Below are 108,771 nucleotides of genomic sequence, written 5' to 3'. Positions count from 1 at the left end.
TTCTTTGAAGGTCTTGGCCTTCAGGTCACGGGCGGCGTCCATCACCACCGGCTCGGCGCGGTTGGTGGCGGCAGCCAGGCTATGATCGACGATCCCGCCGCTACGGGCGAAGGACCCTTCCTTGGCGGCCAGCACCAGCACCACCCCGCCCACCAGGGCGGCGGCGAAGGTCAGGCTCATCATGATCGGGTGACGCTTGCGGGCGCGGCGCTCGTCGCGGCGGCCGCGCTCATAGGCGTCGCGAACCTCGTGTTGTTCGTGGGCCATGGTGTCAGTCGAGATGGCGTTGCGGCGTTTCCACAGCATGGTCGTGGTCTCCGGTCGCGGATGGGACTCTCGAAACGGTGGAGGCTGTTAGGAGTTCCGGAGAACCGGCAAGCGTCGCCGTGCGTTGCTGCTGTGGATGGCTATGCCACGGCGCTGGGCTATGGTGGCGGCTTGTTCCTCAAGGGTGTGCTCATGACGACGGTTCATGGACTTGGCGCGGCGGTTCTGGTGGTGGCGATCCTGGGAGCAGGCTGCACGACGATGACCAGCCCCCGCGACCGTATCGTCAAGCGCGAGGCTCCCTGCGCCGACGTGACCGTCGATATCTATTTCGAGCCGGACTCTGCCGCCGTCACCAAGGAGGGCCGCGCTGTCCTTCGCGCCGCGGCCGACCAGGCCAAGGGCTGCCAGGTGGACAAGGTGCTGGTCCTGGGACTGGCCGACGCCGCCGGCGCGCCGGCCGCTAACTTGGAACTCTCCAAGCAGCGCGCCGCCTCGGTGACCAAGGCTCTCCGCGCCACCGGCCTGCCCGCCGGCGAAGTCGACCTGACCGCAGCAGGCCAGTCGGGCTCGGTGACGGCCTCGGGCGACAACCGACCCCTGCGCCGCCGCGCCGATGTCACCCTCAAGCTCTCATCGCCCCGGAAATAGGGGCGACTACCGGATAGCGCGCAAAAAGAAGGGCGGCTCTGGGGGGAGCCGCCTTGAAGGTGTGCACATCGAGAATGGGGTGCGAAGGCGGCAGACCGGCGTGTGCGCCGGTCTCAAGTCGGGGGGGCGTCGCCGCCTTCGCAAATATCAAACTCACTGGCGAATCCTTGGTTCCCGTTCCGCGCGAGTTTTTCGAAAGTTATTTCGCCGCCAGATCGACCGCGGGCATCGAGTCGAACTCCGCCTTGCTGAGCGGGATCACGAAGCGGTCGCCCTCGGGGCTCAAGGCCTTATAGGGCAGGCTGCGGGGACCCGCGGCCCGCGCGCCCTTGGGCTGGACCAGCACCTGCAGGGGCCGGCCGTCGGGGCCGGTGATCACCTTGGCGATCGTCCCCAGCACCGCGCCGTCGGCGGCGCGCACTTCGCGGCCCTCCAGGCCTGAAGCCCCTTGGGCGGAGGCCAGGTTGGCGAAGGCCAACATCACACCGGCGGCGAGACCGGCGACGAGGATATGTCTGGGCTTGATCATGATGCTCAACAGATGGGGAGGCCGTGACCTCATTGCGACCATCCTGAGCCAAACCACCTGAACCGTCGATGAGCGGGAACAGCAGCACGACTGTGGCGTTGACCAGATGCGGGCGTCCGGTCCGCGTCAGATTTCGGGGACCCCCCAGATGATCCGTGGATTTGAAGCGCCCCATGGCGGGGTTGTCCTCTTCACCGCGCCAAGCCAGCGCCAGCGCCAGGCGCGCCGCCGCTCGGCCGCCGTCGCCGTAATCCTCGGCATCGCCTTCGCCGGCGGCCTGATCGGTCAGCTCAGCACCGCCCAAGACGCCAGCCGGCCGGTTCCCCCCGGTCCGTTCAGCTATTTCCCGAACTAGTAAAAGGAGCCGACCTGATGGCCGTCCTCTATCGTAATCCCGACCATACCGTCCTCAACGCCACCCGCGCCCGTCAGGGACGCTTCGGGCGTCACGTCTTCTGGGTGCTGCTGGTCTCCACGGCGCTCGCCGCCATGGCCCTGTTCGGCGCCTGGACCTGGCAGGCCGACAACCTGGCCTCCACCGAGGTGAACAACGGCAAGCAGCCCGCCGACGCCCAGGCCTTCAGCGCCGGCGCCCCGGCCGAGAACACTCTACAGAAGACGCCTGACGCCCCGCGATAGATCGCCTCTCCAATGCAAAACGGCCGCCCCATCGGGCGGCCGTTTTCATATCTGGATGCCGGCCCGGCTAGAGAACCGACTGTCCCCGCACCGCGCGGATGACGAAGCTCGCCACCAGCAGCACCAGGAAGACGACGAACAGCACCTTGGCCACGGTGGCGGCCAGACCCGCCAGGCTCACGAAGCCCAGGAGGCCCGCCACGATGGCGAGAACGGCGAAGGTCAAGGCCCAACCCAGCATGCGATCAACTCCGGAAACGATGCGCCCCCGATGCGGACGCCTGAAAACGAAAACGCCGGCGCGAGGCCGGCGTTCCGCTCAAGCTGTCGGCTCGAATATCTAGGCGGCTTGCTTGGCGTTCCGGGGATGGAAGAACAGCGCCTGGCCGATCGCCGCCTTCACCGTCTCCGGCTGGAAGGGCTTGGTGATCAGGAAGGTGGGTTCCGGACGCTCACCGGTCAGCAGACGCTCAGGGAAGGCGGTGATGAAGATCACCGGCACGTCGTAGCGGGCCAGGATGTCCTTCACCGCGTCGATGCCCGACGAGCCGTCGGCCAGCTGGATATCGGCCAAAACCAGGCCCGGCACCTTGCGGTTCACCGCGTCCACCGCCTCGGTGCGGGTGGCGGCGATGTCGACCACCGTGTGACCCAGTTCGGTGACCAGGGCTTCGATGTCGGCGGCGATCACCGGTTCATCCTCGATGATCAAGACATCGGTGGCCAGTTCGGCGTCGATTTCCTGCTGGGCTTGGCTGATCAGGCCCTCCACCTCGGAGAAGTCGGCGCCCAGGATCTGGGCGGCCTCGGAGGGGGTGAAGCCCTCCAGGGCGGTGAGCAGGAAGGCCTGCCGCGAGCGCGGCGCGATTCGCATCAGGCGGCCGCTGGCGTCGTCGCCGGTGACGCCGCCGTCGCGAGGCTCAAGCTTGGCGCCCGTGCTGAGCCAGATGGTGTGGAAGACATTGTAGAGCGCCACGCGAGGCGTCAGGTTCGCCTCCAGAGTGCGCTCCCCGGCCGCCAGGGCCTCCAGCGCGACGCGGACATAGTGGTCCCCGGTCGTCTGATCGCCGGTGAGGGCGCGGGCGTATCGGCGCACATAAGGAAGATGCGGCGCCAGTCGGGCTAGCAGACTCAAGGTGATACCCTCCCCGTAAGAAACACGCGAACGCCTCGGCTCCCCGACAGCGCTTACCATAGCGCCGGAAACGTCGCTGTGGGGAACCGGTTCCCGCGGGCGTGCGTTTTGTTCATCCTAGAGCGCGTCAGGGTTGGTTGGAGGCCGGTTAACCCGTCCGTCGCGCTCTAACTAGGAAGTAGGACCTTTTCGAACCGATCAGATTTCATCTGATCCTAAAAGGTTCTGGGGTAGATCATGGGAACCGGAACCGGAGCAGGGCGTTGACGGGCGACGATGACCAATCGAGGGGGCAAGCCCCGCGCAAGCGGAGCGCCGAGGACATGATTGAACACACACCCAATGAGGACCGGCGGAAAGTCTCCATGGCCCTCGACGAGGCCAGGCTCCGCCAACAGGCGATCGGCGCGCGTTTGCGCCAGATGTTCGACGAAGTGGTCAACGAACCCGTCCCGGACGAATTCCTCGATATCCTTCGCAAGGCTGACAAGCGTTCCTCGGAGAACGGCTGATGTCGGGGGACGATAAGAACGCCGACCGCTCACCCGCGGAGGACGAGGCGTTCAAGCGTGAGCTGGTCAAGCTGATCCCGCACCTGCGCGCCTTCGCCCGCACCCTGGCCGGCGAACCGGCCGGCGCCGACGATCTGGCGCAGGACGCCATGATGAAGGCCTGGGACGCCCGCAAGAGCTTCCAGATGGGCACCAACATGAAGGCTTGGACCTTCATGATCCTGCGCAACCAGTTCTATTCCGAGAAGCGTCGGTCCTGGCGCCAGATTCAACTCGACCAGGAGGCGGCCGAGCGCACCCTGGTGGCGGTGGACGATCCCGAGGCGCCCGTCGCCCTGGACGAACTGCGCCTGTCCCTGGCCATGCTGCCCGCCGAGCAACGCGAAGCCCTGGTGCTGGTGGGCGCGGGGGGCTTCGCCTACGAGGAGGCCGCCGAAATTTGCAACTGCGCGGTCGGCACCGTGAAGAGCCGGGTCAGCCGCGCAAGGCGCGCCCTGCACGCGATCCTCGACGACGGCGCCTATGAGCGCGATGGTGGAGCCGCCGGCGACGCCATGCGCTCCATTCTCGCGGATGCGGAGCGGCTCTCAAGCGCCCGGTAGGCGACGGGCAAGTCTATGATCACATCCCCCTGGGGCTCATTATCGACGATCCGGGTGCGCCTCGCCGCCGCGCTCGCCGCCGCCCTGTTGCCGGTGCTGATCCTTGGCGCCATCCAGTCCTCCATGGCCTTTCATCGCGAGGGCGAGATCGTGCGCCAGAACCTCGCCGCCTCGGCTGAGCGCAGCGCCGCCACGGCGCGCGCCCGCATGGAGGCGGCCGACATCCTGCTGGAAACCCTGACGCCAGCCTCCGTCGGCTTCCAGTGCGCCCAGCGCCTGGCCGAGGTGACCCGGCGCATTCCCGGCTATTCGAACCTGATCCGCTTCGACCGCCGCGGCCGCGTGGCCTGCGCCGCCCACGACGTGCCGATCGATATGGTCCGCGGCGAGCGGCCCTGGTTCCAGCAACTGCAGACCGGCGACAACCTGGTGGTCACCCGCGATCCCGGCGCGCTCTACGCCAAGGAGCCTGTCTTGCTGGCGGCGGTTCGCGCCACCGATCCCCGGGTCGGCTTCGACGGCGCCCTGGTGGCGGTGATCTCCCTGCAAAGTCTCGCGCCGCGTCTGGCCGACCGCTCCCTGCCCGATGAGGCGGAGGTGGCGCTGGCCGACAAGCAGGGCCGCTACATGAACTTCACCGATGGCCAGGCCTTCCCCGACCTGCCGCCCGCCTGGCGCGCCAAGGCCAACGCCAAGGGCTCGGTGGTCTGGTACGCCAAGGATCGGCGCGGCGACCGCCGGGTCTATTCGGCCGCCCCCCTGGTGGGCGACGATCTCTATGTGATCCTGTCGGCCAAGTCGCAGGGCCTGTTCTCCTGGGCGCGGCTTAATCCGCTCACCGGCCTGCTGTTGCCGGTCCTTTCCTTCGTGCTGGCCCTGCTGGCGGTGCTGGTGGTGACTGACCGGGTGGTGATCCGCTGGATCGCCTATCTGCAGCGGATCGCCGCCCTCTACGCGCGGGGACGGCTGACCGTTCGCCCGATCCAGGCCGAGCAGGCGCCGCCGGAAATCCGCGACCTGGCTGAGACCCTGGAGCAGATGGCCGACGCCATCGTCGGACGCGACGCCACCCTGCGTGACAACCTGGCCCAGAAGGACGCGCTGATGCGCGAGATTCATCACCGGGTGAAGAACAACCTGCAGGTCATCTCCTCCCTTCTGAACATGCAGCAACGGGCGCTGACCGACCCCGCCGCCCGGGCCGCCATGTCCGACACGCGCCAGCGGATCACGGCCCTGGCCCTGATCTACCGCGCCCTCTACCAGGGGCCCGACCTGAAGAAGGTCGACCTGCGCCCCTTCCTGGAGGAGCTCACCGCCCAGCTGGTGGCCGCCGACGCCCTGCACGGCGCCCCGGTGAAGACCGAGATGCACGTCGACGCCCTGGTGATCGACCCCGACCGCCTGGCGCCGCTCGCCCTGTTCGCCGTGGAAGCCATCACCAACGCCCAGAAGCACGCCTTCGCCGGCCGCGGCGGGACGCTCATCGTCACCTTCAAGGTGCGGGGCGACGAGGCCGAACTCGACATCAGCGACGACGGAACCTCCACCCATGATGTCGCCACCGCCTCGGGCGTGGGCCGCACCCTGATGACCGCCTTCGCCCGTCAGCTGCGCGGCAGGACCGAGCTGGTGCGCAACGAAGCCGGTGGCGTGACCGTCCGTCTGATGTTCCCGACCCCCGGCGTGGAAAATACAGTGAAGCCTGAGCCACAATCAGGGAACCAGGCGGCAGCCTGACCGTTCGTCTCCCGCAAGTTCAACAATCCCCCGGGGAGACTAGACCCAATGCGTAAGATCGCTCTGCTGGCCATCGTGGCCGCCACCTTCGCCATTTCCGCCTGCAACACCCTGTCGGGCGCCGGCCGTGACGTTTCGGCCGCCGGTTCGGCCGTGACCTCCACCGCCGAAGACGCCAAGCACTAAGCTTTCAGACCCACTACCAAGGGTCTCGAAACCCCGTCGCGGTCTCCGCGGCGGGGTTTTCCGTGGCCTAGACGCGCTCTAACCTCAGTCGCCGCCGAACCAGACGAAGGCGCGGTTGAGCTTCTGGCCCATGGCGCTCAGCACCCCGGTCAGCACCGGCTCCTCCGCCGCCCCGCCCCGCACCCGTTCCAGGGCCTTGGCGTCCAGCTGGCCCTCGAAGCTGACCTCGCCCAGCACGTCGTCCTGGCCGTAGAAACTCACCTGTTCGGAGGTAACCTTGTAGGCCTTGGGCAGAACCCGGCGGCTGACCTCGTGATAGGGCTGGCCGAGCTCATTTTCCCGCTGCGGGCTGGTGACGTCGTCGAACTCCAGCATCACCGGCGCGTAGTTGGGCGAAATACGCTGGCCCTTCTCGTAGCTGGCGAACTCCTCGGCCGTGCCCAGGTGCAGCTCGCGGAGCTTGAAATTGCCGAACTGGACCGGCGCCTTGGCGAAGTAATAGCCGAACAGGTTCAGGCCGGGCTCGTGGAAGAAGCCGGTGAGGTGCGCCACGGGGGTGGCCGCCGGCGCAGGCCCGGGCGGCGGGATCGGCGCGGTCGGCAGGCCCGGCGACACCGGCGCGCTGGCCTCCTGGCTGGGCTTGTTGCAACTGGCCAACGCCAGGGCGGCGGCCAGAACGGCGGCGGTGGCGGACAGCAGGCGCTTGGACATCAGAAATCCCCCGGGTGATCGGGTTGATCCTAGGTGGTGTGGCTCCGCTTGTCAGGCGGCGGCGCGAAAGGAAGGATTTCGGGCATAGAGCCCGGGTCGCCCGCTGACGGGCTGGAAGGCTTCGGAGAGGCCGGTGGCGGTCTCCCCCAGTCCCAGGAACAGGAACCCGTCAGGGCTCAGCGCGCGGGCGAGGTTCTCCAGCAGGCGGGCGCGCATCGGCTCCACCAGGGCGCTCAGAACGTAGCGGCAGAAGATCACATCAAACCGGCCGGCGGCCGAGAGGTCGGCCACCAGGTTGATCCGCCGCCAGCGCACCATCTGGCGGATGCGCGGCGCGAGCGCCCACATCTCGTCGGCCTTCTCGAAGTGACGCACCAGCTGGCGGATCGGCAGGCCGCGCTGGATCTCGAACTGGGTGTAGAGGCCGCTCTGGGCCTTTTCCAGGGCGCGCTCCGAAAGGTCCGAGGCGAACAGCTCCAGCTTGGCGCCGGGGATAAGGGCGCGCTGGTCCTCGATGGTCATGGCCAGGGAATAGACTTCCTGCCCCGACCCGCAGGCCGCGCTCCAGATGCGGATCGGCTCGCCGTCGCGCAGCCGGGCGAGCGTCGGCAGGATCTCGTCGCGGAACAGGTTGAAGGGCGCGCGGTCGCGGAAGAAGGCGGTCTCGCTGGAGGCCATGCACTCGACGATCGCCCAGGCCAGCCGGTCCTCGCGCTTGGTGCGCAGGGCGGCGATCATGTCGTCGATGGAACCGAAGTTCTCACGCCGGGCCACCGGGCCCAGGCGGCTTTCCAGCAGGTAGGTCTTGTCGGGGTCGACGAAGAGCCCCGCGCGCGCCGCGCAGAGCTGCACCACCAGATCGATGTCCTCGGTCCTCATGCCAGCCCGGCCTCGGCGAATTTCGAGGCGATGATGTCGCCGTCGAAGGGCTTCATGATGTACTCGTTGGCGCCGCAGTCCAGCGCCTCGCGGATGCGTTCGAGGTCGTTTTCGACGGTGCAGAACACCACGGTGGGCTTGTCTCCGCCCGGCTCCAGCCGCAGGTGGCGCAGGAACTCGATCCCCGTCATCACCGGCATGTTCCAGTCCAGCAGGATCGCGTCGGGCATGGCCGCGCGGCACCAGGCGAGCGCCTCCATCCCGTCGGACGCCTCGGCGATCTCGAAGCCGATGTCCTCCAGGATTCGGCGGGCGACCTTGCGGATCACCCGGCTGTCGTCAACGACAAGGCAGGTCTTCAACGGGATACTCCACCCTTCCACCGTCTTCTCGCGCGCGGTTGGTTAAGGAGCCGTGTTAACCGGTCGGAAATTCACATTTCGCGCGGCTTGGTCGCAGGTCTTGGCTAGAGCATGATCGTTTTAGACGGAACCGCGTCGCGGTCCCGGCTGAAGCGTGAATCATGCTCTCGCTTAAATCTGGAGCCTGGTTCACCGCATCGGCGGAATCGCGAAGCGATTCCACCTCAACGGATCAGGCTCTAAGCCGGAATGCTGGCCGCGAAGGTGACTTTTTCCTCGGCGACATCGGCGAAGATGCGGCCACCGGCGTCGGTCATGAACAGATGCACGTAATAGGCCTGGACCCAGTGCCCATGCAGACCTTCGCCCATGGCCTCGCCGCGCAGGCCGGCCAGAACTTCCGGGCGCAGGCGGGCGCGGGGACCGACGGCCTCCACGGCCAGCACGATGGTCGCGCCTTCTTCCACCGCGCGGATCTTGGCGACACCGCCGGTGGGCAGGGCCGCACCGGCCATCTGGGCCAGGTTGAGGATGGCCCGGGCCGCCGGCTTGTTCAGGGACGCGGGCTCCACCTGCCAGTCCATCTCGGCGCGCATGTGGCCAAACACGCCCTGGGCCAGCTTAGCCAGTTCCCGGGCGTCAAAGGTCTCGGCGGTCGCCGAGGCGCCGAAGGCCACCCGGGTGAAGGAGAGCAGGTCGGCCAGCTTTCGCGCGCTGCCGCCGATCAGGTTCATGGCGTCCTCGCGCATGTCCTGGGCGCTGGGGTCGTCCAGCAAGTCCAGGCCTGAGACGATCGCGCTGGCAGGGCTGATGAAGTCGTGACACATCCGCGCCGCCAGATAGGCGGCCACCTCGGCGGTGCGCGGCGCCGGCGGGGGGGCGGCCTCCACGGGGACTTCAGCGGCGGGAGTCTGGTCTGGGTCTGACATGAGGCCCTGAACTTGGCCTGATTTGGCGCTTTGGCAAACCGGGCAGGGCGGATAGGTAACCGGCCTATGAGCGGTTCCGACCCCTTCCTTGAGCCCGGCGTCATCGTACGTCATCCCGGCTGCGACGACTGGGGTCCGGGACAGGTGCAGTCGGTGGCGGGGCGCAAGGTGACGGTGAATTTCCAGGACGGCGGCAAGCAGGTGATCGACACGTCGATCGTGCCCCTGACCTTCGTGAGCGACGACCCCCGGAGCGGCAAGCGATGAGCGATTTCAACACCGACATCGGGCCCTTGCTCGCCGACATCGTCGAGGAGGCCGGGCGTCTGGTCCTGCCCCTGTGGAAGTCGGGCCTGACCGTCCATTCCAAGGCCGACGACAGTCCGGTCACCGAGGCCGACCGCCGCGGCGAGCTGCTGATCCTGGAACGGCTGGAGACCCACTTCCCGGGCGTCCACGTGATCTCCGAGGAGGACGCCAGCGAGTTCGGCACACCCGATGCGGTGGGCGAACGCTTCTTCCTGGTGGACCCGGTGGACGGCACAAAAGCCTTCGTGCGCGGCGACCCCAACTTCACCGTCAACATCGCCCTGATCGAGCGCCGCCGTCCCGTGGCGGGCGCCGTCTGCGCCCCGGCCAGCGGCGAGACCTGGTACACGCAAGGGTCTCAGGCCATGAAACGGGTGGTGGGCGAGGCCGGCAAGCCGGTCCAGGCCCGGGCCTGGGCCAAGGGCGCGGCGGTGGCCCTGGTCAGCCACACCATGAAGGAAGACACCCTCAAGGCCCTGGCCGACAAGTACGGTTTCAACGCCACCAGCGCGATGGATTCCTCCATCAAGTTCTGCCGCCTGGCCGAGGGCGCGGCTGACGTCTACCCCCGCCATGGACCCACCATGGAGTGGGACATCGCCGCGGGGCAGGCGGTGTTGGAGGCGGCGGGGGGCAGCGTCCTGACGCCGGAGGGCGAGGTCTTCGTCTACGGCAAGGCCGATGAGAAGTTCCGCAACGGCTGGTTCGTGGCCCGGGGCAAATAGGACCCCACCTTGCTTAGCCGTTTGCCCGGCGATGCAACCGGCGTCAGGCGGCCTTGCCGAGCTGCGACGCGGCGCGCGCCAGTTCGGTGATCCGGCCCCAGTCACCGGCGCGCACGGCGTCCATCGGCGCGACCCAGGAGCCACCGACGCAGATCACGTTGGGCTGGGCCAGGTAGTCGGCCGCGTTGTCCAGGCTGACCCCGCCGGTCGGGCAGAACGTGGCCTGGGGGAAGGGACTGGCGAAGGCCTTCAGCGCACCGACGCCGCCGACGATATTGGCGGGGAACAGCTTGAAGTGGGTGTAGCCGGCTCGCAGGCCCCACATCAGTTCCGTCGCCGTGGCGATGCCCGGCAGCAGGGGCACGGGGCCGTCGAAACCCTCGCCCTCGATCAAACCGGGGCTGACCCCGAACTTGGCGCCGGCGTCGGCCACCGACTGGCGGGCCGAGGCGGTGGTTATGGTGCCGGCGCCCACCACCGCGCCCTCGACCTCACCGGCGATGCGGCGGATGGAGTCCAGGGCGACCGGGGTGCGCAGGGTGACTTCCAGGGCGTAGAGGCCGCCGGCCACCAGGGCCTTGGCCAGGGGCACGGCGTGGGCCTCTTCCTCGATGATCAGGACCGGGACGACCGGGGCGAGCTTGAGGATGTCCTGGAGGGTCAAAGACGGCTTCCTTCCAACTGTTTCAGCGCCCGGGCCGAGCCCACCAGCGCCGCATAGGGATGGACGATCAGCGAGGTGGGGATGTCGCGGGTATAGTCCGACAGCCGCCCCTTGTCTTCGAACCGGCGGCGGAATTCGCCGCTGTTGAGCCGATCCACCATGCGCGGGGCGATGCCGCCCGAGACATAGACCCCGGCGCGGGCTCCAAAGGTCAGGGCCAGATCGCCGGCCACCGAGCCAAGGATGCCGCAGAACCGATCCAGGGTTTCGGAGCAAAGCGGATCGCCGGCCTGGCCGGCGGCGAACACCGCCTTCTCGTCCACCAGGCCGGTGTCGACGCCGCGGATATCTCCCAGCGCCTCGTAGAGTTCGAACATGCCGCGGCCCGACAGGACGCGCTCGATGGAGACCCGGCCATGGGTCTTCCACAGGCGCTCCAGCACCCGGGCCTCGACCTCGTCATAGGGCGCGAAGGCGGCGTGGCCGCCCTCGGTGGCGATGGGCACGTCGCCGCGCTCGGAGCGGGCGAGACCCGCCACACCAAAGCCGGTCCCGGCGCCCAGCACCACGATCGGCGCGCCCTGCGCGCCCTTCAGCACCGGCCCTATGGGCTTGAGGTCATCGGCGTCCAGGGCCGGAGCAGCCATGGCCTGGGCCGCGAAGTCGTTGATCAGCTGGGCGGCCTCGAAGGCGAAGGTCCCCACCAGCTCGCCCTCGGAAATCCGCCAGGCCAGGTTGGTGAATTCGATCTCGCCGTCCACCACGGGGCCGGCCACGGCCAGCACCGCGCGCGGCGGGCAGCGGCGGCCGACGGTGGTCTCCAGGTACTGGCCGATCACCTCGCCCAGGGAGCCGAAGTCGGCGGCCGGATAGGTCTTGGGATGGCGGATATGGCCGCCCTCGTCCACCAGGGCGAGACGAGCGTTCGTGCCGCCGACGTCGCCGACGAGGCCTGTGTAGTTGGTCTTCACGCGGCGTCCCCGAACAGGGTGCAGGCGCCGGCCTCGGCCGGTCCGGCGGCGCGGCGCATGGCGCCGAACAGTTCACGGCCATAGCCGAAGCCGGCCGGCGGCCTGGGCGCCCGGGGCCGGGCGGCGAGTTCGGCGGCGTCCACCAGGATCTCCAGCACGCCTTCGTGCGCGTTGAGGCGCACCAGGTCGCCGGTCTTCACATAGGCCAGGGGTCCGCCCAGACCCGCCTCGGGCGAGACGTGGATGGCGGCGGGCACCTTGCCCGAGGCGCCGGACATGCGGCCGTCCGTGACCAGGGCCACCTTGAACCCCTTGTCCAGCAGGACGCCCAGGACGGGGGTCAGGCTGTGCAGTTCGGGCATGCCGTTGGCCTGTGGCCCCTGGAAGCGGACCACGGCCACGAAGTCGCGGTTCAGCTCGCCGTTCTTGTGGGCCTCCAGCAGCTCGTCCTGGTCCTGGAAGACAATGGCTGGGGCCTCGATGATCAGGTGCTCGTCCTTCACCGCCGAGGTCTTGATGACCGCGCGGCCGAGACCGCCGGACAACAGGCGGATGCCGCCCTCGGGCATGAAGGGATCGTTGACGGGGCGCAGGATGTCGGGGTTGAGGGAGGCGGTGGGGCCGTCGCGCCAGACCAGCTTGCCGTCCTCCAGGAAGGGCTCCTGCTGGTAGCGGCGCAGGCCTTCGCCGGCCACGGTCACCACGTCCTCGTGGGCCAACCCTGCGTCCAGCAGCTCGCGGACGACATAGGCCATGCCGCCGGCGGCGTGGAAGGCGTTCACGTCCTCGCTGCCGTTCGGATAGACCCGCGCCATCAAGGGTGTGATCCGCGACAATTCGTCGAAGTCGGTCCAGTCGACGATAACCCCGGCGGCCCTGGCCATGGCCACGATATGCAGGGTGTGGTTGGTGGAGCCGCCGGTGGCCAGCAGGCCGACGATGGCGTTGACGATGGATTTCTCGTCCACCACCGCCGACATCGGCGCATAGGCGTTGGTCCCGTCGGCGATCTCGATGGCGCGGATCGGGGCCTGGGCGGTCAGCGCGTCACGCAGCGGCGTATTTGGGGTGACGAAGGCCGCGCCCGGCAGGTGCAGGCCCATCATCTCCATCATCATCTGGTTGGAGTTGGCGGTGCCGTAGAAGGTGCAGGTGCCGGGGCCGTGGTAGGACTTCATCTCCATGTCCAGCAGCTCGTCGCGGGTGGCCTTGCCCTCGGCGTAGAGGGCCCTCACCCGGGCCTTGTCGGCGTTGGAAGCGCCAGAGGTCATGGGGCCGCCCGGCACGAAGATCACCGGCAGGTGGCCGAAAGCGAGCGCCCCGATGGTCAGGCCCGGCACAATCTTGTCGCAGATCCCCAGCATCAGGGCCGCGTCGAAGGCGTCGTGGGTGAGGGCCACGGCCGTCGACATGGCGATCACGTCGCGGCTGAACAGCGACAGCTCCATGCCCGGACGGCCCTGGGTCACCCCATCGCACATGGCAGGCACGCCGCCGGCGAACTGGGCGGTGGCGCCGACGCCTTCCGCCGCCGCCTTGATGATGTCGGGGAAGCGCTCCAGCGGCTGGTGGGCCGAGAGCATGTCATTGTAGGCCGAGACGATGGCCACGTTCGGCGCATTGGGATTGCGCATCCGCTGCTTGTCGCCGTCCGGCGAGGCGGCGAAGGCATGGGCCCAGTTGGCGCAGGACAGCTTGGCGCGGCCAGGCCCGGCATGGCGCGCGGCTTCCATTCTCGCCAGGTAGTCGGCGCGAGTCTCGCGGCTGCGCTCGACGATGCGCGCGGTGACCGCGGCGGTGACCGGATGCATGGGGGTTGCTCCTAAAGCCTGTCAAAGAGACAGGCTGTCATTTTACACTTAGAGCGTGACGGGCGCCTGAACCGGTATCCACTTCAGGCTGTCACGCTCTGGAAACTCACGGCGTCCAGAGGACGCGCAGGGGCGCTTTAGCCTGTTTGAGGAGCGCGTGCACCGGCAGTCCTGAGCCGTGCGCCACGATCTGGCGTTTCACCGCCCCACGGATCAGCAGCAGCGTGATCCGCGCCTGCAAAAGCGCCGGCAAGGTCAGGCTGATGCGGGCCACCGGCGGCGAGCCGACGCCGGCTGGAACGCCGATGACATAGCGCTCGCCCACAGGATCGAGACCGGCCGTCATCACCGGGCTGCCGGGGATCAGAGAGGCGACGTGACCGTCCTCCCCCATGCCAAGGAACAGCATATCGAAGGGGGCCAGCGCGCGGAGGTGGGGCTCGGCGATGTCCGCGGCCGCCTCGGGACTGGGGACGTTGGCATAGAGCGGCAGGAAGCTGGCCGGCGCCGCGCGGCCCCGCAGCAGGCGCTCGCAGACCAGGCGCTCATTGGAGTCCGGAGAAGTGATGGGAACGAAGCGGTCGTCGGACAGGCCGACCGTCACCCGGCCCCAATTCACGTCAGCTCCGCTCAGCAGATCGTAGACGGGCGTCGGGGAACGGCCGCCGGTGCCGATCAGGCTGGCATGCCCCCGGGCGGCCAGACCGGCGGCCAGGGCCTCCACGGTCGCGGCGGCGGCGGCGGCGGCCAGGGCGGCCTCGTCTGCGAAGGTTTCGATCATCTCCCGCCCATAACGCACCGCGGGCCGGTCGGATCGAAAAAACTGCGTTCGGATGCGGAACTCACGGCGCAGGTCGGGAGCTTCCCTTTCGCAAACGGCGTCACACGGGCGCCGGTTGAGACTCGCCCTTACAGTAAGGATTGCGCCATGAGGATCGCCCAGGTTCCGCCTCTGTATGAAGCTGTCCCCCCGCGATTCTACGGCGGCACCGAGCGGGTCGTCTCCCACCTCACCGACGCCCTGGTGGAGCTGGGACACGACGTGACCCTGTTCGCCAGCGCCGATGCGCGGACCAAGGCCAAGTTGGTCACCGTGCGCGATCAGGCCATCCGCCTCGATCCCGCCGAGCTGAAGAGCGACCTGGCCGCCCACATGTCGATGCTCGCCGAGGTGCGCCGCCGAGCCGACGACTTCGACGTCATCCACTTCCACACCGACATGATCCATTTCCCGTTCTTCGAGGACATGGCCGGCAAGACCGTCACCACCCTGCACGGACGGCTGGACCTGAAGGACCTGCAAGGCGTCTACGACCGCTGGCCCCAATACCCCCTGGTCTCCATCAGCGACGACCAGCGTCGGCCCCTGGCCACGACCAGCTGGGCGGGCACCGTCCACCACGGCATGACCACCGACATCTACGAGTTCCACGCGAAGTCCGAGGGCTACCTCGCCTTCCTGGGCCGGATCTCGCCGGAGAAGCGCCCCGACCGCGCCATCGCCATCGCCAAGCGCCTGGGCAAGAAGCTCAAGATCGCCGCCAAGGTGGACGCCGCCGACCAGCGCTATTTCCAGGACAAGATCGAACCCCTGATCCTCGGCGACCCTCTGATCGAGTTCGTCGGCGAGATCGGCGACGATCAGAAATCAGAGTTCCTGGGCGGGGCCGAGGCCCTACTCTTCCCCATCGACTGGCCCGAGCCCTTCGGCCTGGTGATGATCGAGGCCATGGCCTGCGGAACGCCGGTGGTGGCCTATGCCTGCGGCTCGGTGCCCGAGGTGATCGAGGATGGCGTCACCGGCTTCATCGTCCGCACCGACGAGGAGGCTGTGGAAGCCGCGCGCCGGGCGACCAGCCTGGACCGGCGCAAGGTGCGCCAGCAGTTCGAGCTGAAGTACTCGGCCACCGCCATGGCGCGGCGCTATCTTGACCTCTACGCCCGGTTGGGCGCTCCGCTCAGCCAGGACTTCGCCTTCGCTGCCAACGCCTGAGGCAAGAACACATGGACGATCTGGCGCCGGCGCCTGAGGCCCCGGTCGAACAGGGCGAGTCGGTCGAACCGCGCACGCCGCACCGTCTGCACGCCCTGAAGGACAAGGACACCTTCGTGGTGGCCGACTCCTATGGCGACATCCTGGGGGCCGGCGACGGCCTGTTCCACAACGACACCCGCATCCTGTCGCGGTTCCGCGTGCTGCTGGGCGACCGGCCACCGTCCCTGCTGTCGGCGGCTATCGCCCAGGACAATGTGTTCTTCACCTTCAACGGCGCCAACCAGGAACTGCCCTATCCGGGCGGGCCGGTGGGACCGCCGGGCGTCCTGCACCTCGAGCGGAAGCGCTTCCTGTGGGAGGAGCGGCTCTACGAGCGGATCACCTGCACCAACTACAGCCGCGACGTGGTGCTGCTGCCCCTGGCCATAGAGTTCGGCGCCGACTTCCGCGATATGTTCGAGGTGCGCGGGATGAAGCGCGCGCGACGCGGCTACATGCTGCCGCCGGTGATCGACGGGCGCCGGGTGACCTTCACCTATGTGGGCCTCGATCAGGTGGAGCGGACCAGCGTCATCGCCTTCTCCGACCCGCCGGGCCGGCTGACCGCGGGGCGGGCCGACTTCATGTATTCCCTGGCGCCCGAGGGCGCCCTGGAGCTCTATCTCGAGATCGGCTCGGAGGATGCCCCCACCCCCAACCGCGAACGTTTCCGGGATGGCGCAGCCCGGGCCCGCTGGGATATGCGCGCCCGGCGGCGGCACGGCGCGCGGCTGCGCAGTTCGGGCCGGCTGTTCAACGAATGGCTGGAGAAGTCGCGGGCGGACCTGGCCCTGCTCACCACCCGCATGGAGACCGGCCCCTATCCCTATGCCGGCATTCCCTGGTTCTCGACGGCCTTCGGCCGCGACGCCATCATCACCGCCTGGCAGATCCTGTGGTTCGAGCCCTCCCTGGCCAAAGGGGTGCTGACCTATCTGGCCGCCCACCAGGCCGAGGAGGTCTCGGCCTTCCGTGACAGCGCGCCGGGCAAGATCATGCACGAGACCCGCAAGGGCGAGATGCCGGCCTTGGGCGAGGTGCCCTTCGGCCGCTACTACGGTGGGGTCGACACCACGCCGCTGTTCGTGGCCCTGGCCGGCGCCTACGCCGAGCGGACCGGCGACATGGCCCTGATCGACGACCTGTGGCCGGCCCTGAAGGCCGCCACCGCCTGGATGGAGCATTTCGGCGACACCAATGGCGACGGGCTGATCGACTATGCCCGGGGCCAGGAGAGCGGCCTGGCCAATCAGGGCTGGAAGGACAGCCAGGACAGCGTTTTCCACGCCGACGGCCGGTTCCCCGACGGGCCGATCGCGCTCGTCGAGGTGCAGGGCTATGCCTTCGCCGCCTACAAGGCCATGGCCCACTTCGCCGGCCTGCGGGAAGACGAGGCCAGCAAGACGCGCTGGGGCGAGAAGGCCGAGCATATCCGGGAGACGGTGGAGGCGCGGTTCTGGATGGAGGACCAGCAGTTCTACGGCATCGCCATCGACGGCGACGGGGCGCTGTGCCGCACGCGGACCTCCAATCCCGGCCACCTGCTGTTCTGCGGCCTGCCGTCGCCTGAGCGGGCCCGCAAGGTGACGGAGCAGCTGCTGTCGGCGCGGTTCGATAGCGGCTGGGGCGTGCGGACCCTGGCGGTCGGCGAGGCCCGCTACAATCCGATGAGCTATCATAACGGTTCGGTCTGGCCCCACGACACCGCGGTCTGCGCCATGGGCCTGTCGCGCTATGGCGAGCGGGACGGGGTGGTGAACCTGACCTCGGGCCTGTTCGAGACCGCCGCCAGCTTTGAGATGCGGCTGCCGGAACTGTTCTGTGGCTTTGGCCGCAACGCCGGCGAGCCGCCGGTGAACTATCCAGTGGCCTGCCTGCCCCAGGCCTGGGCGGCGGGGTCGGTATTCATGATGCTGCAGGCCTGCCTGGGGATCTGCGTGAACGGGTCTGGCGACGGCATCGAGATCGTCGATCCGCGCCTACCCATCGGCATCGACGTGTTAGCGGTGGACGGCCTGCGGGTCGGCGACGAGAAGGTCGACCTGCTGTTCGAACGGGTCGGCGGCAAGGTCGTGGTCCAGGCCCGCGGACACAGCTCGATCGCGGTCAAGATCTGCTAGAGCCCTTTTCGATCCGACAACCGTTTCACACTTATCGGAAAATGCTCTAGGTCCCCAGTAGTTCAAGGTTGAACTATTCCAACTCAGCGCTTCATGGGCGTGTGGGCCAGGCGCAGGATATTGGCCGCGCCGGGGGAGCCCATCGGCAGGCCGGCCAGGATCAACACCCGGTGGCCGGGCGGGGCCAGGCCCATCTCGGTCACCACGGCGACCGCGACCCGGGCCAGGTCCTCGGGATCGGATATCTCGTCGATCACCCGGGATTCCACGCCCCAGGCCAGGGCCAACCTACGCGCGGTCGCCAGCCGGGTGGTGAGCGCCAGTGTCGGCTGCAGCGGGCGTTCGCGCGACAGCCGCAGGGCCGTCTGACCCGTGGTGGTGAAGGCCACCAGGCAGGCGGTCGAGGCGGCCTCGGCGGCGCGGCGCGCGGCGGCCACCAGGGCGTCGGCGTCGGCGTCCTCCACCGGGTATTCCGCCCGCATCAGTTCGGGCCAGCGGGGGTCGTGCTCCACGCGGGTGAGGATGCGGTCCATCATGGTCACCGCCTCCACCGGATATTGGCCGGCCGCCGTCTCCGCCGACAGCATGACCGCGTCGGCGCCCTCATAGACCGCGCCGGCCACATCCGACGCCTCGGCGCGGGTGGGGGTCGGCGAGGTGATCATGCTCTCCAGCATCTGGGTGGCCACGATCACCGGGATGCCGCGGGTGCGTGCGGCGCGGACCAGGGCCTTCTGCACCACCGGCACGTCCTCGGGGTTCAGCTCGACCCCCAGGTCGCCGCGCGCCACCATCACCGCCTCGCAGAGGTCGAGAATCTCATCCAGCGCCTCCAGGGCGGCCGGCTTTTCGATCTTGGCCAGGACGCCGGCGCGGCCCTGCACGATCTGGCGCAGCTCGGCCATGTCGGAGGCCCGCTGCACGAAGGACAGCGCCACCCAGTCGACCCCGACCGACAACGCGAAGTTGAGGTCCTCCAGGTCCTTGGCGGTGAGCGCCGGGATCGGGATGGCCAGGCCCGGCAGGTTCAGGCCCTTGTGATCGGAGAGCGCCTCGCCGGCCACCACCACAGTGTCGGCGAAGTCGGGGCCGCACTTGGCCACCTTGAGCCGCACCTTGCCGTCGTCCAGCAGGATATCGGCGCCCGGCTTCAGGGCCGCGAAGATCTCGGCGTGGGGCACGCAAACACGGCTCGCGTCGCCGTCGATGGCGTGGCGGTCGAGGCGGAAGTCCTGGCCCACCTTCAGCCTCACCTGGCCGTCGGCGAATTCACCCAGGCGCAGCTTGGGTCCTTGCAGGTCGGCCAGCACCGCCAGGGGCCGGCCGACCTGGGCCTCCACCGCGCGGACATTGGCGATGGTGCGGGCGTGGTCCTTGTGACCGCCGTGGCTGAAATTGACCCGGAACACGTCGGCGCCGGCTTCCGCGAGCGCCCGGATCTGGGCTGCGTCACGGCTGGCGGGACCGAGGGTCGCCACAATGCGGGCGCGTCGAGCGCGGATCATCTGGTCTCCCTGCCAAATCGCGTTGCGTCGAACAGATCGATGCTTATCAAAAGACCACCCTGCGGTCAGGGCTCAACGAATAAGGGCTCGTCGTGAACCGAACACATCCGTCGAGGATTCGGACCCTATGACCCAGACCCTCGACCTGTTTCCCATCGGCAACTGCGCGGCCAGCGCCCTTATCGACCGTTCCGGGCGATTCGTCTGGGCCTGCACGCCCAGGGTGGATGGCGACCCGGCCTTCTGCGCCCTGCTGTCGGGGGACAGGGCCGACGACCAGGGCTTCTGGTCCATCGACGTCGAGGACATGGCCAGCGTCCGGCAGAGCTACCTGCGCAACACCCCGATCCTGATCACCGAGATCACCGACAAGTCCGGCGCGGTGGTGGAGATCACCGACTTCGCGCCGCGCTACCGCCAGTTCGGCCGAGTCTACCGGCCCATGGCCTTCGTGCGGAAGGTGCGTCCGGTCAGCGGCACGCCTCGCATCCGCATCCGCATGCGGCCGATGGTCAACTGGGGCGAGGCGCGTGCGACCATCACCACCGGCTCCAACCACCTGCGCTATGTGGGCGGCGAGATGACCCTGCGGCTGACCACCGAGGCGCCGGTCTCCCACATCCGCGACGAGCGGCTGTTCCGGCTGGAGGAGCCCTTCTCGATGTTCCTGGGCCCCGACGAGGGGTTCGACACCGACGTGGCGGCCACCACCGCGCGGATGCTGAGCGAGACAACCCAGTACTGGCGCGGCTGGGTGCGGACCCTGTCGGTGCCGCTGGAGTGGCAGGACGCGGTGATCCGCGCGGCCATCACCCTGAAGCTCTGCGCCCACGAAGAGACCGGGGCCATCGTCGCGGCCCTGACCACTTCGATCCCTGAGCACGAGGGCAGCCAGCGCAACTGGGACTATCGCTACTGCTGGCTGCGTGACGCCTATTACGTGGTCCAGGCCCTGAACCGGCTCGGCGCCGCAGACCTGCTGGAAAACTACCTGGTCTATCTGCGCAACGTCATCGACATGGCCAAGGGCGGTCACGTTCAGCCGCTGTATGGCGTGGGGCTCGAACCGTCCCTGGTGGAGCGGTTCGCCGAGCATCTGCCCGGCTATCGCGGCATGGGGCCGGTGCGGGTGGGCAACCAGGCGCACGAGCACCTGCAGCACGACGTCTACGGCCAGATCGTGCTCTCCACGGTCCAGGCTTTCTTCGACCAGCGGCTGTTTAGGCCAGCCACGGTGGAGGACTTCCGCGCCCTGGAGCCGGTGGGGGACCGGGCCTTCGAACTGCACGACCAGCCCGACGCCTCGCTGTGGGAGTTCCGCGGCCGGGAGAACGTCCACACCTATTCAGCGGTGATGTGCTGGGCGGCCTGCGACCGGTTGGGCAATGCGGCCCAGCAGCTGGGCCTGATGGAGCGGGCCGACTTCTGGAACGGCCGCGCCGCCCAGGTGCGCGAGACCACCGAGAAGGGCGCCTTCAACGAGAAGCTGGGCCGCTTCGCCGCCACCTTCGGCGGCGATGAGCTGGACGCCTCCCTGCTGCAGCTGGTGGATGTGCGGTTCGTCAGCCCCGACGACCCCCGCATGGCCGCCACCATCAAGGCGGTGGAGGAAGGCCTGAGGCGCGGCCCCTACATGCTGCGCTACGCCGTCCCCGATGACTTTGGCGAGCCCAAGACCGCCTTCAACATCTGCACCTTCTGGCTGATCGAGGTGCTGCACATGTCGGGCCGCAGCCAGGAGGCCCGCGACCTGTTCGAGGAGATGCTGGGCCGGCGCACGGCCGCAGGCCTGCTGTCGGAGGACATCACCCTCGACGGCGCGGAGCTATGGGGCAACTACCCCCAGACCTACTCCCTGGTGGGCCTGATCAACTGCGCCAACATGCTGAGCCGACCGTGGACCAGCGTGCGTTGAATCCTTTTTCCGGCGAAGGCGTTAGGTCCTCGGCAAGGAGCGCCCCATGACCGACCGCCACTTCTCAGCCCGCGCCGTCACCCAGGGCCAGCAGCGCGCCTATGATGTGATGGGCCCCGACTTCGAGACCGCCGCCTTCGAATTTGTCGACCGCTGGCATCCGCAGCCCGACGAGGACGGCGACGTCGAGGTGGTGGTCACCGACACCGAAACCGGGGAACGCCACTGCTTCCGCATCGACCTGGGGTCGGGCGAGGCGCAGGCCTGCGGGTAGGGCCCGAGGCCCTAGTCGTACCAGGCGCGCTCGGAGCGCTCGATGAGGGCGAAGGCGCCGGCCGGGCCCCAGCTGCCGGCGGCATAGGGCTTGGGCACCATGCCGCTATCGGCCCAGGCGGCCTCGATGCCGTCGATCCAGGTCCAGGCCTGCTCCACCTCGTCACGGCGGACGAACAGGGTCCCGTTGCCGTGCATGACGTCCAGCAGCAGTCGCTCATAGGCGATGCGGCGCCGCGCATTGGGACCGGAATAGGCCCGCAGCAGCGACAGCGACAGCGGCAGGGACTGCAGCCGCATGCCGCCCTGTGTCAGGCCCGGGGCCTGGTTCATCAGGGTCAGCTCGATATCCTCGTCCGGCTGCAGGTCGATCACCAGGCGGTTGGCCACCAGGTCGGCCTTGGCGTGGTCGCCGAAGATCGAGTGGGGCACCGGCTTGAACTGGATGGCGATCTGGGTGCGCCGCTCAGGCAGGCGCTTGCCGGTGCGCAGGAAGAAGGGCACGCCGGCCCAGCGCCAGTTGTCGATGTCGGCGCGCAGGGCGACGAAGGTCTCGGTGTTGCTGGCCTGGCCGCGCTCGCTCTCATAGCCCGCCGCCGACCCGCCGCCGACCACGCCCGGCGTATACTGGCCTCGCACGCTGATCGACTGCACGTCGGCGCGGGTGAAGGGCCGCAGGGAGCGCAGCACCTTGACCTTCTCGTTGCGTAGCGACTCCGGCGCCATGTCGGAGGGCGGCTCCATGGCCACCAGGCACAGCAGCTGCAGCATGTGGTTCTGCACCATGTCGCGCAGGGCGCCGTACTCGTCGTAATAGGGCCAGCGGTCGCCCACCCCCTCGGTCTCGGCCACGGTGATCTGCACGTGGTCGATGGTGAGGTTGTTCCACAGCGGCTCGAACAGGGTGTTGGCGAACCGCAGGGCGATCAGGTTCTGCACCGTCTCCTTGCCCAGGTAGTGATCGATACGGAATACGCTCTGCTCGGGGAAGACCGCGCCCACCGCGTCGTTGATGACGATCGAGCTCTGCAGGTCCCGACCGATGGGCTTTTCCAGCACGATCCGCGAGCTGGGGCCGCCCAGGCCCGCCTCCCCCAGGGCCGCGCAGACCGGCGCGAACAGGCTGGGGGAGAGGGCCAGGAAGAAGATCGGGGTCTTGGCGTCGCCCAGGGATTTCTTCAGGGCGACCATGCCGGCCGGCTTGGTGGCGTCGCCGCCGACATAGTCCAGGCGCGCGGAGAACCGCTTCCAGACCTTGGCGTCCACGCCACCGGCCCGGACCTTGATGGACTCGTGGACCTGGTCGGCGAAGGCCTCGGCTGTCATCTCGGCCCGGGCCGTGGCGATGACCCGGAAGTCGTCGGCGAGGAAACCATCGGCGTCGAGGAAGTAGAGCGACGCGAACAGCATCCTCTGGGCGAGGTCGCCCGTGCCGCCGAACAGGACGATCACGTCGGCCGTGGGAGATTGCGCCATCGCGTCACCTTTCGCGAACCTTAGAGATGCAAACCGCGCATAGCGGCGTTCGCCCCCGCAACGTCAAGCCCGCTCGTTCGTTCTCTTCGCAACAAAGGAATTTGGATCGAACCGTGGCCGTGGGCGTTTCAGTTCCCGTGCCCGGGGCGTTGGATCTTATGACTGTAACCGAACTGGACATTCCAGCTGACGCGGCGCCGGCGCCCCTGGCGCTGGCCAAGGCGGCCCTGTTCCTGGATCTCGATGGGACCCTCGCCCCCATCGTGGCGCGGCCGCAGGATGTGGTTGCCGATCCGCGCCGCACCGGAATTCTCGAAAGCCTGATGCGCGGGCTGGAGGGGCGGCTGGCCGTGGTCAGCGGCCGCACGCTTTGCGACATCGACCGCATCCTGGAGGGCCGGGTTCCGGCGGTGGCCGCCGTCCACGGCCTGGTGCGCCGGGGCGCCGACGGCGTGGTGACCCAGACCGAACCTCACCCTGCCCTGCCCGAGGCCGTGGCGGCCCTACGGCTGTTCGCGGCCGGCCATCCGGGGATGATCGTCGAAGACAAGGGTCTGTCAGCCACCCTGCACTATCGGGGCGATCCCCAGCACGCCCAGGTTGCGCGCAGGGAGGCCGAACGCATCGCCGCCCGCACGGGCCTGATGCTTCAGCCCGGCGACATGGTGGCCGAGCTGCGCACCCCTGGCCCCACCAAGGGCGACAGCGTCGAGGCCTTCCTGGCCCATGCGCCCTTCGCCGGCGCGACCCCGATCTTCCTGGGGGACGATCTCACCGACGAGGACGGCTTCGCCGCCGCCGAGCGGCTGGGCGGGTACGGCGTTCTGGTCGGCCGCAAGCGCGCCACCGCCGCGCGCCTGCGCCTGGACGACGTCGAGGCGGCCCTGTCCTGGCTGGAGGCGGCGCGATGACCCGCCTCATCGTCGTCTCCAACCGGGTCAATCCGCCCACCGGCAAGGGCGACGAGACCGTGGGCGGCCTGGCCATGGCCCTGTCGGCGGCGCTGCGGGAATATTCCGGCCTGTGGTTCGGCTGGAGCGGCAAGACCACCGAGACCTTCACCGGGGAACTCAATGTCGAGCGCCACGACGGAGTGACCGTCGCCACGGTGGATCTCGAGGAGTCCGACCTCAACGAATATTACAACGGCTACGCCAACAAGACCCTGTGGCCGCTGTTCCACTACCGCCAGGACCTGACGGCCTATGACCGGTCCTATGGCGAGGGCTATGAGCGGGTGAACCAGCGGTTCGCCGAGACCCTCGCCCCGCTAATCGAGCCCGGCGATCTGGTGTGGGTCCACGACTACCACCTGATCCCGCTGGCCCGGGAGCTGCGCAGGCTGGGGGTGAAGAACCGCATCGGCTTCTTCCTGCACATCCCCTGGCCCGCTCACCAGCTGATGGTCACCCTGCCCGGCCACCAGAAGCTGGTGCAGTCGCTGTTCGATTACGACCTGGTGGGCTTCCAGACCCCGGACTACCGCCAGGCCTTCGAGGAATATGTGCTCACCGAGGCGCAGGGCGTGATGGTGGGCTCGGACCTGCGCGCCTTCGGCCGCACCGTAAAGGTGGGCGCCTTCCCGATCGGGGTCGACGCCGCCGAGTTCGCGCAGATGGCCAAGAGCGAGCGGGCCTGGCGCACCTACAATGTGATGATGGCCCACACCGCCTTCCGCAGCCTGATCGTCGGGGTGGACCGACTGGACTATTCCAAGGGGCTGGAGGAGCGGTTCGCCGGCTTCGAGCACTTCCTGGCCGACAATCCCGAGGTGCGCCGCGAGGTGCTGTTCCTGCAGATCGCCCCGGTCAGCCGCGAGGGGGTCGAGGCCTATCAGGAGATCCGCGCGCGGCTGGATTCGCTGTCGGGCCGCATCAACGGCGAGTATGCCGACATCGACTGGAACCCGGTCCGCTACGTGAACAAGAACTACCGCCGCGACGAGCTGGCGGGCGTCTACCGCGCCGCCCGGGTCGGGCTGGTGACGCCCCTGCGGGACGGCATGAACCTGGTGGCGAAGGAATTCGTGGCCGCACAGGACCCGGACGATCCCGGGGTGCTCATCCTGTCACGCTTCGCCGGCGCCGCCGACCAGCTGAAACAGGCGCTGATGGTCAATCCCAACAGCCCCGAAGAGATCTCCGAGGCCCTGAAGCGGGCCCTGGCCATGGAGCTGCCCGAGCGGATCGCCCGCTGGACCCAGATGTTCGAGACCGTCACCCGCGACGACGTCAGCGCCTGGCGCGACGCCTATGTCGGCGCCCTGTCGGGCGTGCGAGAAACCTACACCGCGCTGGCGAGCTAGAGTCCGACTAGAGCATGATCGTTTTAGACGGAACCGCGTCGCGGTCCCGGCTGAAGCGTGAATCATGCTCTCGCTTAAATCTGGAGCCTGATTCACCGCATCGGCGGAATCGCGAAGCGATTCCACCTCAACGGATCAGGCTCTAGTGCGCGACCGGGCTGTCGGAGAGCCGCTGCACCACCCGCCAGGAATGGACCACGGCGGAGATGAAGCCCACCAGGGCGGCGAAGCCCTGCATGGCCTTCCAGGCGGCGTCCACCAGCGGACTGCCGAACACCTGCTCGGTCACCACATAGAGCAGTTTGCCCACCGTGATGCGGAAGGCGGCGTAGACGCTGGAGTACTCGATGGAAACGTGCGCCACCCAGGCGCCGGCGATCACGCCGAGCACCGGCGCCCACAGCAGGGGCAGGGCCAGCACCATGGCGAAGACGATCAGCACCGCCTTGGTGAGCGGGCTCTGTTTCAGCGCCAGGGCGTAGATCACGAACCCCACCAGGATCAGCCCCAGCACCGGGAAGGCGCCGGTCAGCAGCAGGTCGGCGGCCGGGATGTAGTCCATCTTGGCCAGCTTCCAGGCGATCAAGGCCGCAGCCAGCACCAGGGCGAAGGCGCCGAGCCAGACCAGGCCGTATTGGCGGAAGCACTGGCGGATCAGGGTGAGGTTCAGCATGGGGCCTCAGTCAGGGTGATCGGCGGCGCTGGCGGGCGCGACGTGGGGCGGGAAGGCCGCCCCGATGGGACCGTACTTGGCGCGGGCCGCCGCGACCCGGGCGGTCATATCGGCCAGGGCCTGCGGGTGCAGGGACGCCACGCTGTAGGTCTCGCCGGGGTCGCTGCCCATGTCGAACAGCAGGGGATAGCGGTCCAGGGGCACGTCGTAGGTCCGGTAGTAGGAGCGCACCACATACTTCCAGCGCGCCGTGCGCACGGCGGCCACATGGGTGTTGTCGAACAGCACGATCTGGTCGTTCGGCGAGGCCGCGCCCTTGGTCATCACCGCGCTGAGGTCGGCGCCGTCAAGCTCTCGATCCGTAAGCGGATCAATCCCCGCCATGGCCAGCAGGGTGGGCAGGATATCCAGGTTGCTGGACAGCGCGTCGGTGACCACACCGGCCGGCAGGGTCCCCGGCTGGCGGGCGATGAAGGGCACCCGGAAGCCGCCGTCCCAGGCCGAGCCGCCCTTTCGGTCGCGGAAGGGGCCCGACGAGCCCTCGAACCAGGGGCCGTTGTCGGAGGTGAAGATCACCAGGGTGTCCTCATCGATTCCGAACTCTTTCAGCTTGCCCAGCAGGCGGCCGATATTGAGGTCGATCTCCTCCACCACCTCGCCATAGGCGCCGCCCGGCGAACCGGTGAGGTCGTCGGGATTGGGCTTCAGCGGGATGTGCGGCGCTGTCAGGGTCACCAGGGCGAAGAACGGCCGGTGGCGATTCTCCTCGGCGAAGGCCACGGTCTGTTCGAAGAAATTCTGGGTCAGCTTGGCGAAGTCGGGCCGGGCCTCGATGACGTCCACCGCCGCCCCTTCTCCCGCATAGAGGGCCAGCGGCTTCATGTCGTGGCTGTAGGGCAGGCCATAGAAGCGGTCGAAACCATGGACGGTGGGCGGCCAGTGGGGCGCCACATGGCCCAGGTGCCACTTGCCGATCAGGGCGGTGGCGTAGGCGTCCCCCAGGGCCTTGGGGATAGTGACCTCGCTGAGCGGCAGGCCGGTGGTGTCGGCGGGCTGGATCACTTCGTGGGCTAACCCTGAGCGGATCGCGTAGCGGCCGGTGAGCAGGCCCGCCCGCGACGGCGTGCAGACATTGGCCGAGGCGTAGAAGTCGGTGAAGCGTACGCCCTCGGCGGCCATCTTATCGAGGTGCGGCGTGCGGATGATGGTCCCGCCGTCGCAGCCGATGTCGCCATAGCCGAGGTCGTCGGCGACGATGACGATGAAGTTGGGGGGACGCTGACTCACTTGGGCAACTCCAGGGTCGGCAGGGCGACGGCCTCCTGGGCGTCCAGGCGGGCCTTGCGGAAATGGGTGCGGACGCCGCTCGGGGCGCCGAACTCCATCAGCTGGTCGGACTTCGGATCATAGGCCGGCCAGTCACAGGCGGGCTTGCCGGTCTTGGCGAAGGCCACCCAGCAGCCGTGCATCAGGGTAGCCATGGCCTGGTCGTCGGGCTTGATCATGCTGAGCGGCGTGCGGCGGCCCCAGTATTCGAACACGTACTGGATTTCCGCAGCGTGGAAGGATCGCGTCACCATCGGCCGGAAGCGCGAGCCGACATAGGAGAAGTAGTAGAGCCAGGCGGGCTTGCCCTTGGCGGCCCGCGCGGCCGTCCAGCGGGCCGGCGCACCCATCGCCCGGTCCGTAAAGGCCGCGCGGCCCAGGACCTCGTCGCCCTGCGCGGCTTCCTCAGCGTAGACCGCGCGCATCGCGGGCGGCAGGAGCTTGCCCACTGTCGCCGGCGGCAGTCCAAACTCGCCCATCAGCGAATCCTCGCCGGAGTTGGAGCCGATGATCAGCGGCACGTCATTGGCGCGGCCCGAGGCGAAGGCCTGGGCCGAGGTCTCCTTCATCAGCCTGCCGTCGACGAAGGGCCCGAAAGTGCCGTCCACCTTGGCGATCAGGTCGGCGGCGGGCGCGGCGCGAAGCTGGTCGGCGGTGGCGTCGGTGAGACCCAGGGCCGTGGCGCCCTTTACCCCCTCGGCCTCCTTGTCGGCGAGCGTCGTGGGGCCGCCCCAGCCGCCGCCTGACTGCACGACGGCCTTCTTGTAGAGGCCCTTGGACTTCGGCGTCGCCAGCAGGGCCAGCGTGCTGCCGCCCCCGGCGCTCTCACCGAACAGGGTGACGTTGGAGGGGTCGCCGCCGAAGGTCTTGATGTTGCGCTTCACCCATTCGAGCGCCGCGATCTGGTCCATCAGGCCGTAGTTGCCGACCGCCTCGCCGGGCCCCGCGGCCTTGGTGAGCGCCGGGTGGGCGAAATAACCGAGCGGGCCCAGGCGGTAGTTGATGGCCACCAGCACCACCCCGTCGCGGGCGAAATTCGAGCCATCATAGATCCAGCCCGCGCCATAGCGGTGTAAGCCGCCGTGCAGCCAGACCATCACCGGCGCCTTCTTGGCCCCCTTGGGCGTAAAGACGTTGAGCTGCAGGCAGTCCTCGCTCATCGGTCCGTTGGCGCTGCCGACGTTGGGCGCACCGTCGGCGCGCATGGTCTGCATGCAGGAGACGCCCGCCTTGGTCCCGTCCCGCTCACCCGTCCAGGGAACGACTTTGGCCGGCGGCGCCCAGCGCAGGGAGCCGACCGGCGGGGCGGCGTAGGGGATGTTGCGATAGATGTCCGCCGTCGCGGTCTGCGTTCCCATCATGACGCCGCCCTCGACGGTGGCCTTCACCGGGTCGGCCAGGGCCGGGGCGGCGGCGAGGGCCAGGATCGCGGAGAGCACGGCGAGCTTCATGGGTTCGTCCCCGAAATCCTGCGGCCTGAAATACGGTCGGCCATCTCTATCTGTCGGGCCGAACCATTCGCCGCGTGTGCTGTGTGGTCAAGCTGAACTCAGTGGAAATCGCGGCTGTGGATCAGGCCGCCGGCCTTGCGGCCCGAGTCAGCGGCAGGTCCCTCGTCACGCAGGCGGGCGGTCAGGTGAGAGAGGTCGGTGAAGCTCTTGGCCACCAGGTGGACCACGTCGCTCTCGATCTGCAGCTGGCCGTGGACTTGCAGCAGGGTGGCGGTCATCACCAGCCGGCGGTTGGCCTCGAAGGCGTCCTTCCAGATGACGATGTTGGCGATGCCCGTCTCATCCTCCAGGGTCATGAACACCACCCCCTTGGCGGTGCCCGGCCGCTGGCGCACCAGGACGATGCCCCCCACCGAGGTCCAGCGCCGGTCGCGCATATGCTTCAGCGCCGCCGCCGGGACCGCGCCCGCCTGGGCCAGCTCGCCGCGGAAGAATTCGCAAGGGTGGGCCTTCAGGGACAGGCGCGTGGTGCGATAGTCCTCGGTGACGTTCATGGGCAGGCTCATCAGGGGCAGCTGCACCTGGACCTCCGGGCGATCCATGATGGCCAAAAGCGGAGCGTCGGTCTCCACCCGGGTCTCCCCCAGCAGCCCCTTCACCGCCCAAAGGGCCTGGCGGCGGGAGAGGCCCATGCCCGCGAAGGCGTCGGCCTCGGCCAGCAGCTCCATGGCGCGGCGCGACAGGCCGCGCGCGAAGGCCTCGACCGTGCGCACGCCCGCCTCGCGCATCTTCATTAGAGCCACGCCGTCGTCTTCCTTGAACCCCTTGATCTGCCGCAGGCCCAGCCGCATGGCCCGCAGGCGTTGGCCCTCCACCGGCTCCAGGGTGCAGTCCCAGTCGCTGGCCATCACGTCGGGGGGCCGCACCTCCACCCCATGTTCGCGGGCGTCGCGGACCAGCTGGGCCGGCTGATAGAAGCCCATGGGCTGGCTGTTGAGCAGGGAGGCGCAGAAGGCGTCGGGCCACCGCCACTTCACCCAGGCCGAGGCGTAGACCAGCAGGGCGAAGCTGATGGCGTGGCTTTCGGGGAAGCCGTAGGAGCCGAAGCCCTCGATCTGGTGGAAGCAGTCGTCGACGAACTGCGGATCGTAGCCCCGCGCCGTCATCCCCTCGCGGAACTGAATCTCATACTCCCCGACATTGCCGTGGTGGCGGAAGGTGGCCATGGCGCGGCGCAGACCGTCGGCGTCGTTCTCGCTGAACTGGGCGCCCTCGATGGCGATGCGCATGGCCTGCTCCTGGAAGAGCGGCACGCCCATGGTCTTCTTGAGAATCTTCTCCAGTTCGTCCTGGGGGAAGTCCGCCGAAGGCCGCGGATAGGTCACCTGGGAAGGATCGCCCCGGCGCTTCAGATAGGGATGGACCATGTTGCCCTGGATCGGGCCTGGCCGGACGATGGCGACCTCGATCACCAGGTCGTAGAACTTGCGGGGCCTAAGCCTCGGCAGCATCGACATCTGGGCCCGGCTCTCCACCTGGAAGACCCCCACGGAGTCGGCCTTGCAGAGCATGTCGTAGACCTCGGGGACCTCCTGCGGGATGTGGGCGATGTCGCTGATGACCGTTCCGTCCTCCAGGGGCGGCAGCATGTCGAAGCTGCGCTTCAGGGCCGTCAGCATGCCGAGCGCCAGGACATCGACCTTCATCAGGCCGATGGCGTCGATGTCGTCCTTGTCCCACTCGATGAAGGTGCGGTCCTTCATGGCGGCGTTGCCGATGGGCACGGTCTCGTCCAGGCGGCGCTGGGTGAGCACATAGCCGCCGACGTGCTGCGACAGGTGGCGGGGGAATTTCAGCAGTTCCTGGCCGAGCGCCGTGGCGCGGCGGATTTCCGGATTGTCGGGGTCGAGGCCCGCCTGGCGGATATGCTCGTCGGGGACCATATCGCCCCAGCTGCCCCAGACCGTGCCAGACAGGGCGGCGGTGACGTCCTCGGTGAGGCCCAGCGCCTTGCCCACCTGGCGGATCGCCATGCGCGGGCGGTAATGGATGACGGTGGCGACGATGGCGGCCCGTTCGCGGGTGTAGCGGCGGTAGACGTACTGCATCACCTCCTCGCGGCGCTCGTGCTCGAAATCCACGTCGATGTCCGGGGGCTCGCCGCGCTTCTCGGAGATAAAGCGGGAGAACAGCAGGTCCTGGTCGGCCTTGGTGGGGTCCACCGCCGTGACGCCCAGGCAGAAGCAGACGCAGGAATTGGCCGCCGACCCCCGCCCCTGGCAGAGGATGTCCTGGCTGCGGGCCCAGGCGACGATGTCGTGGACGGTGAGGAAGTAGTTGGCGAAACCGAGCTTCTCGATCAGGTCCAACTCGTGTTGGATCGTGGCGCGCTCCTTCTCCCCCATGCCCGTGGAGAACCGGGTCTTGGCGCCTTCCCAGACCAAGTCGCGCAGGTGGCCGATGGCGGTCTTGCCCCGCGGCACAGGCTCGTCGGGATACTCGTATTTGAGCTGGCCGAGGTCGAACTGGATGCGGGCGGCGATCTCGACGCTGCGCTCCACCGCGCCGGGGAGTTTGGCGAACAGGCGGGCCATCTCAGCAGGCGTCTTCAGGTGCCGCTCGGCATTGGCCTCCAGGCGCAGGCCGGCGTCGTGGATGGTGCAGGTCTCGCGGATGCAGGTGACCACGTCCTGCAGGGCCCGGCGTTCGGGGCCGTGATAGAGGACGTCGTTGGTGGCGACCATCGGCGCGCCGCTGACCTGCGCCAGGGCCGCCAGCTTCGACAGCCGCTGCAGGTCCCGCGCGCCATAGGGCCGCGACGCCGCCAGCCAGACCGAGCCGCGCAGGGCCTGGGCGATCCTGATCAGGTCGGCCTCGAAGGCGGCGTCCAGGCGCAACGGCGGGACCACCAGGGTGAGCTGGCCCTCCGCATGCTGGAGATAGTCTTCCCAGTGCAGCTCGCACTCGCCCTTGATCGAGCGGCGCTGGCCGACGGTGAGCAGGCGGGTCAGGCGGCCATAGGCCTCGCGGTCGCTGGGATAGCAGAGCAGGCTTGGCGTCCCATCGGCGAAGTCCAGGCGGCAACCGGTGAAGGCGCGGAACGTCGTGGGCGCCCCCAGGTCCTTCACCGCCGACCAGGCGCGGACCACGCCGGCCAGGCTGTTGCGGTCGACGATGCCGATGGCGTCGAGACCCAGGGCCTTGGCCGTCTGCACCAACTCGTGCGGATGCGACGCGCCGCGCAGGAAGGAGAAGTTGGTGGCGGCCTGGAGCTCCACATAGCGCGTCATGCGAACAGCCCGTGCAGCCACCACTTGGCTTCGACGCCAGGCGCATAGATGCCGGCGCGGAACAGCCAGAAGCGCGCGCCGACCTCGTCCTCCACCCGGTAGTAATCGCGGATGTGAGAGGTGCGGGCGTCCTCGATTTCGCCGCGCCACCACTCCTCACCGATCCGTTCGGGTCCCTCGGCGCGGCGCACCCGGTACATCTGTCCTCGCCAGCGGAACTGCACCGGGGGATCGTCGGGGATCGGGGCCATCACCAGTTCCAGGGGCTCGGGCCGGCTGAACAGGCGCAGGGGCCGGGGCCGCTCCGGGTCCCAGCCGGCGAGCGGCGGCGCCATGGGGGCGCCGGGGGCGGCGGATTGTTCGGGGACGTGGCTCTCCACCGGACGGGCCTTCCAGACCCGATCCTCCCCCAGGCGGTTGGTGAGGCGGTCGATCAGAGGCGCCAGACCCTCGGCGCTGCCTGCCTCCAGCAGGCTGTCCAGCCGCGCCTGGCGGCCGGAGACCGGCTCAACCTCGGCGGCCTCAAGGGTCACCACCTCCACCCCGAAGCCGGGGTCGATAGTCTCGATCTTGGGGGCGAACAGCTTGGCGATCCGGACGGGATCGCGAGCGGCCAACGCCAGGCCGACATTGAGCGGGGCGACATGACCGTCGACCCGATGGAAGCAGAGCTCGAAGCGCCGCGCCCCCCGCCCCTCCTTTTCCAGTCGCGCGCAGAGCTGGAGGCCGACGTCGTAGGCCACGCGGGCCATATCCTCCGGCGCGCTGATCGGCTCGGCGAAGGCCAGGCGGGCGAACCAGGGATTGGCCGGACGGCGATAGGTCAGCGCCTCTTTCGACCGCCCCAGGGCCTGGTCGATACGGGTCAGGGTCTCCATCCCGAACCGGCGGGCCAGCGGCGCGCGGGGGATGTCGAAGAGCTGGGCCAGGACCTTCAACCCCAGGCGGTCGATCTGGGCGGCGGTTTCCGGCGCCAGCCGCAGAGCGGCCGGCGGCAGGGGCGCCAGCAAGGCGATCTGCCCGCCGGGCGGGGCGATGGCGCCGTCTTCTCCGTAGTGGGCGAGCGCCCAGGCCGCGCCCGGCGTGTCGGCGACGGCGCAGCGGAAGGCCAAGCCATTGGCGGTCAGCCGCCCCTGGAAATCGGCCAGCAGGGCGGCCTCCCCGCCCCACAGATGGGCGACGCCGCTGATGTCGAGGAACAGGCCGTCGGGCTCGTCGGCGGCCACGGCGGGCGAGAAGCGCACGCACCAGTCCACCAGGGCCTCCAGGGCCTGGGCGTCGGCCTCCGGCTCGGCCTCGACGGTGATCAGCTCGGGCGCGATGGCCGCCGCATCGGTGGCCTTCTGCCCCACATAGAGGCCCAGCTTGCGGCCCGTCCGGTCCACGGCCGAGAGGCGGCGGGCGCCCTGGGCCGTCTCGATCAGCGCAAACGGGGAAGACTCTTTTCTGGTCGCGCTTTCGGACGGCGAACCGGTTCCCACTTCGCCTGAAAGCGCTCTAGGCGGTTCGGCGGAAGGGTTGCGCCGGCGCCAGTTGGAGATCGCCCAGAGGGGCGACCAGGCGCAGAGGATGCGTGCCATCAGAAGCCTCGTAGGTGTAGGCGTCAGCCGCCTCGAACAGCCAGGCGCCGGTGCGGCCGCCGCGGCAGCGTTCCAGGGTCACCGCCCAGCGCGGGGGACCCAGACCGAATTCCCCCGGTCCGGGCTCGCTGGCGGCGGGGGTGACCCGCCAGCGGCTGGCCGCGGCCGAGCCGCTGGCCGCCTTGGCCTTGCCGCCATAGGGTCGCCGTCGGATCACGAAACCGGTGGCCCCACGCTTCTCGCAGGCCAGTTGCAAGCGTCGGCCGGCGGTGAGGCTGACGGCCTCCACCTCGGCGAAGACGGCGGTGACGCCGGGGGTGGCCAGGGCGTCCTCGGCCACGGCCAGGGCCTCGGCCTCGTCACGGGCGCAGACCTGGATCAGCCGCTCGGCGGGAAAGCCCAGCCCCACCAGGCCGGGCGCGAAGAGGTCGTCGCGGCGCAGGATCCACACCGCCTCGCCCCGCTTGGCGAGCGGCGCGGCTGTCAGGGCGGCGAAGGCGGCGGGACAGGCGGCGGTCTCGGCCTCCATCCCCTCGGCGCCGAACTCGTGCCAGCAGCCCAGGGGAAGACCGCCGGTCAGGAAGCAGCTGTCGATGCGGGGATCGCCGAAGGGCAGGGATTCAGAGTCCGCCCGTCCGCCCGCCTCGAGGGTGGCGATCTTCGCCTTGAGAGCGGCGAGCCGCTCATCGCGAAAACCGGACATGGCTTCCTGTTCCTTTGTTCCTATTTTGTTCTAGTCTCGCGAACGGAAGAGTCAATCACCCCATGGTGGAGTCGCTTCCAGCTAGAGGCTGCGAACCTCTTCCGGCTCGGGATCGATCGTGAAGCGGACCGCGTCGATCTGCGTCCGCCCCTCAATCCAGGCGCGCGCGATGCGGTGGCCGCCGTCCATCAGGGCGCCGTCGGCGGAGAAGATGATCGGATAGGACAGGTCGGCGGCCATGATCCGCCGCGTGTGGCCGGCCACGTCGCGCAAGGTCGGCGCCTGGCCGCGGAACCAACAGTCCTGGTCGAATTCCGGGATGTCGGCGATGGCCACCGAGATCACCGGCAGGCCGGCGGCCGCCGCCCACAGCTTCTGCGTCAGCCAGTAGGCCCGGCCGCCGGGCACAGTGTGGGAGTGTCGTTCTGGACGAGACATGGCGGCAGCTTCCCGAGGAAGCCGCCGCCTATCAAGTTTTTAGAACCGCAGGGTGCGGGCTTCCTTCACGTGCGGCAGGGCGCGGATCTTGGTGATCAGCGCGTCCGACGGGTCCTGGTCGACGCCCACCAGGGCGATGGCGTCCTCGCCGGCGGAAACCCGGCCCAGGTTGAAGGTGGAGATGTTGACGTTGGCGTCGGCCAGGATGGCGCCCAGATTGCCGATGAAGCCCGGCTTATCGAGGTTGTTCACATAGAGCATGGTCGAGCCGAACGGCGCGTCCAGGTCCATGCCCTTGACCTCGATGATGCGCGGGGTGCCCGCCATCACCGAACCGGCGAAGCTGCGCTTGCCCATGGCCGTGGTGACGGTGATCCGCACCAGGCTTTCATAGATGGGGCTGTCGTCCTGCTTGCTTTCCGAGACGGTGATGCCGCGCTCGCGGGCCACGGCCGGGGCCGAAACCATGTTGATCTCCGCCAGCATGGGCCGCATCACGCCGGCCAGGGCGGCGGCGGTCAGGGGACGGGTGTTGAGGTTGGCGACCTCGCCCTCATAGGCGATGTCGATGGCCTTGACCTCGACGTCGACCATCTGGCCGGCGAAGGCGCCGAGGCGTTCGGCCAGCGCGATGAAGGGCTTCAGCTTGGGGGCTTCGTCGGCGGTGACCGAGGGGCTGTTGAGAGCGTTGGAGACCGCACCGGTGAGCAGGTAGTCGCTCATCTGCTCGGCGACCTGCAGGGCCACGTTCTCCTGGGCCTCCATGGTCGAGGCGCCCAGGTGGGGGGTAGCGATGAAGTTCTCGGCGCCGAACAGCACGTTTTCCTTGGCCGGCTCCTCGACGAACACGTCGAAGCCCGCGCCGCCGATGTGGCCGCTGTCGAGACCGGCGCGCAGGGCGGCTTCATCCACCAGGCCGCCGCGGGCGCAGTTGATGATCAGCACGCCCTTCTTGGCCTTGGCCAGGGCTTCGGCCGACAGGATGTTGCGGGTCTTGTCGGTGAGCGGGGTGTGCAGGGTGATGACGTCGGCGCGGGCCAGCAGCTCGTCGAGCTCGACCTTCTCCACGCCCAGCTCCACGGCGCGTTCGGCCGAGAGGAAGGGGTCGTAGGCCACGACCTTCATCTTCAGGCCGTTGGCGCGGTCGGCGACGATGCCGCCGATATTGCCGGCGCCGATCAGGCCCAGCGTCTTGGCGTAGAGCTCCACGCCCATGAAGCGGTTCTTCTCCCACTTCCCGGCCTGGGTGGAGACGTCGGCGGCAGGCAGCTGCCGGGCCAGGGCGAACATCAGGGCGATGGCGTGCTCGGCCGTCGTGATCGAGTTGCCGAAGGGGGTGTTCATCACCACGATCCCCTTGGAGGTCGCCGCAGGGATGTCGACATTGTCGACGCCGATGCCGGCGCGGCCGATGACCTTCAGGTTGGTGGCGGCGGCGATGACGTCCTTGTCGGCCTTGGTGGCCGAGCGGACGGCCAGGCCGTCATACTGGTCGATGATCTTGAGCAGTTCTTCCTTGCTGAGGCCGGTCTTCACGTCGGCGTCGACGCCGCGTTGCTTGAAGATGTCGATGGCGGCGGGGCTCAGCTTGTCGGCGATGAGAACGCGGGGCATGGGGCGGTATCCTTAGGCGATGTGGGGGTGCGCTCCCGGCGCCGGCGCGCGCGGCGGTCCAGGCGGCGGGAGCGCTAAAGGGCTTTAAGCGGCTTGCAGGTCGGCGGCGGTGGACGCGAAGGCCCAGTCGAGCCAGGGCGTCAGGGCCTCCAGGTCGGAGGTCTCCACCGTGGCGCCGCACCAGATCCGAAGACCCGCCGGGGCGTCGCGATAGCCGCCGATGTCCAGGGCCACGCCTTCCTTCTCGAGGATGGCGGCCAGCTTCTTGGCGAAGTCGGCCTGGGCGTCGTCGGACAGGGCGGTGACGGCCGGATCAACCACCTTGAGGCAGACCGAGGTGTTGGACCGGATCGCCGGATCGGCGGCCAGGAACTCCACCCACGGGGTCTTGGCGACCCAGTCGGCCAGCGCGCCGAGGTTGGCGTCGGCGCGGCGTTGCATCTCGGGCAGGCCGCCGATGGAGGCGCCCCACTTCAGCGCGTCGATGGCGTCTTCCACGCAGAGCATGGAGGGGGTGTTGATGGTGGCGCCCTCGAAGATGTCGAGGCTGACCTTGCCGCCCTTGGTCATGCGGAACAGCTTGGGCATGGGCCAGGCCGGCGTGTAGCTTTCCAGGCGGACGACAGCGCGGGGGCCAAGGATCAGGATCCCGTGGGCGCCTTCGCCGCCCAGCGCCTTCTGCCAGGAGAAGGTGACCACATCGAGCTTGGCCCAGTCGAGGTCCTGGGCGAAGGCGGCGCTGGTGGCGTCGCAGATGGTGATGCCTTCACGGTCGGCGGCGATGAAGTCGGCGTTGGGGACCTTCACGCCCGAGGTGGTGCCGTTCCAGGTGAAGACCAGGTCGGCGTCCTTGCGCACCTTGGTCAGGTCCGGCAGCTCGCCATAGGGGGCGTCCAGCACCTCGGCCGGCAGCTTCAGCTGCTTGACCACGTCGGTGACCCAGTCCTTGCCGAAGCTTTCGAAGGCCAGCAGCTGGACGGTCTTGGGACCGAGCATGGACCACAGGGCCATTTCCACGGCGCCGGTGTCCGAGCCGGCGACGATGCCGATCAGATAGTCGTCCGGCACCTGCAGCACCTCACGGGTGCGGTCGATGGCTTCCTTCAGACGCGCCTTGCCCAGCTTGGAGCGGTGCGAGCGTCCGAGGACGGCGTTCTGGAGATTTTGGGGATTCCATCCGGGGCGCTTGGCGCACGGGCCGGACGAGAATTCGGGGCGGGCCGGACGCATGGCCGGCTTGGCGAGGGTATTCATAGCGATGTCTCCCATCCTTACAGATGAGCAGCGCCCCGTTGGGGGGGCGTGGCCCGCCGCGCAAAAACTCCGGTTTGCGGAAGAGGGCAAGCGTAATTTTTTGAAAGGCGGATTGAGCGGCGCTGACGACACGAAGGCTTGGCCTTGGCCTCAAGCCGTGATTCCTGACCCTGCGGCCAGGCCGCCGGAGCCGTCATGACCCGTCCCAAACCCATAGACTGGCTGGTGTTGGCCGCCCTGGTGGTCACCTGGGGATCGGCCTTCGCGGCGCTGAAGATCGCCGTCGCCCACATCCCGCCGTTCTGGAACACTGCCCTGCGGCTATGGATCGCGGTGGCGACGCTGGCCATCGTGCTGGCGATCCAGCGTCAGGGCCTGCCGGGCTGGCGCGACCGGGCCTGGCGATTTTACGCCTTCAATGGCCTCGTGGGGATGGCCGTGCCCTTCGCCCTCTTCGCGCTCGCCGCCGAGCGGCTGCCCTCAGCGATCAACGCCATCTGCAACGGCGCCTCGCCGATCTTCACCGCCCTGCTGGCCCACGCCTTCGTCTCCGGCGAGCAACTCACCGCCCGCAAGGCCGGTGGCGTGGCCCTGGGGTTCGTCGGCCTGCTGGTGCTGGTGGGCCCACGGCTGACCGGCGGCCTCTCCCTCGAGGCCCTCGCCCTGATCGGAGCGCTGGCCGGCGCGGCGCTCTACGGCGTCTCCAACGTGGTCACCAAGCGCGCGCCACCGGTCCCCTCCAGCGTCGGCGCCCTGATGATGTGCGCCTGGGGCGCGGTGTTCGCGACCATTGCGGCGGTGTTCACCGGACCCTTCCCGGCCTGGCCGCCGATGTCCTCGGTGCTGGCGGTGAGCGCCCAGGGGGTGTTTCCCACGGCGCTGGCCACCATCGGCTATGTCTATCTGATCCAGCGGCGAGGCCCGTTGTTCCTGTCCATGGCCATCTATCTGGCGCCGCTCTGGGCGACGGCGGTGGGGGTGATCTTCCTGGCCGAGCGTCCAAGCTGGACGGCCTTCGTGGCCCTGGCCCTCATCCTCAGCGGCGTGGCCCTGGCGACCCTGGAGCCGCGCGAGAAGCTGCCGGCCTAGACGGAAGTCGCAGCCTGCTTGGCGGCCAGGGCGTCGCGGTCGGCGCGGGCGTGGCGCAGGTAGGCCACCGTGCCCAGCGCGATGCCCACCAGGGTGCCGCAGGTAACGAGGTTGTTCACCACCGCATAGGTCACGCCAGGCGCCAGCTTGGTCACGAAGAAATAGGCGTGCAGGCTGAACTGGACGCCCTGCAGCAGCATGACCCCGCCCAGCCACAGGCTGGCGTAGCGGACGGCGAGGACGAGGAAGCTTAGGGCCAGGACGCCGTCCAGGACCAGGTGCGGCACGGCGCGCGCTTCGGCCGGCAGGGCGATGTTGATGATCTGGAAGGCGATGGCGATAGCGAGCGTCAGCCCGGCGCCAAAACGCTCGGCGGGCCCGCCCTTGAGCAGGCCGAACATGCAGACCGCGATGATGGCGGCCCAGATGATTTGAGTGGTGAGTGTCGTCGGCATTTCCTGCGCCCCTAACAGGCATTAGGGACGCAGGACTAGTTAAACTATTGCAATCAAATCGGGGTTAGCCGACGTCGCGCATCGCCGTCTTGTCAGCCTTGCGCATGAAGGGCGGCTTGTTTTCCACACCGCCGAGGGTGGTGCGGATGCCGAGGCGCAGCTTGGCTTCGGTCAGTTCGGTGTGCACGCCGACCATGGCGGTGCGCGCTTCGCCCAGGGCCTTGATGGCTTCCACCATCTTGATCTGAACGTCGTCGGCGAAGATCAGCGAGGTGCCGACGTCGGAACGGGCCCGCAGGAGGTCCGCCATCAGTTCGGTAGCTTCGATCATGGCCGCGTCAACCGCGGCTTCCGTCGTGAACAACTTGGTCGCGACGCGTTGCGCAACAAAGGCCTTTTCCATGGGGGAGCCCCTCTCCAAGTGAATTAACTCAACGGTAGTAGAGGTAAACCAGAGGTTAAGCTCCGTCCACGGGATTCAGACTCTGTTAACTGCGACAACTACGCGCACAAGTTGCGACTGTGTCCGCCAGGCCACGGATTCGCCTTCCAGGCGAGCACTTGGAAGCGAAACGTTAGGAGAATTGTCCTATTCCCGAATGCTGGACGGGACTGCAGAAGCAAATGACCCAACATCTTCGCGCGACGGGCCCGGCTCACAATGCGACCTTCCATGCCCGCGTGGCGGGTATCGCGCTGATCACCACGATGGTGGTGCTGATCGCCGCCTGCCTGACCTTCATGCTGCAACAGTGGGCGGTGGCCCGCGAGCAGAGCCACCTCAATCACGTGGCCCTCTCGGAGATCACCGCCAGCGCCGCGGCCCCCGCCCTGTCGCAGTTGGACGCTCCGGCGGCGCGGTCCGCGATCGCCGCGCTCTCCCAGGCTCAGTCGGTGACCGGCGCCCGTCTGCTGGACTCCTCGGGCGGGGTCGTCGCCACCTATCGACGCGCCAACACCGCCATCAACGGGACCGACGTCATCCACGCGCCGGTGAAGATGCAAGGCCTGCGTGTGGGCGAACTGGTGGTGGATGTGGCGCCGCCACGCCTCGACGCCCTGCTGCCCCAGTTCATCGCCCTGACCGGCGCGCTTTTCTTCGGCGGGGTCGGCGTCGCCCTGTTTCTGGCCCGCGGACTCGCCCATAGGGTGATCGCGCCGGTGCAGAAGCTGTCGGACGCCATGCGCGACGTGGCCGCCAGCGGCAGCTTCGCTCCCGTCCAGGTGGAGGCGCAGGACGCCCTGTTCCGCAGCCTTACCGCGAGCTTCAACCACCTGCTGGCCAAGCTGGACGAGCGCGAGCAGGCGCTGCAGCGCACCCTCCAGGAACTGATGGAGGCCCGCGACGCGGCCAATGCCGCCAATACTTTGAAGTCGCAGTTCCTGGCCAATATGAGCCACGAGATCCGCACGCCGCTGAACGGCGTCCTGGCCATGGCCGAGGTCATGTCCATGGGCGAGATGGACGATATCCAGCGCGAGCGCCTGGAGGTCATCCGCCAGTCCGGCGGCCTGCTGTTGGCCGTGCTGAACGACGTGCTGGACCTCTCCAAGATCGAGGCCGGCAAGCTCACCCTGCTGGTGGACGACTTCGATCTGGAGGCCGCCATCTCGTCGGCCCGCGAGAGCTTCGCGGTGATGGCGGAGAAGAAGGGCCTGGCCTTCAAGCTGGAGGTCGAGCCTACCGCCCAGGGCGCGTGGCGCGGCGACGCCGACCGCCTGGGCCAGATCGTCGGCAACCTGCTGTCCAACGCCGTGAAGTTCACGCAAGTCGGCGAAGTTTCCGCCAGCTTCGGCCTCAACCCCGACAGCGGCGCCCTGAAGCTGACCGTGCGCGACACCGGCCTTGGAATCGCCGCCGAGAAGCAGGCCAACCTGTTCGAGAAGTTCGTCCAGGCCGACAATTCCGCCACCCGCCGCTTTGGCGGCACGGGCCTGGGCCTGGCCATCTGCCGCGAGCTGACCCAGATGATGGGCGGCGCGATCTGGGTAGACAGCCGCGAAGGCACGGGCTCGACCTTCACCGTCGAGCTGCCCTTGGAACGTGGCGTGGCCGTGGCCGCAGCGCCGGCGCCCGCCCCCCAGGGCGACAACGCCGAGGAAGGCTCCCTGCGTCTGCTGGCCGCCGAGGACAACCCCACCAACCAGCAGGTCCTGGCCGCGGTCATGGGGTCGCTCGGCCTCGACATCGACATCGTCAGCGACGGCAAACTGGCCTTCGAGGCCTGGCGCGACGGGGCCTACGACCTGATCCTGATGGATATCCAGATGCCGGTGATGGACGGCATCGACTCCGCCCGCGCCATCCGCGCCGCCGAGCGCGAGCAGGGCCGCCCGCGCACCCCCATCGTGGCGCTCACCGCCAACGCCCTGTCGCACCAGGTGGAGGAATACCTGGCCGCCGGCATGGACGGCCACGTGGCCAAACCCATCGAGATCGCCAAGCTCTACGAGGCCATCGGCCGCGCCCTGAATGACGCCGCCCAAAACGCCGCCTCGGCCGCCGCGGCGCAGAGCGCCGCCGCCTGATCTCCTGAACGGCGAAGCTGAACGCCAGACAACGGCGGGCTCAGTTCGGTTTCAGGTTGGAAGTGTTTCTCTCCTCCTCAAGCGACGCCAGCCGGCGGCGCCAGACATCCAAGGAGGATGGAAGATGAAAAAGATTCTGATCTCGATCGCGGCCGCTTCCGCCCTGGCCGCCGCTGCTCTCCCCGCCGCCGCCCAGTCCTATGACCGGGGTTACGACCGTGGCCACCAGGATGGCGGCCGCTGGGACGACCGGGGTGGTCCGGAACGCGGCATCGTGCGCGGCGACGACCTGCAGGTCCGCATCAACCGCGCCGAGCGCCACCACCAGATCAGCCGCCGCGAGGCCTTCCGGCTGCGCGAACAGCTTCGCATCGCCGAAAGCCTGTCCTGGCGTTACCGCGCCGACGGCGTGGTGACCCGCTGGGAGCGCGCCGACCTTGACCGCCGCTTCGACTCCATCCGCATCCAGCTGCGCTACGAGCGCAACGACCGCGACTACGGTTCGGGCTACGGCGGCTACGGCGGCGATCGCCGCTAGGTCCACCCGGTCCTGACATCGAACGGCCCCGCCCTCCCCGGCGGGGCCGTTTTCGTTGGCGGGCCAATGGCTTGTCGGGTTGGGAAAGGGCCGATCCGGACCGCCGTTTCGACACGCTCTCGGCCCGCATCCGCGTCGAGGCCAATGGTAGCAAACTCTACGGCGCCGGCTACGGCGAACGCCGCTAGAACCGGGGCGGCGCGGCCAGAGGTCGCGCCGCCCCGGGTCGCGGGTTTACGCGAAATTATCCCAAACCATGTTCTGTGAGCGACCTAAGCTTCACCGGAACCCCGCATGCCCTGGTCGGCCGCGAGCTACTCGTCCGACCTGATGGAGGTCATCGCCGCGCGGCGGGCTCAGGTCCGCATGCGCGTCGGTTTGGCGGTGGGCCTGACGCTCGGCTTCGGCACGATTGTCGGCTGGGCTTGGGCCTTCGTCTGGTTCGCCTGCTACGGCGGCCTGCAGGCCGTCGAGTACTTCGTGTTTGCCAAGCGCACCCCCCCACCCTGGGTCGCGCTGACCCTGCTCTTCACCAACAGTGTGGTGTTCGGGGTCTTCGCCGCCGAGGGGCCGCTCAGCGATGGAGTCTTCGGCCTGGCCTGCTGGATCTGCCTGCTGTGCGGCGGTCAGCTGAACTGCGCGCTCACCAGTCAGAAGTCCCGCGCCGCCTTCCTGGCCGCCTCGACCCCCTTCGCCCTCTATCTGGCGGCCACCCCCTTCGTCGCCCTGTGGTTGGGGGCCGCTCCGCGTCAGGCCGCCGCCATCGCCGCCTCCGCAGCCCTGATCGTGGTCTTCACCCACATGATCTGGCGCGCCGCCGCCCGCGCGCTAACCGCGGAGAGCGCGGCTCGCGCCCAGGCCGAGGCCGCCGACGCCGCCAAGTCAGCCTTCGTGGCCATGGTCAGCCATGAGCTGCGCACCCCCATCAGCGCCATCCTCGCCGGCGCCGTCGAGGCCAATGACGTCCGCAGCCCCTCGGGCCGGCAGTCCAACCTCGACCTGATCTCCTCCTCGGCCCGCATGATGCGGACTCTGCTGGACGACCTGCTGGACATGTCCAAGATCGAAGCTGGCCGCATGGGCGTGGAAGTCACCCCCTTCGACCTGCGCCAGCTGATGCTGGAGACCGTGCAGTTCTGGGGACCGGTGGCCCGGCGCGGCGGGCTGGCCTTCCGCCTGGAGGGCGCTCACCGCCTGCCGGCCTGGGTGGCGGGCGACCCCACCCGCATCCGCCAGATCCTCAACAACCTGCTCTCCAACGCGCTGAAGTTCACCGAAAGCGGGTCCATCACCCTGCGCATGGCCGCCAGCCCCCAGGCCGACGGGATCTGCGGCCTGACCCTGGAGGTGATCGACACCGGGCCAGGCATGACAGACGAGCAGATCGGCGGCCTGTTCACCGCCTATGGCCAGCTCAGCAACAGCGTCGCCCGCACGCATGGCGGCACGGGACTGGGCCTCAATATCAGCCGCGAGCTGGCCCGCCTGATGGGCGGCGAACTGGTGGCGCAGAGCGCGCCGGGCCAGGGCGCCACCTTCCGACTGTCGCTGGATCTGGCCGTCGGCCAGGCCGACGTCACAGCCGAGGACGCGCCCCAGGAACACACTGGCCTGCGGGTGCTGATCGTCGACGACCACGAGATCAACCGCCGCGCCTTCACCCTGATCCTGCGGGACGCCGTGGACTTCATCAGCACCGCGGAGAACGGCCAGGACGCGCTGGACACCCTGGCCCTGGAAGCCTTCGACATCGTCCTGATGGACCTCAATATGCCGAAGATGGGCGGGCTGGAGGCCACGCGGGCCCTGCGCGCCGGGACCGGCCCCAACCGCCGCACCCCGGTCATCGCGCTGACCGCCTCGGCGGCGCGTACCGAGATCGACGTCTGCCTGGCCGCCGGCATGAACGCCTTCGTCATGAAGCCCGTCGAGGCCGCCGAACTGTTCGGCGCCATCGAGCGGGTGCTCGACGCGGCGGCTGTGGCCGCGGCGGCCTAGCGCCGCCAGCTACGCCTGAGGGATGATGGTCATCTCCGGCCAGCGCGACTTGGCGGCCGCAGCCGTGCGGGCGAAGCCCGAGACGCGGCGATTGGGGTTCTCGCGGTAGGTCATGGAGAACAGGTCCTCCAGGCCGAAGGGGGCGACGATGGTCATCGAACCGTCGGCCTCCAGCCTGGCGGCCACGGCGTTCAGCGGGCTGGCGAACCGGGGCAGGGCCTCGGCGCTGGACGACAGCGGCGCGTAGGGTTCGCCGAACTTGGCCTCGAACCACAGGTGGACCCGGGCCTGGTTACGGACCTCCACCATCTCGCGGACCGGCGGCGCGAAGGCGGCGGCCACCCTGGCGATGACGACGTCCTCGGCGTCCCATGAGGTGTCGGGGTCGAAGTAGGCCAGGTCGTAGTCCTTGATCCCGTGGTCCGGATCACGGCCCGTCAGGTGGTTCAGCACCCGCTGGTAGATGGCCCCGGAGAAGATCAGCCAGTCGGGCAGGTCCAGCTCGCGCGCGGTCTCCATCACCGCCATCAGGCTGGGGGCGGCCCGCAGGATCGCCTCGAGCTCATCGCGATGCTTCATGCCTTACCCCGCAAGGGCCAGGCATGGTCGAGGGGGCCGTGGCCGGCGCCGAAGCCGGGGGCCTGACGCATGGCCTCGTGGACATAGGCCCAGGCCCGGGCGACGGCGTCCGGCAGGGCCATGCCCTGGGCCAGCCCCGCCGCCACCGCAGAGGCCAGGGTGCAGCCGGTGCCGTGGGTGTGGCGGGTGTCGAGGCGCTCGCCCTCGAAGGTGGTCTCGCCGGACGGCGTCATCAGGACGTCGACGACGGCGGCGCCCTCCACGTGGCCGCCCTTCATCAGCACCGCCTGGGCGCCCAGGGCCAGCAGGCGTTCGCCGGCGCGGCGCAGGTCGTCGGTGGTGTGGACCGGGAGGCCGGTGAGGGCCTGCGCCTCCGGGGCGTTGGGGGTGAGGACCGTGGCCCTCGGGACCATCAGGGACCGCACCGCGTCAACGGCGCTGGGGGCGAGCAGGCCCGCGCCCCCCTTGGCCACCATCACCGGGTCGACGACGACGGGAACCCTTACGGTGTCGAGGATCGCGGCGACGCGCTCGACCATCTCGACGTCCCCCAGCATGCCGGTCTTCAGCGCGTCGGCGCCGATGTCGTCGAGGACGGCGCGGGCCTGGGCCTCCACCAGGGCCGGCGAGACGCCATGGACCCCGTGGACGCCCAGCGTGTTCTGAACGGTGATGGCGGTGATGGCGGTGGCCGCGTAACCGCCCAAGGCGGTGACCGTCTTGATGTCGGCCTGGATCCCCGCCCCGCCGCCGGAGTCGGAGCCGGCGATGATCAGGACGCGTCCGCGGGAGAGAGCCATCCTGAGGGAAATACAGGATTCGTCGGTTGTCGTGGATGGAAGACTCGGGTGGTCTGGCCCCATGAGCACCGACATCAAGACCGCCATCGTCACCGGAGCCGGCTCCGGGATCGGGCGCGCGAGCGCGTTAGCCCTTGTGGAAGCGGGGTTTCACGTTTTCCTGGCCGGCCGCAGACTTGACGCGCTGGAAGAGACGGCCCGTCGCGCGAAGGCCGACATGTGCACGACGATGGCCACGGATGTCGCTGACGAGGCCTCGGTCCTGGCGCTGTTCGAGGCGGTGAAAACCAGGTTCGGCAGGCTGGATCTGCTGTTCAACAACGCGGGAACCGGTGCGCCGCCCCTGCCGATGGAGGAGCTCAGCCTCGCCCATTGGAAGCGGGTGGTGGACATCAACCTGACCGGCGCCTTCCTGTGCACCCAAGGGGCCATCCGCCTGATGAAGGCCCAGGACCCCAGGGGCGGGCGGATCATCAACAACGGCTCGATCTCGGCCCACAGTCCCCGTCCCCGCTCGGTGGCCTATACGGCGACCAAGCACGCCATCACGGGGCTCACCAAGTCCACCTCGCTGGACGGCCGCGCGCACGACATCGTCTGCGGCCAGATCGACATCGGCAACGCCGCCACCGAGATGACCGCGGCCATGGCCAAGGGCGTGCCCCAGGCCGACGGGACCCTGGCCCCCGAACCGATGATGGACGTCAAGGCCGTGGCCGACGCCGTGGTGTTCATGGCGAGCCTGCCGCTGGAGGCCAATGTCCAGTTCATGACGGTGATGGCCACCAAGATGCCGTTTATCGGGCGGGGGTAGACACCCGCGGTGTTAGGTGCGCTTCACAGCCTCCCACACCCGCAGCGCCTGCACCGTCTCGGCCACGTCGTGGACGCGGACGGCTGTGACGCCGGCTGAGGCGCCGGCGAGCGCGGCGGCCAGGGAACCGCCGAGGCGGTGGGCGGGGGCCTTGGCGGCGGGGTCGAGTTTCGCAAGGAAGCTCTTGCGGCTGGCGCCCAGCAGCACCGGGAAGCCCAGGGCCACGACCTGGTCCAGGGCGGCCAGCAGGGCGAGGTTGTGCTCCAGGGTCTTGCCGAAGCCGATGCCGGGATCGAGCCAGATACGCTCGCGGGCCACGCCCACGGCCTTAGCCGCATCGGCACGGGCGACCAGGAAGGCGCAGACCTCGGCCACCACGTCGTCGTAGTGGGGGGCGGCCTGCATGGTGCGGGGCTCGCCCTGCATGTGCATGAGGATGACGTCGCAGCCCAGATCGGCGGCGGTCTCCAGCGCGCCCGGGGCGGATAGGGCGGTAATGTCGTTCCAGATCGAGGCGCCGGCCGCCATGGCGGCGCGGGCCACGGCGGGCTTCACGGTATCGATGGAGATGGGGAAGCTGGTGCGGGCGCGGACCTGCGTGATCAGCGGGACGACACGGGCGATCTCGTCGGCCTCGGAGACCGGCTCGGCGCCGGGGCGGGAGGACTCGCCGCCAATGTCGAGGATGTCGGCGCCCTGTCCCACCAGCCGCAGGGCGTGGTCGAGACCGGCGTCGGGATCCTCGAAGAGGCCGCCGTCGGAGAAGCTGTCGGGGGTCGCGTTGACGATCCCCATCACCCGCACCGCGGGCACGGCCCTAGAGGGCGGTGGCGCGGACCGTGTCGGCGGGGTCGAGAGTCCAGGCGGTGGCGAGGTCATAGGCGCTGCAGCTAGCAGACCTGCGCAGAGAGTCGAAGTCCACGCGAACCTGGACGGCGCCCAGGACGCGGCCGGCAGGGTCGAGATGCTGCAGCTGGATCATGCGGACCGGAGCGCCGACGTGGCCCGCCTGGCGGCAGATCGTGCCGTGGGCGCGAACGCCCGAGGCGGTGGCCAGCAGGTCGGGCTTGGCCAGTTCATAGCCGTGGCGCGGCGCGGCCTCGGTGCGGACCGGCAACAGGCGTGCGGCGCCGTAGGGCTGGGCCAGGGCCGGCGCCGCGACGGCGAGGGCGGCCGAGGCCAGAAGGACGAGACGGATCATGGCGGTTCCCCAATCAGGACAGTCGGGTCCCGAGGTGCAAGGACGGGGCCTCACCTGGTCGCTGTTCCTTAGGATGGCGTCAACGCTTGATTAACGGGCGCCTGGGGGGAGTCCGCATCGTCTCCGTCACCAGTTTGGGGGACAGCCCTCATTTCGTCATGTCGCAGGTGCTAACATGGCGGGGATCGAGTGGGGCCGTCATGATCGTCAATCCAGTGCGTCTGTACAATCGCTGGCGCCGGGTTCAGCAGGAAGCCGCCAAAGAGGCGGAGATGCTGCAGCGCCGTCATGGCGAGGCCGCCCTTGAGGCGGCTCGCGCCAAACTGGCCCGCGAGAACCTGACCTCCTGGGGCCGACGCGTACTGCAGAAAACCGTGAAGGTGCTGGAGAAGGCGTAGATGTTCCTTCTCCCCTTGTGGGTGGCCTCGCGGAGCAGGGGCAGATGAGGGTCGATAGGCCTTTCCAAATCCGCTCATCCCGGCGAAGGCCGGGACCCAGGTGAAACCCATTCCGCTCTCTCGCGAGTCCGGAGGGCGGACGAGGACTAGCGCCTACCGCTGAGGATGAATCTGGGTCCCGGCCTTCGCCGGGATGAGCGGAGTTTGTTTGCCCGGAAACGACAAAGGGGAGCCTCAGGCCGGTGAGGGGTCGGTCCGCGGCGAGAGGGGCACGGAGGCGACGGGGCCGGTGGGGCGCTTTGAGTCGCTGTCGTCGCGGTTGGGGGCGACGCCCTTCAGGACGGCGATGATCTCGTCGCCGCTCAGGGTCTCGTATTCCAGCAGAGCCTTGGCCAGGGTGTGCAGATCCTCCAGCCTCTCGGTCAGGATGCGCCGGGCCTCGTCGAAGGCGGTCTGGACCAGGGTCTTGACCTCCTCGTCGATGAGATTGGCGGTCTTCTCCGAGACGCTCTGGGTGCGGGAGACCGAGTGGCCCAGGAACACCTCGTCCTGGTTCTCGCCGTAGGAGACGACCCCCAGCTTGTCGGAGAAGCCCCACTTGGTGACCATGGCGCGGGCCAGGCGGGTGGCCTGGTCGATATCCGACGACGCGCCGGAGGTGATCTTGCCCTTGCCGAAGATGATCTCCTCGGCCATGCGGCCGCCCATCAGCACGACCAGGCGCGAGGTCATCTGCTCATAGGACATCGACAGCTGGTCGCGTTCCGGCAGCTGCACCACCATGCCGAGCGCGCGGCCGCGCGGGATGATGGTCGCCTTGTGCACCGGGTCGGTGGCCGGCACGGTGAGGGCCAGCAGGGCGTGGCCGCCCTCGTGATAGGCGGTCAGGCGCTTTTCGTCCTCGGTCATGGCCATGGATTTGCGCTCGGCGCCCATCATGACCTTGTCCTTGGCGTCCTCGAAATCGCGCTGAAGGACCATGCGGCGGTTCTTGCGCGCGGCCATCAGGGCGGCCTCGTTGACCAGGTTGGCGAGGTCCGCGCCGGAGAATCCGGGGGTGCCGCGGGCGATGGTCTTCACATCGACGTCGGCGGCGAGCGGCACGTTCTTCATGTGGACGCGCAGGATGCGCTCGCGGCCACCGACGTCGGGATTGGGAACCACCACCTGGCGGTCGAAGCGGCCCGGACGCAGCAGGGCCGGGTCCAGCACGTCGGGACGGTTGGTCGAGGCGATGACGATGATGGCTTCGGACGGATCAAAGCCGTCCATCTCCACCAGCAGCTGGTTCAGCGTCTGCTCACGCTCGTCGTTGCCGCCGCCGAGCCCTGCGCCACGATGGCGGCCGACGGCGTCGATTTCATCGATGAAGATGATGCACGGGCTGTTCTTCTTGGCCTGTTCGAACATGTCGCGCACACGGCTGGCGCCGACGCCGACGAACATCTCCACGAAGTCAGAGCCGGAAATATAGAAGAAGGGCACGCCGGCCTCGCCGGCCACGGCGCGGCCCAGCAGGGTCTTGCCGGTGCCGGGGGGGCCAACCATCAGGGCGCCCTTGGGAATCTTGCCGCCCAGGCGCTGGTATTTCTGCGGGTCCTTCAGGAACTCGACGATCTCGGTGAGTTCTTCCTTGGCCTCGTCGACCCCGGCCACATCATCGAAGGTGATGCGGTTCTTGTTCTCGGTGAGCATCTTGGCCTTGGACTTGCCAAAGCCCATGGCCCCGCGGGCGCCGCCCTGCATCTGGCGCATGAAGAAGATCCAGACGCCCACCAGCAGCAGGATCGGCAGGCTCTGGACCAGCAGGCCCACCAGGCCGCCGCCCATCTGCTTGACCTCGATGTCCGCGCCCTGGCCTTCCAGCCGCTTGACCAGGTCGTCCTGGTTGTTGGGGGTCATGGCGCCGAAGGTCTTGCCGGCGGCGTCGGTCACCTCGACGCTGGGGCCGCGGATCGTGGCCTTCTTCACCTCGCCCGAGGCCACCTTGGACAGCAGCTGGCTGTAGGTGATCTGGCCCGAGCCGGCCGCGTGGCCGCCCCCGGTCATCATGCTGTAGAGCCCGATCAGGACGACGACGATGACGCCCCAGATGGCGAGATTGCGCAGGTTCATAATGGTTCAGACCGTTCCGGAAAGTGTCCGTCAGACCTCAAGATAGGGGGCCCGACGCGGTTTCACCAGCAAGCAGGGCGCCACAGGACAGAAGATCGCAGCGCCGCCGTGAAAAATCTGCAAAAGCAAAAGGCCGCGCGGTGATCCGCGCGGCCTTTCAAATACTTAAGCTTGGAAGGAAGATTCCCTGCTTGGTCGCGCGATGGGCGCCGAAACCGGCATCCACTTTCGGCTATCGCGCTCCAGGATCGGAACGCGATCTACCGCGCGCCGGGAGCCTTCTTCGGGGCCGGGATCAGGCCTTCACGCTGGGCGCGCTTGCGGGCCAGCTTGCGGGCGCGACGAACGGCTTCGGCCTTTTGACGGGCGCGCTTTTCGCTGGGCTTTTCGTAATGCACGTGCCGCTTCATTTCGCGGAACGAGCCCTCGCGCTGCATCTTCTTCTTCAGCGCCTTGAGAGCCTGATCGACGTTGTTGTCGCGGACGAAAATCTGAACCAGAGTTATCTCTCCTATTACCCGTTCCCGCTCGGCCAATCCTGGGGTCAGGCGGCGGCGAACGGACAAATGCCTTACACCCACAGGCACGAGCCTCCGGGATGAGGGCGGCGAAATACCAGAGACGGGAGGCGATGTCCACGGCGGACAGGGCCTCAAGAGCGCGTTATTGTGGGTGATGGCGCACGAAACCGACTGGGCTGAGGCCACCGAACAACAGATTCTGGACGCGGCCCTTAACCTTGCCCCGGCGCAGGGGTGGACCTGGCCCATGGTGCGGGCGGCGGGCAAGGCCTGCGGCCTGTCGGTGGCGGAGACCGAGCTGCTGGTTCCCCACGGGCCCGCGGACCTGGCGGCCCTGCTGTCGCGACGGCACGATGCGGCCGCGCTGGAACGGCTGGCGGGGACCGATCCCAAGAGCCTGAAGATCCGCGAACGCATTCGGGCCGGCGTCGAGACGCGGCTGGATGCGGCGGCGGCCGATGAGGGCGCGGTGCGGCGCTGGGCGGGCTACCTGGCCCTGCCGACCCGGATTCCGCTGGCGATCAAGCTGCTGTGGGAGAGCGCCGATGGCCTCTGGCGCTGGGCCGGCGACACCGCCACCGACGAGAACCACTATTCCAAGCGGGCGATCCTGTCGGGGATCCTGGTCTCAGGCCTGGCCATTCGGCTGGCCAGCGGCAAGGCTGAGGCCATGGCCTTCGTGGACAGCCGCATCGAGAACGTCATGGCCTATGAGAAATGGAAGGCGGGGCTGAAGGGCGGGGACCTGCTACGGGACGTGGCCGCGGCGCTGGGGAAGATGCGGTACGGGTAGGGACAACTCCTTCTCCCCTTGCGGGAGAAGGTGGCCGGTCGGAGACCGGTCGGATGAGGGGTCGCGCTCCCCTCTCAGAACGCCGCTCATCCCGGCGAAGGCCGGGACCCAGATTCATCCCGAGCGGCAGGAAGGGGCCCTGGCCAGCCTGTGGAATCACATGCGATCGGAGTGGGTCTCACCTGGGTCCCGGCCTTCGCCGGGATGAGCGGTGGGTTTGCCGGATAGGTCTACCGACCCCTCATCCGACCCTGCTCCGCAGGGCCACCGTCGAGAGCGAGCCGGGCTACTCAAGCCCGGCTATGCGCTTCACCAACGATTTGGCGAAGCGCCGCTCTCGACCCCGCAAGGGGAGAAGGACGTTTCCTTCCCCTTCCCTTCCACGGCGTCAGGGGGCGATGGTGTTTCCAACGAGAGGAACCGCCATGACCGATGTCACCACCGCCGACTTCAGCTGCTTTGCCGTCATCATCGAGGACGGGGTCGCCCATATCCAGCTCAAGCGCCCCGAGGCCATGAACTCCATGAGCCGGGAGTTTTGGAACGAGCTGCCGGTGATCGTGAAGGACATCGACCACAATGCGCGCGCCCGCTGCATCGTGATCAGTTCGACCGGCAAGCACTTCTCCGCGGGCATGGACCTGGCGGTGTTCGGCGGCGGGGGCTCGACCTCGGCCAACCAGGTCAGCGACCGGCACCTGAACGCCGAGCAGCAGCGGCATCATATCGCGTGGCTGCAGGACTGTTTCGGCTGCCTGGACGATGCGCGGATCCCGGTGATCGTGGCGATCCAGGGCGGCTGCATCGGCGGGGCCGTCGACATGACCAGCGCCTGCGACATCCGCTATGCCAGCGCCGACGCCTTCTTCTGTATCCAGGAGATCAATATCGGCATGACCGCCGACGTCGGCACCTTCCCGCGGCTGTGCAAGATCATCCCCGAGGGTTGGGTGCGCGAGATGGCCTATACGGGCCGCCGGATGGGGGCGCAGAAGGCCAAGGAGATCGGCTGGGTCAATGAGGTGTTCGAGACGCAGGAGCAGTGCGTGGCCCATGCGCTGTCCACCGCCCGCGAGATCGCCGGCAAGGCGCCCCTGGCCGTCACCGGCTCCAAGGTGATGATCAACTATGCGCGCGATCACACCATCAAGGACGGGCTGGACTATATCGCCGTCTGGCAGACCGGTATGTTCTCCGGCGCCCATATGGGCGAGGCCTTCACCGCCAAGGCCGAGAAGCGCGACGCCCAGTTCCAGGACCTGCAGCCGTTGAAGCACGGGATGTGAGCTAAATCCGAGCGGGGTTTCTAGGCCTCCAGCTCGGCGCCCTTGAGGTTGCAGCCTTCGAGCTTGGCGCCGGCCAGGTCGGCGTCCAGGAAGCGGGCGCGGGGCGCCGAGGCGCCGGTGAGGTCGGCGCCGCGCAGGATGGCGCGCGACAGGTCGGTGCGGACCACGCGGCCGTCGTCGATGGAGAGCGGCCCCAGCTTGGCGCCACGCAGATCGGCGCGGGTGAGCAGGGCGTCGGTGAGCCGGGCGCCGCGCAGGTCGGCCAGCTTCAGGTTGGCGCCGCGCAGGTCACAGCCCGAGAGGTCGGCCCCCTGGAGCTGCACCCCCTGCAGGTTCATGCCGAAGAAGACCGAGCCCGGCGCCGACAGCCCGCTGAGCCTTCGGCCCTTCAGGCCGCCGGCCGCCGAGCGGAAGTCGGTGTCGGGCAGGCGCACGTGCTGGCCGCTCTTGCCGGCGGAATCGCAGAAGGCCTCGTGGGCCGCCAGCACCGCCTCCAGCGGCTTGTCGTCGATATAGACCGCCAAAGGGGGCGCCCTCAGCACGCCGGTGAGGTCGGTGTCCTTGACCTTGGACATGGCGAGGTCACAGCGCACCAGGATGGCGCGCTTGAGCGAGGCGCCGGTCAGGTCGGCGCCGGCCAGGTCCGCGCCGGTGAGGTTGGCCCCGTCCATCACCGCCTTGACCAGCCGCGCGCCGCCCAAGGTCGCGCCCGACAGGTCGGCGTCGGTGAAGTCGGCGGCCATGGCCGAGAGGCCGTGCATATGGGCGCCGGCCAGGTTGGCGCCCGAGAGCACCGCGAAGGTCAGTTCGCCGGGCCGCTCCTCGTGCTGCAGGACGCGGAAGCCCTCGGCCTTGTCCTGCAGGGCGATGCGGCCCTCGCGCAGATCGCAGCCCGACAGGTCGGCATGGGCCAGGTTGGCGCCGCGCAGGCAGGCGCCGCGCAGATCGGCCTTGGAGAGATCGGCCCGGCGCAGGTCGGTGTCGCGCAGATCAGTGCCGAACAGCACCGCGCCGCTGAGCCTGGTTCCCACCAGGGAGGCCCCGTTCAGCCGCGCGCCGGTCAGGTCGGCGTCGCGCAGGTCCAGGCCGTCGAGCTGGCGGTTGGTAAGGTCGACATAGGCGAGATTGGCGCGGCGGCCGCCCGAGCGGCCCTCAAGGAATCGGCGGTGCTTGTCCAGCGCCAGGCGCAGGCCATCAAGATCGAGCGGGCGAAGGACGAGGACGGCGGGCGGCATGGAAATCCCTGAGTCCGCAATCGTCGCCGATCGCGTTTAAGGAACCGTTGCGTCAATGCGCCACAGGGGCGATTTTGCGGCCGATTTCCGTCAGAGCCAGCGCTTCCTCTTGAACCACAGGAAGGGGCCGATGCCGGAGATCACCATCAGGGCCAGCGCCATGGGGTAGCCGAAGCTCCAGGTGAGCTCGGGCATGTGGTGGAAATTCATGCCGTAGATCGAGGCCACCAGGGTGGGCGGCATCAGGGCCACGGAGACCACCGAGAAGAACTTGATGATGCCGTTCTGCTCGATGTTGATCAGGCCGAGCGCCGCGTCCAGCAGGAAGGCGATGTGGCTGGCCAGGGCGCTGGCGTGCTCGGTGAGCGAGCCGATGTCGTGCTGCACGGAGGTCAGGTGGGCGCGGCAGGCCGGCGCGTCGGCGATCTCGTGGGCGAGGCCGGCGAAACTGGCCAGGCGCCCCAGGCTGACCAGGCTGGCGCGGGCGAGCGCGGTCACCGACTGGGTGCGGGCCAGGCCCGTCAGCAGGGGCTCGAAGGCGCCGCCGCTGGGGCGGTCGAAGATGGCGCCCGAGCTTTCATGCACCGCCGTGGACCCGGCTTCCAGCACGTGGGCCAGGCGTTCGACGATAGCGTCCAGCAGTTCCAGCATCACCTCCGAGCCGCTGGTGAGGTCGTGGTTCTCGCCGGCCCGGGCGGTGAAGATGGTGAAGGCCTTCAGCTCGGCGTAGCGGATGGTCACCAGGACACCACGGGCCAGCACGAAGGTCACCGGGACCGAGGTGGGATGGTCGTGCTGGCTGTGGGCCAGCAGGGTGGCGGTGAGGAAGGTGGCCTTGGCCTCCTGATACAGCCGCGACGAGGGCTCGATCTGGGCCATCTCCTCCCGGGTGGGCAGATCGACGGCAAGCGCGCGTTCGACCGCCAGCTCCTCCTCGCGGGTGGGATTGAGCAGGTCGATCCAGATGGTGTCGGCGGGCAGCAGCCAGTCGTCGCCGGGCGTCTCGGTCGTGGAGGCCGAAGCGCCGCGGGCGATCAGGTTCAGCATGGGCCTACTTGGCTTCGCTGGAGCCTTGCGAGGTCGCGGCCATGATCAGGGCCGCGATCTTGTCGGTGGAGTCGGCGGCCTGGCTCAGCATGGAGAAGGGACCGGCGCCGGGACGGACGGCCGAGGCCATCTGGTTGGCGGCGCCCTGGGCCATGGCGATGGCGGTGTTGCCGGCGGCGTTCAGGCCCGAACTGGCCACCCGCTGGGCGGCGGCGTCCTGGTAGATGAAGCCGTAGGTGGGATAGGTGGTGGAGCCGAGGTCGCGGACCGGATCGTACCAGACCTTGACCTGGGACCAGTCGCCGGCCGGGGAGACGTCGATGACGGTGACGTCCTTCTCGACCTGGCCGCGGGTCCCGCCGATGCGCGACCAGTTGGCGTGGGTGATCTGGATGACGCGGTCGGTGAGCACCTGGCTGACCACGGCGACGTGGCCGAGGTTCATCTTGCCGTTGGGCTTGAAGCAGAGGACCGCGCCGGCCTTGGGGGAGAAGCCGGTCTCATACTTGCCGGCGGCCTGCTTCCACCAGGTCCAGGCGTCGCCAAAGATCTGGACGCCGGAAACCAGGCGCGCGAAGGGCACGCACTGCCAGTAGGTATCGGCCACCGCGCCAACGGGCGCGAGCGTCATAACCGCTATGGCGGCCAGGGAACCGAGGGCGGTTCTGGTCCGTTTCAGCATGTTAAGAGGAACTCCCCACGCGAACTGCGATTAGGGATACTCATCCTCGGCGGGAAAGCAAAGAGCTTTTCGGTCCGTGCGGCGGAAGGTCGCCGAGTCGCCCACAGGGCCATCCACAGCTTCACACAGCCGTGACGCCGCCTGACGGCAGTTTGATCGCAGACGAAGGGAAGTCAAACCCTTAACGGAAAGGAAGCTAATCACGCGCACGGCGCGAGATTCCTGTAGTTAAGCTGGCGCGCCATGACGGCGGCATTCATGGATACTGTAATTCCTTCACGAGATGCCCTGGCGTGGGCGGCGTGAAACAATCCGAAACAGACGAACCGGGGCCCGCCCAAGACCTCGGCGCCCGTTCACGTGCTGCAGCGCAAGAAGAGACACCGGCCCCAGCCGCAGGTCACATTTCAGGCATCGCCGGCCCGGCGCCGCGAAAAACGGCGCCCCCGCGCGCACCTTCGAGGCGACTCAGCCCGACTCAGGCGACTTTGAGAACCATTCGCAGTAGGCGTGATCTGGGGATAGGCTAGAACTGAGGGACCAAACACCGATTTTGAGGTTGAGTGGGATGCGGGCGGAAAACCGGTTCCCACTTTTCCTCATCCCACTCAGAGGACCCCCATGCAAAGCATCCTGACCCTGGCCGCCGATCCGGCCGCCTGGGCCGCCTTGATCACCCTCATCGTCATGGAGGTGGTGCTGGGCATCGACAACCTGGTCTTCATCTCCATCCTGTCGAACAAGCTGCCCCCCGAGCAGCAGGCCAAGGCGCGGCGGCTGGGCATCGGCCTGGCCCTGATCATGCGGCTGGCCCTGCTGTCGACCATCGCCTTCATCGTCGGCCTCACCGCCCCGGTCTTCGAACTGCCCTGGAGCGGGCCGATGGGCGAGAACGGTCATCCGGTGTTCGAGCTGGCCTTCTCCTGGCGCGACCTGATCCTGATCGCCGGCGGCCTGTTCCTGGTGTGGAAGGCGACCACCGAGGTCCACCACACCATGGACCCCACGCCGAGCCACGACGTCCTCGACAAGAAGGCGCCGATCGCCATGAACTTCGGCGCGGCCATCGTGCAGATCCTGCTGCTGGACATCGTCTTCTCCATCGACTCGATCCTGACCGCGGTGGGCATGACCGACCACCTGCCGATCATGGTGACGGCGGTGATCGTCGCCGTCGGCGTCATGCTGGTGGCGGCCACCCCGCTGGCCAACTTCATCAACAACAACCCCACCGTGGTGATGCTGGCGCTGGGCTTCCTGCTGATGATCGGGGCGACCCTGATCGCCGACGGCTTCGGGGTGCACGTGCCCAAGGGCTACATCTACGCGGCCATGGCCTTCTCGGGCCTGGTGGAGGGGCTCAACATGGCCTCGCGCAGCGCTCAGCAGCGCAAGGCGCAGGCCGCGCTGGAAAAGTCTGATAGCGTTCCGTGAGGAACGGGCAGGGGGCGGCGATATTTCCGTCCGCCCCCGGACGTCGCGAATTATAAAAACAGATCATTAGGGGCGGCCTGTTCGCCGCCGGGAAACGGCCCTTGAACGAACCTCACGTCTATAGCGACGACGAGCGCCGGCTGACGCTCATCTCCGTCATGATCGTCTTCCTGCTGTCGGCCATGAGCCAGACGATCGTCGGCACGGCCATGCCGCGCATCATCGCCGAGCTGTCGGGCCTGCATCTGTACGCCTGGGCCACCACCGCCTACCTGCTGGCCTCGACGGTGATGGTGCCGATCTGGGGAAAGCTGGGGGACCTCTACGGACGCAAGCCGATCCTGCTGGCCGGCATCGCCATCTTCCTGGCCGGCTCGTGGCTGGCGGGGCTGGCCGGCGAGTTCGGGACCCTGCCCCTGCTGGGCGGCGGCATGACCCAGCTGATCGTGTTCCGCGCCGTCCAGGGCCTGGGGGGCGGGGCGCTGTTCACCACCGCCTTCGCCATCATCGCCGACCTGTTCGCGCCCCGCGAGCGGGCCAAGTTCTCCGGGCTGTTCGGCTCGGTGTTCGGGATCGCCAGCGTGTTCGGACCCGTCGTGGGCGGCTTCTTCACCGACCACGGCACGGTCACCCTGTTCGGCCACGTCATCGCCGGCTGGCGCTGGGTCTTCTACTGCAACATCCCCTTCGCGCTGGCCGCCGTGGCCATGATCCTCATCAAGATGCCGACCCTGCCGATCCGTGGTGTGGGGCGCATCGACTGGGCCGGCGCGGGCCTGATCATCGCCGGCTTCGTGCCCCTGCTGCTGGCCATCACCTGGGGCGGGCGCGACTATCCCTGGGGCTCGCCGCTGATCCTCGGCATGTTGATCTTCGCCATCGCCTGCCTCATCGCCTTCGTCTTCGTGGAAAAGCGGGTGCGCGACCCGATCATCCCGCTGGAGCTGTTCAAGAACCCCACCTTCACCACCGCCAACGGCGCGGCCTTTGTCTATTCCATGGCTTTCATGGGGGTCACCAGCTTCCTGCCGCTCTACATGCAGGTGGGCCAGGGCATCCCGGCCACCACCAGCGGCCTGACCATGCTGGCCCTGATGGGGGGCATGATCGTCTCCTCCACCGTCAACGGCCAGCTGGTCACCAAGACCGGCCAGTACAAGCCCTTCATGATCGGCGGCGGCTGCGTGCTGATCCTCGGCGTCTTCCTGATGTGCTTCATCGGACCCGACACCTCGACGTTCGACCTGGCCTGGCGGCTGCTGATCGTCGGTGTGGGCTTGGGCCCCGGCCAGAGCCTGTTTGGCCTGGCGGTGCAGAACGCCTTGCCCTTCCACCAGATCGGGGTGGCCACCAGTTCCGGCCAGTTCGTGCGCCAGATCGGCTCGACCATGGGGGTGGCCCTGTTCGGCGCCCTGCTGACCTCCGGGCTAGCCTCGGAGCTTGCCAGGCACGCGCCCACCGAGCCCGGCGCCGTGGTGCGCCATCTGGAGCTCTCGGACCTGCAGAAGATGGCCATGGAGCGCAACCTGCACCCCGAGCAGGCCGGCGCCCGCGCCGCCGATCCCAAGCAGGTGGTCCTGGAGCGGACCATCCGCACCAGCTTCTCCGTCGCCATCGTGCACGGCATGATCTTCGCCCTGTGCTCGCTGATCGCCGGCTTCGTGCTGATGCTGTTCATCCCGGTTGCGCCCCTGCGGGAGCGGCCCATCGCGGCGGCCAAGGCGGCCGAACCTGGTGGGGATATCGCCGCGGAGACGGGGGAGGCCTAACTCGCCGCCTCTCCGCTCGTCCCGGCGAAGGCCGGGATCCAGGTCGTAGGTCACGACCTGCGCCAGGAGTCCCGAAAGCGGCGGATGTATCTGGGTCCCGGCCTTCGCCGGGATGAGCGGGTTTGGGGCCTACAGGAAGCTGTACGGGTCCACGTCGATGGCCACGCGGATCATGCCGGGGGGGCGGAACCTCGCGCGCCAGGCGGCGAGGTAGGCGGAGAGATCCACCGTGCGGTCGGCGCGGATGAGGAAGCGTTTGCGGCGGCGGCCGCGGATCAGGCCCAGCGGCGCGTCGGCGGGGCCGTAGACGGCGACGCCCTCGGCGTTGGGCGCGGTCTGGGCCATCCTTTCCACGAAGGCCTCCAGCTGGACGGCGTCCGGCCCCGAGACGATGAGGGCCGCCAGCCGGCCGTAAGGCGGCAGGCCGGCGATCTCGCGCTCCTCCAGCTCTGCGGTGGTGAAGGCGTCGCGGTCCTGGGCCTTGAGCGCCTGCATGACCGGGTGCTCCGGGGCGTAGGTCTGCAGCATGGCGCGGCCAGGGCGGTCCTTGCGTCCGGCGCGGCCGGTGGCCTGGGCCAATAGCTGGTAGGTGCGCTCGGCGGCGCGCAGGTCGCCGCCGCGCAAACCCAGGTCGGCGTCCACCACCCCCACCAGGGTCAGGCCCGGGAAGTTGTGGCCCTTGGCGGCGGCCTGGGTGGCGACGAGGATGTCGATCTGCCCCTCTTCCATGGCCTGGATCAGGCGCTTGGCTTCGCGGGCGTCCCAGACGGTGTCGGACGAGAAGATGGCGATGCGGGCGTCGGGGAACAGCCCCCGCGCCTCCTCCTCCACCCGTTCCACCCCAGGCCCGATGGAGGTCAGGCTGTCCTTGGCGCCGCAGTGGGGGCAGGCCAACGGCTTGGGCATGGAGAAGCCGGTGAGGTGGCAGACCAGCCGGCCGGAATAGCGGTGCTCCACCAGCCAGCTGTCGGTGTCGGGCGAGGTCATCCGCTCGCCGCAGGCCTTGCAGAGCACCAGGGGGGCGTAGCCCCGGCGGTTGAGGAACAGAAGCGTCTGCTCGCCCCGCGCCCAGGTCTCCCCCATGGCTTTCACCAGGGGCGGCGAGAGCCAGCGGCCGGTGTCGGGCGGGGTCTCGCGCATGTCCACCAGGGTGATGTCGGGCAGGACCGCGACCCCGTGGCGGGAGGTCAGGCGCAGCCAGCGATAGCGGCCGGTCTCGGCGTTGCGCAGGGACTCCAGGGACGGCGTGGCCGAGGCCAGGATGACGGCGGCCTCCTCGATCTTGCCGCGGGCCACGGCCAGGTCGCGGGCCTGGTAGATGAAGCCCTCCTCCTGCTTGTAGGAGGCGTCGTGCTCCTCATCGACGACGATGAGGGCCAGCTTGGCGAAGGGCAGGAACAGGGCCGAGCGGGCGCCGATGACGATGCGGCACTGGTTGGTGGCGACGGCTTCCCAGACGCGGCGGCGCGCGGGCGGGGTGATGTCGGAGTGCCATTCAGCCGGGGCTGAGCCAAAGCGGGCGGCGACCCGGGCGATGACCGCCTGGGTGAGCGCGATCTCCGGCAGCAGGATCAGCACCTGGGCGTCCGGGTCGGCGGCGAGCGCCGCGGCCACGGCCTCCAGATAGACCTCGGTCTTGCCTGAGCCGGTGACCCCGTCCAGCAGGGCGACGTTGAAGCCCCCCTCCCCGATCATGGAAACCAGGGCCTTGGCGGCGGCGTCCTGGCTGGGGTTGAGGGGGTGGCCCTCTCTGGCGAGGTCGGGCGGATCGAAGGCGACGGGGGCCTCGATGAGCCGGACCGCCAGCACGCCCTCGTCCACCAGGCCCTTGATGACGCCCGACGAGACGCCGGCGGCGCGGGCGAGGTCCGGCGGGGAGAGGCGCTGGGCGGCGACCGTTTCCAGCACCTTGGTCCGGGCCGCGGTGGGCCGGGCGGGGGCGGCGCCGGTGGCCTCCACGACCTTTTCGGGCTTGGCCTTCTGGGCGCGGGCGCCGCGCAGGGTGATGGCGAGCGGCGAGCCCGGCGAGTCCACGGAGTAACGCGCGGCCCACTGGATGAAGTCGATGGCGCGCTGGGGCAGGGGCGGATCGTCCAGCTTGCTGTCGACCACCTTCAGCGGCCGGTTGCCGCCGGTCCCGTCCCGCAGGGCGGTGACCACGCCGCGCAGCAGGCGGGGCCCGAGCGGGGCGGCCACCTGGTCGCCGACCATCAGGTCCATGCCCTCCGGCTCTTCGTAGTCGAAGGCCTCGGGCAGGGGCATGGGCAGGAGGATGGAGGCGATGCGGCGGGTCATGCGGAGAATCCCTTCTCCCCTTGCGGGAGAAGGTGGCCGGTCGGAGACCGGTCGGATGAGGGGTCGCGCTGCGCTTTCAGGAAAACGCCGCTCATCCCGGCGAAGGCCGGGACCCAGGTGAGACCCACTGCGATCTCACCGAAATCCGAAAGGCTGTCGGGGACTAATCCTGACCGCTCAGGATGAATCTGGGTCCCGGCCTTCGCCGGGATGAGCGGATGTAGAGTGAGGCCGGCGCGACCCCTCATCCGACCCTGCTCCGCAGGGCCACCTTCTCCCGCAAGGGGAGAAGGAGGGGGCTGGGTCTGCGCGCGCACGATCAGCACGCCCCGCACATAGGCTGGTCCGCCAGAAGCACAACGGCTAAGGACGGGTCCAACGTTCCTGTGCAGAGGCCCTTCATGCAGCTCTTTCTCGACACCACGGACACCGCGGTCCTGAAGGACCTGGCCTCGACCGGCCTGGTGGACGGCGTCACCACCAATCCGACCCTGATCGCCAAGTCCGGCCGGCCCATGCTGGAGGTCATCGCCGAGATTTGCGATCTCGTCGAGGGCCCCGTGAGCGCCGAGGTGGCCGCCACCGACGTGGACGGCATGCTGAAGGAGGGCGCCAAGCTGGCGGCCATCGCCACCAATGTCGTCGTGAAGCTGCCGCTGACCCGCGAAGGCCTGATCGCCACGGCCGAGTTCGCCGTGCAGGGCATCGCCACCAATGTGACCCTCTGCTTCTCCGCCGCCCAGGCCCTGCTGGCCGCCAAGGCGGGCGCCACCTACATCTCGCCCTTCATCGGCCGGCTGGACGACTACGGCATGGACGGGATGGACCTGATCCGCGAGATCCGCGCCATCTACGACACCTACGAGTTCGACACCGAGATCCTGGCCGCCTCGATCCGCAATCCGGCCCATGTGACCGCCGCGGCCCTGTCGGGCGCCGACTGTGCGACGATACCGCCAGGGGTTTTCTTGGACCTCTTCAAGCACCCGTTAACCGAGAAGGGTCTTGAACAGTTCATGAGCGACTGGGCCAAAACGGGTCAGTCCATTCTGTAGAACTGCAGGGGCGGATAGATGGATCTCGGGGTCGGGCTGAAGGATCATCCGCTGGGCCCCGATGAGGTCCGCCACTTTCTCGCGGGTAACCCCGACTTCCTGCTGCACGACACCGCCCTGATGGCGGAGCTGGGCCTGCGCCCGGACGCCGCCAATGTGGTGGACTTCGGCCCCGCCGCGCTGGCCCGCGTGCACGAGGCCCACAAGAAGGAATCCAAGGCCCGCAAGCACCTGGAGGCCACGGCGCGGGCGAACTTCGCCGCCCAGGCCCAGACCCATGGCGCGGTGGTGGACCTGCTGGACGCCCGCAACCATGCCGACCTGGCGCGACGGGTGGACGAGCTGGCCCAGCTGCGCTTTGGCCTGGCCGCCGGGGTGGTGGCCCTGGAGGGGCCTGACCGCACCCCGGCCGGTTGGCGGGTGATGGCGGAGGGTCAGATCGACCTGGTCATCGGCCACCAGCGTGTGGCCCTGATGGGGTTCCAGCCGACGGCGCTGGGCCTGTTCGGCGAGCGGGCGGGCGAGATCAAGTCCATGGCCATGGTCCGAATGGCGATCTGGGAGCCGGCGCGCACCGGCCTGCTGGCTTTTGGCTCTTCGGATGAGCATGGCTTCACGCAGGACATGGGCGCCGAGCTGGTGGCCTTCCTGGCCCGGGTCGTCGAACGCACGGCGGAGCGGTGGCCGGTCCTGTGATCACCGCGCGGCAGGTCCTGGCGGCGTGGCTGGTCCACCTGGCCCAGGAACGCCGCGCCTCGCCGCGCACGGTGGAGGCCTATGGCTTCGCCGCCGGCCGCTACATCAGCTTTCAAGAGGCCTATCGGGGCGAGACCCTGACGCTCAAGGCCTGCGGGGAGCTGACCGCCGGCGAGATCCGGGCCTGGCTGGCCCACCTGAGGTCCGGCGACCATCCGCTGTCGCCGCGCTCCCTGTCGCAGTCGCTGTCGGCGATCCGCACCTTTCACCGCTATCTCGACCGGCGGCACGACACCCCCAATCCGAACCTGGTGCTGGTGCGCGGCCCCCGGGTGAAGCCGTCGGCGCCGCGTCCGGTCACCGAGGACCAGGCCCGCGGCCTGATCGCCGAACCCTCCATGGACCCCGATCGGGAAGACTGGGAAGTCGCCCGCGACGAGGCGGTGCTGACCCTGCTCTATGGCTGCGGCCTGCGGATTTCCGAGGGGCTGTCGCTCAAGCGGTCGGATGCGCCGCTGGGGGACAGTCTGCGGATCGTCGGCAAGGGCTCGAAGACCCGGATCGTGCCGGTGCTGCCGGCCGTGCGCGAGGCCATCGACGCCTATGTGGCCGCCGCGCCCTTCGCTCTGGCCCCCGACGAGCCGCTGTTCCGCGCCAAGCGGGGCGGGGCGCTCAGTCCGCGCCATGTGCAGGCCACCGTGCAGCTGCTGCGGGGCCGCCTGGGTTTGCCCGCCAGCGCCACGCCCCATGCCCTGCGCCACTCCTTCGCCACCCACCTGCTGGGGGCCGGCGCCGACCTGCGCTCCATCCAGGAACTGCTGGGCCACGCCTCGCTGTCGACGACCCAGCGCTATACCGATGTGGACGCCGCGGCGTTACTGAGCGCGTACAACAGCGCGCATCCGCACGCCTAAAAGCCCCCTCCCCCCTCCCCTCGTCATCCTCGGGCTTGTCCCGAGGATCCATAGACACCGAGACACAGGCGGCTCTGGGCGGCGACGCTCGCGCCTTATGCGGAACGACGGAGATCATGGATCCTCGGGACAAGCCCGAGCAACTGTGTTGGGTCTGGTCAAGCGTTCTGTGGATTTTGGAAGGGCCTTTGATGCTTTAGGGCGGCGTTGAGGGCGACGAGGAGCTTTCTGGCGATGGCGACGATGGCGAGCTTGGGGGCCTTTCCAGCAGCCTTCATGGCCTCGAAGATGTCCTTCCAGGGCCCGCGTCTGATGGCGGCCAAGGCGGCCATGTAGAGGGCGTCCCTGACGCGCTTTCGACCACCCTGGACATGCCGGCGTCCCCGCATCAGGCCGGAGTCGCGGGCGATGGGCGCTAGGCCCGCCAGGGCCGCGATGGCCCGGCGGTCGACCTGGCCCAGTTCCGGCAGGCAGCTCAGCAGCACCGAGCATGCGACCGGGCCGATGCCGGGGGCCGAGCGCAGGATGGCCTGCTGGCGGTCCAGGTCCGGGCTGGAGGCGATCAGGGCCTGCATGCGCTTGTCGAGCTGGGCGATCTGGTCGTCCAGCACCGACAGGACAGCCCCGATGCTGTCGATCAGGTCTGGATCTGGCCGGCCCTTCAGCCGGATGCGCTCGGCCTTGCGCATCTCCACCAGCTGGTCGCGGCGGGCGGTGAGGCCCTGCAGGGCCAGGCGGGCGGGATCGGCTGACGGGGTAGGGACCAGCGGCAAGGTCGCGCCGTAGAGCGCCAGCATCCGGGCGTCCACGGCGTCGGTCTTGGCCAGCAGGCCCATGGAGCGGGCGAAGTCCCGAGCCCGCCCAGGGTTGGCGCGATGGAAGCTCACCCCTGCGGTCTCCAGGGCGCGAAGCAGGGCCTGGTCCCAGGGGGCGGTGGCCTCCAGCACCACGAAGGCTTCCAGCGTGAGGGCCCAGTCGACCAGCCGGGCGATGCCAGCCGGGTCGTTGGAGAAATCCCGCACCCGGCCGGCCGGGTGCGCATAGGCGTCCAGACGCTTGCCGGAGACGTCGATCCCCAGCGTCGTTTGAGGTAAGGTCATGGTCCCATCCTTGTCCTACGGGACGGCGCTCCAACGCCTCCCAGGCAACTGTTCGGGGTGGTTGACGAAAGGCGGGCGGCGCACCCTGCTCGGGCACGGTCTCCAAGACCAAGGATGACAACGGTGCGCCGTCCGCCGATCAGCCTAACAGCGTCAGGCCATCAACAGACAAGGATGACGGTTTCGGGGTGTAGCCTTACCGCAAATGCGCGGTCTCATTGAGGCTGAGGATGTTCCGCTGGCCGCTGCGGGCGCACATGTAGCGGTGGAGGCTGGTGTAGCGGGGCTCGAAGAACAGGCGCGGCGCCATGGCGAGCACGTGGGCGGTCCAGACATTGATCACCCCGCCGTGGCAGAAGACCGCCACCTTCTGGCCGGGATGGCTCTCGATGATTTCCTCAAGGGCGCCCACCACCGCCTGCTGGAAGACGCCGATATCGACACCGTGGTCGCCGTCGGCCATGGCCTTCCAGGCGGCGTAGTCCTCGCGCTTCAGTTCTTCCATGGGGACGTAGGACCCGCCGTCGCGGTCGAACTCGGCGATGCCGTCCTTGTGGCGCAGCGCGTGGCCGCTGTGGGCGAGTAAGGGTGCGGCGGTCTCGATAGCGCGCAGCATGGGGCTGGAATAGACGGCGTCGAAGGTCTCACCCGCCAGCCATTGCGCGACCTTGCGGGACTGGTCGTGGCCCTCGTCGTGCAGCGGCGGATCGGCGCTCTGGTCGCTGCGCACCGGCAGGCCATGGCGGATGAGTACGAGTTCCATCGGTTTCCTGTCCCTGAGCTTTGCCTCCAGGGGACCGGGTTTTCGCGGCCGCCGCAAGGGCTCAGGTCCAGGCGGTGGAGGGGCGCGCCATCTTGACCCAAGGGACGCCGTCATCGCCCTGGCCGACCTCCTTGAAACCCTCGCGGGCATAGAAGGCGCGCGCGCGGAGGTTCGCGGTCTGGCACTTCAGCGACAGGGCGTCGGGCGCTGCGGCGGTGACGTGGTCCAGCAGGGCCTTGCCGACGCCCTGGCCCCGCTGCGCCACGTAGAGCGAGTGCAGGAAGCTGTCGACGGTATAGAGGGCCGCGACGCCTAGGATACGGTGGTCGGCGACGGCCACATAGACGTCCTCGTCGCGAGCGTCGCGCAGGAAGACCTGGGCGTTGTGGCGCGACCCCGGCAGCCAGGTGAAGGTCTCGCGCAGGACCTTCTGGTAGATCGCCGCGGCGATGGGCAGCTCCTCCGGGCGGACCCGGCGGACCAGCATTACGCCTGCATGGTCCAGCCCTCGACGCCCATGGCGGCCTGGCGGCCGGCCTCGGAGCGGGTCGGGTGGGGGTGGACGGTGCGGGCCACGTCCTCGCTGGCGGCGCGGAAGGCCATGGCCACGCAGTACTCGCCGATCATCTCGCCGGCCTGGGGGCCGATGATGTGGACGCCGAGGATCTCGTCTGTCTTGGCGTCCGCCAGGACTTTCGCAAAGCCGTCGGTCTCATGGTTGATCTTGGCGCGGCTGTTGGCGGTGAAGGGGAACTTGCCAGCCTTGTAGGCGATGCCGGCCTCCTTCAGCTGCTCCTCGGTCTTCCCGACCCAGGCCACCTCCGGGTAGGTGTAAACGACGCTGGGGACCAGGTTGTAGTCCACGTGGGCGTACTTGCCGGCGATGGTCTCGATCACCGCGACTGAGTCCTCCTCGGCCTTGTGGGCCAGCATGGGGCCGTGGATGGCGTCGCCGATGGCCCAGACGCCGGGCGCGCTGGTCTTGAAGTGGTCGGTCTCGATGAAGCCGCGCTTGTCGGGGACGATCCCCACGCTCTCCAGGCCGAGGCCCTGCGTGAAGGGACGCCGGCCGATGGCCAGCAGGACGTAGTCGGCGGCCAGGGTCTCGATTTCGCCGCCGGCCACGGGCTCGACGGTCAGCGTGACGCCGGTCTTCGACGACTTCGCGCCGGTGACTTTCGACCCGAGCTTGAAGGCCATCCCCTGCTTGGTGAGCGTGCGCTGGAAGGTCTTGGCGGTCTCGGCGTCCATGCCCGGCGTGATGCGGTCCAGGAACTCGACGACGGTGACTTCCGCGCCGAGGCGGCGCCAGACCGAGCCCAGCTCCAGGCCGATGATGCCGGCGCCGATGACGATCAGGCTCTTGGGAACTTCCGGCAGGGTCAGGGCGCCGGTGGAATCGAGGATGCGTTTGTTGTCGACGGTGACGCCGGGCAGGCCCGACGGCTCCGAGCCGGTGGCGATGACGATGTTCTTGGTCTCCAGCACGGTGACCGAGCCGTCGGGGCCGGTGACCTCGACCTTGCCGGGGCCGGCGATCTTGCCCATGCCCTTGATCCAGTCGGCCTTGTTCTTCTTGAACAGGAACTCGATGCCCTTGGTGAGCGCCGTCACGCTCTCGGCCTTCTGCTTCATCATCTGGGGCAGGTTGAGGGTGGGCGTCACCTCGATGCCCAGGGTGGCGAAGTCCTTGTTCGCCAGCTCATACATTTCCGAGGCGTGCAGCAGGGCCTTCGACGGCATGCAGCCGACATTGAGGCAGGTGCCGCCCAGGGTCTCGCGCTTCTCCACCACGGCCACCGACAGGCCAAGCTGCCCCGCGCGGATGGCGCCGTTGTAGCCGGCGGGGCCGCCCCCGATGATGACGACGTCGTATTGGGCCATGAGCCTGGTCTTCCGAATTGAGAGATGCTGGGACGGATATGGGGAGGCGCGGCCCCCTAGATATCCAGCAGCAGGCGCTCGGGGTTCTCGATGGCGTCCTTGACGTGGACCAGGAAGGTCACCGCGCCCTGGCCGTCCACCACGCGGTGGTCGTAGCTGAGCGCCAGGTACATCATCGGACGGATCACCACCTGGCCGCCGATGGCCATCGGGCGGTCCTGAATCTTGTGCATGCCGAGGATGCCCGACTGCGGCGCGTTGAGGATCGGCGTGGACATCAGCGAGCCGTAGACCCCGCCGTTGGAGATGGTGAAGGTGCCGCCCTGCAGGTCTTCCATGGCCAGGGCGCCGTCGCGGGCCTTCTTGCCCAGGGCGCCGATGGCCTTTTCAACGCCCGCCAGGCCAAGCGCGTCGGCGTCACGGACCACGGGAACCACCAGGCCGCGCTCGGTGCCGACGGCGACGCCGATGTCGTAGTGGTTCTTGTAGATGAGGTCCTGGCCCTCGATCTCGGCGTTGACCTCCGGGACCTGCTTCAGGGCGTGGACCACCGCGGCGACGAAGAAGCTCATGAAGCCGAGCTTCACCCCATGGGTCTTCTCGAAGACATCCTTGTACTTGGTGCGCAGGGCCATGACGTTGGTCATGTCGACCTCGTTGAAGGTCGTCAGCATGGCCGCGGCGTTCTGGGCTTCCTTCAGCCGGCGCGCGATGGTCTGGCGCAGGCGGGTCATGCGGACCCGCTCCTCACGCGCATGGACCTCGCGCGGCGCGGCGGCGATGGCCACGGGGGCGGGCGCATTGGCGCGGGCCTCGAGGGCGGCCAGAGCGTCGCCCTTGGTTACCCGGCCGTCCTTGCCGGAGCCGGCGATGGCGCCCGCGTCGAGGTTGTTCTCCGCCACGATACGCTGGGCCGAGGGGGCCAGCGGCGCAGCGGCGGCGGCGGCAGGGGCGGGCTTGGGCGCGGGGGCCGGAGCGGGCGCAGGCGCAGGCGCGGCGGCCTTGGGCGCTTCGGCCTTCGGGGCCGCGGCCTTGGCGGGCGCGGCGGCGACAGCGCCCTCGGTCACGTGACCCAGGACCGCGCCGGGCTCGACCGTGGCGCCTTCCTCGGCGCTGATGGAATCCAGCACCCCGTCAGCGGGGGCGGCGACTTCGAGGCTGACCTTGTCGGTTTCGAGTTCGACGAGGATCTCATCCTTGCGGACCGCGTCCCCGGGCTTCTTGGCCCAGCGCGCCACTGTCGCCTCGGTGACGGATTCGCCGAGCGTGGGCGTCATGATGTCGGCCATTGGGGAGGTTCTTCCTGTTCTTTCGGGCGGTCGGTTTAGGCGAAGGCTTCAGCAAGGAACGTCTGAAGCTCCTTCATGTGCCGGCTCATCTGGCCGGCCGCGGTGGAGGCCGAGGCCGGGCGGCCGACATAGCGGGCGCGCTTGGCCTTGATCTTCAGGCGGTCGAGGGTGAGTTCCAGCCACGGGTCGACGAAGGTCCAGCCGCCCATGTTCTTCGGCTCCTCCTGACACCAGACCAGTTCGGCGTTGGGGAAGCGCGACAGTTCGGTGGACAGTGACTTCACCGGCCACGGATAGAACTGCTCCAGGCGCATCAGATAGACGTCGTCGACGCCCTTCTCCTCGCGCGCGTCCAGCAGGTCGTAATAGACCTTGCCCGAGCACAGCACGACGCGGCGGATCTTGTCGGGCTCGACGAGCTTGGTGGTGGTGTTGACCCCGCGCTCGGCGTCGTCGTGCAGCACGCGGTGGAAGGACGAGCCCTCGGCCATGTCCACCAGCCGCGACGTCGCTTTCTTGTGGCGCAGCAGCGACTTGGGCGTCATGACGACCAGGGGCTTGCGGAACTCCCGGCGCATCTGGCGGCGCAGGACGTGGAAGTAGTTGGCCGGCGTCGAGCAGTTGACGACCTGGAGGTTGTCCTCGGCGCAGAGCTGCAGGAAGCGCTCCAGACGGGCCGAGGAGTGTTCCGGACCCTGGCCCTCGTAGCCGTGGGGCAGCAGCAGAACCAGGCCGCTCATCCGCAGCCACTTGCGCTCACCTGACGAGATGAACTGGTCGATCACCACCTGGGCGCCGTTGGCGAAGTCGCCGAACTGGCCTTCCCACAGGACCAGCGTCTTGGGGTCGGCCAGGGAGAAACCGTACTCGAAGCCCAGCACCGCCTCTTCCGACAACGGTGAGTCGAGCACCTCGAAATGGGCCTGGCCGGGGCGCAGGTTGGAGAGCGGCTGGTAGTGGGCCTCGGTGGTCTGGTCGATCAGGTCGCAGTGGCGCTGCACAAAGGTGCCGCGCACGCTGTCCTGGCCGGCCAGGCGGACGGGGAAGCCCTCGTCCAGCAGGGTGGCGAAGGCCAGGTGCTCGCCGGTGGCCCAGTCCAGGCCTTCGCCGGTTTCGATGGCCGCGCGGCGATTGTCGATGGCGCGCTTGACGGTCTTGTGGGCGTCCAGGGTTTCCGGGATCGCGGTGATGCGGTTGCCCAGGTCCAGCAGCTTCTGAAGGGGCACGCTGGTGTCGCCGCGGCGGTCGTCGCCGTCGGGCAAAGCCAGGCCCGCCCACTTGCCGTCCAGCCAGTCGGCCTTGTTGGCCTTGTAGGTCTTGCCGGACTCCATCTCCTGGTCGAGGAAGTCGTCGAACTCCTTCATCCAGGCCGCGACGTCGTCCTCGGTCGCCACGCCCTCGCCGATCAGCTGGCGGGAATAGAGCTCGCGGGTCGAGGGGTGGTCCTTGATCTTGGCGTACATCAAGGGCGAGGTCATCGTCGGGTCGTCGCCTTCGTTGTGACCGAACCGGCGGTAGCAGAACATGTCGATGACCACGTCCTTGCCGAACTGCTGGCGGAACTCGGTGGCCACCTTGGCGACGAAGACCACGGCCTCGGGGTCGTCGCCGTTCACGTGGAAGATCGGGGCCTCCACCATCAGGGCCACGTCCGACGGATAGGGCGAGGAGCGGCTGAAGGCCGGCGCGGTGGTGAAGCCGATCTGGTTGTTGACGATGAAGTGGATGGTGCCGCCGGTGCGGTAGCCCTTCACGCCCGAAATGGTGAAGCACTCGGCGATCACACCCTGTCCGGCGAAGGCCGCGTCCCCGTGCATCAGCAGGGGCAGGACGTGGTTGCGGCCGGAGTCCGGAGCGTCGCGCAGGGTGTAGGCCTGCTTGGCGCGGGCCTTGCCCAGCACCACCGGGTTGACGATCTCCAGGTGGGAGGGGTTGGCGGTCAGCGACAGGTGGACGTTGTTGCCGTCGAAGGCGCGGTCCGAGGAGGCGCCCATGTGGTACTTCACGTCGCCCGAGCCTTCCACGTCCGAGGGCAGGCTGGAGCCGCCCTGGAACTCGTGGAAGATCACCTGATAGGGCTTGGCCATCACGGCGGCCAGGACGTTCAGGCGGCCCCGGTGGGGCATGCCGATGACGATGTCCTTCACGCCGAGCGCGCCGCCGCGCTTGATGATCTGTTCGAGCGCCGGGACCATGGCCTCGCCGCCGTCCAGGCCGAACCGCTTGGTGCCGGGGAAGCGCTTGTGCAGGAACTTCTCGAAGCCCTCGGCCTCGATCAGCTTCTTGAGGATGGCGACCTTGCCCTCCTTGGTGAAGTTGATCTCCTTGTCGCGGCCCTCGATGCGCTCCTGCAGCCAGGCCTTCTGGGCCGGGTCGGAGATGTGCATGTACTGCACGCCGATGTCGTTGCAGTAGGTGCGGCGCAGGATCGCCAGGATCTCGCGGATGGTCCCGGTCTCAAGGCCCAGCACGAAGTCCAGGAAGATCGGGCGGTCGTAGTCGGCCTCGGTGAAGCCGTAGGAGGCGGGGTCGAGCTCGGTGGCGTCGCCCTCGGGGATGGCGATGCCCAGCGGGTCGAGATTGGCCCGCAGGTGACCGCGCATCCGGTAGGCGCGGATCATCATGATGGCGCGCAGGGAATCCAGCGTCGCGGCGCGAACGGATTCCGGCGTGGCGGCCGGCGCGGCGCGCTCGGCCACCTTGGCGCCGACCTTGGCCTCCACCGCCGGCCAGAGGCCGTCGATGGCCGAGAGCCAGTCGGGACGGGCGGCAGGCGCGGATTTCTGGGTCCAGCCGGGCTTGACCGTGGCGGCCTTCACCTCGTCGGCGCGCTCCTGCAGGGAGGCGAAGAAGGCGCGCCACGAGGGCTCCACCAGGGCCGGGTCAGCCGCCCATTTCGCGTAGAGGTCCTCCACGAAGGCGGCGTTGCCGCCATAGAGGAAGGAGGTCTCGGCGAGCACCTCGTTGATCAGACCTGCGTCGTCCGCCATTTTCGTCCGCTTTCCCGGGGGGCCGCGGCGCTTCATCAAAGGAGCCGAGCGCGGACCGCCCTACGCTTAAATTCGCCCTTAGGCCTTCTTGAGGACCTCAAGGAGGGTTTCGCCCAGTTTCGCCGGAGACGGTGACACGCGTATGCCCGCGGCCTCCATCGCGGCGATCTTGTCTTCGGCGCCGCCCTTGCCGCCGGAGATGATCGCGCCCGCGTGACCCATGCGCCGCCCGGGCGGCGCGGTGCGTCCCGCGATGAAGCCGACCATAGGCTTCTTGATTGCTGAATTCTTAATGAACTCAGCCGCGTCTTCTTCCGCGGACCCGCCGATTTCGCCGATCATGATGATCGATTCCGTCTCCGGGTCCTTCAGGAACATGTCGAGCATGTCGATGAACTCGGTGCCCTTCACCGGGTCGCCGCCGATGCCCACGGCCGTGGATTGGCCCAGGCCCACCTGGGTGGTCTGGAACACGGCTTCGTAGGTAAGCGTGCCCGAGCGCGAGACAACACCCACCGAGCCCTTCTTGAAGATATTGGCCGGCATGATGCCGATCTTGCAGGCTTCCGGGGTCAGGACGCCGGGGCAGTTGGGGCCGATCAGCCTGGTTTTTGAGCCGACCAGGGCGCGCTTGACCTGCACCATGTCCAGCACCGGGATGCCCTCGGTGATGCAGATAACCAGAGGAACGCCGGCCTCGATGGCTTCGAGGATGCTATCGGCGGCGAAGGCCGGCGGCACATAGATCACGCTGGCGTCGGCGCCGGTCTGCTTCACAGCTTCGTCGACGGTGTCGAAGACCGGCAGGCCGATGTGACTGGTTCCGCCCTTACCGGGGGTGACGCCGCCGACCATCTTGGTGCCAAACGCGATGGCCTGCTCGGAGTGGAAGGTGCCCTGGGCGCCCGTGAGGCCCTGGCAGATCACCTTGGTGTTCTTGTCGATGAGGATGGACATCAGGCGGCTCCCCGCACGGCGGCGACAATCTTTTCGGCGCCATCGGAGAGGTCGTTGGCCGCGATCACGTTCAGGCCGCTCTCATTGATGATCTTCTTGCCCAACTCGGCGTTGGTGCCTTCCAGGCGAACCACCAGGGGAACCGTCAGCCCCACCTGCTTGACCGCCGCCACCACGCCCTGGGCCAGGACGTCGCAACGGGCGATGCCGCCGAAGATGTTCACCAGGATGCCCTTCACATTGGGGTCGGCCATGATGATCTTGAAGGCCGCCGTCACCTTGGCCTCGTCGGCGCCGCCGCCGACGTCCAGGAAGTTGGCGGGCTCGGCGCCGTACAGCTTGATGATGTCCATGGTGGCCATGGCCAGACCGGCGCCGTTGACCATGCAGCCGATCTCGCCGTCGAGGGCGATGTAGCTGAGGTCAAACTTCGAGGCCTCGATCTCTTTCGGGTCCTCCTCGGTCTCGTCGCGCAGGGCGACGATGTCGGGGTGGCGGTAGAGGGCGTTGCTATCGAAGGACACCTTGGCGTCGAGGACGCGCAGCTGGTCGTCGGCGGTGACGATCAGCGGGTTGATCTCCAGCATGGCCATGTCCTTGGCCAGGAACGCCGTATAGAGCTGGCGCAGCAGCTTGCCGGCCTGCTTGGAGAGGTCGCCCTTCAGGCCCAGAGCCTTCGAAAGCTTCAGGCCGTGGTGGTTCCAGACCCCCGTCGCCGGGTCGATGGAGAAGGTGATGATCTTCTCGGGCGTCGAGTGGGCGACGTCCTCGATGTCCATGCCGCCTTCGGTGGAGGCCACGACCGAGACCCGGCTCGTTTCGCGGTCCACCAGCAGGGACAGATAGAATTCCTTGGCGATCGCCGCGCCCTCTTCGATGTAGAGGCGGTTGACCTGCTTGCCCTTGGGACCCGTCTGATGGGTCACCAGCACCCGGCCGAGCATCTCGGTCGCGTTGGTGCGGACCTCCTCGACGGACTTGACCACCCGGACGCCGCCCTTGGCGTCGGGGCCGAGGCCCTCGAACTTGCCCTTGCCGCGCCCACCGGCGTGGATCTGGGACTTCACCACGAAGACCGGACCTCCGAGGGTCTCGGCGGCCTTGACGGCCTCTTCGACGGTGAAGGCCGGATAGCCACGCGGGACCGCCACGCCGAACTCGGAGAGGACGGCTTTGGCTTGATGCTCGTGTATATTCATGAGGTCGCGAAACGCGCTGTTTGGGCCCGCCCAGTGCGGCGAGAAGCCGGGGTATAAGCGCCGTTCCGGACCGTTGCAACCGCGCCACGGTCAGAAAAATAACGTCTGCGCGCAATTGTCCGGCCGGTGCGTTCCCTGGTGTTGAACATGGTTAGCTGGAGGCCTCGACGGCTGCCGTTGCGGTACGTTCCAGCTTGCCCCAACCGACCCGGGCGCCGTGGACGGCGGTGCGGATCGACTTCAGCACCACATAGTACATCAGCTGGCGGTAGCCGAACCGCTGGGCGGGCAGCCAGATGAGGTCGCCCCAGGGCGCCCGGCGCTCCATCGCCATGCCGAGCGCGCCCGCCGACAGGTCCAGGAAGATGAAGGCCGCCCAATAGAACAGCGGGCGGGCTAGGTCGTCGGGCGACCACTGCACAGGGTGGTAGAAGGCGTCGTAGACGCCGGCGCCCACGCTCCAGACCACGGCTGCGTCCACCAGGGGCGCCACCACCGTCAGCAGAATCTGGAACAGCCAGATCTGCGGCAGGGCGATGAAGCCGAGGACCGGGCGCTTGACGTCGAACAGGCCGGCCCGGTGCTTCCACAGGCATTGCAGGGTGCCGAAGGACCAGCGGAACCGCTGCTTCAGCAGGCCCGAGACCGTCTCCGGCGCCTCGGTATAGGCCCGCGCCTCCGGATCGAACTCCACGCGCCAGCCGGCGCGCTGCACGGCGAGCGTCAGGTCCTGGTCCTCCGCCAGGGTGTCGGCGGGATAGCCGCCCAGGGCGGCGAGCGCGCTCTTGCGCCAGGCGCCCACCGCCCCGGGGACCACGGTGACCGCGCCAACGGCGGCGAGCGCCCGGCGCTCCAGGTTCTGGGCCGTGACATATTCCAGGGCCTGCCAGCGGGTGATCAGGTTGCGGCGGTTGCCGACGATGGCGTTGCCGGCGACGGCCCCCACCGTGGGATCGGCGAACCAGCGGGCCAGCTGGGCGATGGTGTCGGGCGGGAACAGGGTGTCGGCGTCCAGGGCCACGATGATCTCGCCGGCGGCCACCGCCAGGCCGCGGTTCAGGGCCTGCGCCTTGCCGCCGTTGGGGAAGCTCATGAGGGTCACGCGGGGCTCGCCCGCGAAGGCGTCGCGCACCACCTGGGCGGTGGCGTCGGCCGAGCCGTCGTCCAGCACGATGACCTCCAGGCGCGGCCATCTTGACCCTAGAATTCGCGCCACGGAGGCGGCGATCACCTTTTCCTCGTTAAAGCAGGGGATCAGGACGCTGACCGCCGGCCCGAGTTCGCCGTCGCTCATCGGCGGGGTGCGGCGCTCAATGCCGGCGCGGTGGACCAGGGCCAGGACCCCCAGCACCAGCAGGCGGGCGACACCCAGTCCGATCGCGGCCAGGAACAGTACGCGCAGGGTCATCTGCACGCCATGGAAGAAGCCGAAGCCGACGCGGTCCAGCAGCATCTCGGCCGAGGTGCGCGAGGTGGGCGGCAGGGCCTCGGACGGCGTCATGCCCGCCAGCTCGGCGACACTCACCAGCCGGTAGCCGTGGGCGCGGAGCTGGTCGATCAGCTCCGGCAGGGCCGCCACGGTGCGGCTGCGGTCGCCGCCGCTATCGTGCAGCAGGACCACCTGGCCCTGGCGCTCGGTGTCGTCCAGCCGGTCCAGGGTGCGCGAGACGATCAGCCTGGCGTCGGGCTTCTTCCAGTCGTCGGGATCGATGCGCAGGCCGACCGTCAGATAGCCCAGGGACTGGGCGATCAGCAGGGGCTCCACCTCGCTGGGGGTCGAAGGCTCGGCGTCGCCGAAGAACGGCGGACGGAACAGGCGCAGCGACTTGCCGGTCAGCGTCTCGAACAGCCGCTGGGTGGCGTTCATCTCCAGCCGCGCCTCGGTGGCGGGCACCTCGGCGATGTTGGGATGGGTCCAGGTGTGGCCGCCCACCGTCTGGCCCTCGCGCACCTCGCGCTGCACCAGGCCGGGGTACTTCTCCATGTTCTTGCCGATCACGAAGAAGGTGGCCGGCGCGTGCTTGGCCGCCAGGATGTCGAGAATCTTCGGCGTCCAGCGGGCGTCGGGGCCGTCGTCGAAGGTCAGGGCCACCAGGCCGGGCCGCGCGCCGTAGCGCTGGATCACATAGGAGGTCGGCATGACCTGGTAGTCCTCGGCGGCGATCAGGCCGCTCTGGGTGTCGACGTCGATGGTGCGCCTGCCGGCCTGGGGCGTGGCCGAGACGTGGAGCACCTCGCCCGTTCCGTCGAAATTGACGTCCTGGCCGGGGCTGAGACCCTCCAGGCCCTGGGGCGAGACCTGGCCATAGGTGTGGGGCAGCAGGCGCCAGATCCCCGGATCCTCCGACCCAAGCCGCCACAGGGCGTAGCCGAGCGGGCGATAGGGATCGGAGACCTTGAGCTGGTTGTAGAGGGTGGGCGCATCGAGGAACCAGACCGCGTGCTGGCGGCCGGCGTCGTCCTCGTAGTTGAAGTGCGGGTTCAGGGCCTCTGGATCCATGGCCACCGAGGCGCCGGCGTCGTGGGCCAGCTGGGTGGCCTCGTTGAAGGTCACGGCCTCGGCGACGCCGGGCTTGCCCCTGGCCGGCAGGGTCCAGTCATAGCCGTAGGCGCCGAGCGCCAGGATGGTGCGGGCCGGATCCAGCTCGCCCATCCGCCGCGCCACCTGGCCCTGGAACCAGGCCTGGCCGGCGGGGGGACCGGAGTCGCCTGTGCCCCAGTGCTGGTCATAGGCCATCAAAACCAGGACGTCGGTGGAGGCCTGGAGGCGCTTCAGCGGCCAGCTGTCGTCGGCGAAGGGGACTGTGACCCACAGCTCGCGGTCCAGCGGCTTGAGCGCGGCGCGGACCTCCGCCAGGAATCCGGGATAGGCCGCCGCGGCGCGGGGCGACAGGTTCTCCAGGTCGAAGACGTAGCCGGCGTAGCCGTGGGCCTTGGCGAGCGCCACGAGGTTGGCGGCCATGGCCTGGCGGGCGGCGGGGTTGAGGATCAGGGCGTCGGCCTGCGGGCCGTTCCACACCGAGTCCTGGGCGTTGTGCACCACCGGCAGCAGAGAGGGGGCCTTGCGGGCGCCCTTGATGATGGCCTCGGCCTGGGGATCGGCGGTCAGGGTCAGGCGGCCCAGGGCGCCGTCGAGCGCGAGCCACTGCGGGGCCACCACGTCGAGGTCGTTCACATGCCGCGACAGGCTTTCGCGCGAGCTCTCATCCCAGGAGACGTAGAAGCCGACGCTGAGCGGCCGGACCGGGCCCACCGCGCCGGCGTGGCGCGGATGGGGCACACGGGTCCAGGAGCGGTGGCCCTTCAGCCGATGGGCGGTCTCCACATGCAGGCCGCGCAGCATGCGCGGGTCCTTCAGGTGCAGGGCCGGCAGGATGGGCGCAAAGGCCAGGGTGGCGAAGAAGGCCGCGATGATCGCCGCCAGCAGGGCCACAGCCAGCCCCCCCGCGAGGTCCGCGCGGCGGGCGCGGCGGCCGGAGGGATCGTGGAAGATGAAGTCGGCCATGACGGACGCCTGGAGAGAGGACGCCGCTCCCTTCTGCGCCGATCATGGCCGAAGCTTGACCGACCCAAGACGCCGCATGGGAGCGCCTCAGGCGAAAAACACGTTCCACATCGTCCGGCCGGGGATGAAGGCGATGAAGCCGTTGATCACCAGGCCGCCGTAGAACAGGCCCATCATGAAGCGACGGTGGGTCTTCACCACGTGACGCCGTGCGGCGATCACCGCGATGGGCAGGGCGATCAGGGTCCAGCCGGTGAACAGGTGGATGAAGGACCAGTGGTCGCCATTGATCCCGGTGATGAAGATCGAGGACCCGGCCACCAGGGACATGGCCCCCACCCACAGCCAGCCGGCGGTGCGGTGGAAGGTGACGCCCTTGCGCAGGGTCATCAGCATCGCGCCGATCAGCAGGGCGGCGACCGCGCCGGCGATGTGCAGCTTGATCACCAGGGGCTGGGCGGCCAGTAGGGGCAGGTCGGGGGCATGCAGATGACCCTTGGCCGCCAACCGGACGATGAGGGGGGCGACGGGCGCCAGCGCCGCCAACAGGCCGATGGCCGCGATGGGCAGCACGATCGCCCGTAGGCGCTGCGCCCGGTCGAGCCCCGGCATTTGCGAAACCTGCGACATCCTTTATCTCCGCCTCTTGCGGGCCGCTTCAGCGCGGCCTGTTCCTGTCACGCTGTGTGGAGACCGTGGCCCCCATGCGCAAAGGCCGATGCGTCGGATGACGGCGCCGCTACGCCAGAGGTCGGTCCCCGCCGTTCACGCTTCGCCAGCGGACCCGGTCACCTGGGCCACAGTCGCGCGAACGCTCGCCGGATCGAGCGCCGTTGGCGGCTTCCTGGCGTTCATCGGCGCCTTTGGGACGATGGGCGCCCCCTTGATCCTGCGACTGGCCTACACCCTGCCCCTGGCCTGGATCGGCTCGGTCCTGGGTCTGCTATGCTTTCGCGGCACGGTGCGGATGCTGCCGGGCCTGAATGCCCGCCGGTGGCTGCAGGGGGTGATCTCCGCCACCGTGATGACCCCGTTCATGGGCGCGTTCGTGTGGGGATCGACCTATGTCATCACCCGCCGCGGCGCTCTGATCGATGACCTTCCGGCCTATGCCGCGGTGACCTTCGTCTGCTGTCAGGCCTTCACCGCCCTGGCCGTCGGCCTGAACCGACACGCCTATCTCATGAGCCAGACCCGCGCGCGCGACAGCGGAGACCCGACCCCACCCAAATTCCTGGAGCGGTTGCCGCTGAAGCTGCGCGGGGCCGAGGTCTGGGCGGTGGAGGCCGAGGACCACTACCTGCGCCTGCACACCTCCAAGGGACAGGACCTGATCCTGATGCGGCTGGCCGACGCCGTGGCCGAGCTGGAGGGGATCGAGGGCGCCCAGGTGCATCGCTCCTGGTGGGTGGCCCGCGACGCCGTGGCCGACGCGCGGCGCGGCGACGGTCGGGCGACCTTGAAGCTGAAGGACGGCTCAGAGGTCCCGGTCAGCCGCACCTACGCCAAGCTGATCCGCGAGGCCGGCTGGATCTAGCGCGCCCGCCTAGCCGCCTGCCACTGCTCGCGGCTCTGGCCCCAGACATCGACGGTGAGGTCCTGGTAGGGCGCCGGCATCTGCGCCTGGCGCAGGATCGTCGAACCCAGACGTTTGGCCACCGCCGCCGAGGCGGTGTTGGCCGGGTCGATGGTGTGCACCACCTCGTGCCAGTCGAAATTGTCGAAGGCCCAGTCGGTGGAGGCGATGGCCCCCTCCGTCGCATAGCCCCTGCCCCAGCGGTCGCGGACGATGCCCCAACCCACCTCGGTCCCCGGCCAGCCCTCGGGATACCAGGGGCCCAGGCGGCCGACCCAGTCGCCGGTCGCCTTCTCGATGACGCTGAACATCGAGAAGCCCGAGATGGTCCAGGCGCCGGTGACCGAGCACAGGGCCCGCCAGACCACCGAGGGGGTCTGCAGTCCGCCGATGTGCCGACTGGCCTCCTCATCGGCCATGAAGGCGCACCAGGGCTCGAAGTCCGCCGCGCTGGGCGGACGCAGGATCAGGCGTGGGGTTTCCAGGGTGGGGCCGACGGCGGTCATGGACGCCTCCTTTGCGGACGGCCGACATAGCGTCTGGCCGCCCGGCTTCGCAATGGCGGTTCAGTCACGGTTCAGGCGGGCGCCGCAACGATATGGCCGCCTCGGGGATTGCGGAGGCCAGGGACCAAGGACACGCGCCATGACCATCGAGACTCCGCCGCCGGCTTCGACCCTCGTGAGCCCACCCGCCAAATCCGTCTTCGCCAAGCCGATGCTGCTGGTGGGGGTCGCAGGCGCCTGTGTCCTGGGCCTGGCGCTCGGCCTGCTGGCCCGGCCGCAGCTGGCGCCCGACAGCCGCGCCGAAGGCTCGATGAAGCCGGTGGAGCAGGTGCAGATCCAGATCGACCGGGACGAGCCCCTGCCCGCGGTCCAGGGCGGCAAGCTGGAGCTGCTGCCGGCCGGCCTGAAGGCGCCCCGTGTCACGGTCCCCGCGCCGGACGCCGAACCGATCCCGATCAAGGATGTCGAGCCCACCCCGGCCCGGCCCCAGACCCGGGGTCCCAGCTTCGATTGCGCCGACACCGCCAGCGCCTCGGAGGAGTTGGTCTGCAACGACGCGGGCCTCGCCGCCCAGGACCGACGGCTGGCGGCCTCGTTCCGCCGGGCCCTGGAGTCCGGCGTCCCGCCCTGGCGTCTGCGCCGCCAGCAGCAGAGTTGGCTGGACGCCCGCGAGGACGCCGCGCGAAACGAACCCGGGGCGGTGGCCGACCTCTACGACCAGCGCATCCGGGAACTGGACGAGGTGGGCGGAGAGGACCGCTGAGGCGCGTCGCCGAGCTATCGCCCAACGAAAACCCCGCCCGGCCTGCGCCGAGCGGGGTGAACAAGCGCTTCTGGAAACGTCGGGCGCGAACGCCCATCCCGCCTCTTAGCCGATCATGTCCTTGACGGTGTCGCGCTCACCCACCAGTTCGTCGTTGGTCAGCGCGATCTTGCTCTTGGCGAAGTCGTCCATCTCGTAGGTGGTGATGACGTCGTAGCCGGTGGCGGTGGTCTTCACCGGCATGCCGGCCCAGACGCCGTCGGCGAAGCCGTAGCGGCCTTGGCTTTCCACGGCCACCGAGTGGATCTTGCCCGGGGTCACCAGGTCGTGGACGTGGTCGACCAGGGCGTTGGCGGCCGAGGCGGCCGAGGAGACGCCGCGGGCCTCGATGATGGCCGCGCCGCGCTTGCCGACGGCCGGCAGGAAGTCGTTCTTCAGCCAGGCTTCGTCACCGATGACGTCGGCGGCGGCCTTGCCGCCGATCTTGGCGTGGGTGAAGTCGGCGAACATGGTCGGGCTGTGGTTGCCGTAGATGAACAGGTCGGAGACCTGGCCGATGTCCACGCCGGCCTTCTTGGCCAGCTGGGCGCGGCCGCGGTTCTCATCGAGGCGGACCATGGCGGTGAAGCGGTCCTTGGGCAGGCGCTTGGCCTGGCTGGCGGCGATCATCACGTTGGTGTTGCAGGGGTTGCCCACCACGGCCACGCGGGCGTCGTCGGCGGCCACCTTATCGATGGACTGGCCCTGGGCGATGAAGATCTTGCCGTTGTCCTTCAGCAGGTCGGCCCGTTCCATACCGGGGCCACGGGGTTTGGAGCCCACCAGCAGGGCCCAATTCACGTCCTTGAAGGCCACGTCGGCCTCGCCGGTCAGGACCATGTCCTGGAGCAGCGGGAAGGCGCAGTCCTCCAGTTCCATGGCCACGCCCTTCAGGGCCTTCTGCGGGCCTTCGACCGGGATTTCCAGCAGTTGCAGGATCAGCGGCTGATCCTTGCCGAACATCTCGCCCGAGGCGATGCGGAAGAGGAGGGCGTAGCCGATGTTGCCGGCCGCGCCGGTGACCGCCACGCGGATGGGGGTCTTGGTGGTCATGGACTGCTCCGATAGCTGTTGCGGGACGGCAAGTGCGCCAGGTCGGGGGTCCCCGTAGCTCAAACCACGTCCTTGCTGCAATGCCGCACGCGGAGTTTAGGCCCTTTGCGCGGGCGTGGGCGCGTGGTCATCCTGCGCCATGTTCCAGATCGACCCCGCCTTCGTCGCCACCTCCCACGCGCTCGGCGAGCTGACACTGTGCGAGCTCCGGCTGCAGGACGACGCCCGCTATCCCTGGCTGGTGCTGATTCCCAGGGGCGTGGCCTTGCGGGAAATCGAGGACCTGATGGCGATGGAGCGGGCGCAGCTGATGGACGAGATCGTCCACGCGGGCCGGGCCTTGCGGGTTCTGGGCGAGGCCCTGGGCGTCCCGGTGGAAAAGCTGAACGTCGGCGCCCTGGGCAATGTGACGCCCCAGCTCCACGTCCATGTGGTGGGGCGCCGCCACGACGATCCGGCCTGGCCAGGCCCGGTCTGGGGACACAGCCCGGCGGAGCCCTATACATCAGACGAGTTGGCCTATGCGGTGGAGACCGCGCGGCGGGCCCTGGGGCTCTAGACCCCTGAAGTTGCAATTATGTTGAAAACCCCCGGAAGCTGAGTCTTATAGTTAAGGTTCGGATAACACCGGTCGGGGGGCTGACATGCAACGGACGATGAGACTTGGCGCCATCGCGATCGTTGCGCTGCCGTGGATTGTGGGGGCTGGCGCCGCGGTGGCTCAGTCGTCTCACTCTTCGGACCAAGAACGTTATCCAGCACAGATCGTCGTCGGAGCCGCCAACGTCGGAAGCCGGTTCACAACGCTCGCCCAGATTGGGCGCTCCAAGTCCCCGGCTGGCGTTTCGCGGGTGCCCCTGGGCCTGGCGCTCAGTGACTGCATGATCAATCCGGAATTGGTTCAGTTCGAGATTGCGTCCAGCCCGGGCGTGATCGACCCCGCAGCTGATCTTCCCGTAACCACCTTTAACGAGGGCCAGTTCGAGTGTGTCGCGCGGACTGCCCGTTTCGCGGGGTTGGCCTACCAGGCCATGGCGAACGACCGGGCGGTGAGCTCGGACATAAACGCGCTTGGGACCGCATCTTCTCTTGGCGTGGCCGTCCTTGGCGCCGGGCACGCGGCAGCCGACACCCTGCGCTTTTGGCAGGGCCTGGGAGCGATATTCCTCATCAGGGACGAACTGACCGCCACCAAGCCACGCAGCCGGCTCTACAGCATCGGGGCCCAGGCGTTGCGCGCGCAAGTCCTGCGCGCCGCCGCCTTGCAGGCCGCGACTCAAGCCCTATCGGCCACCGTGGCTGGCGGGGATGACGAGCTTAGCTTGTCGAGCAGGATTGCTGACGCGTGCGAACTCGACAGCCTCCGTGTTCTGCCGAAAGCCTACAAGGCCGACGCGGACTTTGTGCTGAACATCTCCAAGGCGATCTCCACGCTCGACAGTCGCTGCAGTGACCTGACAAACGCGGAAACCAAGTTGCATCGGGCGCAGAAGGTTTGGTCATCCAGCGAGCGCGGGGTCATCCAAAACCTCGCCACCGACATCGCAGATTTTGATGCGACCATTGCGCGCCTCGATCGCGGACTTCGGGCTCGGCCGTCAGAGACGTTGAGTGTCGTGCTACGCGCGCCGCTGAACCTTGCTTCCAACCTCGTCGGCGGAAGCGGCCCGGCGGATTACTCGGGTAGGAATCTTTCCCTCGTGGCGGCGCCCTACGATTTCGAACTGCGCAGCCTGCCAAGTCCAGGCTATGTCCAGGGCCTTGAGGTTCCCAGCCTGATCAGCCCGGGAAGCGGTGTGCCCGCGAACCTGCAGAAGCTGGGAGGCTCCGGTCAGAAGCAGGACGCCAGGAGCCTATTCACCGACCTTCAGACTCGAACCCACGACATCAACAAGCTGATCGATCAGGTGAATGACGCGATCATTGACGTGCAGATCCTGAACGCGGTGAATCGCACGTCGACGATGCGGGTCAATTTCGGAGCCGACGCCCGCCCCCTCACGATGGTCGCGCCTGGACCCTAGTTCCGCCGCAGCGTCACCGACCGGTGCTCGCCGCGTTCGTTCAGTTCCCCAGACCAGCCGCCATTGCCGTCGGCGCTGAGCAGGATGATCGACGGATCGGCGCCGGGGCGAGGGGTGATGCGGATGGTGAGTTGGCCGCCGACCCGGCTGATGACGTCGATGAAGCCCGAGGCGTCGACGGCGCCGCGGCGGCGGGGGTCGCGCCAGGCGCCCTCCAGGCTGCCGGAGCCGGTATCCACCAGCTGCAGGTCGTAGAGTTCGGTTCCTCCCGCCTTCAGACTCCAGGCGCCGTCCAGCGGCCCCTGCATCCCCTGGGCGGAATTGAAGGATGAGCGCATGCGGGCCTCGAAGTTGAGATCCGTCGCGGTCGGCGGCCCCTCCGGGGTCTTGCCGGTCTCATCGATATGGACCGGGGCGGTGAGCTGGCGGCGCGGCGCGGGCGGCACATAGGGCGGCGGCGTGTAGACCGGCGGGGTGTTGACGTAGGGCAGCGGCGCCTGGACGGCGGCCGGACGGTTGTAGACCGGCGGCGGGATATAGGCCGCCGGCGGAGGCGACGTGCTGACAGGCGGCGCGGTGGCGACCGGCGCATTGTAGATCGGCGCCTGGGCGGGGGTGGGCGCCTCCAGCGTCGGGGGCTGGACCGGCGGGGCGGTGACCGGGCCATCGGGCGCCTGGGTGGCCGGCGGCTGGCTCTGCTCCAGCAGGGCGCCGATGGGATCAACGTCCTGGGCGGCGGCCAAGCTCGGCGGCGCGGCCAGAATGAGGCCCGCGAAGGCTGCGGCGACGCGCCAGACTCTCGACACCCGGGTTTCCAAATCCTGCCTCACGCGGCGGCGATCGCCGCCGACACAGCGATCAGACGCTGCGCCTGCGCCAGATGCAACCGCTCCACCATACGTCCCTCGACTCGAAGCACGCCCTTAGACGCGTTTTCCGGCGAATCGAAGGCGGCGACAATTATGTGCGCCCAATGCACCTCGTCGGCGGCCGGAGAAAAAGCGGCGTTGGCGGTTTCGATCTGTTTCGGGTGGATCAGGGTCTTGCCGTCAAACCCGAACTCCGCCCCCTGCGCGCACTGGCGAGCCAGGCCACCCTCGTCCTCGATGCTGTTGTAGACCCCGTCCAGGATGGTCAGGCCGTGGGCCCGGGCGGCGGCGACGCTGAGTGAAAGCGGGCCCAGGAGCGGCGCGCGGTCGACGGTGAGCCGGCAGCGCATCTCCTTGGCCAGGTCGTTGGTCCCGATCACGAAGGTATCCAGGCGGCTGGTCCGCGCCGAGGCGGCGATGGCGTCCAGGGCGAAGAGGGCGGCGCAGGTCTCGATCATCACCCACAGGCGGGTGTCGCCAGTCAGCGCCTGATCGTAGGCGGCGACATCGGCAGGGCTGGAGACCTTGGGTGCCAGGATGGCGGCGGGCCGGGCGGCCGACGCGGCGGCCAGGTCGGCCGCGCCCCAGGGGGTGTCGAGGCCGTTGACCCGGATCACCACCTCGCGGCGGCCAAAGCCCCCGGCCTTCACGGCCTCGACCGCCTGCGTGCGGGCCAGGTCCTTGGCGTCCGGCGCGACAGCGTCCTCCAGGTCGAGGATCACCACGTCACAGGCCAGGTCGCGGGCCTTTTCGATGGCGCGCGCATTGGCGGCGGGCATGTAGAGGGCGCTGCGGCGCGGCCGGACGGCGATCACGGGCGGGCTCCGTTTTGCATGGGCGGGCCCTCCTCTTACGAGCTAGGATGGGGCCATGACCATTCGATACGACGAGGATGCAAAAAACGTGCTGGGCGGGGAGCTGATCCCCTGTTCGCTGGATCCCGTCACCGGCTTCTTCCGCAACGGCTGCTGCGAGACCGGGCCGGCCGACACCGGCATCCACACGGTCTGCGCGGTGATGACCGCCGATTTCCTCGAATATTCGAAGTCGATGGGCAACGACCTTTCGACGCCGGTTCCCGACTTCGCCTTCCCGGGCCTGAAGCCTGGCGACCGCTGGTGCCTGTGCGCGCCGCGCTGGAAAGAGGCGCTGGACGCCGGCGCCGCGCCGCACCTGGTGCTGGAGGCGACCCACGAGGAGACCCTGGCCATCGTGCCGCTGGGCATCCTGAAGGACTACGCGTTCAAGGCTTGAGCCTCACCGCAGCCTGTAGATCTGCTCCAGCTGGTAGCGGGAGCCGCCGCTGAGCAGCAGGCTGGAATAGAGGCCAAAGCTTTTCACTTCGAAGGGCGGGGATTTCAGCAGGGCGTTGGCCGACAGCCAGGCCACGACCTCCACGGGATCGGGCCGCTTCAGATAGGCCAGCGTCACGTGGGGCCGGTAGGCGCGGGCTTCGGCCTTGAGGCCCGAGCGTCGAGCGGCGGTCTCGCAGGCCTTGGCCAGGCGGCGTAAGGGCTCGTTTTCCTTCACCCCGGCCCAGACGGCGTGCAGCTCCGGCCCCTCGCCGAACGCGCCCACCCCCTCCAGCTCCAAGGTCATGGGGGCCGCGGCGACGCGCTCCAGTTCCAGGTGCAGGTCGTCGGCCACGTCCTCGCGCACTTCGCCGACGAACCGCAGGGTGATGTGGAAGGCCTCGGCCGGCCGCCAGTTGGCGCCGGCGATCCCGCTCTGGCGGGCCTGCAGGCCCGGGGCGAGCTCGGGCGGAACGGCGACGGCGACGAAGAGGCGGATCATATGGCGAGCCTAGAATGCCCGCCAGGAGAGGCAAGATCGCCTGACGCAAACGTAATCGAGCGCCCGCTTGCGCTTGAGCCCGCGGAACCCGATATTCCGAGGTGCGCCCACCAGGGGCGTTGCAATAGAGGGCTATGCCTCCGATGAGCGACTTCAACCGCGGCGCTGCTCGCACGATCCCCGCGGATCGCGCCGACATGTCGGTGGACGCGGGACTTCGCAGCTTCATGCTCGGCGTCTACAACAAGGTGGCCCTTGGCCTCCTGCTGTCGGCCGGCCTGGGTTACCTGACGGGGTCCTTCGCGCCGGTGCGCGACCTGATGTTCACCGTTTCCAATGGCCGGGTCGGCTATTCTATCCTGGGCATGGTGGTGGCCTTCGCCCCGCTGGCGATCATCCTGTTCGGCGCTTTCACCAAGAACGTCACCCCCAAGGCGGCGGGCATCACCTACTGGGCCGTGGTCAGCGCCATCGGCGCCTCCATGGGCGTGCTGGTGCTGCGTTATACCGGCGCCTCCATCGCCTCGACCTTCCTGCTGACGGCCACGGCTTTCGGCGCTTTGTCGCTGGTGGGTTACACCACCAAGAAGAACCTGACCGGCATGGGCAGCTTCCTGATCATGGGCCTCTGGGGCCTGATCGGCGCCATGCTGATCAACATGTTCCTGCAGAACTCGATGATGAGCCTGCTGATCAACGTGATCGGCCTGCTGATCTTCGCCGGCCTGACCGCCTACGACACCCAGAAGCTGAAGATGACCTATTACGAGCTGGGCGGCGACCAGTCGGCGATGAGCGTGGCCACCAGCTACGGCGCGCTGCAGCTGTACCTGGACTTCATCAACATGTTCCAGTTCCTGCTCGCCCTGTTCGGCAGCCGCCGCTAAGGCCTGACGCAGCAACGATCTACGAAGCCCCGGCGGGAAACCGCCGGGGTTTTTGTTTGGGCCAATCCTAGAGGGGCTAGCTAGTCCACCACCTTGAAGCGGCCCTTGTCGAAGACCCGCAGCACCTGCTCCAGGTCGTGGCCGCGCTTGAGGATCACCCCGCCCTGGCCGATGACGGCCCAGGCCCCCTGGCGCTGGGCCAGGGCGGGGCGCTTCTCGATGCGGTAGAGCGGCGCCTCGGTGGCCTTGCGGAACACCGAGAAGGAGCAGGCCTCGGTGTGGGCGTCGATGGCGTAGTCGCGCCACTCGCCGGCGGAGACCATGCGGCCATAGAGGTTGAGGATGCGCTGGAACTCGCGGCGCTCAAAGAAGACGCTCGCGACCCCGGGGGTCTGGTGGGGCTGATCCAACGCCATGCAGGCTGAGGTTAGACCCAATCGTCGCGGTTCGACAATCGCCTGCGCAGGGCTTGGCCGTGTCGCGCGCGCAACGCCCGCTCCGAAACTAAAACAACCGTAACGTCCCGCCGTGAAAAGACCTTATTCCGGCCCAGTCCCCGCCTGATGCGCCCCCGATAAAGTCACTGTCGGTTGGTCGGAACCCCGCTGGTCCCGGATCCTGAACAGCCCCCCCAGCCCCCCTGGATCGCGGGCTTCGGCCAGCCGACACTCTGCTCTCTCCAAGAGAACGAGCCCCAAGACGAGCCCGCACGGTCCCCCCCTCCACCGTGCGGGCTTCGTCGTGTCTGCAGGGTGGTTTTTGAGAGCTAGTCCTTTTGCGCCGCGGCCAGCACCCGGCCGCCGTGGGGGCTCTGGACGATCACTGCGGTGGCCAGGCCCTCGGCCGAGGCGGCGGGCATGCGATAGGCGGTGGGCCTGCCGCGCCAGGCGCCCAGGCGCTTGATCTCCACCACCACGTTGCGATGAGGCACGGTCTGGCCCTTGTTGTCGCCCTTGCGGACAGCGACGTCCTGCTCGCGCGGATCGTAGCGCACCAGCCAGACCTCGGCCCCGCCACGCGGCAGAACGCCTGAGCCGACATCCACCCGGCGCTGGCCGATGAAGGCCATGTCCGGGCCGCGCTTGCCGGCATGGGCGGCGTCGGAGACCAGCTTGTCGATCTTGTCGTCCTGCAGGCCGCCCACCTGGGCGCGGCCGTCGATGACCACCTGGGGGGTGTAGGGTTCGCGCAGGTTCAGGCGGGCCACATAGGCCTTCTGCCGCTCGCCGAAGGCCGGCTTGGCGAAGGTGTCTTCCCAGCCCAGATAGTCCCAGTAGTCCACGGAGAAGGTGAGCGCGAGCACGCCCGGCTTCTCGGCCAGCTTGCCGACATAGGCGTTGGCTTGCCCGCAGGAGGCGCACCCCTGGGCGGTATAGAGTTCGACGACCACGGGCGACTTGGCCTGCGCGCAGAGCGGCAGGGCGGAGACCAGCAGGCTGAAGAGCGCGACGTTACGCATGGGCGCGCACTTAACCGGACTTCGTTGGGGGTTGGGTTTCAACAAGGTGTGACCAGGCGACGGAACGCCGCCTGGTCGGGAACACCTTAGGCCGCCGTGCGGGCGAGGTTGCGCAGCACGTAGTTCAGCACGCCACCGTTCTTGAAGTACTCAAGCTCGGTGGGCGTATCGATCCGGCAGCGGACCGGGAAGCGCGCGATGCGGCCGTCCGACGGACGGTACATCTCGATGGTCAGCTGACGGCGCGGCGAAAGCTCGGTCAGGCCACGGATGGTGACGATCTCTTCGCCCGTCAGGTTCAGCTTCTGCCAGCCTTCCTGCAGGAACTGCAGGGGCAGGACGCCCATGCCCACCAGGTTCGAGCGGTGGATGCGCTCGAAGCTCTCGGCGATCACCGCGCGGACGCCCAGGAGCTTGGTGCCCTTGGCCGCCCAGTCGCGGGACGAGCCGGTGCCGTATTCCTTGCCGGCGAACACCACCAGCGGACGGCCTTCGCCCTGGTAGCGCATAGCGGCGTCATAGATCGCCATGACGTCGCCGGAGGGGAAGTGCTTGGTGACCCCGCCTTCGATGTCCGGGGTGATCTTGTTGCGGATCCGGATGTTGGCGAAGGTGCCGCGCATCATGATCTCGTGGTTGCCACGGCGCGCGCCGTACTGGTTGAATTCCGTGGTCGGAACCTGGCGTTCACGCAGATAGACGCCAGCCGGCGAGGTCGCCTTGATGGAGCCGGCGGGCGAGATGTGGTCGGTGGTGATCGAGTCGCCGAACACCGACAGAACCCGGGCCTCGACGATGTCGGTGACCGGGGTCGGCTCCATCTTCATGTCGCGGAAGTAGGGCGGGTTCTGCACATAGGTGGAGCCCATGTCCCAGGCGTAGGTCTGGCCGCCGGCCACCTTGATGCCCTGCCAGTTCTTGTCGCCCTTGAAGACGTCCGAATAGCGGGTGGCGAACATCTTCTGGGTGACGTGCTTGCGCTGGAGCGTCGCGATCTCTTCCGAGGTCGGCCAGATGTCCTTCAGGTAGACCGGCTTGCCGTCCTTGCCTTCGCCCAGCGGCTCGGTGGCCAGGTCGATGTTCATGGAGCCGGCCAGGGCATAGGCCACCACCAGCGGCGGCGAGGCCAGGTAGTTAGCGCGAACGTCGGGGTTCACCCGGCCTTCGAAGTTGCGGTTGCCCGAAAGCACCGAGCAGGCGACCAGGTCACCCTTTTGCACCGCGTCGGAGATGGCTTCCGGCAGCGGGCCGGAGTTGCCGATGCAGGTGGTGCAGCCGTAGCCCACCAGGTTGAAGCCGAGCGCGTCGAGGCTCTTGGTCAGGCCCGCGCTCTTCAGATAGTCGGTGACCACCTGGGAGCCGGGGGCCAGCGAGGTCTTCACCCAGGGCTTCACCTTCAGGCCCTTTTCGATGGCCTTCTTGGCCACCAGGCCCGCGGCGATCAGCACCGAGGGGTTGGAGGTGTTGGTGCAGGAGGTGATGGCCGCGATGACCACGTCGCCGTTGCCGACGTCGAACTTCTCACCCTGGACCGGGATACGCGCATTGGCGCTCTCCGGATCGGCCTTGCCGAACTCCTTGCCGAGCGCGAGCTTGAACTCGGCGGCGGCGTCGGAGAGCAGGACGCGGTCCTGGGGACGCTTGGGGCCGGCCAGGGACGGCAGGACCGAACCGAGGTCCAGGTCGAGGGTGTCGGTGAATTCGGGATCGGCGTCGCCGGGCTCGAACCACAACCCTTGCGCCTTCGCATAGGCTTCCACCAGGGCGACCCGGTGAGCGTCACGGCCGGTGGCCGAGAGGTAGTCGATGGTGGCCTTGGTCACCGGGAAGAAGCCGCAGGTGGCGCCGTATTCCGGAGCCATGTTGGCGATGGTGGCCTGGTCTTCCAGGGTCAGGCCGGCGAGGCCCGGGCCGTAGAACTCCACGAACTTGCCCACCACGCCCTTCTTGCGCAGCATCTGGGTGACGGTGAGCACCAGGTCGGTGGCGGTCGCGCCTTCCGGCATGGCGCCGGTGACGCGGAAGCCGATGACTTCCGGGATCAGCATCGGGATCGGCTGGCCCAGCATCACGGCCTCGGCCTCGATGCCGCCGACGCCCCAGCCCAGGACCGACAGGCCGTTGATCATGGTGGTGTGGCTGTCGGTGCCGACGACCGTGTCGGGATAGGCGGTGGTGGCGCCGTCCTCGTCCAGGGTCCAGACGGTCTGGGCCAGGTATTCCAGGTTCACCTGGTGGCAGATCCCGGTGCCGGGCGGCACGACGCGGAAGTTGTTGAAGGCCGAGGAGCCCCAGCGCAGGAAGCGATAGCGCTCGATGTTGCGCTCATACTCGCGCTCGACGTTCTCGCCGAAGGCCTTGGAGGTGCCGAAGTGGTCGACCATGACCGAGTGGTCGATCACCAGGTCGACGGGGTTCAGCGGGTTGATCTTCTCGGGGTTGGCGCCCAGCGCCGTCATGGCGTCGCGCATGGCGGCCAGGTCGACGACGGCGGGAACGCCGGTGAAGTCCTGCATCAGGACCCGGGCCGGACGGAAGCTGATCTCGTGCTCGACGGAGCCCTTGTTCACCAGCCAGGCGGCCAGGGCGGTTAGGTCGTCGCCGCCGACGGAGACGCCGTCTTCGTTGCGGAGCAGGTTTTCCAGCAGCACCTTCATGGAGGCCGGCAGGCGCGAAACGCCCGAAAGTCCGGCTTCCTCGGCGGCGGGAAGGCTGTAGTAGACGTAGGTCTTGTCGCCCACCGTCAGTTCGCGGCGGGTCTTCAGGCTGTCGATCGACGCCATATAAGGGATCCTTCCTCTGTTCACGGCCGCTACATCACCGCTTCGGGGATCGCGCGCTTTTCGAGGCGGACACACAGCGTCCGCCCGAGCGCCGCGTACGCCCCCCAAGGCGGCGTCGGCCGCGCGCGTCATAGACCCTGGCTTGGCTTACGTCCATGCGGTGGGAACTTCCGAGTCGTGATCTCACGTCTGAACCTCAAAAACCTGTCGGTCCGGCGGGGCGGGCGCCTGCTTTTTGAAGGCCTGAACCTGGCGCTCGCCGCCGGCGAGGCCGCCGCGCTCACCGGCCGCAACGGGGCCGGCAAGACCAGCCTGCTGCGCACCATCTCAGGCCTCGTCCAGACCGAGGCCGGCGCCATCACCTTCGGCGACCTGGATCCAAGCACGGCAAGGGCTGAGGGCCTGCACCTGATCGGTCATCTGGACGGCCTCAAGCCGACCCGAACCGCCCGCGAGGAACTCGAATTCTGGTCCCAATGGACCGGCGGAACCCGCGCCTCGAGCGCCAAGGCTGTCGCCACCCTGGAGCTTTCCACCCTGATGGACCTAGAGGTCCGGCGGCTGTCGGCGGGGCAGAGGCGCCGTCTGGCGCTCGCGCGGCTGATCGCCGCTCCCCGGCCTCTGTGGCTGCTGGACGAACCGCTGAGCCCGCTGGACGCGGTCTGGCGGGAGCGATTCGGTCAAGTGATGGCTGGCCACCTGGCCACCGGCGGCCTGATCGTGGCCGCCGTCCACGACCCCCTGCCCGTGCCCCACAAGACCCTGGAGATCGGCGCATGAGCCGGGCCGGCGCCCTGCTGGCCCGCGAGGTGGCGCTCGCCTGGGGCAAGGGCGGCGGGCCACTGGTGTCGCTCGGCTTCTATGCCGGGACCGCGACCCTGCTGCCGCTCGCCACCGGGCCTGAGCCCGCGCGGCTGGCGGCCATCGCCACCGGCATGGCCTGGGTGGCCCTGGCGCTCGCGGCCCTGCTGTCGCTGGAGCGGCTGTTCGAGCGCGACTATGAGGACGGGGCCCTGGACCTGATCGTGCTGTCGCCCGTGCCGCTGGAGATCATCTGCGCCATCAAGTGCCTGGGGCAGTGGATCGCGACGGCTGCCCCCCTAGCGCTCGCCGCCCCGGTCGCCGCCATCGCCCTGGGGGCCAAGCCACAGCTCGCCCCCCTGATCCTGGTCTGCGCCCTGGTCGGAGGCCTGGCCTTCGCCTTCACCGGGGGGATCGGGGCGGCGCTGAGCCTGGGGGCCCGGCGCGGCGGCCTGCTGACCGCCGTGATCGTCCTGCCGCTGTTCGTGCCGCCGGTGATCTTCGGCGGCGCGGCGCTGGACGCCTTCGGCAATGGCCTGCCCTGGCACGCGGGCCTCACCCTGCTCTGCGCCTATGCCGCAGCCACGGTGGCGCTGGGCCCTCTGGCCATGGCCGCGGCCTGCCGCAACGCCCTGTCGTAGTTTCGGCGACGGAAACGGCGGGACCCGGCGTTGAACGGCCGAGGGATACAAACTCCGGAGTTCAGAGACCCCATGAAATTCACCACCCCGTTGCTGCTGAGCGGCGCGATCCTGACCCTTGGCCTCGGCGGCGCGGCGATCGCTCAGCCGGCCTCGGCCCCCATGGCCGGCGTCCAGGACGCCGGACCGCGCCACGACCGCGGTGACCGCCCGCGCCGCGATCCGGCCGAGATGGCCGCCAAGCACGCCCAGCACCTGCGCGACACCCTGCAGCTGACCTCGGCCCAGGAGCCGGCGCTGAACGCCTTCCTGCAGTCCATGACCCCGCCAGCCGGGATGCGCGAAAGGATGCGGGAGAACCGTGACGAGCGCGCCAACCTGACCACCCCGGAACGGCTGGACCGCATGAAGGCCCACATGGCCGACCGCCAGGTCGCCTTCGCGCGCCGGGCCGACGCCACGATGCGCTTCTACAGCCAACTCTCGCCCACCCAGAAGAAGGCCTTCGACGCGCTGGGCCCCATGGGCGGCGGCAACGGTCATGGCGATCGTGGTCACGGCGGTGGCCGGTTCGGCGGCGATCGCGGCTAAAGCCAGGCAATTCCTCCCCCACCGGGGGAGGGGGACCGCCGAAGGCGGTGGAGGGGGTTAGGACCGTGCCGATCCGACAGCCCAAGCCCCCTCCGTCTCGCGGGCTTCGCCCGCGATCCACCTCCCCCGAACCGCGCTGCGCGCTGGGGGAGGAATTAAGGAAGCGACCCCGACTTGCCCCAGGCGGCGCCGGGGTCTAATTCGCCTGGGCATGTTCCCGGCGCCCGCCTTCCTGTCGAATCCCGAGCGCTTCATGGCGTTCTCGCGCTGGGCCGCGCCGATGTTCGGCGTGATCGCCGCCGTCCTGGCCCTGGCCGGGCTGTGGCTGGGCTTCACCGCCCCGGAGGACTACCAGCAGGGCGACACCGTGCGGATCATGTTCATCCACGTGCCCGCCGCCTGGATGAGCATGTTTGTCTATGCCTGCCTGGGGGGCGCGAGCTTCCTGGCCCTGGTGTTCCGCCACGCCCTGGCCGACGCCGCCGCCCAGGCCGCCGCGCCGCTGGGGGCGGCCTTCACGGTTCTGGCGCTGGCCACCGGTTCGCTGTGGGGCCGGCCGATGTGGGGGACCTGGTGGGTCTGGGACGCGCGCCTGACCTCGGTCCTGGTCCTGCTGCTGTTCTATCTGGCCTATATGGCCCTGCGCGCCTCCCTGGACGACGAGGCCAAGTCGGCCCGCGCAGGCGCCATCCTGGCGCTAGTCGGCGTCGTCAATCTGCCCATCGTCCACTGGTCGGTGAACTGGTGGAACACCCTGCACCAGGGCGCCTCGGTGTTCCGCAAGGGCGGACCGACCATGACCGTCGACTATCTGTATCCCCTGCTGCTGCTGAGCCTGGCCTATATGGCCGCCTTCGGGTCCCTGTGGCTGGTGCGCATCCGTGGCGAGGTCTGGCGCCGCCGCGCCGAGGCCGCCGCCCTGCGCGCGGCAAGGGGCTGACCATGCTTGACCTCGATCCCGGTCCCTATGCCGCCTTCATCTGGCCAGCCTATGGCCTGACCGCCCTGGCTTTCGTGGGCATGATCGCCGCCAGTCTGAACCACGCGCGGCGCTGGCGGAAGAAGGCCGAAGCCCTGACCAAGGACCGTGAGGCGTGAGCCGTTGGCTGGCGGCCCTGCCGCTGATCGCCCTGGTGGCCCTGGCCCTGCTGTTTGGCCTGTTCGCCCTGAAGCACGACCCCCACGTCCAGCCCCAGGCCCTGGTGGGCAAGCCGACCCCCGATCTTATCCTGCCCAGCCTCGACGACGGCCGACCGCTGCGGCTGCGCCAGGTCGCCAAGGGCCCGGTGCTGATCAACATCTTCGCCTCCTGGTGCGCCCCCTGCGAGATCGAGCAGCCGGTGCTGGTGGCCATGAAGAAGCAGGGAATTCCCCTGGTGGGCGTCGCCTACAAGGACGCGCCCGACAACACCAAGGCCTTCCTGGCCCGGCTCGGCGATCCTTACCGGGCGCGGCTGGTGGACCGCGACGGACGAGCGGGGATCGAGCTCGGCGTCACCGGGGTTCCAGAGACATACCTCGTGGGCGCCGACGGCATGATCCTGGCCAAGCACACCGGGCCGCTGACGCAGCAGGACGCCCGGGATCTGTGGGCCAGAGCCTTTTAGGGTCAGATGGAAACCATCTGACCCGTTTAAGAAGGCTCTTATCTCAAAGGGTTCAAGTGCGCCGGACGGGTTAACCGGCTTCCACTTAACCCTGGCGCGCTTGCCGCGCGTTAACCCTCTGTTGACCATATTCGCGCGAGGACTGGGCTCGCGCATTAACCATAAGGCCGCCCGTGGCGCTTCCCATCAGACCCGGCTTCCCGCAGACCACCCAGCCGATCCAACGGCCGGACGCTGCGCGCAATGCGAGCCAGCGCGCCTTCTTCCAGGCGGCGCTGGGCGGTCAGCAGCAGGCCGCCGCCGCCCAGGCCATCGCCAACCCGATCAGCCGTCCGCATCCGATGGGCCGCATCCCGGCGGACCTCCCCGCCGAACCGCCGGAGAAGTTCCTGCGGCCGGGATCTTTGCTGGATATCAAGGTCTAGGGACGAGCCCACAGCCGCTCATCCCGGCGAAGGCCGGGACCCAGATACATTCTGAGCGTTTGGTGGGCTTTACCTGGATCCCGGCCTTCGCCGGGATGAGCGGGTAGGAGATCAGGCCGCCTTCTTGGCCTTCTTCTCTTTTTTGGGCTTCTCGGCCTTCGGAGCCTTTTCCGCCTTCTCAGCCTTGGGAGCCTTTTCGGCCTTCGGCTTCTTCACCTTGGCCGGCTTCTCGGCCTTGGGCTTCTTCGGCGCCTTCTCCACCGGCGGCGCGGCGGCGGCTTCGCCGGCGGCGATCAGGTCGCGCAGGACATTGACCAGGCCTTCGCGCTTGTTGGAGGAGAGCAGCTTCAGCAGCTTGGCGTCGGCCGCCGCCATCTTCGGCTTGGCTTCTTCCAGCAACTCACGGCCCGCGACGGTCAGACTGACGGCGTTGGCCCGGGCGTCGGAAGCGGAGCGCTGGCGCTCCAGCAGGCCCTTGGTGATCATGCGGGCGGCCATGTCGGCCAGGGTCGAGCGGTCGATGCCGGTAATGCGGACCAGGTCGGTCTGGGTCAGGCCCTCATGGGCCTCCACCGCCGCCAGCACCGCGTACTGGCGCTGGGTCGGGCCGCCGGCCTCGAAGGCGTCGGCATAGATGTCCAGGGACAGCTGCAACGCGCGGTGCAGCAGGTGGCTTGGGGACTTGTCCAGGGCCGGAAGCCCGCCGGATTTCGCGCCTGACTTCGATTTCGCCATGAGGTCGTCCCCGCCCGTCCGATTGGATCGGCCGGCAAGCTATACTCCGATCGCGTCGTTTTGACGACAGACGTCCGTGGACGGTCTATTCGACCGGCGGCACCGGAGGAATTTCGTCGAGCTTGGCGTACTTCATCATCAGCGGCACCTGCGAGAAGCCGAACAGGACGTGGATGATAGAGAGGCCCGGGAAGCGGAACAGCACCCAGACCTCGTCCGGCTGTGTCCGCCAGATGAACTCGTTGAGAGCCGCCACGCACAGGAAGAAGATCCCGTAGCGCCAGGTCAGCTTGCGCCAGCCCTCGTCGGGCATCTGGAAGGCCTTGCCCAACAGGATCTTCAGCGGATTCTTGCGCAGCACCAGGCCGCCGATCAGGAACAGGCCGAAGGCCACCGAGGTCACGGTCGGCTTGATCTTGATGAAACGGTCATCGTGGAAGAACAGGGTCAGGCAGCCGAACAGCACGGCGATGAGGCCGGCCACCAGGGGCATGGGGGCGATGCGCTTCTCCACCACATAGCCGATGATGAGGGCGAGCGCCGCGCCGGCCACCATGCCCCAGGTCGCCTGGACCGTGTCGTGGGTGATGAAGTAGGCGATGACGAAGCCCACCGGCCAGCCGTAGTCGACGAAGCCGGTGATGAACTTCTTGGCGCCAGGCGACAGGGTCATGCGTCCTCCAGACCGACGAGGGAACGGGCGAAGGCCCGGGCGTTGAAGGGCTGAAGATCCTCGATCCCCTCCCCCACGCCAATAAGCTTGATGGGGCTGTCCGACGCCTGGGCCACCGGCACCAGGACGCCGCCGCGGGCGGTGCCGTCCAGCTTGGTCATGACGATGCCGGTGACGCCGATCTGGTTGCCGAAGATGTTTTCCTGGGCCAGCGCATTGCGGCCCACCGTGGCGTCGAGCACCAGCAGGGTCTCGTGCGGGGCGTCCGGATCGATCTTCTTCACCACCCGGATGACCTTGAGCAGCTCGTCCATCAGGCCCTGCTTGTTCTGTAGCCGGCCGGCGGTGTCGATGAGGACCACGTCGTGGCCCTTCTCCTTGGCTGCGGCGATGGCGTCGAAGGCCAGGCCCGCGGCGTCGGAATTGGGCGGACGGGACATGAAGTCGGCCCCGGCGCGCTCGGCCCAGACCTTGAGCTGCTCGACGGCGGCGGCGCGGAAGGTGTCGCCGGCCACCACCAGCACCTTGGCGCCCTTGCCGGTCAAATCCGCCGCGATCTTGCCCAGGGTCGTGGTCTTGCCCGAACCGTTGACCCCGATGAACAGCACCACATAGGGCCTGGGGCCTGACAGCGGGTCGAAGGCGCCCTGGCGGCTGGAAAGCTCATCGCCGATGGCCTCGGCGAGGGCTTCCTTGATCTCCATCTCGTCAACGCTCTTGCCGAACTTGGCGTCGGAGAAGCGCTGGGTGATGCGGGCGGCCGAATGCGGGCCGAGATCGGCCTCGATCAGCATCTCTTCCAGCTCGTCGAGCTTGGCCTGGTCCAGGGGCGCCTTGGTGAAGGTCGCCGTCACCTGTTCGGTCAGCGCCTTGGACGACCGGGTGAGGCCGCCGGCGAGGCGCTGGAGCCAGCCCTTCTTGGGTTCAGTCATAGGCGGCTTCTAGCGGCTCCTCGGCGTGCGCGATAGAGGATGGGGAATGGACGCGCTCACCGCCACCCTGACCTGGCTGGACTATGCCGCCGTGGCCGTGTTCGGCGCCACCGGGGCGCTGGCGGCTGCACGGCGCAAGCACGACATCGTCACCTTCGGCTTCTTCGCCGCGGTCACCGGGGTGGGGGGCGGCACGTTGCGCGACCTGCTGATCGGGGCGCCCGTGTTCTGGGTGCAGAAGCCGGCCTATATCCTGGCCTGCCTGGCCGCGGCCATGGCGGTCTGGGTGTTCGGGTCGGGCAAGGGTCGGATGCGGGTGCTGCTCTGGCTCGACGCCCTGGGTCTGGCCGCCTACTGCGTGGTGGGCGCGGCCAAGGCGGCCTCGCTCGGCGCGCCGCCGTTCTCCGCCGTCGTGATGGGGACGCTGACGGCCTGTTTCGGCGGGGTGATCCGCGACGTGCTGGCCCACGAGCCCTCGATCCTGCTGAAGCGCGAAGTCTACGTCACCGCCGCCCTGGTGGGAGCCGGTGTCTTCGTGATCCTGCAGATGTTCGAGGTTGCGGGGTTCCCGGCGGGGTTGGCGGGTTTCGCCGCAGCCCTCGCCATCCGCAGCGGCGCCATCCTAAAGGGCTGGGCCCTGCCCGGTTTCCCGGGCCGCGGCACGCCCGAAGACTAGGCCTTGGGCGGCCAGGTCTCGGTGTCGTGGTCGGGGTGCTGGTGGCTGACCATGCCGGCGTAGAATTCCGCCACCCGCTCCGCCTGCTCCGGCGTCCGCTGGGGCAGATGTTCCAGGTCGTTCACATAGGGCAGGATGGATTCCACGCCGACCTGGAGAACCGGGACGATGGTCTGCGGATGGTCGAAGGCGCCGATGGCGATGTTGATCGGGTGGTCCGGCGATTCAAAGGAGAGCTGGGTGCCGCAGTCGCCACAGAAGCCGCGCTTGATCAGGTTGGAGCTCTGGAAATACTTCGGCGCGCCGCGGGTCCACTCGAAGGCGTTGGCGTCGACATAGGGACCGTAGAAGCCGCCGAAGGCCTTTTGGCACATGCGGCAATGGCAGATGCTGGCGCGGCCCAGGCTTTGCGCGTGGAAGCGCACCGCGCCGCATTGGCAACCGCCCGACCACCCGCTCATTCCGCCGCCTCCAGCACAGCCACCGTTCCGAGCACGCGGGCGCCGTCATGGCCGGTGATCCGCATGGGAACGATGGACCCCACGGCGGCCTCGCCGACATAGGCGATTTCGGTGAAGTCCTCGGCGCGGGCGACGCCGTCGCGCTCGACGAGGCCGGTGATGGTCCGGCCGACCTGGCGTTCCAGATGGCGAAGCAGGGCGACCTGGCCGGCGGCGCGCAGGCGGGCGGCGCGGTCCTTGATCACCGGGCGCTGCAGCTGGGGCATCCGCGCGGCGGGCGTGCCCGGGCGCGGGCTGAAGGGGAAGACGTGCAGGAAGGACAGCCCGCCCTCCTCGACCAGGCGCAGGGTGTTGTCGAACATCGCCTCCGTCTCCGTCGGGAAGCCGGCGATGAAGTCGGCGCCGAAGGCCACGTCAGGGCGCACGGCGCGAACGTCGGCGATCAGCTTGAGGGCGTCGGCGCGGCTGTGGCGGCGCTTCATCCGCTTGAGGATCATGTCGTCGCCGGCCTGTAGCGACAGGTGCAGATAGGGCATGAGGCGCGGGCTTTCGGCGAGGCAGCGCATGAGGTCCGGGTCGATCTCGGCGGCGTCGATGGAGGACAGCCGCAGGCGCGGCAGCTCCGGAACCAGCTTGAGGATGCGGGCCACCAGTTGGCCCAGCGTCGGCTGGCCGGGCAGGTCCGAGCCCCAGCTGGTGATGTCCACGCCGGTCAGAACCACCTCGAGATAGCCCTGGGCGGTCAGCTTGCGGACCTGCTCCACCACCTCGCCCGCCGCCGCCGAGCGGGAATTGCCGCGGCCGAAGGGGATGATGCAGAAGGTGCAGCGGTGGTCGCAGCCGTTCTGGACCTCGACATAGGCCCGGGCGCGATCCTTCAGCCCGTCGATCAGGTGGCCGGCGGTCTCGCGGACGCTCATGATGTCGTTGACCCGCACCCGGCCCTCGGGCGCGGTGGCGGCATAGGCGCCGGCCTCGGACTTTTCCGCATTGCCGAGCACCAGGTCCACCTCTGCCATGGCGGCGAAGGCGGCGGGGTCGATCTGGGCGGCGCAGCCGGTGACGATCAGCTTGGCGTCGGGACGCTCCCGGCGGGCCTTGCGGATCGCCTGGCGCGCCTGGCGCACGGCCTCGCCGGTCACCGCGCAGGTGTTGAAGACGATGGCGTTGGAGAGCCCGTCCTCGGCCGCCCGCGCACGGATGACCTCGCTCTCGTAGGCGTTGAGGCGGCAGCCGAAGGTGACGATGTCGACCTTGTCGGTCATGGCAGGACCCCGGTGAATTCGAGTTCCAGGCCGCCGGTCATGATCACGTGGCCGTCGCTCTCGCGCCACTCGATGACGAGGTCGCCGCCGTCGAGTTCCAGGGTCGCCTTGCGGTCGGTGAGGCCACGGCGGGCCGCCGCCACCAGGGCCGCGCAGGCGCCGGTGCCGCAGGCCTTGGTGAGGCCTGCGCCCCGTTCCCAGACCTTCAGGCGGATGCGGTCGCGGGCCTTGATCTGGGCGAAGCCGACATTGACGCCCTCGGGGAACAGCCGGTGATGCTCGATCATCGGGCCGACCTCGCGCACCGGCGCGGTCTCCGCGTCCTCGACAAAGAACACCACGTGGGGATTGCCCATGGAGACGCAGCCCGGGGTGTGCAGCAGCGGCGCGTCGATGGGGCCGACCTGGAGCTCGACGCCCCGGGTGTCCATCGCTTCCTCCAGGGGGATCTGCTTCCAGTCGAGGCCGGGCTCACCCATGTCGACGCTGATGCGCTTTTCGCCGGCGCGCCGTGCGGTGAGGATTCCCGCCTGGGTCTCGAAGCTCGCCTCGTCGCGCCCTGAGGCTTCCATCAGCAGCCAGCCGACGCAGCGGCTGGCGTTGCCGCAGGCGCCCACCTCCTCGCCGTCGGCGTTCCAGAAGCGGACGGCAGCGTCCGCGCGCGTCGAAGGATCAATGGAGACGATCTGGTCGCAGCCGATCCCGCGCTCGCGGTCAGCGATCGCGCGAACCTCGTCCGCGCTCGGCGCGAAGGGGGCGGATCGGGCCTCGACGACGACAAAGTCGTTGCCGAGCCCGTTCATCTTCAGGAACGGACGGCTCATGGTGGCGGCTATATAGGGGAGTTTCTCCGCCCGATCACCTTTGGCGAGACAGGACCTGCTGCGGGGCCCTAGATTTGGCCCATGAAAGTGTTTCTGACCGCGCTGACCGGCGCCCTGTTGCTGGCCCCCATGGCGCATGCCCAAGCCCCCGCCGACCCCTTCACGTGGCTGGAGGAGGTCGACGGTCCCAAGGCCCTGACCTGGGTCGAGGGCCAGAACGCCAAGTCCGCCAAGCGGCTGGAGACCGATCCCCGTTACGGGACGTTCCTCGCGCAGGCGCGCGCCATCTTCACCGCCAAGGACCGCATCCCGTGGCCCACCTTCCGGACCGGCGGGGTGGACAATCTCTGGCAGGATGACGCCCACACCCATGGCGTCTGGCGTCACGCGACGCTCGCGTCCTACCGCAGCGCGGACCCCGCGTGGGAGACCCTGCTCGACCTCGATGTCCTGTCGAAAGCCGAGGGCAAGAACTGGATCTGGAAGGGCGCCACCTGCCTGAAGCCGGCCGAGACCCTGTGCCTGGTGGAGCTGTCCGACGGCGGCGGCGACGCGGTGGAAGTGCGCGAGTTCGATACGGCCAAGAAGGCCTTCGTCGAGCACGGCTTCCGCTTCTCCCAGGGCAAGCAGAACCTGGACTGGATCGACGGCGACACCCTGCTGGTCAGCCGCATCTGGACGCCAGGTGACGAGACCCCCTCCGGCTATGCCTACATCGTCCGCACCGTGACCCGCGACGGCGTCGCCCGCGAAATCTATCGCGGCCAGCAGAGCGATGTCGGGGTCACTCCCATCGTCCTGCGCGGCGCGGGCGGCAAGGCCTACGGGCTGATGGCGCGGCGGGGCCTGACCTTCTTCGAGAACGAGTTCGTGCTGCTGGAGGGCGGCAAGACCCTGCCCATCTCCCTGCCGAAAAAGGCGGAATACCAGGCCTATGTCGACGGCCAGGCGATCTTCCAACTGAAGGAGACCTGGGGCGGTTTCGGGGCCGGCGCCCTCATCGCCTATGACCTAAAGGCGCTGAAGGCCGGGAGCGCCAAGCCTGTTCTGGTTTTCCAGCCTGGCCCGCGCCAGGCGATCACGGAGGTGGATGCGACCCACGGCCGGCTGGTGGTGAACCTGCTGGACGAGGTGAAGGGGGCGGTCGACACCTATGACCGCAAGGACGGCAAGTGGACCCCCACGCGGCTGGCCCTGCCCCAGGACGCCACCTTCACGGTGCGCTCCACCTCCGGTGACGACGACAAGGTCTTCGTGGCCGCGGAGGGCTTCCTCGATCCCACCAGCCTGTGGCTGGCCGATGCGGAGACCGGCAAGGCCGCCCCGGTCAAGGCCCTGCCCGCTCGGTTCAACGCCGCGACCCATGAGGTGAAACAGTATTGGGCGACCTCGTCCGACGGGGCGAAGATCCCCTATTTCGTGGTTCTGCCGAAGGGGGCCAAGCTCGACGGGTCGCTGCCCACCATCATGTACGGCTATGGCGGCTTCGAGGTGGCCAAGCCGCCGATCTACCTGCCCGAGATGGGCAAGATCTGGCTGGAGCGGGGCGGCGCCTATGTGATCGCCAATATCCGCGGCGGCGGCGAGTTCGGTCCGGCCTGGCACGACAGCGTGCTGCGGGAGAAGCGGCAGCTGTCCTTCGACGACTTCGCGGCCGTGGCCCAGGACCTGGCGGCGCGCAAGATCACCTCGGCGCGCCGGCTTGGCATCTATGGCCGTTCCAACGGCGGGGTGCTGACCACCGTCTCCATGACCCAGCGCCCGGAACTGTGGAACGCCATCGTGGTGGAGAGCCCGCTGATCGACATGCTGCGCTATCACAAGCTGTCGGCGGGGGCGTCGTGGATCGGGGAGTATGGCGACCCCGATGCGCCGGCCGACCGGGCCTTCATCGCCAAGTACTCGGCCTACCAGAACCTCAAGGCCGGGGTGAAATATCCCGAGCCCTATATCACCACCAACACCCGCGATGACCGGGTCCACCCGGGCCATGCGCGGAAGTTCGCCGCCCGGCTGGAGGCCATGGGCATCCCCTATCTCTATTACGAGCAGACCTTCGGCGGTCACGCCAACGACGCCGATCCCGAGCTGAACGCCCGCCGCTGGGCCCGGCACTATGTGTACCTGGCCCAGAAGCTGATGGACTGACCATGCTGGAAATCACGCCCCTGCGGCCGGAGGACCCGCCGCTGATCGCGCAGGCGTTCACCGACATCGGCTGGGATAAGCCGCAGGGGCAGTATGTCCGCTACCTGGAGGAACAGACCTCGGGCGACCGGCCGGTGCTGGTGGCGCGGGTCGACGGGGACTTCGCGGGCTACCTGACCGTGGTCTGGGTCCCGCAGTACGAGCCCTTCCGGGTGGCGGGGATTCCGGAGATCCAGGACTTCAACGTCCTGCCCCGCTATCGCCGCCAGGGGATCGGCACGGCCTTGATGGACGCCGCCGAGGCGTTGATCGGCACCCGGGGCAAGACCGCCGGGATCGGGGTGGGCCTCTATCCCGACTACGGTCCGGCCCAGCGCCTCTACGTGCTGAGAGGCTACCTGCCGGACGGCCGCGGCATCGCCTGGAACGGCATGACCGTCACGCCGATGCAGGAGGTCATGGTGGACGACGACCTGGCGCTCTACTTCACCCGGGACCTATAGTCCGGTCCTAGATCCGCTCGATCTTCGAGGCGGCCTCGTCGATGGCCGCGGCGATGGCGTCCACCTGATCTTCGGTCACGCCGCCGCGCTGCATGCGCAGGCGTAGCGCAGTTCCGAGGTTCTGCATGGCGCGCTGCAGCTTGGGCCGGGCGCCGGAGGAGTGTTCGGCGGCGTCGTCCAGGCGGGCGAAGATGGCGTCCACCGAAGCGCGGTTGGCTTCGAGAGCCTCCTTGCCGGCGGCCGTCGCTTCATAGGCCTTGCGTCCGCCTTCGGCGGCGATGGGGACCACGAAGCCCTCGTCTTCCAGGAGGGAGAGGGTGGGGTAGATGACGCCGGGCGAGGGCCGATAGGCGCCGCCGGTGCGATCTTCCAGTTCGCGCATGACCTCGTAGCCATGGCGGGGTTTCTCAGCCAGCAGGGCCAGGACCAGGAACCGAAGGTCCCCATGTTCCAGCAGCCGGCCGATGCGGCCGGCGCGTTCGCCGCTGCGCCCGCCGCGAAGGTGTTCGCGCAGATGTCCGCCGAAGCCATGGCGGCTGCGATGTTCGTGTCGGTGAGAGAAGTGTCTATGCATTTTCAGATCCTATTTAGACATATCGATATTGCAGATATATCTAATCAAGATCGGAATGCAATAGCGATATATCGAAATAGGTCGCGATCGGCGATCCGGGACGGGCGAGGCCCGCCCCGGATGCGTTCAGGCCTTGGCTATGGCGGTCTCGATATCGCCGACGGCGTGACCCGTCAGGTCCTTGGCCAGCTCGCCCAGCAGCTTGGCCTCCAGAGCCTTGTGGTAGTGGCGGCGAAGCTCGCCCAGGGTCTTGGGCGCGGCGATGATGAAGAGGTCGCCGATCTTGCCGCTCAGCACCTGGCTGTTGAGCCAGCCGGCGGTGGAGGCCGCGAAGCCGTCCTCGATCTGGGTGCTGTCATCGGGATTGCCCGCGCTGGACCCGTGATGGCTGCCGGCGCTGCCGTCCACCAGCTCCAGCTCGGCCGCTGGCTGAAGCGTCAGCTTGGCGTGAAGTTCGTCGCCGCCATTGCGGTAGATGTGGAGTGTGGCGCCGTCAGCGACGGCGACCGTCGCGCCCTTGGGAAGTTGCATGTCTTGCTCCGATGAATGGAAAGTCCTTCCCGGAACGTCTGACGCAGCCAATCGGTCCCGCCATGATCTGGCTCAAGCCGGCCACTCAAGCCTCGCGGAGGGTCTCGGCCAGCAATCGGCCCTCGGCGCCTCGGCTGGAGCCGGACCGCCAGGCCACCACGATCTCGCGGCTGGGATGGTCGGCCCGCAGGTGGCGGACGGCGACGTGGGCGGCCTGGGTCAGGCCCGCCTCCACCGCCATGGCCGGCAGGTAGGTGACCCCAAGGCCTGAGCCCACCATCTGCACCAGGGTCGGCAGGGAGGTGGCGGCGAAGGCCTCCTCGTCGCCGGTGGCCTTTGGCGGCTTGAGCCCGCAGGCCGACAGCACATGGTCGCGCAGGCAGTGGCCGTCCTCCAGCAGGATCAGGTCCTCGCCCTCCATGGCCGAGGGCGGGAATTCCAGCTGGTTGGCCAGGGGGTGGTCGGCGGGAATGGCGGCGAGAAGCTCGTCGTCCGAAACGTGGGCATGGGCCAGGCCCTGCATATCGAAGGGCAGGGCGATCAGCGCCGCGTCGAGCTGACCGGCCTTGAGCGCCGCGATCAGCCGCTGGGTGAGGTCCTCGCGCAGATAGAGCCGCAGCTTGGGGAACCGCGACCGCAGCAGGGGAAGGGCCTTGGGCAGCAGGAAGGGGGCGATGGTGGGGATGACCCCCAGGCGGAAGCGGCCGGTGAGCGGCTGGCTGGCGTTCTTGGCCGCATGCATCAGCTCCTCGGCCTCGTTGAGGATGGTGTTGGCGCGGGTGAGCGCGGCCTCCCCCACCGCCGTGAGGATCACGCCGGAGCGGGCGCGGTCGACGACGGGCGCGCCCAGGGTGCGCTCGAGTTCCTGGATGCCGGCCGATAGGGTGGGCTGGGTGACGTGGGCGGCCTCTGCGGCCTTCCCGAACGCCCCCTGCTCGGCGAGGAACTTCAGATACTGCAGCTGGCGGATGGTGGGGAGCATGGGGTCAATCTATGGAAAGGCCGGCATCGATTGAGAGAGCATAGCCCAATTCGTCATCCCCGGGCTTGTCACGGGGACCCATGATCTCCGCCCGTCCGCAGACAGCGCGGCGGCCGCCGTGGCGACTTGCTGAATCTCGGAGATCATGGGTGGCCGGGACAAGCCCGGCCATGACGATCAAAGGTTAGGGAATTAGGCCGCCACCGCTTCCGTCGCCTCGGTGGGCAGGCGGATCAGGTAGTCGAAGGCTGACAGCGCGGCCTTGGCGCCGTCACCGGCGGCGATGACGATCTGCTTGAAGGGCGTGGTGGTGGCGTCGCCCGCCGCGAAGACCCCGGGAACCGAGGTGGCCCCATGGCCATCCACCTCGATCTCGCCGCGCGGGGACAGCGCCATGGCGCCCTCCAGCCACTCGGTGTTGGGGACCAGGCCGATCTGCACGAAGATCCCCTCAAGTTCGACGGTGTGCAGGGCCTCGGTGGCGCGGTCGCGATAGACCAGGCCGTTCACCTTGGCGCCGTCGCCCAGCACCTCGGTGGTCAGGGCCGAGGTGATGATGGTGACATTGCCCAGGCTGGCCAGCTTGCGCTGCAGCACCGCGTCGGCGCGCAGCTGGCTGTCGTATTCGATCAGGGTGACATGGGCGACGATGCCGGCCAGGTCGATGGCCGCCTCGACGCCGGAATTGCCGCCGCCGATCACCGCCACCCGCTTGCCCTTGAACAGCGGACCGTCGCAGTGCGGGCAATAGGCCACGCCCGAATTGCGATACTGCTCCTCACCAGGGACGCCCATCTGCCGCCAGCGGGCGCCGGGGGCCAGGATCAGGGTCTTGGCGCGCAGCACCGCGCCGTTCTCCAATACGATCTCATTGAGGTCGCCGGCCGCACGGGCCGGGATCAGCTTGGCCGCCTTCTGCAGGTTCATCACATCGACGGCGTAGTCGCCGACATGCTGCTGCAGGCCGGAGACGAACTTCGGGCCTTCGGTGTACGGAACGGAAATGAAGTTTTCGATGTCCATGGTGTCCAGCACTTGGCCGCCGAAACGCTCGGCCGCCAGGCCCGTGACGATGCCCTTGCGGGCGGCATAGACCGCCGCCGCCGCGCCGGCCGGGCCGCCGCCCACCACCAGCACGTCGAAGACCCCCTTGGCGCCGATCTTCGCCGCGTCACGGGCCGCCGCGCCGGTGTCCAGCTTGCCCAGGATCTGCTCCAGGCTCATGCGGCCCTGGTCGAAGGGCTGGCCGTTCAGCAGGACGGTGGGCACGGCCATGATCTTGCGGGCCTCGACCTCGTCCTGGAACAGGCCGCCGTCGATGGCGGTGTGGCGGATGCGCGGGTTCAGCACGCTCATCAGGTTGAGCGCCTGCACCACGTCGGGGCAGTTCTGGCAGGTGAGCGAGAAATAGGTCTCGAAGGTGAAGTCGGCGTCAAGCGCCTTCACCTGGTCGATGACGTCGGCCTCCACGCGCGGCGGGTGGCCGCCGGCCTGCAGCAGGGCCAGGACGAGCGAGGTGAACTCGTGGCCCATGGGCAGGCCCGCGAAGGTCACGCGAGGCTCAGACCCCTCGGCCCCCACGGTGAAGGAGGGCACGCGCGCATCGGTCCCGTCCTCGCGGAGGATGATCTTGTCGGAGGCTTCCGCGATGTCGGCCAGCAGGGCCTTGAGCTCAGCCGACTTGGCCGAGGCGTCGAGGCTGGCGACCAGGGCCACGGGATGGCGCAGGTTCTCCAGATAGGTCTTGAGCTGGGACTTCAGGCCTTGATCCAACATGACGGACTCCGGTGGGGACGCGGGAATTGGGAGAGGGTGCGTGGCCGCCGTTCCCATGAACGGCGGCCACGCGGGCAGGCTTAGATCTTGCCGACCAGGTCCAGGGACGGGGCCAGGGTGGCCTCGCCTTCCTGCCACTTGGCGGGGCAGACCTCGCCGGGGTGCGAGGCGACGTACTGGGCGGCCTTGACCTTGCGCAGCAGCTCGATGGCGTCACGGCCGATGCCGCCGGCGGTGATCTCGACGATCTGGATCTTGCCGTCGGGGTCGACCACAAAAGTGCCGCGGTCGGCGAGGCCGGCCTCTTCGATCATGACGTCGAAGTTGCGGGTGATCACGCCGGTGGGGTCGCCCACCATGACGTAGTCGATCTTCTTCACGGCTTCGGAGGTGTCGTGCCAGGCCTTGTGGGCGAAGTGGGTGTCGGTGGAGACGCTGTAGATCTCCACGCCCAGCTTCTTGAACTCGGCGTAGTTGTCGGCCAGGTCCTCAAGCTCGGTGGGGCATACGAAGGTGAAGTCGGCCGGGTAGAAGAACACCACCGACCACTTGCCCTTCAGGTCGGCGTCCGACACGGAAATGAACTTGCCGGCTTGGAAAGCGTCGGCCTTGAACGGCTTGATTTCGGTATTGATAAGCGACACGCGAGCTCCTTGGTTCGGAATGGAGCCCGGGTTCTATACGGCGCCGCAGCATCGGGGAAATTGATAATCTTTGGAATTGGGATAGATTTTATCTATCTATACATCCCTGGCGAGTGGTTCGCGTTTCTTTGCGGCACAAGGGTTTTTGAGGCCGGCCCGCCGGACGCCGCACGTCTTCGCCAAAACAACAGCTTGGCTGTTTCGACCGCATCGCAGCAGAGGGGAGACGCCTCAGTCCGGCTTGCCGGTCTCAATCTGCTTTTTCAGTCGGCCCACCTGCTCGCCGATGACGCCATCCACCGGCTTGGCCCACTGCTCGGCCAGCCCGCCCTTGGCGTAGCCGCCGACGTCGTAGGTGACGGTGAGAACCGTGGTTGTGGGATCTGCGCCGGGCTTGAAGGTGAAGGCCAGGTGGCCGCTGGCGCCGGTGAACTGCAGGGGACCCAGCGCGCCCGAGAGGCGCAGGGCGTCGGGGCCGGCATAGACCACAGTCATATGGCGCACGAAGCCGCCCTTCAGCGTCTCGCAGAAGCAGCCGGTCGCCAGGTCGATGGAGAGGTTCTTGGCGTCCCCCGACCAGCTGTGGGCGGAGCTCCACCAGGCGGCCGGCTGCAGGACGGCGGCGCGCACCTTGGCCGGCGGGGCGGCGATGGTGACCACATGGCGGACCTCGAAGCCCTGGGACGATTGGTCGGCCACCTCTGCGCGCGCGGCGCCGG

109 protein-coding genes (2 of these 109 only partly in view) are annotated in these 108,771 nt (G+C 68.5%); 44 read left to right on the top strand and 65 right to left on the bottom strand.

The window, feature by feature from the left end:
* Nucleotides 1-306, bottom strand: the 5' portion of a protein-coding gene (locus tag JKL49_RS02475; protein ID WP_215338123.1) for a hypothetical protein. It extends 12 nt beyond the left edge of the window; only the first 306 of its 318 coding nucleotides appear in the window; it begins with the start codon at nt 304-306; its stop codon lies beyond the left edge, outside the window.
* A 153-nt stretch (nt 307-459) separates the two neighbouring features.
* On the opposite strand from JKL49_RS02475, the gene JKL49_RS02470 reads away from it, so the two are divergent.
* The gene (locus JKL49_RS02470; protein WP_215338122.1) at nt 460-918 is read left to right on the top strand and encodes an OmpA family protein; all 459 of its coding nucleotides are present in this window, start codon (nt 460-462) and stop codon (nt 916-918) included.
* A 199-nt stretch (nt 919-1,117) separates the two neighbouring features.
* On the opposite strand, the gene JKL49_RS02465 is transcribed toward JKL49_RS02470, so the two are convergent.
* Nucleotides 1,118-1,447, bottom strand: coding sequence for a PRC-barrel domain-containing protein (locus tag JKL49_RS02465; RefSeq protein ID WP_215338121.1), 330 nt, complete (start codon nt 1,445-1,447; stop codon nt 1,118-1,120).
* A 148-nt stretch (nt 1,448-1,595) separates the two neighbouring features.
* On the opposite strand from JKL49_RS02465, the gene JKL49_RS02460 reads away from it, so the two are divergent.
* Nucleotides 1,596-1,802 carry a hypothetical protein gene (locus JKL49_RS02460; RefSeq protein WP_215338120.1) on the top strand — a complete coding sequence of 69 codons (207 nt, stop codon included), beginning with the start codon at nt 1,596-1,598 and terminating at the stop codon, nt 1,800-1,802.
* A gap of 17 nt (nt 1,803-1,819) precedes the next feature.
* Complete coding sequence (locus tag JKL49_RS02455) at nt 1,820-2,086, top strand: hypothetical protein (protein ID WP_215338119.1); 267 nt, start codon at nt 1,820-1,822, stop codon at nt 2,084-2,086.
* A gap of 67 nt (nt 2,087-2,153) precedes the next feature.
* Here JKL49_RS02455 and JKL49_RS02450 read toward each other — a convergent pair whose 3' ends face one another.
* Both JKL49_RS02450 and phyR read right to left on the bottom strand, forming a co-directional pair.
* Nucleotides 2,154-2,327, bottom strand: a complete 174-nt coding sequence (locus JKL49_RS02450; RefSeq protein ID WP_215338118.1) for a DUF1328 domain-containing protein — start codon at nt 2,325-2,327, stop codon at nt 2,154-2,156.
* Nucleotides 2,328-2,426: 99 nt separating this feature from the next.
* Complete coding sequence (phyR, locus tag JKL49_RS02445) at nt 2,427-3,221, bottom strand: anti-anti sigma factor/receiver protein PhyR (protein WP_215338117.1); 795 nt, start codon at nt 3,219-3,221, stop codon at nt 2,427-2,429.
* 323 nt (nt 3,222-3,544) lie between these two features.
* Between phyR and nepR the strand changes: the two genes are divergently transcribed.
* From nepR to JKL49_RS02425, 4 genes are read left to right on the top strand one after another with little or no spacing between them, the layout of a single operon-like run.
* Nucleotides 3,545-3,733 carry an anti-sigma T factor NepR gene (gene nepR / locus JKL49_RS02440; protein WP_215342651.1) on the top strand — a complete coding sequence of 63 codons (189 nt, stop codon included), beginning with the start codon at nt 3,545-3,547 and terminating at the stop codon, nt 3,731-3,733.
* On the top strand, nt 3,733-4,335 hold the full coding sequence (locus JKL49_RS02435) for a sigma-70 family RNA polymerase sigma factor (protein ID WP_215338116.1): 603 nt from the start codon (nt 3,733-3,735) through the stop codon (nt 4,333-4,335). The genes nepR and JKL49_RS02435 overlap by 1 nt, the downstream gene beginning before the upstream one ends.
* 15 nt (nt 4,336-4,350) lie before the next feature.
* Nucleotides 4,351-6,075 (top strand): sensor histidine kinase PhyK, encoded by a 1,725-nt coding sequence (gene phyK / locus JKL49_RS02430; protein ID WP_215338115.1) that lies wholly within the window; start codon nt 4,351-4,353, stop codon nt 6,073-6,075.
* A 48-nt stretch (nt 6,076-6,123) separates the two neighbouring features.
* Nucleotides 6,124-6,261, top strand: coding sequence for an entericidin A/B family lipoprotein (locus tag JKL49_RS02425; RefSeq protein WP_215338114.1), 138 nt, complete (start codon nt 6,124-6,126; stop codon nt 6,259-6,261).
* Nucleotides 6,262-6,345: 84 nt separating this feature from the next.
* Here the strand turns inward: JKL49_RS02425 and JKL49_RS02420 are convergent, their stop codons facing one another.
* The 4 genes from JKL49_RS02420 to chpT all read right to left on the bottom strand — a co-directional run bounded on the left by JKL49_RS02420 (nt 6,346) and on the right by chpT (nt 9,142).
* A complete protein-coding gene (locus JKL49_RS02420) occupies nt 6,346-6,972 on the bottom strand; it encodes a hypothetical protein (protein ID WP_215338105.1) in 627 nt (208 codons plus the stop codon).
* 51 nt (nt 6,973-7,023) lie between these two features.
* The gene (locus JKL49_RS02415) at nt 7,024-7,851 is read right to left on the bottom strand and encodes a CheR family methyltransferase (protein WP_215338103.1); all 828 of its coding nucleotides are present in this window, start codon (nt 7,849-7,851) and stop codon (nt 7,024-7,026) included.
* Nucleotides 7,848-8,213 carry a response regulator gene (locus JKL49_RS02410; protein ID WP_215338101.1) on the bottom strand — a complete coding sequence of 122 codons (366 nt, stop codon included), beginning with the start codon at nt 8,211-8,213 and terminating at the stop codon, nt 7,848-7,850. The genes JKL49_RS02415 and JKL49_RS02410 overlap by 4 nt, the downstream gene beginning before the upstream one ends.
* A 239-nt stretch (nt 8,214-8,452) precedes the next feature.
* Entirely contained in the window at nt 8,453-9,142 is a 690-nt protein-coding gene (chpT, locus tag JKL49_RS02405; protein ID WP_215338099.1) for a histidine phosphotransferase ChpT, read from the bottom strand.
* Nucleotides 9,143-9,208: 66 nt separating this feature from the next.
* Here chpT and JKL49_RS02400 point away from each other — a divergent pair, with 66 nt between their 5' ends.
* Both JKL49_RS02400 and cysQ read left to right on the top strand, forming a co-directional pair.
* Nucleotides 9,209-9,409, top strand: coding sequence for a DUF3553 domain-containing protein (locus tag JKL49_RS02400; protein ID WP_215338097.1), 201 nt, complete (start codon nt 9,209-9,211; stop codon nt 9,407-9,409).
* Nucleotides 9,406-10,176 carry a 3'(2'),5'-bisphosphate nucleotidase CysQ gene (cysQ, locus tag JKL49_RS02395; protein ID WP_215338095.1) on the top strand — a complete coding sequence of 257 codons (771 nt, stop codon included), beginning with the start codon at nt 9,406-9,408 and terminating at the stop codon, nt 10,174-10,176. The genes JKL49_RS02400 and cysQ overlap by 4 nt, the downstream gene beginning before the upstream one ends.
* 43 nt (nt 10,177-10,219) lie before the next feature.
* Here cysQ and eda read toward each other — a convergent pair whose 3' ends face one another.
* From eda to pgl, 4 genes are all read right to left on the bottom strand, one after another.
* A complete protein-coding gene (gene eda / locus JKL49_RS02390) occupies nt 10,220-10,840 on the bottom strand; it encodes a bifunctional 4-hydroxy-2-oxoglutarate aldolase/2-dehydro-3-deoxy-phosphogluconate aldolase (protein WP_215338093.1) in 621 nt (206 codons plus the stop codon).
* Nucleotides 10,837-11,811, bottom strand: coding sequence for a glucokinase (glk, locus tag JKL49_RS02385; RefSeq protein ID WP_215338091.1), 975 nt, complete (start codon nt 11,809-11,811; stop codon nt 10,837-10,839). The genes eda and glk overlap by 4 nt, the downstream gene beginning before the upstream one ends.
* Nucleotides 11,808-13,622, bottom strand: coding sequence for a phosphogluconate dehydratase (gene edd, locus JKL49_RS02380; RefSeq protein ID WP_215338089.1), 1,815 nt, complete (start codon nt 13,620-13,622; stop codon nt 11,808-11,810). Before edd ends, glk begins: the two co-directional genes overlap by 4 nt.
* 106 nt (nt 13,623-13,728) lie before the next feature.
* Entirely contained in the window at nt 13,729-14,403 is a 675-nt protein-coding gene (gene pgl, locus JKL49_RS02375) for a 6-phosphogluconolactonase (protein ID WP_215338087.1), read from the bottom strand.
* A 147-nt stretch (nt 14,404-14,550) separates the two neighbouring features.
* On the opposite strand from pgl, the gene JKL49_RS02370 reads away from it, so the two are divergent.
* A complete protein-coding gene (locus JKL49_RS02370) occupies nt 14,551-15,615 on the top strand; it encodes a glycosyltransferase family 4 protein (RefSeq protein ID WP_215338085.1) in 1,065 nt (354 codons plus the stop codon).
* A gap of 11 nt (nt 15,616-15,626) precedes the next feature.
* Nucleotides 15,627-17,777, top strand: a complete 2,151-nt coding sequence (locus JKL49_RS02365) for an amylo-alpha-1,6-glucosidase (RefSeq protein WP_215338083.1) — start codon at nt 15,627-15,629, stop codon at nt 17,775-17,777.
* 83 nt (nt 17,778-17,860) lie between these two features.
* On the opposite strand, the gene pyk is transcribed toward JKL49_RS02365, so the two are convergent.
* Nucleotides 17,861-19,282: a pyruvate kinase gene (gene pyk / locus JKL49_RS02360; protein ID WP_215338081.1), complete on the bottom strand. Its 1,422-nt coding sequence runs from the start codon at nt 19,280-19,282 to the stop codon at nt 17,861-17,863.
* 127 nt (nt 19,283-19,409) lie between these two features.
* Between pyk and JKL49_RS02355 the strand changes: the two genes are divergently transcribed.
* Nucleotides 19,410-21,197 (top strand): glycoside hydrolase family 15 protein, encoded by a 1,788-nt coding sequence (locus JKL49_RS02355; protein ID WP_215338079.1) that lies wholly within the window; start codon nt 19,410-19,412, stop codon nt 21,195-21,197.
* Between the two features lie 46 nt (nt 21,198-21,243).
* On the top strand, nt 21,244-21,471 hold the full coding sequence (locus JKL49_RS02350; protein WP_215338077.1) for a DUF5961 family protein: 228 nt from the start codon (nt 21,244-21,246) through the stop codon (nt 21,469-21,471).
* An 11-nt stretch (nt 21,472-21,482) separates the two neighbouring features.
* On the opposite strand, the gene zwf is transcribed toward JKL49_RS02350, so the two are convergent.
* A complete protein-coding gene (gene zwf, locus JKL49_RS02345; RefSeq protein ID WP_215338075.1) occupies nt 21,483-22,946 on the bottom strand; it encodes a glucose-6-phosphate dehydrogenase in 1,464 nt (487 codons plus the stop codon).
* 158 nt (nt 22,947-23,104) lie between these two features.
* On the opposite strand from zwf, the gene otsB reads away from it, so the two are divergent.
* Together otsB and otsA are read left to right on the top strand one after the other, a co-directional pair.
* Nucleotides 23,105-23,857: a trehalose-phosphatase gene (gene otsB / locus JKL49_RS02340; protein ID WP_215338073.1), complete on the top strand. Its 753-nt coding sequence runs from the start codon at nt 23,105-23,107 to the stop codon at nt 23,855-23,857.
* Nucleotides 23,854-25,251: an alpha,alpha-trehalose-phosphate synthase (UDP-forming) gene (otsA, locus tag JKL49_RS02335; RefSeq protein ID WP_215338071.1), complete on the top strand. Its 1,398-nt coding sequence runs from the start codon at nt 23,854-23,856 to the stop codon at nt 25,249-25,251. Before otsB ends, otsA begins: the two co-directional genes overlap by 4 nt.
* A gap of 142 nt (nt 25,252-25,393) precedes the next feature.
* Here the strand turns inward: otsA and JKL49_RS02330 are convergent, their stop codons facing one another.
* The 9 genes from JKL49_RS02330 to JKL49_RS02290 all read right to left on the bottom strand — a co-directional run bounded on the left by JKL49_RS02330 (nt 25,394) and on the right by JKL49_RS02290 (nt 37,580).
* On the bottom strand, nt 25,394-25,924 hold the full coding sequence (locus JKL49_RS02330) for a hypothetical protein (protein WP_215338069.1): 531 nt from the start codon (nt 25,922-25,924) through the stop codon (nt 25,394-25,396).
* A gap of 6 nt (nt 25,925-25,930) precedes the next feature.
* Nucleotides 25,931-27,211, bottom strand: a complete 1,281-nt coding sequence (locus tag JKL49_RS02325; protein ID WP_215338066.1) for a sulfatase family protein — start codon at nt 27,209-27,211, stop codon at nt 25,931-25,933.
* Nucleotides 27,208-28,701 (bottom strand): carboxylesterase/lipase family protein, encoded by a 1,494-nt coding sequence (locus JKL49_RS02320; protein ID WP_215338064.1) that lies wholly within the window; start codon nt 28,699-28,701, stop codon nt 27,208-27,210. The genes JKL49_RS02325 and JKL49_RS02320 overlap by 4 nt, the downstream gene beginning before the upstream one ends.
* A 98-nt stretch (nt 28,702-28,799) precedes the next feature.
* Nucleotides 28,800-31,991 carry an error-prone DNA polymerase gene (locus JKL49_RS02315; RefSeq protein ID WP_215338063.1) on the bottom strand — a complete coding sequence of 1,064 codons (3,192 nt, stop codon included), beginning with the start codon at nt 31,989-31,991 and terminating at the stop codon, nt 28,800-28,802.
* Nucleotides 31,988-33,571, bottom strand: a complete 1,584-nt coding sequence (locus JKL49_RS02310) for a DUF6504 family protein (RefSeq protein ID WP_215338062.1) — start codon at nt 33,569-33,571, stop codon at nt 31,988-31,990. The genes JKL49_RS02315 and JKL49_RS02310 overlap by 4 nt, the downstream gene beginning before the upstream one ends.
* Nucleotides 33,489-34,274, bottom strand: coding sequence for an ImuA family protein (locus tag JKL49_RS02305; protein WP_215338061.1), 786 nt, complete (start codon nt 34,272-34,274; stop codon nt 33,489-33,491). Before JKL49_RS02305 ends, JKL49_RS02310 begins: the two co-directional genes overlap by 83 nt.
* An 81-nt stretch (nt 34,275-34,355) precedes the next feature.
* Nucleotides 34,356-34,712: a hypothetical protein gene (locus JKL49_RS02300; protein WP_215338060.1), complete on the bottom strand. Its 357-nt coding sequence runs from the start codon at nt 34,710-34,712 to the stop codon at nt 34,356-34,358.
* A 39-nt stretch (nt 34,713-34,751) separates the two neighbouring features.
* Entirely contained in the window at nt 34,752-36,326 is a 1,575-nt protein-coding gene (gene serA / locus JKL49_RS02295) for a phosphoglycerate dehydrogenase (RefSeq protein ID WP_215338059.1), read from the bottom strand.
* A gap of 84 nt (nt 36,327-36,410) precedes the next feature.
* Nucleotides 36,411-37,580 (bottom strand): phosphoserine transaminase, encoded by a 1,170-nt coding sequence (locus JKL49_RS02290; RefSeq protein WP_215338058.1) that lies wholly within the window; start codon nt 37,578-37,580, stop codon nt 36,411-36,413.
* Nucleotides 37,581-37,775: 195 nt separating this feature from the next.
* On the opposite strand from JKL49_RS02290, the gene JKL49_RS02285 reads away from it, so the two are divergent.
* The gene (locus JKL49_RS02285) at nt 37,776-38,669 is read left to right on the top strand and encodes a DMT family transporter (protein WP_215338057.1); all 894 of its coding nucleotides are present in this window, start codon (nt 37,776-37,778) and stop codon (nt 38,667-38,669) included.
* Here JKL49_RS02285 and JKL49_RS02280 read toward each other — a convergent pair.
* Together JKL49_RS02280 and JKL49_RS02275 are read right to left on the bottom strand one after the other, a co-directional pair.
* Nucleotides 38,666-39,124 carry a hypothetical protein gene (locus JKL49_RS02280; RefSeq protein WP_215338055.1) on the bottom strand — a complete coding sequence of 153 codons (459 nt, stop codon included), beginning with the start codon at nt 39,122-39,124 and terminating at the stop codon, nt 38,666-38,668. The genes JKL49_RS02285 and JKL49_RS02280 overlap by 4 nt on opposite strands.
* Before the next feature lie 64 nt (nt 39,125-39,188).
* Nucleotides 39,189-39,455 (bottom strand): hypothetical protein, encoded by a 267-nt coding sequence (locus JKL49_RS02275; protein WP_347340345.1) that lies wholly within the window; start codon nt 39,453-39,455, stop codon nt 39,189-39,191.
* 293 nt (nt 39,456-39,748) lie between these two features.
* On the opposite strand from JKL49_RS02275, the gene JKL49_RS02270 reads away from it, so the two are divergent.
* The 3 genes from JKL49_RS02270 to JKL49_RS02260 all read left to right on the top strand — a co-directional run bounded on the left by JKL49_RS02270 (nt 39,749) and on the right by JKL49_RS02260 (nt 44,189).
* Nucleotides 39,749-41,653 carry an ATP-binding protein gene (locus JKL49_RS02270; RefSeq protein WP_215338052.1) on the top strand — a complete coding sequence of 635 codons (1,905 nt, stop codon included), beginning with the start codon at nt 39,749-39,751 and terminating at the stop codon, nt 41,651-41,653.
* Nucleotides 41,654-41,777: 124 nt separating this feature from the next.
* Nucleotides 41,778-42,191 carry a hypothetical protein gene (locus JKL49_RS02265; RefSeq protein WP_215338051.1) on the top strand — a complete coding sequence of 138 codons (414 nt, stop codon included), beginning with the start codon at nt 41,778-41,780 and terminating at the stop codon, nt 42,189-42,191.
* Nucleotides 42,192-42,485: 294 nt separating this feature from the next.
* A complete protein-coding gene (locus JKL49_RS02260; RefSeq protein ID WP_215338050.1) occupies nt 42,486-44,189 on the top strand; it encodes an ATP-binding protein in 1,704 nt (567 codons plus the stop codon).
* A gap of 9 nt (nt 44,190-44,198) precedes the next feature.
* Here JKL49_RS02260 and JKL49_RS02255 read toward each other — a convergent pair whose 3' ends face one another.
* Both JKL49_RS02255 and thiD read right to left on the bottom strand, forming a co-directional pair.
* Entirely contained in the window at nt 44,199-44,768 is a 570-nt protein-coding gene (locus JKL49_RS02255) for a nucleotidyltransferase family protein (protein WP_215338049.1), read from the bottom strand.
* Nucleotides 44,765-45,568, bottom strand: coding sequence for a bifunctional hydroxymethylpyrimidine kinase/phosphomethylpyrimidine kinase (gene thiD, locus JKL49_RS02250; RefSeq protein ID WP_215338048.1), 804 nt, complete (start codon nt 45,566-45,568; stop codon nt 44,765-44,767). Before thiD ends, JKL49_RS02255 begins: the two co-directional genes overlap by 4 nt.
* 61 nt (nt 45,569-45,629) lie before the next feature.
* Between thiD and JKL49_RS02245 the strand changes: the two genes are divergently transcribed.
* Entirely contained in the window at nt 45,630-46,382 is a 753-nt protein-coding gene (locus JKL49_RS02245; protein WP_215338047.1) for an SDR family oxidoreductase, read from the top strand.
* A gap of 12 nt (nt 46,383-46,394) precedes the next feature.
* Here the strand turns inward: JKL49_RS02245 and folP are convergent, their stop codons facing one another.
* Both folP and JKL49_RS02235 read right to left on the bottom strand, forming a co-directional pair.
* Nucleotides 46,395-47,177, bottom strand: a complete 783-nt coding sequence (folP, locus tag JKL49_RS02240) for a dihydropteroate synthase (RefSeq protein ID WP_215338045.1) — start codon at nt 47,175-47,177, stop codon at nt 46,395-46,397.
* 22 nt (nt 47,178-47,199) lie between these two features.
* The gene (locus tag JKL49_RS02235; RefSeq protein ID WP_215338043.1) at nt 47,200-47,583 is read right to left on the bottom strand and encodes a hypothetical protein; all 384 of its coding nucleotides are present in this window, start codon (nt 47,581-47,583) and stop codon (nt 47,200-47,202) included.
* A 200-nt stretch (nt 47,584-47,783) separates the two neighbouring features.
* On the opposite strand from JKL49_RS02235, the gene JKL49_RS02230 reads away from it, so the two are divergent.
* Entirely contained in the window at nt 47,784-47,981 is a 198-nt protein-coding gene (locus JKL49_RS02230; protein WP_215338041.1) for a hypothetical protein, read from the top strand.
* A 234-nt stretch (nt 47,982-48,215) separates the two neighbouring features.
* Here JKL49_RS02230 and ftsH read toward each other — a convergent pair whose 3' ends face one another.
* Together ftsH and rpsU are read right to left on the bottom strand one after the other, a co-directional pair.
* The gene (gene ftsH / locus JKL49_RS02225) at nt 48,216-50,096 is read right to left on the bottom strand and encodes an ATP-dependent zinc metalloprotease FtsH (RefSeq protein WP_215338039.1); all 1,881 of its coding nucleotides are present in this window, start codon (nt 50,094-50,096) and stop codon (nt 48,216-48,218) included.
* 260 nt (nt 50,097-50,356) lie between these two features.
* Complete coding sequence (gene rpsU, locus JKL49_RS02220) at nt 50,357-50,596, bottom strand: 30S ribosomal protein S21 (RefSeq protein ID WP_215342650.1); 240 nt, start codon at nt 50,594-50,596, stop codon at nt 50,357-50,359.
* Between the two features lie 175 nt (nt 50,597-50,771).
* Between rpsU and JKL49_RS02215 the strand changes: the two genes are divergently transcribed.
* The gene (locus JKL49_RS02215; RefSeq protein ID WP_215338037.1) at nt 50,772-51,410 is read left to right on the top strand and encodes a COQ9 family protein; all 639 of its coding nucleotides are present in this window, start codon (nt 50,772-50,774) and stop codon (nt 51,408-51,410) included.
* A gap of 425 nt (nt 51,411-51,835) precedes the next feature.
* Nucleotides 51,836-52,696: a crotonase/enoyl-CoA hydratase family protein gene (locus JKL49_RS02210; protein WP_215338035.1), complete on the top strand. Its 861-nt coding sequence runs from the start codon at nt 51,836-51,838 to the stop codon at nt 52,694-52,696.
* Between the two features lie 20 nt (nt 52,697-52,716).
* Here JKL49_RS02210 and JKL49_RS02205 read toward each other — a convergent pair whose 3' ends face one another.
* From JKL49_RS02205 to JKL49_RS02195, 3 genes are all read right to left on the bottom strand, one after another.
* Nucleotides 52,717-53,931: a pentapeptide repeat-containing protein gene (locus tag JKL49_RS02205; RefSeq protein ID WP_215338033.1), complete on the bottom strand. Its 1,215-nt coding sequence runs from the start codon at nt 53,929-53,931 to the stop codon at nt 52,717-52,719.
* Nucleotides 53,932-54,021: 90 nt separating this feature from the next.
* Complete coding sequence (locus tag JKL49_RS02200) at nt 54,022-54,978, bottom strand: magnesium transporter CorA family protein (protein WP_215338031.1); 957 nt, start codon at nt 54,976-54,978, stop codon at nt 54,022-54,024.
* 4 nt (nt 54,979-54,982) lie between these two features.
* Nucleotides 54,983-55,660 (bottom strand): CHAP domain-containing protein, encoded by a 678-nt coding sequence (locus JKL49_RS02195; RefSeq protein ID WP_215338029.1) that lies wholly within the window; start codon nt 55,658-55,660, stop codon nt 54,983-54,985.
* 621 nt (nt 55,661-56,281) lie between these two features.
* Between JKL49_RS02195 and JKL49_RS02190 the strand changes: the two genes are divergently transcribed.
* Both JKL49_RS02190 and JKL49_RS02185 read left to right on the top strand, forming a co-directional pair.
* On the top strand, nt 56,282-57,094 hold the full coding sequence (locus JKL49_RS02190; RefSeq protein ID WP_215338027.1) for a TerC family protein: 813 nt from the start codon (nt 56,282-56,284) through the stop codon (nt 57,092-57,094).
* A gap of 101 nt (nt 57,095-57,195) precedes the next feature.
* On the top strand, nt 57,196-58,863 hold the full coding sequence (locus JKL49_RS02185) for an MDR family MFS transporter (protein ID WP_249778009.1): 1,668 nt from the start codon (nt 57,196-57,198) through the stop codon (nt 58,861-58,863).
* A 129-nt stretch (nt 58,864-58,992) separates the two neighbouring features.
* On the opposite strand, the gene JKL49_RS02180 is transcribed toward JKL49_RS02185, so the two are convergent.
* Complete coding sequence (locus JKL49_RS02180) at nt 58,993-61,158, bottom strand: primosomal protein N' (protein WP_215338025.1); 2,166 nt, start codon at nt 61,156-61,158, stop codon at nt 58,993-58,995.
* Nucleotides 61,159-61,559: 401 nt separating this feature from the next.
* On the opposite strand from JKL49_RS02180, the gene fsa reads away from it, so the two are divergent.
* Genes fsa through JKL49_RS02165 form a run of 3 tightly spaced genes read left to right on the top strand, consistent with a single transcriptional unit; the run spans nt 61,560 to nt 63,823 of the window.
* On the top strand, nt 61,560-62,213 hold the full coding sequence (gene fsa / locus JKL49_RS02175) for a fructose-6-phosphate aldolase (RefSeq protein WP_215338023.1): 654 nt from the start codon (nt 61,560-61,562) through the stop codon (nt 62,211-62,213).
* Nucleotides 62,214-62,231: 18 nt separating this feature from the next.
* A complete protein-coding gene (locus tag JKL49_RS02170) occupies nt 62,232-62,909 on the top strand; it encodes a DUF484 family protein (RefSeq protein WP_215338021.1) in 678 nt (225 codons plus the stop codon).
* On the top strand, nt 62,894-63,823 hold the full coding sequence (locus tag JKL49_RS02165) for a tyrosine recombinase XerC (protein ID WP_215338019.1): 930 nt from the start codon (nt 62,894-62,896) through the stop codon (nt 63,821-63,823). The genes JKL49_RS02170 and JKL49_RS02165 overlap by 16 nt, the downstream gene beginning before the upstream one ends.
* Before the next feature lie 158 nt (nt 63,824-63,981).
* Here the strand turns inward: JKL49_RS02165 and JKL49_RS02160 are convergent, their stop codons facing one another.
* The 10 genes from JKL49_RS02160 to JKL49_RS02115 all read right to left on the bottom strand — a co-directional run bounded on the left by JKL49_RS02160 (nt 63,982) and on the right by JKL49_RS02115 (nt 78,140).
* On the bottom strand, nt 63,982-64,923 hold the full coding sequence (locus tag JKL49_RS02160) for an IS110 family RNA-guided transposase (RefSeq protein ID WP_215338017.1): 942 nt from the start codon (nt 64,921-64,923) through the stop codon (nt 63,982-63,984).
* Between the two features lie 196 nt (nt 64,924-65,119).
* Nucleotides 65,120-65,686 (bottom strand): histidine phosphatase family protein, encoded by a 567-nt coding sequence (locus JKL49_RS02155; protein ID WP_215338015.1) that lies wholly within the window; start codon nt 65,684-65,686, stop codon nt 65,120-65,122.
* A 61-nt stretch (nt 65,687-65,747) separates the two neighbouring features.
* The gene (locus tag JKL49_RS02150; protein ID WP_215338013.1) at nt 65,748-66,173 is read right to left on the bottom strand and encodes a GNAT family N-acetyltransferase; all 426 of its coding nucleotides are present in this window, start codon (nt 66,171-66,173) and stop codon (nt 65,748-65,750) included.
* Nucleotides 66,173-67,570: a dihydrolipoyl dehydrogenase gene (lpdA, locus tag JKL49_RS02145; RefSeq protein ID WP_215338012.1), complete on the bottom strand. Its 1,398-nt coding sequence runs from the start codon at nt 67,568-67,570 to the stop codon at nt 66,173-66,175. Before lpdA ends, JKL49_RS02150 begins: the two co-directional genes overlap by 1 nt.
* A gap of 56 nt (nt 67,571-67,626) precedes the next feature.
* Complete coding sequence (gene odhB, locus JKL49_RS02140; RefSeq protein WP_215338011.1) at nt 67,627-68,859, bottom strand: 2-oxoglutarate dehydrogenase complex dihydrolipoyllysine-residue succinyltransferase; 1,233 nt, start codon at nt 68,857-68,859, stop codon at nt 67,627-67,629.
* A gap of 35 nt (nt 68,860-68,894) precedes the next feature.
* Nucleotides 68,895-71,849: a 2-oxoglutarate dehydrogenase E1 component gene (locus JKL49_RS02135; protein WP_215338010.1), complete on the bottom strand. Its 2,955-nt coding sequence runs from the start codon at nt 71,847-71,849 to the stop codon at nt 68,895-68,897.
* A gap of 78 nt (nt 71,850-71,927) precedes the next feature.
* On the bottom strand, nt 71,928-72,806 hold the full coding sequence (sucD, locus tag JKL49_RS02130) for a succinate--CoA ligase subunit alpha (RefSeq protein ID WP_215338009.1): 879 nt from the start codon (nt 72,804-72,806) through the stop codon (nt 71,928-71,930).
* The gene (sucC, locus tag JKL49_RS02125; RefSeq protein WP_215338008.1) at nt 72,806-74,005 is read right to left on the bottom strand and encodes an ADP-forming succinate--CoA ligase subunit beta; all 1,200 of its coding nucleotides are present in this window, start codon (nt 74,003-74,005) and stop codon (nt 72,806-72,808) included. The genes sucD and sucC overlap by 1 nt, the downstream gene beginning before the upstream one ends.
* Nucleotides 74,006-74,156: 151 nt before the next feature.
* A complete protein-coding gene (locus JKL49_RS02120; protein ID WP_215338007.1) occupies nt 74,157-77,510 on the bottom strand; it encodes a trifunctional glycoside hydrolase family 18/polysaccharide deacetylase/glycosyltransferase family 2 protein in 3,354 nt (1,117 codons plus the stop codon).
* Between the two features lie 87 nt (nt 77,511-77,597).
* Nucleotides 77,598-78,140 carry a DUF2306 domain-containing protein gene (locus JKL49_RS02115; RefSeq protein ID WP_215338006.1) on the bottom strand — a complete coding sequence of 181 codons (543 nt, stop codon included), beginning with the start codon at nt 78,138-78,140 and terminating at the stop codon, nt 77,598-77,600.
* 253 nt (nt 78,141-78,393) lie between these two features.
* On the opposite strand from JKL49_RS02115, the gene JKL49_RS02110 reads away from it, so the two are divergent.
* Nucleotides 78,394-79,047 (top strand): LytTR family DNA-binding domain-containing protein, encoded by a 654-nt coding sequence (locus tag JKL49_RS02110; RefSeq protein ID WP_249778008.1) that lies wholly within the window; start codon nt 78,394-78,396, stop codon nt 79,045-79,047.
* On the opposite strand, the gene JKL49_RS02105 is transcribed toward JKL49_RS02110, so the two are convergent.
* Nucleotides 79,044-79,592: a GNAT family N-acetyltransferase gene (locus JKL49_RS02105; protein ID WP_215338002.1), complete on the bottom strand. Its 549-nt coding sequence runs from the start codon at nt 79,590-79,592 to the stop codon at nt 79,044-79,046. The genes JKL49_RS02110 and JKL49_RS02105 overlap by 4 nt on opposite strands.
* A gap of 139 nt (nt 79,593-79,731) precedes the next feature.
* Between JKL49_RS02105 and JKL49_RS02100 the strand changes: the two genes are divergently transcribed.
* A complete protein-coding gene (locus JKL49_RS02100; protein WP_215338000.1) occupies nt 79,732-80,355 on the top strand; it encodes a lysozyme inhibitor LprI family protein in 624 nt (207 codons plus the stop codon).
* Nucleotides 80,356-80,460: 105 nt separating this feature from the next.
* Here JKL49_RS02100 and JKL49_RS02095 read toward each other — a convergent pair whose 3' ends face one another.
* Complete coding sequence (locus JKL49_RS02095) at nt 80,461-81,447, bottom strand: malate dehydrogenase (RefSeq protein ID WP_215337998.1); 987 nt, start codon at nt 81,445-81,447, stop codon at nt 80,461-80,463.
* 139 nt (nt 81,448-81,586) lie between these two features.
* Here JKL49_RS02095 and JKL49_RS02090 point away from each other — a divergent pair, with 139 nt between their 5' ends.
* Both JKL49_RS02090 and JKL49_RS02085 read left to right on the top strand, forming a co-directional pair.
* On the top strand, nt 81,587-82,006 hold the full coding sequence (locus tag JKL49_RS02090; RefSeq protein WP_215337996.1) for an HIT domain-containing protein: 420 nt from the start codon (nt 81,587-81,589) through the stop codon (nt 82,004-82,006).
* An 85-nt stretch (nt 82,007-82,091) separates the two neighbouring features.
* Complete coding sequence (locus tag JKL49_RS02085; RefSeq protein WP_215337994.1) at nt 82,092-83,471, top strand: hypothetical protein; 1,380 nt, start codon at nt 82,092-82,094, stop codon at nt 83,469-83,471.
* Here the strand turns inward: JKL49_RS02085 and JKL49_RS02080 are convergent.
* A complete protein-coding gene (locus tag JKL49_RS02080) occupies nt 83,468-84,277 on the bottom strand; it encodes a hypothetical protein (protein ID WP_215337993.1) in 810 nt (269 codons plus the stop codon). The genes JKL49_RS02085 and JKL49_RS02080 overlap by 4 nt on opposite strands.
* Nucleotides 84,278-84,297: 20 nt before the next feature.
* The gene (locus tag JKL49_RS02075) at nt 84,298-85,155 is read right to left on the bottom strand and encodes an HpcH/HpaI aldolase/citrate lyase family protein (RefSeq protein ID WP_347340344.1); all 858 of its coding nucleotides are present in this window, start codon (nt 85,153-85,155) and stop codon (nt 84,298-84,300) included.
* Between the two features lie 55 nt (nt 85,156-85,210).
* Here JKL49_RS02075 and JKL49_RS02070 point away from each other — a divergent pair, with 55 nt between their 5' ends.
* A complete protein-coding gene (locus JKL49_RS02070; RefSeq protein ID WP_215337991.1) occupies nt 85,211-85,594 on the top strand; it encodes a DUF2237 family protein in 384 nt (127 codons plus the stop codon).
* Nucleotides 85,595-85,597: 3 nt separating this feature from the next.
* Here JKL49_RS02070 and thpR read toward each other — a convergent pair whose 3' ends face one another.
* Nucleotides 85,598-86,134, bottom strand: a complete 537-nt coding sequence (thpR, locus tag JKL49_RS02065; RefSeq protein WP_215337989.1) for an RNA 2',3'-cyclic phosphodiesterase — start codon at nt 86,132-86,134, stop codon at nt 85,598-85,600.
* Nucleotides 86,135-86,277: 143 nt separating this feature from the next.
* Between thpR and JKL49_RS02060 the strand changes: the two genes are divergently transcribed.
* Entirely contained in the window at nt 86,278-87,021 is a 744-nt protein-coding gene (locus JKL49_RS02060) for a Bax inhibitor-1/YccA family protein (RefSeq protein WP_215337987.1), read from the top strand.
* An 80-nt stretch (nt 87,022-87,101) separates the two neighbouring features.
* Here JKL49_RS02060 and JKL49_RS02055 read toward each other — a convergent pair whose 3' ends face one another.
* The 3 genes from JKL49_RS02055 to acnA form a co-directional block, all read right to left on the bottom strand.
* Entirely contained in the window at nt 87,102-87,437 is a 336-nt protein-coding gene (locus JKL49_RS02055) for a DUF2794 domain-containing protein (protein ID WP_215337986.1), read from the bottom strand.
* Between the two features lie 350 nt (nt 87,438-87,787).
* Nucleotides 87,788-88,480 carry a DUF1223 domain-containing protein gene (locus tag JKL49_RS02050; RefSeq protein ID WP_215337984.1) on the bottom strand — a complete coding sequence of 231 codons (693 nt, stop codon included), beginning with the start codon at nt 88,478-88,480 and terminating at the stop codon, nt 87,788-87,790.
* An 86-nt stretch (nt 88,481-88,566) separates the two neighbouring features.
* Nucleotides 88,567-91,263, bottom strand: coding sequence for an aconitate hydratase AcnA (gene acnA, locus JKL49_RS02045; RefSeq protein WP_215337982.1), 2,697 nt, complete (start codon nt 91,261-91,263; stop codon nt 88,567-88,569).
* 177 nt (nt 91,264-91,440) lie between these two features.
* Between acnA and ccmA the strand changes: the two genes are divergently transcribed.
* The 7 genes from ccmA (at nt 91,441) to JKL49_RS02010 (ending at nt 95,328) form a co-directional block, all read left to right on the top strand.
* Complete coding sequence (gene ccmA / locus JKL49_RS02040) at nt 91,441-92,043, top strand: heme ABC exporter ATP-binding protein CcmA (RefSeq protein WP_215337980.1); 603 nt, start codon at nt 91,441-91,443, stop codon at nt 92,041-92,043.
* The gene (gene ccmB / locus JKL49_RS02035; RefSeq protein ID WP_215337978.1) at nt 92,040-92,705 is read left to right on the top strand and encodes a heme exporter protein CcmB; all 666 of its coding nucleotides are present in this window, start codon (nt 92,040-92,042) and stop codon (nt 92,703-92,705) included. The genes ccmA and ccmB overlap by 4 nt, the downstream gene beginning before the upstream one ends.
* A 72-nt stretch (nt 92,706-92,777) precedes the next feature.
* On the top strand, nt 92,778-93,296 hold the full coding sequence (locus JKL49_RS02030; protein ID WP_215337976.1) for a Spy/CpxP family protein refolding chaperone: 519 nt from the start codon (nt 92,778-92,780) through the stop codon (nt 93,294-93,296).
* 211 nt (nt 93,297-93,507) lie between these two features.
* The gene (gene ccmC / locus JKL49_RS02025; RefSeq protein ID WP_215337974.1) at nt 93,508-94,236 is read left to right on the top strand and encodes a heme ABC transporter permease CcmC; all 729 of its coding nucleotides are present in this window, start codon (nt 93,508-93,510) and stop codon (nt 94,234-94,236) included.
* 2 nt (nt 94,237-94,238) lie between these two features.
* Complete coding sequence (ccmD, locus tag JKL49_RS02020; protein ID WP_215337972.1) at nt 94,239-94,394, top strand: heme exporter protein CcmD; 156 nt, start codon at nt 94,239-94,241, stop codon at nt 94,392-94,394.
* Nucleotides 94,391-94,903, top strand: coding sequence for a DsbE family thiol:disulfide interchange protein (locus JKL49_RS02015; RefSeq protein WP_215337970.1), 513 nt, complete (start codon nt 94,391-94,393; stop codon nt 94,901-94,903). Before ccmD ends, JKL49_RS02015 begins: the two co-directional genes overlap by 4 nt.
* A gap of 173 nt (nt 94,904-95,076) precedes the next feature.
* On the top strand, nt 95,077-95,328 hold the full coding sequence (locus JKL49_RS02010; RefSeq protein WP_215337968.1) for a hypothetical protein: 252 nt from the start codon (nt 95,077-95,079) through the stop codon (nt 95,326-95,328).
* 111 nt (nt 95,329-95,439) lie between these two features.
* Here JKL49_RS02010 and JKL49_RS02005 read toward each other — a convergent pair whose 3' ends face one another.
* The 3 genes from JKL49_RS02005 to ftsY form a co-directional block, all read right to left on the bottom strand.
* Nucleotides 95,440-96,063: a MarR family winged helix-turn-helix transcriptional regulator gene (locus tag JKL49_RS02005; protein WP_215337966.1), complete on the bottom strand. Its 624-nt coding sequence runs from the start codon at nt 96,061-96,063 to the stop codon at nt 95,440-95,442.
* An 85-nt stretch (nt 96,064-96,148) separates the two neighbouring features.
* The gene (locus tag JKL49_RS02000) at nt 96,149-96,736 is read right to left on the bottom strand and encodes an inner membrane-spanning protein YciB (protein ID WP_215337964.1); all 588 of its coding nucleotides are present in this window, start codon (nt 96,734-96,736) and stop codon (nt 96,149-96,151) included.
* Complete coding sequence (gene ftsY / locus JKL49_RS01995; protein WP_215337962.1) at nt 96,733-97,668, bottom strand: signal recognition particle-docking protein FtsY; 936 nt, start codon at nt 97,666-97,668, stop codon at nt 96,733-96,735. The genes JKL49_RS02000 and ftsY overlap by 4 nt, the downstream gene beginning before the upstream one ends.
* A 46-nt stretch (nt 97,669-97,714) precedes the next feature.
* Between ftsY and JKL49_RS01990 the strand changes: the two genes are divergently transcribed.
* Nucleotides 97,715-98,344, top strand: a complete 630-nt coding sequence (locus JKL49_RS01990; RefSeq protein WP_215337960.1) for a trimeric intracellular cation channel family protein — start codon at nt 97,715-97,717, stop codon at nt 98,342-98,344.
* Here the strand turns inward: JKL49_RS01990 and JKL49_RS01985 are convergent.
* From JKL49_RS01985 to dapF, 3 genes are read right to left on the bottom strand one after another with little or no spacing between them, the layout of a single operon-like run.
* Complete coding sequence (locus JKL49_RS01985) at nt 98,341-98,805, bottom strand: GFA family protein (protein ID WP_215337958.1); 465 nt, start codon at nt 98,803-98,805, stop codon at nt 98,341-98,343. The two genes, JKL49_RS01990 and JKL49_RS01985, sit on opposite strands and share 4 nt — an antisense overlap.
* Nucleotides 98,802-100,070: a tRNA (N(6)-L-threonylcarbamoyladenosine(37)-C(2))-methylthiotransferase MtaB gene (gene mtaB, locus JKL49_RS01980; RefSeq protein WP_215337956.1), complete on the bottom strand. Its 1,269-nt coding sequence runs from the start codon at nt 100,068-100,070 to the stop codon at nt 98,802-98,804. The genes JKL49_RS01985 and mtaB overlap by 4 nt, the downstream gene beginning before the upstream one ends.
* The gene (dapF, locus tag JKL49_RS01975) at nt 100,067-100,894 is read right to left on the bottom strand and encodes a diaminopimelate epimerase (RefSeq protein ID WP_215337954.1); all 828 of its coding nucleotides are present in this window, start codon (nt 100,892-100,894) and stop codon (nt 100,067-100,069) included. Before dapF ends, mtaB begins: the two co-directional genes overlap by 4 nt.
* Before the next feature lie 81 nt (nt 100,895-100,975).
* Here dapF and JKL49_RS01970 point away from each other — a divergent pair, with 81 nt between their 5' ends.
* Both JKL49_RS01970 and JKL49_RS01965 read left to right on the top strand, forming a co-directional pair.
* Nucleotides 100,976-103,042, top strand: coding sequence for a prolyl oligopeptidase family serine peptidase (locus tag JKL49_RS01970; RefSeq protein WP_215337952.1), 2,067 nt, complete (start codon nt 100,976-100,978; stop codon nt 103,040-103,042).
* Between the two features lie 2 nt (nt 103,043-103,044).
* The gene (locus tag JKL49_RS01965; protein WP_215337950.1) at nt 103,045-103,545 is read left to right on the top strand and encodes a GNAT family N-acetyltransferase; all 501 of its coding nucleotides are present in this window, start codon (nt 103,045-103,047) and stop codon (nt 103,543-103,545) included.
* A gap of 7 nt (nt 103,546-103,552) precedes the next feature.
* Here JKL49_RS01965 and JKL49_RS01960 read toward each other — a convergent pair whose 3' ends face one another.
* The 6 genes from JKL49_RS01960 to JKL49_RS01935 all read right to left on the bottom strand — a co-directional run.
* A complete protein-coding gene (locus JKL49_RS01960; RefSeq protein WP_215906449.1) occupies nt 103,553-104,119 on the bottom strand; it encodes a PadR family transcriptional regulator in 567 nt (188 codons plus the stop codon).
* A 126-nt stretch (nt 104,120-104,245) separates the two neighbouring features.
* Nucleotides 104,246-104,650, bottom strand: a complete 405-nt coding sequence (locus JKL49_RS01955) for a host attachment family protein (protein ID WP_215337948.1) — start codon at nt 104,648-104,650, stop codon at nt 104,246-104,248.
* Nucleotides 104,651-104,735: 85 nt separating this feature from the next.
* On the bottom strand, nt 104,736-105,632 hold the full coding sequence (locus tag JKL49_RS01950) for a LysR substrate-binding domain-containing protein (protein WP_215337946.1): 897 nt from the start codon (nt 105,630-105,632) through the stop codon (nt 104,736-104,738).
* Nucleotides 105,633-105,824: 192 nt separating this feature from the next.
* Nucleotides 105,825-107,408, bottom strand: a complete 1,584-nt coding sequence (gene ahpF / locus JKL49_RS01945) for an alkyl hydroperoxide reductase subunit F (protein WP_215337944.1) — start codon at nt 107,406-107,408, stop codon at nt 105,825-105,827.
* A gap of 80 nt (nt 107,409-107,488) precedes the next feature.
* Nucleotides 107,489-108,052, bottom strand: a complete 564-nt coding sequence (ahpC, locus tag JKL49_RS01940; RefSeq protein WP_215337942.1) for an alkyl hydroperoxide reductase subunit C — start codon at nt 108,050-108,052, stop codon at nt 107,489-107,491.
* A 231-nt stretch (nt 108,053-108,283) separates the two neighbouring features.
* Nucleotides 108,284-108,771, bottom strand: the 3' portion of a protein-coding gene (locus tag JKL49_RS01935; RefSeq protein WP_215337940.1) for an SRPBCC family protein. The gene runs 40 nt beyond the window's last position; the window shows 488 of its 528 coding nt (coding positions 41-528); the start codon falls outside the window, past its right edge; its stop codon occupies nt 108,284-108,286.

It is taken from the genome of Phenylobacterium glaciei (assembly GCF_016772415.1).
Taxonomy (GTDB): domain Bacteria; phylum Pseudomonadota; class Alphaproteobacteria; order Caulobacterales; family Caulobacteraceae; genus Phenylobacterium; species Phenylobacterium glaciei.
Note: the sequence above shows the minus strand (reverse complement) of the source record. Positions and strands in the feature narration are given on the sequence as shown.

Excerpts from the sequence above, each read along its gene's own strand:
- JKL49_RS02415 (WP_215338103.1), bottom strand. The coding sequence starts at position 7,851 with ATGAGGACCGAGGACATCGATCTGGTGGTGCAGCTCTGCGCGGCGCGC.
- otsB (WP_215338073.1), top strand. The coding sequence starts at position 23,105 with ATGACTGTAACCGAACTGGACATTCCAGCTGACGCGGCGCCGGCGCCC.
- JKL49_RS01955 (WP_215337948.1), bottom strand. The coding sequence starts at position 104,650 with ATGCAACTTCCCAAGGGCGCGACGGTCGCCGTCGCTGACGGCGCCACA.
- ftsH (WP_215338039.1), bottom strand. The coding sequence starts at position 50,096 with ATGAACCTGCGCAATCTCGCCATCTGGGGCGTCATCGTCGTCGTCCTG.
- JKL49_RS02095 (WP_215337998.1), bottom strand. The coding sequence starts at position 81,447 with ATGACCACCAAGACCCCCATCCGCGTGGCGGTCACCGGCGCGGCCGGC.
- thpR (WP_215337989.1), bottom strand. The coding sequence starts at position 86,134 with ATGATCCGCCTCTTCGTCGCCGTCGCCGTTCCGCCCGAGCTCGCCCCG.
- JKL49_RS02330 (WP_215338069.1), bottom strand. The coding sequence starts at position 25,924 with ATGCTGAACCTCACCCTGATCCGCCAGTGCTTCCGCCAATACGGCCTG.
- acnA (WP_215337982.1), bottom strand. The coding sequence starts at position 91,263 with ATGGCGTCGATCGACAGCCTGAAGACCCGCCGCGAACTGACGGTGGGC.
- JKL49_RS02470 (WP_215338122.1), top strand. The coding sequence starts at position 460 with ATGACGACGGTTCATGGACTTGGCGCGGCGGTTCTGGTGGTGGCGATC.
- JKL49_RS02300 (WP_215338060.1), bottom strand. The coding sequence starts at position 34,712 with ATGTCTCGTCCAGAACGACACTCCCACACTGTGCCCGGCGGCCGGGCC.
- pgl (WP_215338087.1), bottom strand. The coding sequence starts at position 14,403 with ATGATCGAAACCTTCGCAGACGAGGCCGCCCTGGCCGCCGCCGCCGCC.
- ccmD (WP_215337972.1), top strand. The coding sequence starts at position 94,239 with ATGCTTGACCTCGATCCCGGTCCCTATGCCGCCTTCATCTGGCCAGCC.
- phyK (WP_215338115.1), top strand. The coding sequence starts at position 4,351 with ATGATCACATCCCCCTGGGGCTCATTATCGACGATCCGGGTGCGCCTC.
- JKL49_RS02190 (WP_215338027.1), top strand. The coding sequence starts at position 56,282 with ATGCAAAGCATCCTGACCCTGGCCGCCGATCCGGCCGCCTGGGCCGCC.
- ccmB (WP_215337978.1), top strand. The coding sequence starts at position 92,040 with ATGAGCCGGGCCGGCGCCCTGCTGGCCCGCGAGGTGGCGCTCGCCTGG.
- JKL49_RS02070 (WP_215337991.1), top strand. The coding sequence starts at position 85,211 with ATGACCATTCGATACGACGAGGATGCAAAAAACGTGCTGGGCGGGGAG.
- JKL49_RS01960 (WP_215906449.1), bottom strand. The coding sequence starts at position 104,119 with ATGCATAGACACTTCTCTCACCGACACGAACATCGCAGCCGCCATGGC.
- JKL49_RS02120 (WP_215338007.1), bottom strand. The coding sequence starts at position 77,510 with ATGGCCGACTTCATCTTCCACGATCCCTCCGGCCGCCGCGCCCGCCGC.
- JKL49_RS02115 (WP_215338006.1), bottom strand. The coding sequence starts at position 78,140 with ATGTCGCAGGTTTCGCAAATGCCGGGGCTCGACCGGGCGCAGCGCCTA.
- lpdA (WP_215338012.1), bottom strand. The coding sequence starts at position 67,570 with ATGGCCCAATACGACGTCGTCATCATCGGGGGCGGCCCCGCCGGCTAC.
- JKL49_RS02055 (WP_215337986.1), bottom strand. The coding sequence starts at position 87,437 with ATGGCGTTGGATCAGCCCCACCAGACCCCCGGGGTCGCGAGCGTCTTC.
- JKL49_RS02310 (WP_215338062.1), bottom strand. The coding sequence starts at position 33,571 with ATGGCACGCATCCTCTGCGCCTGGTCGCCCCTCTGGGCGATCTCCAAC.
- JKL49_RS02100 (WP_215338000.1), top strand. The coding sequence starts at position 79,732 with ATGACCATCGAGACTCCGCCGCCGGCTTCGACCCTCGTGAGCCCACCC.
- JKL49_RS02235 (WP_215338043.1), bottom strand. The coding sequence starts at position 47,583 with ATGATCCGTCTCGTCCTTCTGGCCTCGGCCGCCCTCGCCGTCGCGGCG.
- JKL49_RS02200 (WP_215338031.1), bottom strand. The coding sequence starts at position 54,978 with ATGCTGAACCTGATCGCCCGCGGCGCTTCGGCCTCCACGACCGAGACG.
- JKL49_RS02230 (WP_215338041.1), top strand. The coding sequence starts at position 47,784 with ATGATCGTCAATCCAGTGCGTCTGTACAATCGCTGGCGCCGGGTTCAG.
- JKL49_RS02060 (WP_215337987.1), top strand. The coding sequence starts at position 86,278 with ATGAGCGACTTCAACCGCGGCGCTGCTCGCACGATCCCCGCGGATCGC.
- serA (WP_215338059.1), bottom strand. The coding sequence starts at position 36,326 with ATGCCCCGCGTTCTCATCGCCGACAAGCTGAGCCCCGCCGCCATCGAC.
- JKL49_RS02275 (WP_347340345.1), bottom strand. The coding sequence starts at position 39,455 with ATGATCGAAGCTACCGAACTGATGGCGGACCTCCTGCGGGCCCGTTCC.
- JKL49_RS02365 (WP_215338083.1), top strand. The coding sequence starts at position 15,627 with ATGGACGATCTGGCGCCGGCGCCTGAGGCCCCGGTCGAACAGGGCGAG.
- zwf (WP_215338075.1), bottom strand. The coding sequence starts at position 22,946 with ATGGCGCAATCTCCCACGGCCGACGTGATCGTCCTGTTCGGCGGCACG.
- dapF (WP_215337954.1), bottom strand. The coding sequence starts at position 100,894 with ATGAGCCGTCCGTTCCTGAAGATGAACGGGCTCGGCAACGACTTTGTC.
- JKL49_RS02350 (WP_215338077.1), top strand. The coding sequence starts at position 21,244 with ATGACCGACCGCCACTTCTCAGCCCGCGCCGTCACCCAGGGCCAGCAG.
- JKL49_RS02355 (WP_215338079.1), top strand. The coding sequence starts at position 19,410 with ATGACCCAGACCCTCGACCTGTTTCCCATCGGCAACTGCGCGGCCAGC.
- sucD (WP_215338009.1), bottom strand. The coding sequence starts at position 72,806 with ATGTCCATCCTCATCGACAAGAACACCAAGGTGATCTGCCAGGGCCTC.
- JKL49_RS02320 (WP_215338064.1), bottom strand. The coding sequence starts at position 28,701 with ATGAAGCTCGCCGTGCTCTCCGCGATCCTGGCCCTCGCCGCCGCCCCG.
- JKL49_RS02460 (WP_215338120.1), top strand. The coding sequence starts at position 1,596 with ATGATCCGTGGATTTGAAGCGCCCCATGGCGGGGTTGTCCTCTTCACC.
- cysQ (WP_215338095.1), top strand. The coding sequence starts at position 9,406 with ATGAGCGATTTCAACACCGACATCGGGCCCTTGCTCGCCGACATCGTC.
- JKL49_RS02000 (WP_215337964.1), bottom strand. The coding sequence starts at position 96,736 with ATGACCCTGTCGCCTGGCGCCAAGAAGTTCATCACCGGCTTCGTCGAC.
- JKL49_RS02420 (WP_215338105.1), bottom strand. The coding sequence starts at position 6,972 with ATGTCCAAGCGCCTGCTGTCCGCCACCGCCGCCGTTCTGGCCGCCGCC.
- JKL49_RS02215 (WP_215338037.1), top strand. The coding sequence starts at position 50,772 with ATGGCGCACGAAACCGACTGGGCTGAGGCCACCGAACAACAGATTCTG.
- JKL49_RS02370 (WP_215338085.1), top strand. The coding sequence starts at position 14,551 with ATGAGGATCGCCCAGGTTCCGCCTCTGTATGAAGCTGTCCCCCCGCGA.
- JKL49_RS02465 (WP_215338121.1), bottom strand. The coding sequence starts at position 1,447 with ATGATCAAGCCCAGACATATCCTCGTCGCCGGTCTCGCCGCCGGTGTG.
- JKL49_RS02435 (WP_215338116.1), top strand. The coding sequence starts at position 3,733 with ATGTCGGGGGACGATAAGAACGCCGACCGCTCACCCGCGGAGGACGAG.
- JKL49_RS02135 (WP_215338010.1), bottom strand. The coding sequence starts at position 71,849 with ATGGCGGACGACGCAGGTCTGATCAACGAGGTGCTCGCCGAGACCTCC.
- JKL49_RS02305 (WP_215338061.1), bottom strand. The coding sequence starts at position 34,274 with ATGTCCGGTTTTCGCGATGAGCGGCTCGCCGCTCTCAAGGCGAAGATC.
- nepR (WP_215342651.1), top strand. The coding sequence starts at position 3,545 with ATGATTGAACACACACCCAATGAGGACCGGCGGAAAGTCTCCATGGCC.
- folP (WP_215338045.1), bottom strand. The coding sequence starts at position 47,177 with ATGGGGATCGTCAACGCGACCCCCGACAGCTTCTCCGACGGCGGCCTC.
- JKL49_RS01970 (WP_215337952.1), top strand. The coding sequence starts at position 100,976 with ATGAAAGTGTTTCTGACCGCGCTGACCGGCGCCCTGTTGCTGGCCCCC.
- JKL49_RS02260 (WP_215338050.1), top strand. The coding sequence starts at position 42,486 with ATGCCCTGGTCGGCCGCGAGCTACTCGTCCGACCTGATGGAGGTCATC.
- sucC (WP_215338008.1), bottom strand. The coding sequence starts at position 74,005 with ATGAATATACACGAGCATCAAGCCAAAGCCGTCCTCTCCGAGTTCGGC.
- chpT (WP_215338099.1), bottom strand. The coding sequence starts at position 9,142 with ATGTCAGACCCAGACCAGACTCCCGCCGCTGAAGTCCCCGTGGAGGCC.
- ftsY (WP_215337962.1), bottom strand. The coding sequence starts at position 97,668 with ATGACTGAACCCAAGAAGGGCTGGCTCCAGCGCCTCGCCGGCGGCCTC.
- ahpF (WP_215337944.1), bottom strand. The coding sequence starts at position 107,408 with ATGTTGGATCAAGGCCTGAAGTCCCAGCTCAAGACCTATCTGGAGAAC.
- JKL49_RS02030 (WP_215337976.1), top strand. The coding sequence starts at position 92,778 with ATGAAATTCACCACCCCGTTGCTGCTGAGCGGCGCGATCCTGACCCTT.
- JKL49_RS01965 (WP_215337950.1), top strand. The coding sequence starts at position 103,045 with ATGCTGGAAATCACGCCCCTGCGGCCGGAGGACCCGCCGCTGATCGCG.
- thiD (WP_215338048.1), bottom strand. The coding sequence starts at position 45,568 with ATGGCTCTCTCCCGCGGACGCGTCCTGATCATCGCCGGCTCCGACTCC.
- JKL49_RS02105 (WP_215338002.1), bottom strand. The coding sequence starts at position 79,592 with ATGACCGCCGTCGGCCCCACCCTGGAAACCCCACGCCTGATCCTGCGT.
- JKL49_RS02210 (WP_215338035.1), top strand. The coding sequence starts at position 51,836 with ATGACCGATGTCACCACCGCCGACTTCAGCTGCTTTGCCGTCATCATC.
- otsA (WP_215338071.1), top strand. The coding sequence starts at position 23,854 with ATGACCCGCCTCATCGTCGTCTCCAACCGGGTCAATCCGCCCACCGGC.
- pyk (WP_215338081.1), bottom strand. The coding sequence starts at position 19,282 with ATGATCCGCGCTCGACGCGCCCGCATTGTGGCGACCCTCGGTCCCGCC.
- JKL49_RS02285 (WP_215338057.1), top strand. The coding sequence starts at position 37,776 with ATGACCCGTCCCAAACCCATAGACTGGCTGGTGTTGGCCGCCCTGGTG.
- ccmC (WP_215337974.1), top strand. The coding sequence starts at position 93,508 with ATGTTCCCGGCGCCCGCCTTCCTGTCGAATCCCGAGCGCTTCATGGCG.
- JKL49_RS02170 (WP_215338021.1), top strand. The coding sequence starts at position 62,232 with ATGGATCTCGGGGTCGGGCTGAAGGATCATCCGCTGGGCCCCGATGAG.
- JKL49_RS02400 (WP_215338097.1), top strand. The coding sequence starts at position 9,209 with ATGAGCGGTTCCGACCCCTTCCTTGAGCCCGGCGTCATCGTACGTCAT.
- JKL49_RS01950 (WP_215337946.1), bottom strand. The coding sequence starts at position 105,632 with ATGCTCCCCACCATCCGCCAGCTGCAGTATCTGAAGTTCCTCGCCGAG.
- JKL49_RS02245 (WP_215338047.1), top strand. The coding sequence starts at position 45,630 with ATGAGCACCGACATCAAGACCGCCATCGTCACCGGAGCCGGCTCCGGG.
- JKL49_RS02005 (WP_215337966.1), bottom strand. The coding sequence starts at position 96,063 with ATGGCGAAATCGAAGTCAGGCGCGAAATCCGGCGGGCTTCCGGCCCTG.
- JKL49_RS02450 (WP_215338118.1), bottom strand. The coding sequence starts at position 2,327 with ATGCTGGGTTGGGCCTTGACCTTCGCCGTTCTCGCCATCGTGGCGGGC.
- JKL49_RS02050 (WP_215337984.1), bottom strand. The coding sequence starts at position 88,480 with ATGCGTAACGTCGCGCTCTTCAGCCTGCTGGTCTCCGCCCTGCCGCTC.
- JKL49_RS02180 (WP_215338025.1), bottom strand. The coding sequence starts at position 61,158 with ATGACCCGCCGCATCGCCTCCATCCTCCTGCCCATGCCCCTGCCCGAG.
- JKL49_RS01990 (WP_215337960.1), top strand. The coding sequence starts at position 97,715 with ATGGACGCGCTCACCGCCACCCTGACCTGGCTGGACTATGCCGCCGTG.
- JKL49_RS02280 (WP_215338055.1), bottom strand. The coding sequence starts at position 39,124 with ATGCCGACGACACTCACCACTCAAATCATCTGGGCCGCCATCATCGCG.
- JKL49_RS01985 (WP_215337958.1), bottom strand. The coding sequence starts at position 98,805 with ATGAGCGGGTGGTCGGGCGGTTGCCAATGCGGCGCGGTGCGCTTCCAC.
- edd (WP_215338089.1), bottom strand. The coding sequence starts at position 13,622 with ATGCATCCGGTCACCGCCGCGGTCACCGCGCGCATCGTCGAGCGCAGC.
- JKL49_RS02290 (WP_215338058.1), bottom strand. The coding sequence starts at position 37,580 with ATGAATACCCTCGCCAAGCCGGCCATGCGTCCGGCCCGCCCCGAATTC.
- JKL49_RS02085 (WP_215337994.1), top strand. The coding sequence starts at position 82,092 with ATGCAACGGACGATGAGACTTGGCGCCATCGCGATCGTTGCGCTGCCG.
- JKL49_RS02255 (WP_215338049.1), bottom strand. The coding sequence starts at position 44,768 with ATGAAGCATCGCGATGAGCTCGAGGCGATCCTGCGGGCCGCCCCCAGC.
- JKL49_RS02455 (WP_215338119.1), top strand. The coding sequence starts at position 1,820 with ATGGCCGTCCTCTATCGTAATCCCGACCATACCGTCCTCAACGCCACC.
- JKL49_RS02155 (WP_215338015.1), bottom strand. The coding sequence starts at position 65,686 with ATGGAACTCGTACTCATCCGCCATGGCCTGCCGGTGCGCAGCGACCAG.
- JKL49_RS02150 (WP_215338013.1), bottom strand. The coding sequence starts at position 66,173 with ATGCTGGTCCGCCGGGTCCGCCCGGAGGAGCTGCCCATCGCCGCGGCG.
- JKL49_RS02090 (WP_215337996.1), top strand. The coding sequence starts at position 81,587 with ATGTTCCAGATCGACCCCGCCTTCGTCGCCACCTCCCACGCGCTCGGC.
- JKL49_RS02205 (WP_215338033.1), bottom strand. The coding sequence starts at position 53,931 with ATGCCGCCCGCCGTCCTCGTCCTTCGCCCGCTCGATCTTGATGGCCTG.
- JKL49_RS02315 (WP_215338063.1), bottom strand. The coding sequence starts at position 31,991 with ATGACGCGCTATGTGGAGCTCCAGGCCGCCACCAACTTCTCCTTCCTG.
- odhB (WP_215338011.1), bottom strand. The coding sequence starts at position 68,859 with ATGGCCGACATCATGACGCCCACGCTCGGCGAATCCGTCACCGAGGCG.
- mtaB (WP_215337956.1), bottom strand. The coding sequence starts at position 100,070 with ATGACCGACAAGGTCGACATCGTCACCTTCGGCTGCCGCCTCAACGCC.
- JKL49_RS02270 (WP_215338052.1), top strand. The coding sequence starts at position 39,749 with ATGACCCAACATCTTCGCGCGACGGGCCCGGCTCACAATGCGACCTTC.
- JKL49_RS02160 (WP_215338017.1), bottom strand. The coding sequence starts at position 64,923 with ATGACCTTACCTCAAACGACGCTGGGGATCGACGTCTCCGGCAAGCGT.
- JKL49_RS02265 (WP_215338051.1), top strand. The coding sequence starts at position 41,778 with ATGAAAAAGATTCTGATCTCGATCGCGGCCGCTTCCGCCCTGGCCGCC.
- JKL49_RS02425 (WP_215338114.1), top strand. The coding sequence starts at position 6,124 with ATGCGTAAGATCGCTCTGCTGGCCATCGTGGCCGCCACCTTCGCCATT.
- fsa (WP_215338023.1), top strand. The coding sequence starts at position 61,560 with ATGCAGCTCTTTCTCGACACCACGGACACCGCGGTCCTGAAGGACCTG.
- JKL49_RS02195 (WP_215338029.1), bottom strand. The coding sequence starts at position 55,660 with ATGCTGAAACGGACCAGAACCGCCCTCGGTTCCCTGGCCGCCATAGCG.